At 59.2% G+C, this 113,990-nt stretch carries 104 protein-coding genes and 2 pseudogenes (2 of these 106 only partly in view); 46 read left to right on the top strand and 60 right to left on the bottom strand.

Annotated features, from left to right (window positions below; genetic code table 11):
* Positions 1–669, top strand: partial view of a L,D-transpeptidase family protein gene (locus KGB18_RS09110; RefSeq protein ID WP_123723185.1) — the 3' portion only. It extends 303 nt beyond the left edge of the window; the window shows 669 of its 972 coding nt (coding positions 304–972); the start codon falls outside the window, past its left edge; its stop codon occupies positions 667–669.
* A gap of 123 nt (positions 670–792) precedes the next feature.
* Here KGB18_RS09110 and oprI read toward each other — a convergent pair whose 3' ends face one another.
* Positions 793–1,044 carry an outer membrane lipoprotei OprI gene (gene oprI / locus KGB18_RS09115; RefSeq protein ID WP_003172710.1) on the bottom strand — a complete coding sequence of 84 codons (252 nt, stop codon included), beginning with the start codon at positions 1,042–1,044 and terminating at the stop codon, positions 793–795.
* A 631-nt stretch (positions 1,045–1,675) separates the two neighbouring features.
* Between oprI and KGB18_RS09120 the strand changes: the two genes are divergently transcribed.
* The gene (locus KGB18_RS09120) at positions 1,676–1,957 is read left to right on the top strand and encodes a GNAT family N-acetyltransferase (protein WP_007899932.1); all 282 of its coding nucleotides are present in this window, start codon (positions 1,676–1,678) and stop codon (positions 1,955–1,957) included.
* Positions 1,958–2,021: 64 nt separating this feature from the next.
* Here KGB18_RS09120 and KGB18_RS09125 read toward each other — a convergent pair whose 3' ends face one another.
* A complete protein-coding gene (locus tag KGB18_RS09125) occupies positions 2,022–3,098 on the bottom strand; it encodes a 3-deoxy-7-phosphoheptulonate synthase (RefSeq protein ID WP_008009435.1) in 1,077 nt (358 codons plus the stop codon).
* Positions 3,099–3,230: 132 nt separating this feature from the next.
* Entirely contained in the window at positions 3,231–3,659 is a 429-nt protein-coding gene (locus KGB18_RS09130) for a PilZ domain-containing protein (RefSeq protein ID WP_123723186.1), read from the bottom strand.
* Here KGB18_RS09130 and KGB18_RS09135 point away from each other — a divergent pair.
* From KGB18_RS09135 to cysB, 5 genes are all read left to right on the top strand, one after another.
* Positions 3,658–4,044, top strand: coding sequence for a thioredoxin family protein (locus tag KGB18_RS09135; protein ID WP_123723187.1), 387 nt, complete (start codon positions 3,658–3,660; stop codon positions 4,042–4,044). The genes KGB18_RS09130 and KGB18_RS09135 overlap by 2 nt on opposite strands.
* Positions 4,041–4,997: a putative 2-dehydropantoate 2-reductase gene (locus tag KGB18_RS09140; RefSeq protein ID WP_223569687.1), complete on the top strand. Its 957-nt coding sequence runs from the start codon at positions 4,041–4,043 to the stop codon at positions 4,995–4,997. The genes KGB18_RS09135 and KGB18_RS09140 overlap by 4 nt, the downstream gene beginning before the upstream one ends.
* Positions 4,998–5,022: 25 nt before the next feature.
* Positions 5,023–5,928, top strand: coding sequence for a 5'-nucleotidase (locus KGB18_RS09145; protein WP_123723189.1), 906 nt, complete (start codon positions 5,023–5,025; stop codon positions 5,926–5,928).
* Between the two features lie 97 nt (positions 5,929–6,025).
* Entirely contained in the window at positions 6,026–6,529 is a 504-nt protein-coding gene (locus KGB18_RS09150; RefSeq protein WP_123723190.1) for a universal stress protein, read from the top strand.
* 113 nt (positions 6,530–6,642) lie between these two features.
* The gene (cysB, locus tag KGB18_RS09155) at positions 6,643–7,617 is read left to right on the top strand and encodes an HTH-type transcriptional regulator CysB (RefSeq protein ID WP_007899921.1); all 975 of its coding nucleotides are present in this window, start codon (positions 6,643–6,645) and stop codon (positions 7,615–7,617) included.
* 9 nt (positions 7,618–7,626) lie between these two features.
* Here the strand turns inward: cysB and KGB18_RS09160 are convergent, their stop codons facing one another.
* Complete coding sequence (locus KGB18_RS09160) at positions 7,627–8,109, bottom strand: GreA/GreB family elongation factor (RefSeq protein WP_052964027.1); 483 nt, start codon at positions 8,107–8,109, stop codon at positions 7,627–7,629.
* 14 nt (positions 8,110–8,123) lie between these two features.
* Positions 8,124–8,531: a hypothetical protein gene (locus KGB18_RS09165; protein ID WP_223569688.1), complete on the bottom strand. Its 408-nt coding sequence runs from the start codon at positions 8,529–8,531 to the stop codon at positions 8,124–8,126.
* Positions 8,532–8,655: 124 nt separating this feature from the next.
* Here KGB18_RS09165 and earP point away from each other — a divergent pair, with 124 nt between their 5' ends.
* On the top strand, positions 8,656–9,798 hold the full coding sequence (gene earP / locus KGB18_RS09170; RefSeq protein WP_123723192.1) for an elongation factor P maturation arginine rhamnosyltransferase EarP: 1,143 nt from the start codon (positions 8,656–8,658) through the stop codon (positions 9,796–9,798).
* Positions 9,799–9,846: 48 nt separating this feature from the next.
* Entirely contained in the window at positions 9,847–10,416 is a 570-nt protein-coding gene (locus KGB18_RS09175; protein ID WP_007943632.1) for an elongation factor P, read from the top strand.
* Positions 10,417–10,604: 188 nt separating this feature from the next.
* Here KGB18_RS09175 and KGB18_RS09180 read toward each other — a convergent pair whose 3' ends face one another.
* The 4 genes from KGB18_RS09180 to KGB18_RS09195 all read right to left on the bottom strand — a co-directional run bounded on the left by KGB18_RS09180 (position 10,605) and on the right by KGB18_RS09195 (position 13,910).
* Entirely contained in the window at positions 10,605–11,618 is a 1,014-nt protein-coding gene (locus KGB18_RS09180; RefSeq protein ID WP_223569689.1) for an alpha/beta hydrolase, read from the bottom strand.
* Between the two features lie 32 nt (positions 11,619–11,650).
* Positions 11,651–12,070, bottom strand: a complete 420-nt coding sequence (locus KGB18_RS09185) for an organic hydroperoxide resistance protein (RefSeq protein ID WP_008009416.1) — start codon at positions 12,068–12,070, stop codon at positions 11,651–11,653.
* A gap of 352 nt (positions 12,071–12,422) precedes the next feature.
* Complete coding sequence (locus tag KGB18_RS09190; protein WP_223569716.1) at positions 12,423–12,884, bottom strand: MarR family winged helix-turn-helix transcriptional regulator; 462 nt, start codon at positions 12,882–12,884, stop codon at positions 12,423–12,425.
* Positions 12,885–12,953: 69 nt separating this feature from the next.
* A complete protein-coding gene (locus KGB18_RS09195) occupies positions 12,954–13,910 on the bottom strand; it encodes a LysR family transcriptional regulator (RefSeq protein WP_123723193.1) in 957 nt (318 codons plus the stop codon).
* 108 nt (positions 13,911–14,018) lie between these two features.
* On the opposite strand from KGB18_RS09195, the gene KGB18_RS09200 reads away from it, so the two are divergent.
* Positions 14,019–14,768 carry a sulfite exporter TauE/SafE family protein gene (locus KGB18_RS09200; protein WP_123723194.1) on the top strand — a complete coding sequence of 250 codons (750 nt, stop codon included), beginning with the start codon at positions 14,019–14,021 and terminating at the stop codon, positions 14,766–14,768.
* Here KGB18_RS09200 and KGB18_RS09205 read toward each other — a convergent pair.
* Positions 14,758–15,612: a LysR substrate-binding domain-containing protein gene (locus tag KGB18_RS09205; protein ID WP_007899911.1), complete on the bottom strand. Its 855-nt coding sequence runs from the start codon at positions 15,610–15,612 to the stop codon at positions 14,758–14,760. The two genes, KGB18_RS09200 and KGB18_RS09205, sit on opposite strands and share 11 nt — an antisense overlap.
* A gap of 96 nt (positions 15,613–15,708) precedes the next feature.
* On the opposite strand from KGB18_RS09205, the gene KGB18_RS09210 reads away from it, so the two are divergent.
* The gene (locus KGB18_RS09210; RefSeq protein ID WP_032835366.1) at positions 15,709–15,924 is read left to right on the top strand and encodes a DUF1127 domain-containing protein; all 216 of its coding nucleotides are present in this window, start codon (positions 15,709–15,711) and stop codon (positions 15,922–15,924) included.
* Positions 15,925–15,988: 64 nt separating this feature from the next.
* The gene (locus KGB18_RS09215) at positions 15,989–17,218 is read left to right on the top strand and encodes a winged helix-turn-helix domain-containing protein (protein ID WP_223569690.1); all 1,230 of its coding nucleotides are present in this window, start codon (positions 15,989–15,991) and stop codon (positions 17,216–17,218) included.
* 131 nt (positions 17,219–17,349) lie between these two features.
* Here KGB18_RS09215 and KGB18_RS09220 read toward each other — a convergent pair whose 3' ends face one another.
* Positions 17,350–18,696 carry a class II 3-deoxy-7-phosphoheptulonate synthase gene (locus KGB18_RS09220; RefSeq protein ID WP_008009408.1) on the bottom strand — a complete coding sequence of 449 codons (1,347 nt, stop codon included), beginning with the start codon at positions 18,694–18,696 and terminating at the stop codon, positions 17,350–17,352.
* Positions 18,697–18,847: 151 nt separating this feature from the next.
* Here KGB18_RS09220 and KGB18_RS09225 point away from each other — a divergent pair, with 151 nt between their 5' ends.
* Positions 18,848–19,603, top strand: a complete 756-nt coding sequence (locus KGB18_RS09225; RefSeq protein WP_038982217.1) for a spermidine synthase — start codon at positions 18,848–18,850, stop codon at positions 19,601–19,603.
* 117 nt (positions 19,604–19,720) lie between these two features.
* Here the strand turns inward: KGB18_RS09225 and KGB18_RS09230 are convergent, their stop codons facing one another.
* Positions 19,721–20,512: a crotonase/enoyl-CoA hydratase family protein gene (locus tag KGB18_RS09230; protein ID WP_123723195.1), complete on the bottom strand. Its 792-nt coding sequence runs from the start codon at positions 20,510–20,512 to the stop codon at positions 19,721–19,723.
* A 422-nt stretch (positions 20,513–20,934) separates the two neighbouring features.
* Here KGB18_RS09230 and KGB18_RS09235 point away from each other — a divergent pair, with 422 nt between their 5' ends.
* Positions 20,935–22,608: a DEAD/DEAH box helicase gene (locus KGB18_RS09235; RefSeq protein WP_007899905.1), complete on the top strand. Its 1,674-nt coding sequence runs from the start codon at positions 20,935–20,937 to the stop codon at positions 22,606–22,608.
* A 186-nt stretch (positions 22,609–22,794) separates the two neighbouring features.
* Here the strand turns inward: KGB18_RS09235 and KGB18_RS09240 are convergent, their stop codons facing one another.
* The gene (locus KGB18_RS09240) at positions 22,795–23,562 is read right to left on the bottom strand and encodes a DODA-type extradiol aromatic ring-opening family dioxygenase (RefSeq protein WP_123723196.1); all 768 of its coding nucleotides are present in this window, start codon (positions 23,560–23,562) and stop codon (positions 22,795–22,797) included.
* 102 nt (positions 23,563–23,664) lie between these two features.
* Between KGB18_RS09240 and KGB18_RS09245 the strand changes: the two genes are divergently transcribed.
* Positions 23,665–24,321, top strand: coding sequence for a thiopurine S-methyltransferase (locus KGB18_RS09245; protein WP_223569691.1), 657 nt, complete (start codon positions 23,665–23,667; stop codon positions 24,319–24,321).
* A gap of 195 nt (positions 24,322–24,516) precedes the next feature.
* Here KGB18_RS09245 and htpX read toward each other — a convergent pair whose 3' ends face one another.
* Together htpX and KGB18_RS09255 are read right to left on the bottom strand one after the other, a co-directional pair.
* A complete protein-coding gene (gene htpX, locus KGB18_RS09250) occupies positions 24,517–25,404 on the bottom strand; it encodes a protease HtpX (protein WP_008075669.1) in 888 nt (295 codons plus the stop codon).
* A gap of 317 nt (positions 25,405–25,721) precedes the next feature.
* Positions 25,722–26,933 (bottom strand): pyridoxal phosphate-dependent aminotransferase, encoded by a 1,212-nt coding sequence (locus tag KGB18_RS09255; RefSeq protein ID WP_123723251.1) that lies wholly within the window; start codon positions 26,931–26,933, stop codon positions 25,722–25,724.
* Between the two features lie 225 nt (positions 26,934–27,158).
* Between KGB18_RS09255 and msrB the strand changes: the two genes are divergently transcribed.
* From msrB to KGB18_RS09270, 3 genes are all read left to right on the top strand, one after another.
* Positions 27,159–27,554 carry a peptide-methionine (R)-S-oxide reductase MsrB gene (gene msrB, locus KGB18_RS09260; protein WP_123723198.1) on the top strand — a complete coding sequence of 132 codons (396 nt, stop codon included), beginning with the start codon at positions 27,159–27,161 and terminating at the stop codon, positions 27,552–27,554.
* Between the two features lie 221 nt (positions 27,555–27,775).
* Positions 27,776–28,261, top strand: a complete 486-nt coding sequence (locus tag KGB18_RS09265; RefSeq protein WP_223569692.1) for a glutathione peroxidase — start codon at positions 27,776–27,778, stop codon at positions 28,259–28,261.
* Entirely contained in the window at positions 28,258–28,719 is a 462-nt protein-coding gene (locus KGB18_RS09270) for a MarR family winged helix-turn-helix transcriptional regulator (protein ID WP_038982224.1), read from the top strand. Before KGB18_RS09265 ends, KGB18_RS09270 begins: the two co-directional genes overlap by 4 nt.
* Here KGB18_RS09270 and KGB18_RS09275 read toward each other — a convergent pair.
* Positions 28,703–31,024 (bottom strand): response regulator, encoded by a 2,322-nt coding sequence (locus KGB18_RS09275; RefSeq protein WP_201121416.1) that lies wholly within the window; start codon positions 31,022–31,024, stop codon positions 28,703–28,705. The two genes, KGB18_RS09270 and KGB18_RS09275, sit on opposite strands and share 17 nt — an antisense overlap.
* Positions 31,025–31,178: 154 nt before the next feature.
* Here KGB18_RS09275 and KGB18_RS09280 point away from each other — a divergent pair, with 154 nt between their 5' ends.
* Together KGB18_RS09280 and KGB18_RS09285 are read left to right on the top strand one after the other, a co-directional pair.
* Entirely contained in the window at positions 31,179–32,069 is an 891-nt protein-coding gene (locus tag KGB18_RS09280) for an ATP-binding protein (RefSeq protein WP_052963990.1), read from the top strand.
* A complete protein-coding gene (locus KGB18_RS09285; RefSeq protein ID WP_007940023.1) occupies positions 32,066–32,548 on the top strand; it encodes a GAF domain-containing protein in 483 nt (160 codons plus the stop codon). The genes KGB18_RS09280 and KGB18_RS09285 overlap by 4 nt, the downstream gene beginning before the upstream one ends.
* Here KGB18_RS09285 and KGB18_RS09290 read toward each other — a convergent pair whose 3' ends face one another.
* The 9 genes from KGB18_RS09290 to KGB18_RS09330 form a co-directional block, all read right to left on the bottom strand.
* Positions 32,549–35,494: an HD domain-containing phosphohydrolase gene (locus KGB18_RS09290; protein WP_223569693.1), complete on the bottom strand. Its 2,946-nt coding sequence runs from the start codon at positions 35,492–35,494 to the stop codon at positions 32,549–32,551. It lies immediately after the preceding gene.
* Positions 35,495–35,543: 49 nt separating this feature from the next.
* Positions 35,544–39,188 carry a transporter substrate-binding domain-containing protein gene (locus tag KGB18_RS09295; protein ID WP_223569694.1) on the bottom strand — a complete coding sequence of 1,215 codons (3,645 nt, stop codon included), beginning with the start codon at positions 39,186–39,188 and terminating at the stop codon, positions 35,544–35,546.
* Between the two features lie 8 nt (positions 39,189–39,196).
* The gene (locus KGB18_RS09300) at positions 39,197–39,823 is read right to left on the bottom strand and encodes a response regulator transcription factor (protein ID WP_052963981.1); all 627 of its coding nucleotides are present in this window, start codon (positions 39,821–39,823) and stop codon (positions 39,197–39,199) included.
* 256 nt (positions 39,824–40,079) lie between these two features.
* Positions 40,080–40,484: a response regulator gene (locus tag KGB18_RS09305; RefSeq protein WP_123723203.1), complete on the bottom strand. Its 405-nt coding sequence runs from the start codon at positions 40,482–40,484 to the stop codon at positions 40,080–40,082.
* A gap of 172 nt (positions 40,485–40,656) precedes the next feature.
* Positions 40,657–41,988 (bottom strand): deoxyguanosinetriphosphate triphosphohydrolase, encoded by a 1,332-nt coding sequence (locus tag KGB18_RS09310; protein ID WP_052963977.1) that lies wholly within the window; start codon positions 41,986–41,988, stop codon positions 40,657–40,659.
* A 67-nt stretch (positions 41,989–42,055) separates the two neighbouring features.
* Positions 42,056–43,219 carry an EAL domain-containing protein gene (locus tag KGB18_RS09315; RefSeq protein WP_123723204.1) on the bottom strand — a complete coding sequence of 388 codons (1,164 nt, stop codon included), beginning with the start codon at positions 43,217–43,219 and terminating at the stop codon, positions 42,056–42,058.
* Between the two features lie 123 nt (positions 43,220–43,342).
* On the bottom strand, positions 43,343–43,681 hold the full coding sequence (locus KGB18_RS09320) for a hypothetical protein (protein ID WP_201062639.1): 339 nt from the start codon (positions 43,679–43,681) through the stop codon (positions 43,343–43,345).
* On the bottom strand, positions 43,678–44,067 hold the full coding sequence (locus KGB18_RS09325) for a phage holin family protein (RefSeq protein WP_007895049.1): 390 nt from the start codon (positions 44,065–44,067) through the stop codon (positions 43,678–43,680). Before KGB18_RS09325 ends, KGB18_RS09320 begins: the two co-directional genes overlap by 4 nt.
* Position 44,068: 1 nt before the next feature.
* On the bottom strand, positions 44,069–44,383 hold the full coding sequence (locus tag KGB18_RS09330; protein ID WP_008009371.1) for a YqjD family protein: 315 nt from the start codon (positions 44,381–44,383) through the stop codon (positions 44,069–44,071).
* A gap of 305 nt (positions 44,384–44,688) precedes the next feature.
* On the opposite strand from KGB18_RS09330, the gene KGB18_RS09335 reads away from it, so the two are divergent.
* Positions 44,689–45,897: an ammonium transporter gene (locus KGB18_RS09335; protein WP_123723205.1), complete on the top strand. Its 1,209-nt coding sequence runs from the start codon at positions 44,689–44,691 to the stop codon at positions 45,895–45,897.
* Position 45,898: 1 nt separating this feature from the next.
* Here KGB18_RS09335 and KGB18_RS09340 read toward each other — a convergent pair whose 3' ends face one another.
* On the bottom strand, positions 45,899–47,611 hold the full coding sequence (locus KGB18_RS09340; RefSeq protein WP_201062635.1) for a cation:proton antiporter: 1,713 nt from the start codon (positions 47,609–47,611) through the stop codon (positions 45,899–45,901).
* Positions 47,612–47,820: 209 nt separating this feature from the next.
* On the opposite strand from KGB18_RS09340, the gene KGB18_RS09345 reads away from it, so the two are divergent.
* From KGB18_RS09345 to KGB18_RS09355, 3 genes are all read left to right on the top strand, one after another.
* On the top strand, positions 47,821–48,057 hold the full coding sequence (locus KGB18_RS09345) for a glutaredoxin family protein (protein ID WP_034151325.1): 237 nt from the start codon (positions 47,821–47,823) through the stop codon (positions 48,055–48,057).
* 163 nt (positions 48,058–48,220) lie between these two features.
* On the top strand, positions 48,221–48,541 hold the full coding sequence (locus KGB18_RS09350; RefSeq protein ID WP_123723207.1) for a transcriptional regulator: 321 nt from the start codon (positions 48,221–48,223) through the stop codon (positions 48,539–48,541).
* Between the two features lie 72 nt (positions 48,542–48,613).
* On the top strand, positions 48,614–49,504 hold the full coding sequence (locus KGB18_RS09355; protein WP_123357674.1) for a pseudouridine synthase: 891 nt from the start codon (positions 48,614–48,616) through the stop codon (positions 49,502–49,504).
* A gap of 89 nt (positions 49,505–49,593) precedes the next feature.
* On the opposite strand, the gene KGB18_RS09360 is transcribed toward KGB18_RS09355, so the two are convergent.
* Together KGB18_RS09360 and mobA are read right to left on the bottom strand one after the other, a co-directional pair.
* On the bottom strand, positions 49,594–49,815 hold the full coding sequence (locus KGB18_RS09360; RefSeq protein ID WP_038982251.1) for a YgdI/YgdR family lipoprotein: 222 nt from the start codon (positions 49,813–49,815) through the stop codon (positions 49,594–49,596).
* Positions 49,816–49,891: 76 nt separating this feature from the next.
* Positions 49,892–50,494, bottom strand: a complete 603-nt coding sequence (gene mobA / locus KGB18_RS09365) for a molybdenum cofactor guanylyltransferase MobA (protein ID WP_123723208.1) — start codon at positions 50,492–50,494, stop codon at positions 49,892–49,894.
* A gap of 81 nt (positions 50,495–50,575) precedes the next feature.
* Between mobA and moaB the strand changes: the two genes are divergently transcribed.
* Entirely contained in the window at positions 50,576–51,115 is a 540-nt protein-coding gene (moaB, locus tag KGB18_RS09370) for a molybdenum cofactor biosynthesis protein B (protein ID WP_007895059.1), read from the top strand.
* The gene (gene glp, locus KGB18_RS09375) at positions 51,099–52,325 is read left to right on the top strand and encodes a gephyrin-like molybdotransferase Glp (RefSeq protein WP_123723209.1); all 1,227 of its coding nucleotides are present in this window, start codon (positions 51,099–51,101) and stop codon (positions 52,323–52,325) included. The genes moaB and glp overlap by 17 nt, the downstream gene beginning before the upstream one ends.
* A 65-nt stretch (positions 52,326–52,390) precedes the next feature.
* Here glp and KGB18_RS09380 read toward each other — a convergent pair whose 3' ends face one another.
* Positions 52,391–52,699 carry a hypothetical protein gene (locus KGB18_RS09380; RefSeq protein ID WP_007895062.1) on the bottom strand — a complete coding sequence of 103 codons (309 nt, stop codon included), beginning with the start codon at positions 52,697–52,699 and terminating at the stop codon, positions 52,391–52,393.
* Positions 52,700–53,024: 325 nt separating this feature from the next.
* On the opposite strand from KGB18_RS09380, the gene yegS reads away from it, so the two are divergent.
* Positions 53,025–53,942, top strand: a complete 918-nt coding sequence (gene yegS, locus KGB18_RS09385) for a lipid kinase YegS (RefSeq protein WP_123723252.1) — start codon at positions 53,025–53,027, stop codon at positions 53,940–53,942.
* Here yegS and KGB18_RS09390 read toward each other — a convergent pair.
* The 3 genes from KGB18_RS09390 to KGB18_RS09400 form a co-directional block, all read right to left on the bottom strand.
* On the bottom strand, positions 53,926–54,585 hold the full coding sequence (locus tag KGB18_RS09390) for a response regulator transcription factor (RefSeq protein ID WP_123723210.1): 660 nt from the start codon (positions 54,583–54,585) through the stop codon (positions 53,926–53,928). The genes yegS and KGB18_RS09390 overlap by 17 nt on opposite strands.
* A complete protein-coding gene (locus tag KGB18_RS09395) occupies positions 54,582–55,475 on the bottom strand; it encodes a sensor histidine kinase (RefSeq protein ID WP_201121417.1) in 894 nt (297 codons plus the stop codon). Before KGB18_RS09395 ends, KGB18_RS09390 begins: the two co-directional genes overlap by 4 nt.
* A 462-nt stretch (positions 55,476–55,937) precedes the next feature.
* Positions 55,938–56,408 carry a hypothetical protein gene (locus KGB18_RS09400; protein WP_007895067.1) on the bottom strand — a complete coding sequence of 157 codons (471 nt, stop codon included), beginning with the start codon at positions 56,406–56,408 and terminating at the stop codon, positions 55,938–55,940.
* A 463-nt stretch (positions 56,409–56,871) separates the two neighbouring features.
* On the opposite strand from KGB18_RS09400, the gene KGB18_RS09405 reads away from it, so the two are divergent.
* Complete coding sequence (locus KGB18_RS09405; RefSeq protein WP_123723212.1) at positions 56,872–57,807, top strand: chemotaxis protein CheV; 936 nt, start codon at positions 56,872–56,874, stop codon at positions 57,805–57,807.
* A gap of 176 nt (positions 57,808–57,983) precedes the next feature.
* The gene (locus tag KGB18_RS09410) at positions 57,984–58,787 is read left to right on the top strand and encodes an MOSC domain-containing protein (protein ID WP_123723213.1); all 804 of its coding nucleotides are present in this window, start codon (positions 57,984–57,986) and stop codon (positions 58,785–58,787) included.
* Between the two features lie 74 nt (positions 58,788–58,861).
* Here KGB18_RS09410 and KGB18_RS09415 read toward each other — a convergent pair whose 3' ends face one another.
* The 8 genes from KGB18_RS09415 to KGB18_RS09450 form a co-directional block, all read right to left on the bottom strand.
* Positions 58,862–59,146 (bottom strand): pyrimidine/purine nucleoside phosphorylase, encoded by a 285-nt coding sequence (locus tag KGB18_RS09415; RefSeq protein WP_007895072.1) that lies wholly within the window; start codon positions 59,144–59,146, stop codon positions 58,862–58,864.
* A 74-nt stretch (positions 59,147–59,220) separates the two neighbouring features.
* On the bottom strand, positions 59,221–59,769 hold the full coding sequence (locus tag KGB18_RS09420) for an exonuclease domain-containing protein (RefSeq protein WP_223569695.1): 549 nt from the start codon (positions 59,767–59,769) through the stop codon (positions 59,221–59,223).
* A 71-nt stretch (positions 59,770–59,840) separates the two neighbouring features.
* Positions 59,841–61,802 (bottom strand): acetyl/propionyl/methylcrotonyl-CoA carboxylase subunit alpha, encoded by a 1,962-nt coding sequence (locus KGB18_RS09425; RefSeq protein WP_223569696.1) that lies wholly within the window; start codon positions 61,800–61,802, stop codon positions 59,841–59,843.
* 108 nt (positions 61,803–61,910) lie between these two features.
* Positions 61,911–62,708 (bottom strand): enoyl-CoA hydratase/isomerase family protein, encoded by a 798-nt coding sequence (locus KGB18_RS09430; RefSeq protein ID WP_123723216.1) that lies wholly within the window; start codon positions 62,706–62,708, stop codon positions 61,911–61,913.
* Positions 62,705–63,862 (bottom strand): citronellyl-CoA dehydrogenase, encoded by a 1,158-nt coding sequence (gene atuD / locus KGB18_RS09435; RefSeq protein WP_223569697.1) that lies wholly within the window; start codon positions 63,860–63,862, stop codon positions 62,705–62,707. Before atuD ends, KGB18_RS09430 begins: the two co-directional genes overlap by 4 nt.
* A gap of 68 nt (positions 63,863–63,930) precedes the next feature.
* On the bottom strand, positions 63,931–65,547 hold the full coding sequence (gene atuC, locus KGB18_RS09440) for a geranyl-CoA carboxylase subunit beta (RefSeq protein WP_223569698.1): 1,617 nt from the start codon (positions 65,545–65,547) through the stop codon (positions 63,931–63,933).
* A gap of 2 nt (positions 65,548–65,549) precedes the next feature.
* A complete protein-coding gene (locus KGB18_RS09445; RefSeq protein ID WP_223569699.1) occupies positions 65,550–66,464 on the bottom strand; it encodes an SDR family oxidoreductase in 915 nt (304 codons plus the stop codon).
* A gap of 15 nt (positions 66,465–66,479) precedes the next feature.
* Positions 66,480–68,282 carry an acyclic terpene utilization AtuA family protein gene (locus KGB18_RS09450; RefSeq protein ID WP_223569700.1) on the bottom strand — a complete coding sequence of 601 codons (1,803 nt, stop codon included), beginning with the start codon at positions 68,280–68,282 and terminating at the stop codon, positions 66,480–66,482.
* 178 nt (positions 68,283–68,460) lie between these two features.
* Here KGB18_RS09450 and KGB18_RS09455 point away from each other — a divergent pair, with 178 nt between their 5' ends.
* The 3 genes from KGB18_RS09455 (at position 68,461) to KGB18_RS09465 (ending at position 71,087) form a co-directional block, all read left to right on the top strand.
* Entirely contained in the window at positions 68,461–69,087 is a 627-nt protein-coding gene (locus tag KGB18_RS09455) for a TetR/AcrR family transcriptional regulator (protein WP_223569701.1), read from the top strand.
* Between the two features lie 92 nt (positions 69,088–69,179).
* A complete protein-coding gene (locus KGB18_RS09460) occupies positions 69,180–69,974 on the top strand; it encodes a substrate-binding periplasmic protein (RefSeq protein ID WP_123723222.1) in 795 nt (264 codons plus the stop codon).
* A gap of 99 nt (positions 69,975–70,073) precedes the next feature.
* The gene (locus tag KGB18_RS09465; RefSeq protein ID WP_123723223.1) at positions 70,074–71,087 is read left to right on the top strand and encodes a GNAT family N-acetyltransferase; all 1,014 of its coding nucleotides are present in this window, start codon (positions 70,074–70,076) and stop codon (positions 71,085–71,087) included.
* Positions 71,088–71,185: 98 nt separating this feature from the next.
* Here KGB18_RS09465 and KGB18_RS09470 read toward each other — a convergent pair whose 3' ends face one another.
* Entirely contained in the window at positions 71,186–71,734 is a 549-nt protein-coding gene (locus KGB18_RS09470; protein WP_007894994.1) for an RNA polymerase factor sigma-70, read from the bottom strand.
* A 380-nt stretch (positions 71,735–72,114) separates the two neighbouring features.
* Here KGB18_RS09470 and KGB18_RS09475 point away from each other — a divergent pair, with 380 nt between their 5' ends.
* The 3 genes and pseudogenes from KGB18_RS09475 (at position 72,115) to KGB18_RS09485 (ending at position 87,193) form a co-directional block, all read left to right on the top strand.
* The gene (locus KGB18_RS09475; protein WP_223569702.1) at positions 72,115–85,098 is read left to right on the top strand and encodes a non-ribosomal peptide synthetase; all 12,984 of its coding nucleotides are present in this window, start codon (positions 72,115–72,117) and stop codon (positions 85,096–85,098) included.
* 107 nt (positions 85,099–85,205) lie between these two features.
* Positions 85,206–85,463, top strand: a pseudogene (locus KGB18_RS09480) (alpha/beta fold hydrolase); the annotation flags it as partial.
* Between the two features lie 218 nt (positions 85,464–85,681).
* Complete coding sequence (locus tag KGB18_RS09485; protein ID WP_223569703.1) at positions 85,682–87,193, top strand: hypothetical protein; 1,512 nt, start codon at positions 85,682–85,684, stop codon at positions 87,191–87,193.
* A gap of 46 nt (positions 87,194–87,239) precedes the next feature.
* On the opposite strand, the pseudogene dsbG (KGB18_RS09490) reads toward KGB18_RS09485, so the two are convergent.
* A pseudogene (dsbG, locus tag KGB18_RS09490) lies at positions 87,240–87,581 on the bottom strand (thiol:disulfide interchange protein DsbG); the annotation flags it as partial.
* A gap of 141 nt (positions 87,582–87,722) precedes the next feature.
* Between dsbG (KGB18_RS09490) and KGB18_RS09495 the strand changes: the two are divergent.
* The gene (locus tag KGB18_RS09495) at positions 87,723–88,547 is read left to right on the top strand and encodes an alpha/beta fold hydrolase (RefSeq protein ID WP_223569704.1); all 825 of its coding nucleotides are present in this window, start codon (positions 87,723–87,725) and stop codon (positions 88,545–88,547) included.
* 79 nt (positions 88,548–88,626) lie between these two features.
* Here the strand turns inward: KGB18_RS09495 and dsbG (KGB18_RS09500) are convergent, their stop codons facing one another.
* From dsbG (KGB18_RS09500) to KGB18_RS09515, 4 genes are all read right to left on the bottom strand, one after another.
* On the bottom strand, positions 88,627–89,394 hold the full coding sequence (dsbG, locus tag KGB18_RS09500; protein WP_223569705.1) for a thiol:disulfide interchange protein DsbG: 768 nt from the start codon (positions 89,392–89,394) through the stop codon (positions 88,627–88,629).
* Entirely contained in the window at positions 89,370–90,236 is an 867-nt protein-coding gene (locus KGB18_RS09505) for a TlpA disulfide reductase family protein (RefSeq protein WP_201062606.1), read from the bottom strand. Before KGB18_RS09505 ends, dsbG (KGB18_RS09500) begins: the two co-directional genes overlap by 25 nt.
* Positions 90,236–91,972 (bottom strand): protein-disulfide reductase DsbD, encoded by a 1,737-nt coding sequence (dsbD, locus tag KGB18_RS09510; RefSeq protein WP_223569706.1) that lies wholly within the window; start codon positions 91,970–91,972, stop codon positions 90,236–90,238. The genes KGB18_RS09505 and dsbD overlap by 1 nt, the downstream gene beginning before the upstream one ends.
* Positions 91,973–92,299: 327 nt before the next feature.
* Positions 92,300–92,986, bottom strand: a complete 687-nt coding sequence (locus KGB18_RS09515; RefSeq protein WP_223569707.1) for a hypothetical protein — start codon at positions 92,984–92,986, stop codon at positions 92,300–92,302.
* A 337-nt stretch (positions 92,987–93,323) separates the two neighbouring features.
* On the opposite strand from KGB18_RS09515, the gene KGB18_RS09520 reads away from it, so the two are divergent.
* From KGB18_RS09520 to KGB18_RS09540, 5 genes are all read left to right on the top strand, one after another.
* Positions 93,324–94,004 (top strand): response regulator, encoded by a 681-nt coding sequence (locus KGB18_RS09520; RefSeq protein ID WP_038982275.1) that lies wholly within the window; start codon positions 93,324–93,326, stop codon positions 94,002–94,004.
* Complete coding sequence (locus KGB18_RS09525; protein ID WP_123723231.1) at positions 94,001–95,326, top strand: ATP-binding protein; 1,326 nt, start codon at positions 94,001–94,003, stop codon at positions 95,324–95,326. The genes KGB18_RS09520 and KGB18_RS09525 overlap by 4 nt, the downstream gene beginning before the upstream one ends.
* Positions 95,327–95,539: 213 nt before the next feature.
* Complete coding sequence (locus tag KGB18_RS09530; protein ID WP_123723233.1) at positions 95,540–96,025, top strand: GNAT family N-acetyltransferase; 486 nt, start codon at positions 95,540–95,542, stop codon at positions 96,023–96,025.
* A gap of 143 nt (positions 96,026–96,168) precedes the next feature.
* A complete protein-coding gene (locus tag KGB18_RS09535; protein WP_223569708.1) occupies positions 96,169–97,581 on the top strand; it encodes an aspartate aminotransferase family protein in 1,413 nt (470 codons plus the stop codon).
* Between the two features lie 81 nt (positions 97,582–97,662).
* Positions 97,663–97,890 carry an MbtH family protein gene (locus KGB18_RS09540; RefSeq protein WP_123723235.1) on the top strand — a complete coding sequence of 76 codons (228 nt, stop codon included), beginning with the start codon at positions 97,663–97,665 and terminating at the stop codon, positions 97,888–97,890.
* Positions 97,891–98,037: 147 nt separating this feature from the next.
* On the opposite strand, the gene KGB18_RS09545 is transcribed toward KGB18_RS09540, so the two are convergent.
* The 10 genes from KGB18_RS09545 to soxR all read right to left on the bottom strand — a co-directional run bounded on the left by KGB18_RS09545 (position 98,038) and on the right by soxR (position 105,864).
* Positions 98,038–98,955, bottom strand: a complete 918-nt coding sequence (locus KGB18_RS09545; RefSeq protein WP_223569709.1) for a metal ABC transporter substrate-binding protein — start codon at positions 98,953–98,955, stop codon at positions 98,038–98,040.
* Positions 98,956–99,855, bottom strand: coding sequence for a metal ABC transporter permease (locus KGB18_RS09550; RefSeq protein ID WP_007906536.1), 900 nt, complete (start codon positions 99,853–99,855; stop codon positions 98,956–98,958). It lies immediately after the preceding gene.
* Positions 99,855–100,613, bottom strand: coding sequence for a metal ABC transporter ATP-binding protein (locus KGB18_RS09555; RefSeq protein WP_223569717.1), 759 nt, complete (start codon positions 100,611–100,613; stop codon positions 99,855–99,857). Before KGB18_RS09555 ends, KGB18_RS09550 begins: the two co-directional genes overlap by 1 nt.
* Positions 100,614–100,702: 89 nt before the next feature.
* Positions 100,703–101,632, bottom strand: a complete 930-nt coding sequence (locus KGB18_RS09560) for a metal ABC transporter substrate-binding protein (RefSeq protein WP_223569710.1) — start codon at positions 101,630–101,632, stop codon at positions 100,703–100,705.
* Between the two features lie 35 nt (positions 101,633–101,667).
* On the bottom strand, positions 101,668–102,243 hold the full coding sequence (locus tag KGB18_RS09565; RefSeq protein WP_123723239.1) for a DUF6162 family protein: 576 nt from the start codon (positions 102,241–102,243) through the stop codon (positions 101,668–101,670).
* Positions 102,244–102,251: 8 nt separating this feature from the next.
* Positions 102,252–102,581, bottom strand: a complete 330-nt coding sequence (locus tag KGB18_RS09570; protein WP_123723240.1) for a hypothetical protein — start codon at positions 102,579–102,581, stop codon at positions 102,252–102,254.
* A complete protein-coding gene (locus KGB18_RS09575; protein ID WP_201062600.1) occupies positions 102,578–103,120 on the bottom strand; it encodes a hypothetical protein in 543 nt (180 codons plus the stop codon). Before KGB18_RS09575 ends, KGB18_RS09570 begins: the two co-directional genes overlap by 4 nt.
* A complete protein-coding gene (locus KGB18_RS09580) occupies positions 103,120–104,328 on the bottom strand; it encodes a PepSY-associated TM helix domain-containing protein (RefSeq protein WP_223569711.1) in 1,209 nt (402 codons plus the stop codon). Before KGB18_RS09580 ends, KGB18_RS09575 begins: the two co-directional genes overlap by 1 nt.
* Positions 104,329–104,686: 358 nt before the next feature.
* Positions 104,687–105,145 (bottom strand): VOC family protein, encoded by a 459-nt coding sequence (locus tag KGB18_RS09585; protein WP_123723243.1) that lies wholly within the window; start codon positions 105,143–105,145, stop codon positions 104,687–104,689.
* Positions 105,146–105,396: 251 nt separating this feature from the next.
* Complete coding sequence (gene soxR / locus KGB18_RS09590) at positions 105,397–105,864, bottom strand: redox-sensitive transcriptional activator SoxR (RefSeq protein WP_123719027.1); 468 nt, start codon at positions 105,862–105,864, stop codon at positions 105,397–105,399.
* Positions 105,865–105,958: 94 nt separating this feature from the next.
* Between soxR and KGB18_RS09595 the strand changes: the two genes are divergently transcribed.
* On the top strand, positions 105,959–106,324 hold the full coding sequence (locus tag KGB18_RS09595; protein ID WP_123719026.1) for an antibiotic biosynthesis monooxygenase: 366 nt from the start codon (positions 105,959–105,961) through the stop codon (positions 106,322–106,324).
* Here the strand turns inward: KGB18_RS09595 and KGB18_RS09600 are convergent.
* From KGB18_RS09600 to msuE, 4 genes are all read right to left on the bottom strand, one after another.
* Positions 106,321–107,424, bottom strand: coding sequence for a sigma-54 interaction domain-containing protein (locus tag KGB18_RS09600; RefSeq protein WP_223569712.1), 1,104 nt, complete (start codon positions 107,422–107,424; stop codon positions 106,321–106,323). The two genes, KGB18_RS09595 and KGB18_RS09600, sit on opposite strands and share 4 nt — an antisense overlap.
* A gap of 24 nt (positions 107,425–107,448) precedes the next feature.
* A complete protein-coding gene (locus KGB18_RS09605) occupies positions 107,449–108,636 on the bottom strand; it encodes an acyl-CoA dehydrogenase family protein (RefSeq protein ID WP_123719024.1) in 1,188 nt (395 codons plus the stop codon).
* A 222-nt stretch (positions 108,637–108,858) separates the two neighbouring features.
* Positions 108,859–110,004: an FMNH2-dependent alkanesulfonate monooxygenase gene (ssuD, locus tag KGB18_RS09610; RefSeq protein ID WP_223569713.1), complete on the bottom strand. Its 1,146-nt coding sequence runs from the start codon at positions 110,002–110,004 to the stop codon at positions 108,859–108,861.
* A gap of 10 nt (positions 110,005–110,014) precedes the next feature.
* A complete protein-coding gene (msuE, locus tag KGB18_RS09615; RefSeq protein ID WP_123719022.1) occupies positions 110,015–110,578 on the bottom strand; it encodes an FMN reductase in 564 nt (187 codons plus the stop codon).
* A gap of 402 nt (positions 110,579–110,980) precedes the next feature.
* On the opposite strand from msuE, the gene KGB18_RS09620 reads away from it, so the two are divergent.
* The 4 genes from KGB18_RS09620 to KGB18_RS09635 all read left to right on the top strand — a co-directional run.
* A complete protein-coding gene (locus tag KGB18_RS09620; RefSeq protein WP_052967889.1) occupies positions 110,981–111,250 on the top strand; it encodes a hypothetical protein in 270 nt (89 codons plus the stop codon).
* Positions 111,251–111,351: 101 nt separating this feature from the next.
* Complete coding sequence (locus KGB18_RS09625; protein ID WP_008075565.1) at positions 111,352–111,966, top strand: LysE family translocator; 615 nt, start codon at positions 111,352–111,354, stop codon at positions 111,964–111,966.
* A gap of 205 nt (positions 111,967–112,171) precedes the next feature.
* Positions 112,172–113,338 carry a cysteine desulfurase family protein gene (locus KGB18_RS09630; protein ID WP_123719021.1) on the top strand — a complete coding sequence of 389 codons (1,167 nt, stop codon included), beginning with the start codon at positions 112,172–112,174 and terminating at the stop codon, positions 113,336–113,338.
* Positions 113,339–113,393: 55 nt separating this feature from the next.
* Positions 113,394–113,990 carry the 5' portion of an aminopeptidase P family protein gene (locus tag KGB18_RS09635; protein WP_223569714.1) on the top strand. The gene runs 1,212 nt beyond the window's last position, so the window shows 597 of its 1,809 coding nt (coding positions 1–597); its start codon is at positions 113,394–113,396; its stop codon lies off the right edge, out of view.

The raw sequence follows: 113,990 nt of genomic DNA on the forward strand, positions 1-113,990 counted from the left end.
ATCAACCTGGCTGAATACCGTCTCTACTATTTCCCGAAAGGCCGGAACGTGGTGTACACCTTCCCGCTAGGTATCGGCCGTGAAGGCTGGGGCTCGCCAATTGCCCACACCAGCATTGTCGCCAAGACGCCGAACCCGACCTGGACGCCTCCAGCGTCGATCAAGGCCGAGCACGCCGCCGATGGCGATCCACTGCCGAATGTGGTGCCGGCGGGCCCGGACAACCCGCTGGGGCCGTTCAAGTTCACGCTGGGCACTCCGGGCTACCTGATCCACGGTTCGAACAAGAAGTTCGGTATCGGCATGCGCACCAGCCACGGTTGCTTCCGCATGTTCAACAACAACGTGCTGGAAATGGCCAGCATGGTGCCGGTCGGGACGTCGGTGCGGATCATCAACGACCCGTACAAGTTCGGCCTCAGTGGCGGCAAGGTTTATCTGGAAGCACACACGCCGCTGGACGATATGGGCAACCCTTCGGTAGTCGACAAGCACACCGCAGTGATCAATGCGATGCTCAAGCGTGAGGACATCACCAACAACTTGCGCATGAACTGGGATGTAGTGCGTGACGTGGTGGCCGCTGAAGATGGCCTGCCGGTGGAAATCGCCGTGCCGAATGCGTCGGCGCCGATGGTGTCGAGTGCACCGATCGACCTGCAGCAGTAACGCGTTAAAGCAACCCGCCGACGCAGGCCGCGTCGGCGGGTTTTTTATGGCCTGCAGAAACAGCGGGCAATAAAAAAGCCGACCCAAAAAATGGGTCGGCTTGATAACAATCCCGAAGGACTATTACTTGCGGCTAGCTTTTTCCAGCATGCGCAGAGCACGCTCGTTAGCTTCGTCAGCAGTCTGTTGTGCTTTTTGAGCAGCAGCCAGAGCTTCATCAGCTTTACGGTAAGCTTCGTCTGCACGAGCCTGGGAGCGAGCTGCTGCGTCTTCAGTAGCAGTCAGACGTGCTTCGGTTTCTTTCGATACGCTGCTGCAACCGGTAGCCAGAACTGCGGCCAGAGCCAGAGCAGAGAATTTCAGAACGTTGTTCATCGTGTTCCCCTTCAAGGACTTTCTATTAAGTAGCTGTCTCCTCAGAGTGAGGAAATAGCCGGCGTACATACTACCCATTACTTGTAGTAAGTAAACTGACGTAGAGCAAGAAGCAAAAAAAATTGTAGGCGTTGATTCTTTTTCGAGCAACTTTTAACTGCATTGTATAAAAAATATCCAGCTGCGAGGCCCGAGCTGAGCGAGCCGCCGAGGAAAAGTTCCCGGTGTCGGCAGCTGTTTTTCAGTCTCGACTAAAGTCTATCTAGATGGAATCGTCCACACTTTTGTTCGGATTTTGCGCAGCCGCCCTCATATCTTTATCCATGTTGAGGTGACTTAAACAAAGGGCGCTCGTCTTATGTCTCAATATCCGGCAATGTTCAGGCCTGAACTCGGGAATATCCCGTTCGAGCCACCCCTGCATTACCCCAGGCAACACCCGCCTGCCAGCATGACGAGCGTCCCTTGAGCATTTCTGCCAATGGTGCCTACTATTTGATACGTGCTCGGTTTCGCGAGATTGGTGTTGCTCTCTCGGTGTCCATTCAGGCACGGGGTGGCGTAGATGTTCCTTCGCCGGAAAAACATCGGTAAGGTAGGGGTCAGAATTAAAGACCCGCGAGGAGTAGTGATGAGCGAGGCGTTGTCCATCCACCATGACCAGGCTGGTCATCAGTTCGAGACCACTGTGGACGGTTATCGTGCCTACCTGACCTATATGGATCTGGGAAAACAGACCCTGGATATTTATCGTACCTTCGTGCCCAACGCGCTGCGTGGTCGCGGCATCGCGGCGGCGTTGACCGAGCAGGCACTGCAATACGCCGAGGAAATGGGCTACACAGTCATTCCATCGTGTTCCTATGTGGAGCGCTACATGGAGCGTCACGCACGGCATGCCGCCAAGCTGTGAATAAAGCGAACGCATAAAAAAACGCCAGGTTTAAGCCTGGCGTTTTTTTTGCGTGAAACGGCGATTAGCTGCGATCGCGTTTCGGCAACACATCCTTGAGCTTGGCGTGCATGCTGCGCAAGGTGTTTTCGGTGGCGGTCCAATCGATGCAGGCATCGGTGATCGACACGCCGTATTGCAGGTCGGCGAGGTCTTTCGGGATCGCCTGGCAGCCCCAGTTCAGATGACTTTCGACCATCAGGCCGATGATCGACTGGTTGCCTTCGAGGATCTGGTTGGCGACGTTCTCCATCACCAGCGGTTGCAGGGCCGGGTCCTTGTTGGAGTTGGCGTGGCTGCAGTCGACCATGATGTTCGGCTTGATCTTCGCTTTGTTCAGCGCTTGCTCACAGAGCGCGACGCTGACCGAATCGTAGTTCGGTTTGCCGTTACCGCCGCGCAACACCACGTGACCGTAGGCGTTGCCCTTGGTGGTGACGATCGACACGCCACCTTCCTGGTTGATACCCAGGAAACGGTGCGGGCTGGACACTGATTGCAGGGCGTTGATGGCCACTGTCAGGCCGCCATCGGTGCCATTCTTGAAGCCGACAGCCGAGGACAGGCCGGAAGCCATTTCACGGTGAGTCTGGGATTCGGTGGTGCGTGCGCCGATCGCCGACCAGCTGATCAGGTCCTGCAAGTATTGCGGGGAGATCGGGTCGAGGGCTTCGGTCGCAGTCGGCAGGCCCATCTCGGCCAGGTCCAGCAGCAACTGACGACCGATGTGCAAACCATCCTGAATCTTGAACGAGTCGTCCAGGTACGGATCGTTGATCAAGCCTTTCCAGCCGACGGTGGTGCGTGGCTTCTCGAAATACACGCGCATGACCAGATACAAGGTATCGGACACTTCGGCCGCGAGCACTTTCAGGCGCTCGGCGTATTCGTGGGCAGCCTTGATGTCATGGATCGAGCACGGCCCGATCACGACGAACAGGCGGTGGTCGGTGCCATCAAGAATGTTGCGAATGACTTCGCGGCCCTTGGTGACGGTGCGCAGGGCAGCGTCGCTCAGAGGGATGTCACGCTTGAGCTGATCGGGAGTGATCAGGGTCTCGTTGGAGGCGACGTTAAGGTCGTTGATCGGTAAATCAGCCATCGTTTACTCGTCAGGTCACGGGTGCCGGCCGCCAGCGAACCCGCGCGGCGGAGCACAGCAAATTAAGCGCGTCGGGGAGCTGAACCTTAGCGCGTTACACCGTGGCTCGACAATGGGCAGACACTGGTTTTGCTACGCAAATGCCTTGCGAACCGTGTCGTGGGAGAACTCGTTGGCGTGCAGCTGGACCCATTCGAGGGCCAGGGTCTGGTTGCTCAGCTGTTCGCTTTGGGGTTCGTGCTGACGGCAGTAACGTTCGATCTGGCAAACCTGCTCGCCCATTCGCGCGCTGAACAGGGTCTGTTCGTCGACGAAGGCGATGCCCACCAGATAGCTGCGTTTTCGCCGCAGACACCAGGCAACATAGCCCAGGTAACAGATCGTGGTGCTCAGGGTGGGCATGCGCACTTGAAGTGCGGTGCCCCTTCGCCATCCGCGGTGGTAATTGCAAGCCATGCCGCCGAGGCTGATAGTGTGCAGCTCTTGCCGCGAAATGCACTCATGTTTGAGCAACGTCAATTCGACGGGTACATCGTCAGGATGAGGAAGATAACGTCCCATGAACACGGACTCCCTGTGTCGGCCATCTGACATCGTTTCTCCCAGTATAGTGGTCGAATCGGAACTGACTGATTTCGACGCCGACCAGCGGCTGTTGGCGATGAACGGTATTTCCCTGGTGATCTTTACCAGCGTCGGCTGCGCCAGTTGCCGTTTTGCCCGTGAGCAATTGCCCACGTTCGATCTGGCGGTCGATCGACTGTGCTGGATCGATGCCGGAAACAATGGCGGAGTGGTCGAGCGTTATCGGGTCTTTCATTTACCGGCGCTGTTTGTGGTGCGCGACGGCGAGTTCTTCGGGGCACTACAGTCACGCCTGACCCGCACGGCACTCAATGAGGCCTTGGATCAGGCGTTGAGTCGACAAGCAGAGGAGTTGCCATGACAGATACAAGGGCCAAACCGACAATCGGCATTATCGGGACCGGCGCGATCGGTGGTTTCTACGGAGTGATGCTGGCGCGTGCCGGCTTCGATGTGCACTTTTTGTTGCGCAGTGAGTTTTCAGCGGTCGCCGAACAGGGCTTGCATCTCGACCATGCGTCGTTGGGCCCGCTGGTCCTGAACCCGGTCCAGGCGTATTCGTCGGCTGCCGACATGCCGCCATGTGACTGGCTACTGGTGGGCGCCAAGACCACCAGTAACGCGGATTTGGCACCGGCCATTATTCAAGCCGCGGCGCCTGATGCCAAAGTGCTGCTGCTGCAAAATGGCCTGGACGTCGAAGACAGTCTGCGCGAGTTGCTCCCCGATTCGCTGCACCTGCTCGGGGGGCTCTGTCTGATCTGCGTCCATCGCGCCGGCCCAGGGGTCATTACCCATCAGGCGCTCGGTGCCGTGAATGTCGGTTACCACAGCGGCCCCGCCGCCGATGAACAGGCGCGCATGAACATCGTCGAGGAGGGCGCCGGGCTGTTTCGCGCCGCCGATATCGACGCCCAGGCCATGCCGAACCTGCATCAGGCGCGCTGGCAGAAACTGGTCTGGAATATTCCCTACAACGGCCTGTCGGTTCTGCTTGGGGCCAGCACCACACCCTTAATGACGGATGCCGACAGCCGCGCGCTGATTCAGGCCTTGATGGCCGAAGTGGTTCAGGGGGCCAAGGCCTGTGGCCACGACATGCCGCCGGGTTACGCCGATTATCTGTTCATGATGACCGAGAAAATGCCCGACTATTGGCCGAGCATGTACCACGACTTCCTGCACAAGCGACCGCTGGAACTGGACGCGATCTACACTCGGCCACTGGCAGCGGCGAAGGCTGCGGGATGTGAATTACCGCGCATCGAAGCCTTGTATCGCAGCTTGAGTTTTATCGATCGACGTAATCACTGAGTCGGTCAAAAGGAGAGGGAAGGGCATGGCAAATGGTATAGACGACAAACTGGTGCTGGCGATTTCTTCGCGAGCACTGTTCGACTTGAGCGAGAGCCACAAGGTTTATCTGTCGAGCGGCGTCGAGGCCTATCGGCAATACCAGATCGAACACGAAGACGAAATTCTTGAGCCCGGCGATGCGTTCCCGTTGGTCGAAAAACTGCTGAGCCTGAATGCCAGTCTCGGCCGTGCCCGGGTCGAGGTAATCCTGGTGTCGCGCAACAGCGCCGACACCGGCCTGCGGGTTTTCAACTCTATTCATCACTATGGCCTGGCGATCTCGCGTGCGGCATTTGTCGGCGGACGCAGTCCTTATCCGTACCTCAAGGCCTTTGGCTGCGACCTGTTTCTTTCGACCCATTCCGACGATGTGCGCAGTGCGCTGGATGCGGGTTTCGCCGCAGCGACTATTCTGTCGGGCGGTGCCAGTCGCGCCGCCAGTGATGAATTGCGCATTGCTTTCGACGGTGACGCGGTGCTGTTTTCCGATGAGTCGGAGCGGGTCTATCAGTCGGGAGGCCTGGCGGCGTTTCAGGCCAGCGAACGCGAGTCAGCCCGCGAACCTCTGCGTGGCGGACCGTTCAAAGGCTTCCTCGCAGCGCTCAATCTTTTGCAGCGCGAGTTCCCCGATGATGCCTGTCCGATTCGCACCGCGCTGGTGACCGCGCGCTCGGCGCCGGCCCATGAACGGGTGATCCGCACCTTGCGCGAATGGGATATCCGTCTGGACGAATCGCTGTTCCTTGGGGGGCTGACCAAATCGGCGTTTCTCGAAGCCTTTGCCGCCGACGTATTTTTCGACGATCAGGCTGGCCATTGCGAGCTGGCCCGCGAAGTGGTCGCCACCGGTCACGTGCCGCATGGCATCAGTAACGAGCCGTCGATTTAAAGCGCTGCGGTTCAATGCGTTGCGCCGAACGCCGCTCTCGCCACGGCACTGCTAAGCTGAATCAATCTCCGCTATGTTGGCATTAAAGGAGGTCACTATGATTCATTCGATGCTGTATGCCACCGACCTCGGTCTGTATGCACCTTTTGTGATGCAGCATGCGTTGGCACTGGCTCGAACATTCAATGCCGACTTGTATGTGGTGCACGCGGTTGAGCCGATGGGATTGTTCGCCGAGTCGGTGCTTCAGAGTTACCTCGATGAGCAGGCCTTGAACGAGTTTCACAGTCAGGGTCTGAGTACGGTAATTGCCAATATCGAGCAACGGGTGCTCGACAGCTTTCGCGAAGAACTGGGGGATGAGGGGGAGCAGGACCTGGAACGGATTCGGGCGGTGCGGGTGCTGCAGGGCGATCCGTCGCAGGTGATTCTCGACCAGGCGCAGAAACTCTCCGTCGATTTGCTGATCGTAGGGAGTCACAGTCATGGCGCTGGCGCGGAAACGCCATTGGGCCGAACCGCTGCGCGCGTGTTGCAACTGTCCAGGGTGCCGGTGTATCTGGTGCCGCTGATGGAACGTCGCCGCAAAGGGGATCGCTAGGACACGAATAATGGCGTTTTGATAAAAAAGTTCTAGATTTATTAATCAAACCATTAATATAGTTATATACCGTCGCTGATGCCCGTGGCGTCTACCTGCTTTGAGGGATTCATATGAAGCTTCAACAATTGCGCTACATCTGGGAAGTGGCGCACCACGACCTCAACGTTTCAGCTACAGCCCAAAGCCTCTACACCTCGCAACCGGGCATCAGCAAACAGATCCGTCTGTTGGAAGACGAATTGGGGGTCGAGGTTTTCGCCCGCAGCGGCAAGCACTTGACCCGGGTTACCCCGGCCGGCGAGCGCATCATCACCACCGCTGGTGAGATCCTGCGAAAAGTTGAAAGCATCAAGCAGATCGCCCAGGAATTCTCCAACGAGAAAAAAGGCACCCTGTCGATCGCCACCACGCACACCCAGGCGCGTTATGCGTTGCCACCGGTGATCAGCAATTTCATCAAGCAATACCCGGACGTTGCCCTGCACATGCATCAGGGTTCGCCGATGCAGATCGCCGAGATGGCCGCTGACGGCACCGTCGATTTCGCCATCGCCACCGAAGCGCTGGAGTTGTTCGGCGACCTGGTGATGATGCCGTGCTACCGCTGGAACCGCTGCGTGGTCGTGCCTCAGGGCCACCCGCTGACCAAGCTGTCGAAGCTGACTCTCGAAGCCTTGGCCGAATACCCGATCGTGACCTACGTGTTCGGTTTCACCGGCCGTTCGAAACTCGACGAAGCCTTCAGCCATCGCGGCCTGACACCGAAAGTGGTGTTCACCGCGGCCGACGCCGACGTGATCAAGACTTACGTTCGTCTGGGCCTGGGCGTGGGCATCGTGGCGAAAATGGCGGTCGACACCAAGCTCGACAGCGACCTGGTGGTGCTCGATGCCAGCGAGTTGTTCGAATCCAGTATTACCAAAATCGGTTTCCGTCGCGGCACGTTCCTGCGTGGTTTCATGTGCGACTTCATCGAGAAATTCGCTCCGCACCTGACCCGCGAAGTGATGGCCAAGGCCATTCAGTGCCACAACAAACAGGAACTGGAAGAGCTGTTCGACGGCGTCGAACTGCCGGTGCATTAATCGTTTTTTCTAGATCACCTCGGTGACAGAAAACTGTTGCCGAGCGCCCGCCACCAGAATCTCCACTTCATCCCCTTCGAACTTGCCCAGCAGGCTTTTGCCCAGCGGCGAGCGAGGGGTGATGACGGTAATCAGTTGCCCCACCAGATCAATCTTCAGCCCGGCCGCGTCAGGGGCCAGGAACAGCCATTGCTCGCGTCCCTTTTCGTCTTCCAGACCGAGCAGGGCGCCGACCTCGATACCGCGCTGATCGTCATAAGGCCGTAATGTCAGGTTCTGGCAAAGGGTCAATGACTGCCTGATTTCTTCCACTCGTTTGGCCTGTCCGGCCGCCAGGTAAGACGCCTCCAGCCCCAACGTGTCGTACTTGTTTTCGGCTATGTTTTCTTCGTGGGTCGCGGTTTCGTAAGCGGTTTGCGCGGCCCGCTCGGCGATGTCGAGATCGATCCGCAGCTTGTCGATAATCAGTTGGTGGACGGTCGGCTTGTGCATAGAGAGCTTCATGATCAATCGCAGAATTGCAGGACGTTGGCGCGGCTTTTTTCGCTCGGCGCAGTTTGATTCTGCTGCAGCCAGAACTGGCATTTTGGATTGGACAGATTGTGTTTGCTGCTTCTGGCCTGGTCCACCATTTGCTGCTGTTCATTCCTGCGCAGATGGTCCTCGTACTGCTCGAACATCGGGCTCTGCGGGGCAGGTTGGGCAGGTTGCTCAATCACCGGTGGCTTGGCCAGTTGTTCCACCGCCAGGGCCAAGGGCGCTAATTGTTCGTTGAACAACAGGCGCCAGGCGAGCCAGCAGGTCAGTGCGATCGCGATGAATCCCAGCCACAAACCGAGGGCAATGCTGCCGGTCAGTTGCAGCGCATTAAACTGGATCGGCAAGGGACGGCGCGGGTTGGGACGGTAGGGCATTACTGCCTCCTGGCGGGTAGTCGCGGGCAAGTGGCGATTGTCGCATGAAGATTAATCGCCGTCGGCTCTTCTGCGCGGGGTAATTTATGCGGACAATCGGCGCCTTTGCCAACGGGAGCCTGGAATGCCTGAAATGAAAACCCGCTGGGATATTTTTTGCACCGTGGTCGACAACTTCGGCGACATCGGTGTGACCTGGCGTCTGGCCCGACAACTGGTGGCCGAACATGGCGCGACGGTGCGCTTGTGGGTCGATGACCTGCGGGCCTTTGAGCGTTTGTGTCCGCAAATCGATATCAACGCTGCGCAGCAATGGCAGCAGGGCGTCGAGGTGCGACAGTGGTCGGCCGACTGGCAACCCACTGAAGCCGCTGATGTCGTCATCGCTGCGTTCGCCTGCCAGTTGCCGAGTGCCTACATGGAGGCCATGGCCGAACGGGAAAAACCGCCGCTGTGGATGAACCTCGATTATCTGAGTGCCGAAGACTGGGTCGTCGGCTGCCACGGCTTGCCATCGGTGAAGTACAAGAACGTGCAGAAGTTCTTTTTCTTCCCGGGCTTTCGCAAGGGCACCGGTGGCTTGCTACGTGAAAGCGGATTGCTGGAGCAGCGTCGGCAGTTTCAGCAAAGCCCGCAAGCTCAGCGAGAATTCCTGCAAGGCCTGGGAATTGATCGCGCGCCGAATGCACAACTGATCTCGCTGTTTGCCTACGAAAATACCGGGCTGGCCAGTTGGCTGGACACGATGACGGCCGACTCGACGCCGACTCATCTGCTGGTACCCGAAGGCCGGATTCTTGGCGACGTCGAACGCTGGCTCGGGGTGGATGGGCTGAAGGCCGGGGCGGTGCATGTGCGCGACGCCTTGACCGTGCAAGTGCTGCCATTCGTCCGACAGGATCAATATGACCTGCTGCTGTGGAGCTGCGATTTCAACGCCGTGCGCGGTGAAGACTCCTTTGTCCGCGCTCAATGGGCAGGTCGTCCGCTGCTCTGGCACATCTATAGGCAGGACGAAGATATCCATCTGGACAAGCTCGATGCTTTCCTGACCCTGTACACCCAAGGCCTGTCCGAGCCTGCCCGCGAGGCGATCAGCGGTCTATGGCGGGCATGGAATGCAGGTGAGACAATGACTGATCACTGGAAATCAACCCGCAAACATTGGCCTGAACTGGAAAAACATGCCGAGACATGGTGTCTGGAACAAGCCTTGCAGGCAGATCTTGCCGCAGCGCTGGTACAGTTTTACCTAAATTGGATATGATACGCGGCCTAGATTTTTGTAAATCCCATCCAAATTCGGATATTCGCAATGAAAACTGGTAAAGAACTGAAACCCGGTACCGTGATCCGTCTCGAAAACGATCCTTGGCTGGTTCAGAAAGCTGAATTCACCAAGTCGGGTCGTAACAGCGCGATCATGAAGACCAAGCTGAAAAACCTGCTGACCGGTTACAAGACCGAGATCGTTTACAGCGCCGACGACAAGCTGGACGACGTAATCCTCGACCGCAAAGAAGCGACCCTGTCCTTCATCAGCGGCGACACCTACACGTTCATGGACACCACCGACTACACCATGTACGAGCTGAACGCTGAAGACATCGAAGCCGTTCTGCCTTTCGTTGAAGAAGGCATGACCGATGTTTGCGAAGCGATCTTCTTCGAAGAGCGTCTGGTTTCCGTAGAACTGCCGACCACCATCGTGCGTCAGGTTGACTACACCGAAGGTTCCGCTCGCGGTGACACTTCCGGCAAGGTGATGAAGCCTGCCAAACTGAAGAACGGTACCGAACTGTCGGTTGCTGACTTCATCGAAATCGGCGACATGATCGAGATCGATACCCGCGAAGGCGGTTCCTACAAAGGCCGTGCTAAATAAGCACAGCTTCAGGAATGAAAAAGCCCGACCATTGAGTCGGGCTTTTTTGTGGCCGAAGATCAAGATCAAAGAATCGCAGCCTCGTTTCACTCGACAGTTCCTACAGGGGAATACGAAACCATGTAGGAGCTGTCGAGTGAAACGAGGCTGCGATCTTTTGCTGCGTTACCCCCAATCCTGTAGGAGCGTTATTTCAGGTGTTGCTTGAGTTCTTCGGACGCTTGCAGCATGGCCGAGCGCACCGCGGGCACCTGGCTCACTACGTTGAGCAAACCGTAGTCGTGGATCATGCCGTTGTAGCGCACCGCCGTGACCGGTACACCCGCCTCGTCGAGTTTGCGGGCGTAGGCTTCACCTTCATCGCGCAGGACATCGGCGCTGGCCGTCTGCACCAGCGCGGGTGGCAAGCCTTTGAGTTGCGCGGTGGTCGCTCGCAGCGGTGAGGCGTAGATCTCGTTCCGTTGTTTGGCGTCGGTGGTGTAGTTGTCCCAGAACCACTTCATCATGTTTTTGGTGAGGAAGTGCCCCTCGGCGAACTGGTTGTAAGACGCCGTCTCGAAGCTGGCGTCAGTCACCGGCCACAACAACACCTGGAATTTGATCGCCGGCGTGCCTTTGTCTTTGGCCATCAGCGCAACCACAGCCGCCATGTTGCCACCGACGCTGTTACCCGCCACGGCCAGACGTTTGCCGTCGACGTTGATCTCTTTACCGTGCTCGGCCACCCACTTCGTCGCGGCGTAGGCCTGGTTGATCGCCACCGGGTAATGCGCTTCTGGCGACGGGGTGTAATTCACGAATACCGCCGCCGCGCCCGAACCCGTTACCAAGTCGCGAACCAGTCGTTCGTGGGTCGGGAAGTCCCCCAGCACCCAACCACCGCCGTGAAAGAACATGAACACCGGCAGCTCGCCTTTGACTCCGGCCGGCCGAACGATGGTCAGGCTGATCGGTTGGCCGTCGACCTGGATGGTCTTCTCGCTGACATCGGCTTTGGGCAGCGTCAGTTTCACCCCGGCCTGCGCACCCACCAACACCGCACGGGCTTCGGCAGGGGGGAGCTGTTCCAGCGGTTTGCCAGTGCCGGCATTCAGTACATCGAGGAACGCCTGGGTGGTGTGTTCAACCCCATTGCCTGCGAATGCACTGTTGATGGACAGGGCGAGAAGAGTACCGGTCAAGACTTTGCTGAAGGTGTTCATGTTCATTTCCTGTTCGACCTTGGAGTCAGCGGTTAGACGGTAACGTGCAGGCGCACATCGACATTGCCACGGGTGGCGTTGGAGTACGGGCAGACTTGGTGGGCAGCTTCGACCAGGCTTTGCGCATCGGCTTGCTCAAGACCCGGCAGGCTGATGTGCAGGTCGATGTCCAGACCGAAACCGCCAGGGATCTGGCCGATGCCGACATGGGCGGTAATCGACGCGTCGTCCGGGATTTTGCGTTTGGTCTGGCTGGCGACGAATTTCAGCGCGCCGATGAAGCAGGCGGAGTAGCCGGCTGCGAACAGTTGTTCAGGGTTGGTTGCGGCACCGCCAGCACCACCGAGTTCTTTAGGCGTGGCGAGTTTGACGTCGAGGACGTTATCGCTGGAAATCGCACGACCGTCACGGCCGCCGGTGGAGGTTGCGATTGCGGTGTAGAGAGTTTGCATGGTGTGAGCCTCATTCGGGTTTGGGTGTTTTTGCGCTAAATGTTTGCGCGCTAAGTAAGTGCGAGATGAATGTAGCTCGCAAATATTTAGCGCGCAATATAAATTTTGAAGAAAATTTGACCCGAAATAGACGCGCGCGATTAAAAGTATTGAGTTAGAGCTGTCGAGGCGGGATTTTCGCGGGGATTTTTTTTCGAGGACAGGGTTGGCGAAGCGGATTTTTGAGAGCGCTACAAACAAATGTGGGAGCGAGCCTGCTCGCGATAGCGGTGTGCCAATCAACATCAATGCTGAATGTCACTCCGCTATCGCGAGCAGGCTCGCTCCCACAGGGGATCTGGGGTGTTTGAGGTCAGAGGCTGTCTTGCAGATTACTACGCAGTGCTTGAAGATCCGCTTGCAGCTTCTTCAGCTGTTCCAGCGTTTGTCCGCTGGCGCCGAGGACGCACTGGGGAATGCCCCGTGCCTTGTCTCGCAGTGCACGGCCTTGCTCGGTGAGTTCGACAATCACCACCCGTTCGTCTTCACGGCTGCGGGTGCGGCTCAGCAGGCCTTCGGCTTCCAGGCGTTTGAGCAGCGGGGTGAGGGAACCGGGATCGGTCAGCAGTCGGGTGCTGATTTCGCCGACCGTCAGCCCATCCTTTTCCCACAACACCATCATCGCCAGGTACTGCGGATAGGTCAGGCCCAGCGCTAGCAGCAGCGGCTTGTAGACCTTGGTCATCAGCAGCGAGGTGGAATGCAGGGCGAAGCAGACCTGATTGTCCAGCAGCAGGTCGTCGCAGTTATCCGGAGTGTTGCGCTCGGTGTTCATTTCAAAGCCTTGATCAGTGATCGTCATGAATCTAGCGAACGAATCTTTAATGCGCCAGATAATTCTGGACTAGTGGCGGTCCAGGTTGGTTTGCAGCGCCAGATCCCACGGCGGGATGGGGCTGAAACGGGTCTTCAGGTATTCCAGCAACAAGCGGCTGCGCGAACTGGGTTGCTGTTCCAGGCGCAACGCATAAATACCGGTGCTTTCCGGTTTTGGCAGACCGTTTTCGCAAAACAGCGGCAGCAGTTCGCCGCGTAATAAATATTCGCTGGCCAGCCAGGTCGGCAAGTGGGCGATGCCCAACCCGGCCAGTGCGCCGCAGACCAGCGCCTCGGCATTGTTGGCGCTCATGCGGATTCGCGCTGGCCGGTGCAAGTGCATCTGCCCATCACGCTCGAAGCGCCAGGCGAACGGCGGAGCCAGGCCCTCCCAGTCGAGGCCATCATGGTCAACCAGCTGCGCAGGGTCGGTCGGCACGCCACGGCGTTGCAGGTAATCGGGGCTGGCGCAGGCGATGCGCACCATGCTCGCCAGCGGCGTGGCCACCAGCCGGGTGTCGGCCATCTGCCCGGCACGCAACACCAGATCGACTTTGCCCAGGTTCGAGCCCTGCATGTCGACAAAGCTGTCGATCAGGTGCAATTGCACGTCGAGGCCGGGGTAAAGCGTCAGGAAATCGGCAATCACCGGCGCCAGGTGTCGGCGTCCGAAGGCTGCCGGCGCATCCACCCGAATCAGTCCTTCCGGCGCACTGCTAAGAGACACCGCTTCCGCCCGGGCCAGGCGCAGTTCAGCGACGATCCGTCGCGCACGCTCGGCAAAAGCCAGCCCGGCCGGGGTGGCGCGCACGGCATGGGTGCTGCGAATGAACAACTGGCTGCCAACGGCGCTTTCCAGGCTATCAATGCGTCGCGCCACTGCCGAAGGCGTCAATGGATGGCGTCGTGACGCGGCGGAAAAACTGCCGCTTTCCAGCACATCGAGAAACAGGCCAAGTTGTTCGGTCAATTGATTGGGGTTCATTGTTCGTCGGCGCTTGTGCGAAATTGGCACAGCCATTGTGCGTTGCTGTGCGTTTCCCCGCCAGAGCCGACTGCGTAGGATGAACAACCTCACAAAAGGAAATCGCCTGTGATTGAGTTCATGTTGTATCTGGTTTTTGGCGCGGCCCTGGGAACCCTCGGCGGCCTGTTCGGCATTGGGGGCGGGTTGGTCGCGATCCCGCTGCTGGGCGTGTGGTTCGGTCTTGATCAGCAGATCGCCCAAGGCACGGCGCTGGTGATGGTGGTGCCGAACGTGATGCTGGCGCTGTGGCGCTATCACCAGCGCAATCGCATCGAATTGCGGCATGCGCTGCCACTGGCCTCGATGGGGTTCTGTTTTGCCTGGATCGGTTCGATCTGGGCGGTGGGTATCGATGCGCAAACCATGCGCTTGGGCTTCGTCGCTTTTCTGATCGCGCTGTCGGCCTACAACCTGATGCGAATGTTCACCACCAACGCACCGGCCTCTTCGCAGATGCGCTATTCCTGGCCGTGGCTGGGGGTGCTCGGCGCGGCTTCCGGGACCATGGGCGGACTGTTTGGAGTGGGCGGAGCAGTGGTGGCAACGCCGGTGTTGACCAGCCTGTTTGGTACCACTCAAGTGGTTGCTCAAGGGTTGGCGCTGGCGCTGGCGTTGCCGAGTACGGGCGTTACCCTGGCGACTTATGCGTTGCACGATCAGGTGCATTGGGCGATCGGTGTGCCGTTGGCGGTCGGTGGATTGATGAGCATCAGTTGGGGCGTGAGAATTGCCCACGCATTGCCGGAACGGCTCCTGCGCGGGCTGTTCTGTGGTTTTCTGGTGGTCTGTGCGGTGATGCTCGCGTTTAAAGTTTGAAGCCTTCGACGATGTGCTCGGCCAGGCATTCGGTGATCGGCGAAGGGTTGTTCAGGTTGCGGATCAGCATGATGCTGGCTTCCGGCAACAGTGGCAGGTCTTCGTTGGCGCCAAGGATGCGCATGTCCGGTGTGATCAGGCTTTCCAGCTGCGCGGTGATCGCCAGGCCCGCGCTGACCACGGCCATCAACGCCGACAGGCTGGAGCTGTTGTAGGCAATCCGGTAGTCGCGGCCCATGGCATCCAGGGCATTGCACGCCCAGAGGCGGCAGAAACAATCACTGTTGAACATCGCCAACGGCAGCGGCGTTTGTTCATGGGCGCTGAAGCATTGAGCTTCGGCCCAGACAAAACGCTCCTTGCGCAGCAGTTGGCCAATCTCGTTACCTGGCTCGCGGGTAACGATGGACAGGTCCAGGTCCTGGCGCTGCAACAGTTGCCGGGTCGATTCGCAATGAACCTCGATCTGGATCAGCGGGTAGAACTGTGCAAAGCGCGACAGGATGCCTGGCAGAAAGCGCATGACGTAATCATCGGGCGTGCCGATGCGCACGGTGCCGACCATATGCGGCTCACGCAGGGTATTGAACACTTCGCTGTGGAGTTTGAGGATGCGCCGCGCATAGCCCAGCAATACCTGGCCTTCGGCGGTCAGCTTGACCTGGCGCCCGTCGCGTTCGAACAGCTGGCGCTGCAACACGTCTTCTTCCAGGCGTTTCATCTGCATGCTCACCGCCGACTGAGTGCGGTTGACCATTTCACCGGCGCGGGTAAAACCGCCCTGATCGGCGATCGCGACGAAGGTGCGCAGTACATCGGTGTCGATACTGGGGTAAGCGGACATTCATCAATCTCCGAGATGTATGCCATCAGAAACATTCGTTGGATTGATCTTATCGCTGGCGCGAGACTTGAGCCATCCCAAAAGGAGGGTAATACGATGAAAGGTCATAACGAGCATGTAACGGAACAAAAATTCTCAATCCACGCGGTATCCGATCTGCTGCACAAGTTTAGTCGCTGGTACGAACTTCACCGTGAACGTGAAATGTTGGCGAGCTTGAGCGATGAAGCATTGAAGGATATCGGCGTGAGCCGTGCGGATGTGGAGCATGAGACGGTAAGACCGTTCTGGGATGATCCGATGCATAAATGATGATGCCATCGCTACACAAACCACTTGCGGGTGAGGTAGGTTGCGAGCAGACAAGGAGATGCTCATGCCCGCCACACTGTCTTTTTCCCTCAAACAGGCTCGGCGTCTGGCGCTGGCTGCCCAAGGGTTCAACGGGCGCCAGCCGCCAGCGGCGATCAAACCGATTCAGCTCAATCGGCTGATCGAACGTCTGGGCATTCTGCAGATCGATTCGGTCAATGCGTTGGTGCGTTCGCACTACCTTCCCTTGTTTTCCCGTCTTGGCAATTATTCATCCGACTTGCTCGATCAGGCTGCCTGGAGTCAGGGCCGTCGACGCACGTTGTTCGAGTACTGGGGCCATGAAGCGTCGTTGTTGCCCTTGTCGATGTACCCCTTGATGCGCTGGCGCATGCAGCGTGCGACCCGCGGCGAAGACATCTATCAACAACTGGCGCGTTTCGGTCGTGAGCAGCAAGACACGATTCGCCGCGTTTTGGCGTCGGTTCAGGAACTCGGTGCGCTGGGGGCGGGCAGCTTGTCGACCCGGCAGGAGCGGGCAGGGCCGTGGTGGGACTGGAGCGCGGAAAAGCATGCGCTGGAATGGTTGTTCGCTGCCGGTGAAGTGACCGTGGCCGGTCGGCGCGGGTTCGAACGGCTTTATGATTTGCCGGAGCGGGTAATTCCTTCGGTGATACTTCAACAGCCTTTGCTTAGCGAGGCCGAGGCTCAGCGCGGCCTATTACTGCACGCCGCCACGGCTTTGGCTGTCGGTACGGAAAAGGACCTGCGGGATTATTTTCGCTTGAGCCCTGCCGATAGCCGGCCGCGTCTGGCGGAGCTGGTCGAGGCGGGTGATCTGCTGGTGTGTGAGGTTGAAGGCTGGCGGCAACCGGCCTATTGCCTGGCAGAGCCGAAAGTACCGCGCAAGGTCGAGGCCAGTGCACTGCTTTCACCATTCGATTCGCTGATCTGGGAGCGCAGCCGTACCGAGCGATTGTTCGATTTCCGTTATCGGCTGGAGATTTATACGCCGCAGCACAAGCGCGTCTATGGGTATTACGTATTGCCGTTTTTGCACCATGAGCGGATTGCCGCGCGGGTCGACTTGCGTGCCGAGCGAGCGTTGGGGCGGTTGGCGGTGCATGCCGTGCATGAGGAAGAGCCGGGGCTGGATGAGGCGGGGATGTTGGCGTTGGCGGTCAATCTGCGGCAGATGGCGGATTGGTTGGGGCTGGGGCAGATTCAGTTGAATTGCCCGCGGGCGAGTGCGGCAAGATTGCGGGTGGCATTGGCACAGATTGGTGGTGATTGAGCTGACGCCATCGCGGGCAAGCCCGCTCCCACAGGGTTTGTGCCAGACACATAATTTGTGAACGGCGCGGTCATTGTGGGAGCGGGCTTGCCCGCGATGGCGGCCTGTCAGGTAATAAAAAACCTACTGACTCACCGCCGAACCTGCTTCAGGGTTTCAGCAATCAAAAATGCCAATTCCAGCGACTGATCGGCATTCATCCGTGGGTCGCAGTGGGTGTGGTAACGGTCCGACAAGCCATCCTCGGTAATCGGCCGCGCACCGCCGATGCATTCGGTGACATTTTGCCCGGTCATTTCGATGTGGATGCCGCCGGCATAACTGCCTTCTGCCTCGTGAACCTGGAAGAACTGCTTCACCTCGCCAAGAATCTGTGCGAAGTCGCGGGTCTTGTAGCCGCTGCTGGCCTTGATGGTGTTGCCGTGCATCGGGTCGGAGCTCCAAAGCACCTGCTTGCCTTCACGCTGCACCGCGCGGATCAGCTGCGGCAGGTGATCGCCGACCTTGTTCGCGCCCATCCGCGCAATCAGGTTCAGGCGACCCGGGTCGTTGTCCGGGTTGAGCACATCGATCAGGCGAATCAGGTCTTCAGGGTTCATGCTCGGGCCGACCTTCACGCCGATCGGGTTGTGCACCCCACGCAGGAATTCGACATGCGCGCCGTCGAGCTGACGGGTACGGTCGCCGATCCACAGCATGTGGGCCGAGCAGTCGTAGTAGTCGTTGGTCAGGCTGTCGCGACGCACGAAGGCTTCTTCGTAGTTCAGCAGCAACGCTTCATGGGCGGTGAAGAAACTGGTTTCGCGCAGTTGCGGCGAGCTGTCCATGCCGCAAGCGCGCATGAAGGCCAGGGTTTCATCGATACGATCGGCCAAGTGGCTGTACTTCTCGGCCAGCGCCGAGTTGGCGATGAAGTCCAGGTTCCACTTGTGCACCTGATGCAGGTCGGCAAAGCCACCCTGGGCAAAGGCGCGCAGCAGGTTCAGGGTCGCGGTGGACTGGTGATAAGACTGCAGCAGACGTTCCGGGTCCGGCACACGGCTTTTTTCGTCGAAACCGATGCCGTTGACGATGTCGCCACGGTAGGCCGGCAGCGTCACGCCGTTGATGGTTTCATCGTTGGCCGAACGGGGTTTGGCAAACTGGCCGGCCATGCGTCCGACTTTGACCACCGGGCAACCGGCGGCGAAGGTCATGACGATCGCCATTTGCAGCAACACTTTAAAGGTGTCACGAATTTTCGCGGCGGAGAATTCGGCGAAGCTTTCGGCGCAGTCGCCGCCCTGCAACAGAAACGCCCGGCCCTGGGTCACTTCGGCAAACTGACGACGCAACTCCCGGGCTTCACCGGCAAACACCAGCGGCGGATAGCTCGCCAGGGTTTGCTCAACGTGCAGCAAATGCGCCGCGTCGGGGTATTGAGGTTGTTGCTGGATCGGCAGGGCGCGCCAGCTGTCAGGGCTCCAGGGTTGGCTCATTGCAGTCTCTAGTGTTTTACGCTCGGACGGTTATGGTATCAGCAATTAGTGCGTGACCTGTTCCCGTCGCTTCGCGGACAATCGCGCCTTTGCCGCGCCACCCACGCGGTCTTATTGCGTTGCCGGGTCACGGTGACGATCAGGAGACGAAATGACTGAGGAGCGCGTCGAGCATCTGCTCGCCGAGGTACAGGACGAGTTCGGCGTGATTCGCGTGCTGGAAGTGGCTGATTACCGTTTTCTGGAGTTCGGTGATGCCATCGAACAGAGCTGCGTGTTCACCGCCGACCCGAGCTGGCTCGAGTACGATTACACCCGGGCGATGCTGATTGGCGCGCTGTGCCACGAACAGCCGGAAAGCGCGCTGTTTCTCGGCCTCGGCGCCGGCACTCTGACCCAGGCTTGCCTCAAGTTCCTGCCGCTGGAAGACGTCGAAGCCATCGAGCTGCGTCCGGATGTACCGCGCCTGGCCATCGAATACCTCGGGCTGGATGATGATCCGCGGCTGTACATTCGCGTCGGCGATGCCTTGGAGCTACTTGAAACGGCTGAACCGGCCGATCTGATTTTCGTCGACCTCTACACCGATGTCGGGCCGGGTGTCGGGCATCTGGCCTGGGGTTTTCTGGAAAACTGTCAGAAGCGGTTGAATCCGGGTGGCTGGCTGGTGATCAACCAGTGGGCCACCGACGATGGTCGACCGTTGGGGGCGGCGTTGTTGCGCGGTCTCTATCACCGGCATTACTGGGAACTGCCAGTGAAGGAGGGCAATGTGATTCTGATCGTGCCGTCTGAGCTGGATCAGGAACTGGATTTGGATGGGCTGATCGCTCGCGCGGAAGGCCTGGCACCGCGATTGGGGTATTCGTTGCAGTCGTTGATCAAGGCGATTCGGCCGGCGACATAAGTCGGCGTCTGTGAGGGCCTCATCGCGGGCAAGCCCGCTCCCACAGTGATTTGCGTCGTTCACGGACTTGTGGGAGCGGGCTTGCCCGCGATGAGGCCCTCATAGTCAATACATCCCTCAAAGCCCTTTGAAGATGCCCGGCCGCTTCTCGATCATCGACTGCACACCCTCCTTGGCGTCCTCGCTATTCAGCAATGTCTTCACCAGCGCCGGCAAGGCCTGAGCTGCCGCCATTTCACCCTCATAACGCGCCTGCCGGGCAGACATCAACGTTGCCTGAACCCCCAACGGTGCCTGCCGGGCAATCCGCTCAGCCAGTTCAATTGCCCGTGGCAACAAGTCCTCGCTGGCCATGACTTCCTGCACCAACCCCAGATGCAAGGCGTCATGGGCGTCGAATTCATCGCCGGTGAGTAGCCAGCGCATGGCATTGCCCCAGCCAGCGACCTGATGCAGGCGCAAGGTGGCGCCGCCGAACGGGAAGATCCCGCGTTGCACCTCCTTCTGGGCAAAACGGGTATTGCTGGCGCACAGGTTGATGTCGGCAGCCAGCATCAACTCGATGCCAACGGTCAGGCAGTAGCCTTGAGCCGCGACAATCACCGGTTTGTTGACCCGAGGGCCTGCGAGCACGCCCCACGGGTCGCAGCCACCGGGCGGTGCCTGCCAGCCTTCGGCCAGGGCCGCGCCGGCGCTGACCAGATCGAGCCCGGCAGTGAAATGCTCACCATGACCGAACACCACCGCGACCCGCGCCTCGCTGTCGGCCTCGAACTCGCCATAGGCCAGACTGAGTTCGTTGATCAGGTCGAGGTCGAAGGCATTGCGTTTGGCCACCCGATCCAGGCCGATCATCAGGACGTGACCGTGTCGTTCACGGGTTACACGACTGGGGCTGGGCTGATTCATGGGACATTTCCTCGGGTGGGGAAGGGGGTGTCAGACTGAAGGTCTGCGTCACAAGAGTGAACCGTTTTAGCGCCATCGTCAGCAGGGCCGGGCCTTTGCAAAATAGACCGTCGCACAATTATCCGCAAAGCCCGTGACACAACGGTATGCGCCGGTTTTTTCCGATAAAAAAAGCTCCCTTTTCGGGCGAATTCCGGTATAGTGCGCGCCGGCCTTTAACCGGGCCGCGTTTAGGTAGCGCAATTCCCCGAAGCCAGCTTCGGCTGCACGTCCGCACAGCGGACTCTTCCTTGACGAATCTTTTTCATTCATTCGTTTTCGCAAATCCCCGCCGACAAAGCAGCCAGGGCGACTCTTGAGTCTTACACGGCATGCGCAGCTTTGGAGCATGGGTCTTTGCGGATGCACTTAGAGGCAGACCCATGACCCAGGAAACCGGCGGCTTCGCCGCTTTTAATCTTAATCCGAATATTCTTGCAGCTGTCATTGCGACCGGCTACGAAGAACCTTCGGCTATTCAGCAGCAATCGATCCCGATCATCATGGCCGGTCACGACATGATTGGTCAGGCGCAAACCGGTACGGGTAAAACCGCCGCGTTCGCCCTGCCGATCCTGCACCGCATCGATCCTGCCAAGCGCGAGCCGCAAGCCCTGATCCTGGCGCCAACCCGTGAGTTGGCGCTGCAAGTAGCAACCGCTTTCGAAACCTACGCCAAGCAAATGCCGGGCGTTACCGTTGTGGCCGTTTACGGCGGCGCGCCTATGGGCCCACAACTGAAAGCAATCCGTAATGGCGCACAGATCGTTGTCGCCACGCCGGGCCGTCTGTGCGACCACCTGCGTCGTGACGAAAAAGTTCTGGCTACCGTGAACCACCTGGTTCTCGACGAAGCTGATGAAATGCTCAAACTGGGTTTCATGGACGACCTCGAAGTTATCTTCAAGGCCCTGCCTGCTACCCGTCAGACCGTATTGTTCTCGGCCACCCTGCCGCAGTCGATCCGTGCCATTGCCGAACGCCATCTGCGCGATCCGCAACACGTGAAGATCCAGACCAAGACTCAGACCGTTACCGCGATCGAACAGGCTCACCTGTTGGTTCACGCTGACCAGAAGACCTCGGCTGTATTGAGCCTGCTGGAAGTGGAAGATTTCGACGCCCTGATCATGTTCGTGCGCACCAAGCAAGCGACCCTGGACCTGGCCAGTGCCTTGGAAGCCAAAGGCTACAAAGCCGCTGCGCTGAACGGTGACATTGCTCAGAACCAGCGTGAGCGCGTGATCGAATCCCTCAAGGATGGCCGTCTGGACATCGTTGTGGCGACCGACGTTGCCGCTCGTGGTCTGGACGTTCCGCGCATCACTCACGTGTTCAACGTTGACATGCCGTACGATCCTGAGTCCTACGTTCACCGTATCGGCCGTACCGGCCGTGCCGGTCGCGAAGGTCGTGCACTGCTGCTGGTGACTCCGCGTGAGCGCCGCATGTTGCAAGTGATCGAGCGTGTAACCGGTCAGAAGGTTGCCGAAGTTCGTCTGCCGGACGCCCAGGCCGTTCTTGATGCCCGCATCAAGAAATTGACCAACAGCCTGTCGCCGCTGGTCGCTGATGCCGAATCGACTCACGGTGATCTGCTGGATCGCCTGACCGCCGACATCGGTTGCACCCCGCGTGCACTGGCCGCTGCTCTGCTGCGCAAGGCAACCAACGCTCAGGCGCTGACCCTGGCCGCAATCGAGAAAGAACGTCCACTGGTGCCGAACAACGCACCGCGTGGCGATCGTCCAGAGCGTTCCGGTGATCGTCCGGACCGTGGTGATCGTGAGCGTCGTGCTCCGGTTCCATTGGCTGAAGGTCGTGCTCGTTGCCGTACCGCGCTGGGTGCGCGTGATGGTATCGCTGCCAAGAACCTGCTGGGCGCCATCCTGAATGAAGGCGGTTTGGCGCGTGAAGCCATCGGCCGCATCCAGGTACGTGACAGCTTCAGCCTCGTCGAGCTGCCGGAAGATGGTCTGGAGAAACTCCTGACCAAGCTGAAGGACACTCGCGTTGCCGGTAAGCAGTTGAAGCTGCGTCGCTACCGCGAAGATTAATCCGCTCTCGAGCTGATTGATCGCACATAAAAAATCCCCGACTGGTTCGGGGATTTTTTTTGCCTGCTGTTTCTGCCCGGCTTTTGAGCGGAGTCGCCCCCATCGCGAGCAGGCTCGCTCCCACATTGGAATGCGTTTCCCTGTGGGAGCGAGCCTGCTCGCGATGAGGACGACTCGGTCTACCTGTCAGCCAAAGCGGTAAATATCCATGCCCAGCGCACCCATGGTGAAACCCTGATGCGCAATGCTGAACTCACCCCCGGCCGCGCGGGCAAAGTACAGCGGCAGCAGATGCTCGTCACTCGGATGGTTCCGCACAGCATTCGGAGCTTGCTGACGATAGTCGTGCAACGCGGCTTCGTCGTTCGCTTCGAGTTTCTCGATCATCCAGTCGCGGAACGCCTTGGCCCAGGGTTCGACGCTTTCCGGGCCGGCGTGCCAGTCCAGTTCGCGCAGGTTGTGGGTGATGCTGCCGGAGCCGATCAACAGCACGCCGTGCTCGCGCAGACTGGCCAAGGCATGGCCGACGCGGGTTTGCAGAGCAGGGCCGCCACGGGTGGGCAGCGAGACCTGCACCACCGGGATATCAGCTTGCGGATACATCAACGACAAGGGCACCCAAACACCGTGGTCGAACGGTCGCTGGCTGTCGACGCGCGCCGGTAGACCATCGGCCTTCAGCAGCTCGACCACCTCCGCCGCCAGTTGCGGATTGCCGGGAGCCGGGTATTGCACCTCGAACAAGGCCTGGGGAAAGCCGCCGAAGTCGTGCCAGGTTTCAGGCTGAGGGTTGCCGCTGACCAGCAGTTCGCTGCTTTCCCAGTGCGCGGAAACCATCACGATGGCCTTGGGTTTCGGCAATGCCGCGGCCAGGCGCGTGAGAGCCGGCCCGCTGGCGCCGGGTTCCAGGGCTAGCATCGGGGAGCCATGAGAGATATACAGGCTGGGGAACATGAATGAGCTCCTGAGAGTAAGATGGCACCATCTTCAGTCAGATCATTGATCTAAATCTAATATAAGTTTTAGGGTCTTTTGATCGAATTTTCGGGGTTAATTATGCAGCCGGAGTTTTGGCACAAGCGATGGGCGTCGAATCAGATCGGCTTTCATCTGCCGGAAGTGAATCCTTATCTGCAACGGTTCTGGCCAGCGCTGAGCCTGGAAGAGGGCGCTCGCGTGCTGGTGCCTCTGTGTGGGAAAAGTCTGGATCTGTTGTGGCTGGCGCATCAAGGACATGAGGTCTTGGGGATTGAGCTGTCGGAAAAGGCCGTGGAGGATTTCTTCAGTGAGCGTCAATTTGACCCGGACGTCAGTGAGCAGGGGCCGTTCAAGGTCTATCGGGCGGGGTCGATCGAGTTGTGGTGCGGTGATTTCTTCGAGTTGACGGCAGGCGATGTCGCCGACTGCAGCGGGCTGTACGACCGCGCGGCGTTGATTGCCCTGCCGCCGGCGATGCGTGAGCAATACGCGGCTCATCTGATTCGGATTCTGCCGAAGGATTCTTTAGGGCTTTTGATTACGCTGGATTACGACCAGGCGCAAATGGCCGGGCCGCCGTTTGCTGTGCTTGATGATGAAGTGCAACGGTTGTTCGGCGATGTGTGGGCGCTGAAGATTCTGGAAGACCAGGACGTTCTGGGTGAGAGCTGGAAGTTTCTTGAGGCCGGTGTGACGCGGCTTGAAGAGCGGGTTTATCGGGTTTCCAGCCATTAATATGTGTTGAGTTTGCTGGCCTCTTCGCGGGCAAGCCCGCTCCCACAGGTTTTGTGTAATTCGCCGATTATGTGAACGACACAAGACCTGTGAGCGAGGCTTGCCCGCGAAGAGGCTCCGAAGAGCACCGCACTAATCAAACAGACAAAAAAAGGCCCGCATCACTGCGGGCCTTTTCTTTTAGTGCAGAGCCTGTCAGCCCCGACGACGCAATGCGTCGATGCGCTCTTCCAGCGGCGGGTGGCTCATGAACATGCGGGCGAACCCTTGTTTGAGGCCACCGTTGATGCCGAAGGCATTCAGGGTGTCCGGCATGTGCACCGGCAGCCCTTGTTCTGCACGAAGACGCTGCAGGGCACCGATCATTGCGCTGGTACCGGCCAGGCGTGCACCGGCATCATCGGCGCGGAATTCGCGCTTGCGCGAGAACCACATGACGATGGCGCTGGCCAGAATGCCCAGAACCAGTTCGGCGAAGATGGTCGCCACGTAGTAGGCGATGCCTTGGCCTTCTTCGTTCTTGAAGATCACCTTGTCGACAAAGTTACCGATGATCCGGGCGAAGAACATCACGAAGGTGTTCACCACGCCCTGGATCAACGCCAGGGTGACCATGTCTCCATTGGCCACGTGGCCGATTTCGTGGGCCAGAACGGCTTTCACTTCATCCGGCGAGAAACGCTCGAGCAAGCCCTGGCTGACCGCGACCAGTGCGTCGTTCTTGTTCCAGCCGGTGGCGAAGGCGTTAGCTTCATAGGCCGGGAAAATCCCCACTTCGGGCATCTTGATCCCGGCTTCGCGGGACAATTGCTCGACAGTTTGCAGCAGCCATTGCTCGTGCCGGGTGCGCGGCTGGCTGATGATCTGGGTGCTGGTGCTCATTTTCGCCATCCACTTGGAGATGAACAGCGAGAACAGGGAACCGGCGAAACCAAAGACCGCACAGAAAATCAGCAGCTGATTGAGGTTGAGATCAACCCCGTTGGCCGCCATGAACCCGTTGAAGCCGAAAAGGCTCAGGGTGATGCTGGCAATCAGCACGACCGCCAGGTTAGTGGCCAAAAACAGCAAAATGCGCATCATGGTTGTAGAAATCTCCTCGTGCTAAAGATGTAGCGTACTGCGGGGTATATAAGGTGCTGCACCGGGCTATTCAACCGAGTGACTATTTCAAACTGTGTCCTACAGCAACAGTCTAGCGGCTTGAAGGGCATTTCCGACGTCGGCATGGGAAACGGTTGTCAGCCAATTAGCCTCGCAGGCCCCCGCCGTTGTTAGGCGCGGGCATGAAACGTGTCATCAGTCAGCGCTTGAAACAACGATGCAGGGTAGGGTGCAAAGATATGTTGCTGAATTAATCACCGTGCGACTTTAACCAGTGTCGCACGGTGACAGGCCACTTACTGGCGGTAGGATTTGAGGAAGTTGCCGATCCGGCCAATCGCCTGATCCAGGTCGTCGAGCCGTGGCAGGGTGACCACACGGAAGTGGTCCGGCCATGGCCAGTTGAAGGCCGTGCCCTGTACCACCAGCAGCTTCTCCGAGAGCAGCAGGTCGAGCACGAATTTCTCATCGTTGTGGATCGGGCAGACTTTCGGATCGATCCGCGGGAATGCATACAGCGCGCCCATCGGCTTGACGCAGCTCACGCCCGGAATGTCGTTCAGCAGTTCCCAGGTACGATTGCGCTGTTCCAGCAGACGCCCTTGCGGCAGCACCAGATCGTTGATGCTCTGATAGCCGCCCAGCGCGGTCTGGATAGCGTGCTGGCTCGGCACGTTGGCACACAGGCGCATGTTGGCCAGTATGTCGATGCCTTCGATGTAGCTCTGTGCGTGGTGTTTCGGACCGGAAATGGCGATCCAGCCGGAACGGAAGCCAGCCACGCGATAGGATTTGGACAGGCCGTTGAAGGTCAGGCACAGCAAGTCTGGCGCCAGTGAGGCGGTGCAGATGTGCACGGCGTCGTCGTACAGGATCTTGTCGTAGATCTCGTCGGAGAACACCACCAGATTGTGCTGACGGGCCAGTTCCAGCATGCCCAGCAGCACTTCCTTCGAATACACCGAGCCGGTCGGGTTATTCGGGTTGATGATCACCAGCGCCTTGGTGTTCGGGGTGATCTTGGCCTTGATGTCGGCCAGGTCCGGCCACCAGTTGGCCTGCTCGTCGCACAGGTAATGCACCGGGTTGCCGCCCGCCAGGCTTACTGCAGCCGTCCACAGCGGGTAGTCGGGAGCTGGCACCAGCACTTCGTCGCCGTTGTTGAGCAGGGCCTGCATCGACATCACGATCAGCTCGGAAACGCCGTTGCCCAGATAGATGTCTTCGATGCCGACGCCTTCCACCTGCTTTTGCTGGTAGTACTGCATCACGGCCTTGCGGGCGCTGAACAGACCCTTGGAGTCGCTATAGCCTTGGGCGGTCGGCAGGTTGCGGATCACGTCCTGAAGGATTTCATCCGGTGCTTCGAAACCAAAGGGCGCCGGGTTGCCGATGTTCAGCTTGAGGATGCGATGGCCTTCCTCTTCCAGGCGTTTGGCGTGCTTGAGCACTGGGCCGCGAATGTCGTAGCAGACGTTGGCGAGCTTGTTCGATTTGCTGACCTGCATGGCGATGTGTTCCCGAAAATGAACGATCCAGGCGGCGTATGAACGACCGTACTGGTAATCCTGCGTATTCACACAGGCCTGACGCCTTGAGTGGCGGCACTCATAATCCGTTTGAATGCGCGTGGTCTGGCTGCCAGACTGGCGTTTGACGAGGCGCAATCATACGTGCCGCTCGATCCGTGGAAAAGGTACAGATCGGGCTTTTTCAGCTGCTGAGGTGTGATCATGGAAAAGTTGGAAAAAACCCTGGAAGAATGGCGGGCCATGCTCGATCCGGAGCAGTATAACGTTTGCCGCCTCAAGGGCACCGAGCGGCCATTCTCCGGTAAGTACAATGACAGCAAGGTCGACGGTGTTTACCACTGCATTTGCTGCAACGCGCCGCTGTTCGACTCAAAGACCAAATTCGATTCCGGCTGCGGCTGGCCGAGCTTCTACGCGCCGATCGGCGACAGCGCGATGGTCGAGATCCGCGATGTCAGCCACGGCATGATCCGCACCGAAGTGGTCTGCGCCAAATGCGATGCGCACCTGGGGCATGTGTTCCCGGACGGTCCACCGCCAACCGGTTTGCGTTATTGCATCAACTCGGTGTGCCTGGACCTCGTTCCCCGCGAATAATATGCATCGTTGCGCAGTGTCGCGGATGTACCTTGCTTAATGTAGGAGCTGCCGAAGGCTGCGATCTTTTGATCTTTTAGACCGCTGAAGATCAAAAGATCGCAGCCTTCGGCACCTCCTACGATGAGGAATGCGTGCGGGCATCTATTGATTTATTAAATTGCACACAATTCAATTGCTCGCTATGTTTGGTCTTTGTTCTTCCATTCGGAGTTCGTGCCATGAGCGACAACCTGCTGAGCATCCCGTGCATCACCATCAAGGGCGAGCAAAAGACCCTGGCCGATTTCGCCGGCAAAGCGGTGCTGGTGGTCAACACCGCCAGCAAATGCGGGTTCACCCCGCAGTACAAAGGCCTCGAAGAGTTGTGGCAGACCTACAAGGATCAAGGCCTGGTGGTGCTCGGCTTTCCCTGCAATCAGTTCGGCAAGCAAGAGCCGGGCAACGAGGGGGCGATTTCCGAGTTCTGCGAGTTGAATTACGGAGTGAGTTTCCCGCTATTCAAGAAGATCGAAGTGAATGGTTCCGACGCCCATCCACTGTTCGTTCAGCTGAAAAAGCGCGCACCGGGCGTGCTGGGTTCCCAAGGCATCAAGTGGAACTTCACCAAGTTCCTGATAGGCAAGGACGGCCAGTTGGTCAAGCGCTTTGCTCCGGCGACCAAACCGCAGGACCTGAGCCGCGAGATCGAAGCCCTGCTCAAATGAACACGTTGTCAGTTGATTCGCTAAAGCTCGACAGTCAGCTTTGTTTCAAGCTGTACGCCGCTTCTCGGGCGGTGATCCGTGCCTACAAGCCGATGCTCGATCAGTTGGGCCTGACCTACCCGCAATACCTGGCGATGCTGGTGCTGTGGGAATGGCAGGAGGCGGCGCCGGAGCAGCCGACGGTCAAGGCCTTGGGTGAGCGCCTGGCGCTGGATTCCGGGACCCTGACGCCGCTGCTCAAGCGGCTTGAGCAACTGCAGCTGGTGCAGCGTCAGCGTTCGGCGCGCGATGAGCGTGAGGTGCACTTGAGCCTGTCGCCCGCCGGCAAGGCCTTGCGCGATCAGGTCGGGCCGCTCAAGGCCCGACTGTTGTGCGATAGTGGCGTCGATCTTGATCGCCTGAATGATCTGCGCGATGGCCTCGATCACCTGCTGGGGCAAATCAAAGCACTGTCGTAGTGGGTATCCATAAGTCGAGCAGGGCGGCCAGTTCTTCCCGGCGGAAGGGTTTGGCCAGATAGTCACTCATGCCCGCCGCACGGCAGCGTTCGCGTTCTTCGGACATGGCGTTGGCGGTCAGGGCTACGATGGGCAGCTGTGGCCAACGCCCGCTGCGACGGATCTGCCGGCTGGCTTCATAGCCGTCCATCACCGGCATGTTGCAGTCCATCAGCACCAGATCGAATTCGCTCTGCTCAAGCTGATCCAGCGCTTCGCCGCCGTGGGCCGCGATGCTCACCTCGCAACCGAGTTTTCCGAGCATTCCCTTGGCCACCAACTGATTGACCGGGTTGTCTTCCACCAACAGGATGCGTCCGCGTCGCTGGGGTGAGATGGCTTCGATCCGGGCACCGTTGATTGTGGTGAGTTCCGGCTGCAAGATCCGCCGCAATGCCTGATAAAGCGCGTTGCGCGCCAAAGGCCGCGCCTGCTGCTGCAAAGGCGCCAAGGCGCTGGCTTGCTCGCCGGGCAGAAAACTGCCGTAAGCGGTCACCAGCAGGATCGGCGCGGTGAAGGTTGGGCGCAGGCCAAACAGGCATTCGGGGCAGTCGGTGATCAGTACATCCGGCTCCAGGCCGATTAACCGGTCATCGATGGAGCGCTGCTGATAGTCGAGCCCCCAGCCGGGCAGCAGACTGCTCAACAGTTCCGCCAGACCGCTGCTGGCGGCGGTGATCGCGACGATATTGCCCCGCAGGGCTGCCGGAGAAATGGCCCGGGTATGGCAGGGCAGGGGCAGATCGGCGCAGAACTGGCTGCCGAAGCCCGCTTCCGAACTGATCGTAAGACGCCCTTGCATGGCTTCGCAGAGGCTATAAGTCAGCGCCAGGCCCAACCCGGTCCCGCCGAATTGCCGGGTAATGCCGGCACCGGCCTGGGTGAACGGCTGGAAGATTTTGACCTGCGCATCCTGGGCGATGCCGATGCCAGTGTCGCAGACTTCGATCCGTACGCCGTCTTCGAACATAGAAAGACGCACATCGACCCGCCCGAAACGGGTGAATTTGAGGGCGTTGGACAACAAGTTGCTGACGATCTGCCGGACCCGGGTCGGATCACCGAGCACCAGTGCGGGGAATTGCGGGTCGATCAGGCATGCCAGCTCCACACTCGGCGCCGCGTTCTGGGACAGCAGGTTGGCGGTGTCTTCGATCAGCGAGCCAAGGTCGAATGGAATGTGTTCGAGTTCGAGCTGGCCGGCATCGAACTTCGACAGGTCGAGAATATCGTTGAGCAGCTCCACCAGTACTTTGCCCGAGTCATGGGCGATGGACAGCTGTTGCTGCTGCTCGGCATTGAGCGGACCGTCCAGCGAGAGCGCTATCATCCCCAGCAGACCGTTGAGGGGCGTGCGGATTTCATGGCTCATGTTGGCCAGGAACACCGAGCGCGCTTCGGCCATGTCCAGGGCAGTGCTGCGGGCGACTTCCAGTTCCTCGTTGGATTGGCTGAGGCGGGTATTGATCGCCTTCAGTTCCGCGGTGCGGGCCGAGACGATGTTTTCCAGTTGCGAGAGGTAGTCGGTCAGACGGTTTTCGGCGTTGCGCCGTTGCTGGATTTCGGTAGCGATATTTTCGAACTGCTGATTGGCGACCTTGACCAAGACCCCGATTTCATCGTTTTCATGCCCCGTCGGACACTCCAGCAACGTCGGTTCCGCGCTGCGCGGATCACGGCCACTGAGTTCGCGGATAACCCGCACCAGCGGTTTGGTCAGCATCACGTAAAACAGCGCCAGCAGAATGCCCGTGAGAATCAGGCTGCGCGCGAAGCCGTTGAGCAGGGTCACTTCGGCCCGGCGCAGGAAACGACTGCCGAAGGTGTAGGTATCGACTTCCAGGCGCAAGGTCCCGAGGGATTCGTCCGGCAAGTGGTCGAGATAAAGGCGGTCTTCGAACTGCCGGTTGGCGCCGAACAGGAAGTCGCTGATCATCCGGTCATTGTTTTCCAGACCCGGACGTTTGACGCTGGCCAGCACGGTACTGTTGTTGTCGGTCAATTGCGCGCCGATGATTGCCGGGGAGCGCAACAGACCCAGGGCCAGTTCCTGAGCGAGTTCGGCGTCGATGTTGTAGGCGATGCGGGATGCCGGATTATGGCTGATTTCCAGCAAGGACAGTATTTCGCGGTTGATGGAGGCGTCTTCGCTGGCATAATCGATGCCTATTTGCAGCAGGCTGAGCAGCGTGCCCAGAATGAAACCGGCCAGTACCGTAACCCTGGCTTGTTTGTACGACAGCCGCTGGCTGAACTTGATATCCATGGGATGTTGAACCACTTCCGTTTCCCTTCGCTGCTCAAGCATAGTCGATCATCAATGGATACCGATGTTCTCGCAAAACACCTGTAGGGGGTGTAGATGCTGTGTTTCGTCGTTGTACCGCCATCATTACCGTGAACGTGCCCGAGGAGAAGACGTGGATTCCCGATTGAATGCTTTTCTTGAACGCGCTGATGCCGTTCTGGCCCGTATCGAGCCGCTGCTTCCCGCGCCTCGGCAAGCCATCGACTGGACGCACTGCCTGGCCGCACGCTGGCAGCGCGAGGGGCGCAGCGGTTTTCTGTTGCCGCTGCAAGTCAGTCTGGACACGCGTTTGTCCGACTTGATCGGCGTTGACCGGCAACTGGAGCAACTGGGCCGCAACACCCAACAGTTCCTCGACGGCATGCCGGCCAACCACGCTTTGCTCTGGGGCTCGCGTGGCACCGGTAAATCGTCGCTGGTGCGCGCCTTGCTGTCGGAACACGCCAAGAGCGGCCTGCGGCTGATCGAGATCGAGCGAGATCACCTGGCGGACTTGCCGCGCGTGGTCGAGCAGATCGCCAAGTTGCCTCAACGTTTTGTGCTGTTCTGCGATGACCTGTCGTTCGAGTCGGGTGAGGGCGATTACCGCGTGCTCAAGAGCGTGCTCGATGGTTCGCTCGAACAGGCGCCAGACAACGTTCTGCTGTACGCCACCTCCAACCGTCGCCATCTGGTGCCGGAAAAGGAAAGCGATAACGAGAACTGGAAAAGGGTCGATGGCGAACTCCATCCCAGTGAGGCGGTGGAGGACAAGATCGCGCTGTCGGACCGTTTTGGCCTGTGGCTGTCGTTCTATCCGTTTACTCAGGAGCATTTCCTCAACGTCGTCGAACACTGGATCGGCCAATTGGCCGACAAGGCCGGCCTTGAGTGGCAGCGTGACGAAGAGCTGGACATCCTCGCAGTGCGCTGGGCCACGGGCCGGGGCAATCGCAACGGACGTTGCGCGTATCAATTTGCCCGCTATTGGGTCGGGCTGAAGCTGTTGGAGCACAAGGCATGATCGATTTACAAAAGAGCGGCCAGGGCCTGGAGGGCTACGGCATGCTATGGGCGCAGCTGGAATCATTGCTGGCAGACGAGCGTGATTTTATCGCCAACGCCGCACAATTTTCGGCGTTTCTGTTCAACCAGCTCGATGACCTGAACTGGGCCGGTTTCTACCTTAATCGCAACGAGGAACTGGTGCTTGGCCCGTTTCAGGGGCAGATCGCCTGTGTACGGATTCCATTCGGTCGCGGCGTGTGCGGGGCGGCGGCCGCCACCTTGCAGACCCAGCGGGTCGAAGATGTACATGCGTTCCCCGGGCACATCGCGTGCGACAGTGCCTCGAACAGCGAGTTGGTAGTGCCGCTGGTCAAGGACGGTCGACTGATCGGTGTGCTGGATCTCGACAGCCCGAAACTCGCACGTTTTACCGCTGACGATCAGGCCGGTATCGAACAACTGGCGGCGATTTTCCTGCGTCTGACCGATTGCTGATCAGGCCATCAAGCCGGCCTTGATCAGCAGGCTTGACGGGTCGACCGCATCAATCTGTCGTGGGTCGAGAAAACGGTTGGCGTACTGCAAGTAGACTTCGTCGTTGATGAACAGCGCGAACAACTCAGCGTCAATGTGGGCGTCACGGCACATGGTGGCCATGATGCCCAGCGCTTCACTCAAGGACTTGGCTTTCTTGTAGGGGCGATCGGCGGCGGTCAGCGCTTCGAAAATATCGGCAATCGCCATCATCCGCGCCGGCAAGCTCATGTCTTCGCGCTTCAACCGTTTGGGATAACCGGTGCCGTCCATTTTTTCGTGGTGGCCGCCGGCAATCTCCGCGATGTTATTGAGGTGGCCGGGGAAGGGCAGGTGATTGAGCATCAGAATCGTCTGCACCATGTGATGATTGATGATGTAACGCTCCTCGCGGGTCAGGGTGCCTCGGGTGATGCTCAGGTTGTAGAGCTCGCCCCGGTTGTACTTGTAGCGCGGCACGTCGAGCTTGAACCCCCAGGGGTTGTCGGCCGGGATAAGTTCGCTGTCGGCACGTTCGAGCAAGTGTTCGGGTTTATCCGCCAGCAGCGGCTCGCTGACCGGCAGGGTCGGCGTCGGAGTCCGGGCCTGGCGACGGTTTTCTTCCCATGAAACGCCCAATCGATCATCCAGGGTTCGGGTCCAGGTGCGTTGGGCGATGGTGTTCAGGCGTTGCAGATCGGCCTCGGCCATGGCTTCGCTGCCGAGGTTGCAGCGGGCGATGAACGCGAAATCATCATCCAGCGCCGCCAGGTTCGCATTGCGCAATTGCGCCAGATGCTGCTCGTCACCTCCCAGGGCAATGGCCTGCCAATAGTTGATCCAGGCATCACGCTTGAGCACTTCGAAACGGGTGCGGATTTCGTGGATGCGGTCGTACAGGGTCTCAAGCTTGGTGGCTTTGTCGACCACGTATTCAGGCGTGGTGACCTTGCCGCAATCATGCAGCCAGGCAGCGATATGCAGGGTTTCCCACTCATCTTCGGTGGGCTGATAGCTGCTGAAGGCCGGGTCCTGGCTGGCCGCGGCAGCCTGCGCCAGCATCAGCGTCAATGCCGGCACCCGCTGGCAGTGCCCGCCGGTATAGGGACTCTTGGCATCGATCGCGCCAGCCAGCAGTTGAATAAAAGAGTCCAGCAGCTGTTTCTGTTTGGCTTGCAGGCGCTGACTTTCGATACTCACGGCGGCTGCGCCGGAAACCGCCTGGAGAAATGCGATGCGATCCGGACGAAGTTTTTCCAGGTCGTCTTGCGTGCCGCTGTCGGCCAGCAGCAGGACCAGCAGCCCGACGGTTTCGTTATGACGATTGTGCAGCCGGATACCGATCAGATGAACCCGTGGGCACTCCAGTGCGAGCAAAACCTTCTGCAAATCCCCCGCCTCTTCGAAACCCAGGCTGGTGACGACATTGTTGGCGCTCGACAATTTCTGCATCCATTGAGGGCTCTGCGGGTCCTGAGGCGTGTGTCCTTGAATGGCGAATGACGGCAATGCCTGTGAGCTGCCATTGATGACCAGCGCATGAGGCTCCACGCGATCGTCATCACTTTCCCGCAGGTAAAGCAGACCGGCCTGGGCCTGGCCGATTTTCACGGTTTCAAACAACACCCGTTGCAGCAGCGGGGCGAAACGGGTCTCGGCGCTCAGGCTGTCGGTGATCTGGAAAAAACTCGCCAGGGTGTCTTTCATGCGCGCCATCGACACGCTCAGTTGATCGACTTCAAGCACCGGCGAGCGACGGGAGGCGGGAAAATTGAAATCGAAACTACGAATCGCATCGGCTTCCTGCACCAGGGCGTGCAAGGGTTTGACCAGGATTCTCGAGGTCAGCCAACCCATCGGCAGGCACAACAGCAGCGTCGCCAGGGTAATCAACGCGCCTTGCCAGCGCATGCGGTAGGCATCGACGAGCAATTCGTCCTCCGGCACCAGTAGCGCCAATTGCAGTCCCTGCGGGCCACCCTCCTGGATGCTGCTGCGCGCCACGATCCATTGGCGGTCTGCGGCGTTCAGGCGTTTGACCTTGTGGGGGCTGGTGAGCAGCGCCGCGAGTGTGGGGCTCAGGTCAGCGGCTTTGATCAGCCGGGCCGTCTGGTCGTCGACAATCAGTTTGCTGCTGTCGGGGTAGGCGACGGCATTACCCTCGGCATCGAACAGCACAATTTCGGTACTGGGGGTCACCAAATGTTCGGCCAGGGTTGCCGACAGTTCGGCCAGCGTGAGGTCGGCCCCCATCACTGCATGCTCGCCACTGCTCCGGGCCAGTGTGGTACCGACGTTGTGGGTGGAGAAAAAAAGGTAGGGCTCGGTGGTGATTTGATCGCGGTTGCCGCGGGCGCTGGAGAACCAGGCGCGGGCACGGGGATCGTAGGTTTCGTCGGGGTTGTCCTGACGGCTGATGAGGGCCAGGTTCTGATCGAAGAACAATGATTGGGAGCGGATCTGACCGCTGCCTGGGTGCTCGATGCTCCATACCTGATACGCCGCATTGTCTGGTGCCTTGACCAGTGTTTTCAGGGCGCCGGTGCGCAAAGGACGAACCATGAAGAAGTCGCCATTGCCATAACCCAGGTACAGCGAGGCCAGATCGGGGTTGTCCTTGAGTGATTGGCTGAAGGGCTTGAGCAACGCCAGGCGCTGTTCAAGGTCGGGCGCCTGGTTCGCCGGATTGTCCGCCAGCAGGCTCAGCAGATGACGAATCGGCTGATAGGTGCGATGCAGGTCCAGGCGGACATCCTGCTCGATACGGTTGAAGAGTTTTTCGCTGCTGGAAAGAATGATCTGGGTGGTTTGCCGATAGTTGAAAATACCCAGTACCACCCCGGTCAGTAACAACAGGAAGGTGAACATCACGCTGATATGGATGTGCAGAGGAAACCGGCGTTGATCCGGGCGCAGTGGGCTGGGCATTGCAGCTTTCTCCATGATGATTAACACACTGCTCAGCCTTCAAGCATAGTTAATGCTCCTTCATTGTGCTTTTGTCATGGCGTGCCATCTGTTGTTGCAATGATTGCTCCAGTTCGAGCATGGCGCGCTCCATGGACTTGCTGCAATCGGCCACTTCATCGGGGTGGAATCTGTTTGTGCAGGCCTGTTCGAGCGCCTCGCAGCTGTCGATCAGTCGGGAGGCCTGGACGATTCGGGCCGCGCCCTTGATTTTGTGGGCAATGTCGAGGAGTGACTGCCGGTCCTTTGACTCGGCTAACGCCAGCAACGCTTTGCGGTCCAGGCGGTTGCTGTTCAGCAGTTCGGTCAACAATCGCTGGTTGAGTGTCGGGTTGCCACCGGTCAACAGGTGCAGCCCCTCCAGACTGAAGGCCGGCTCGCGGACCATCGGCGTGATGCCTTCGACCCATTGGCTCAAGGCCGTCAGGCTGAGGGGTTTGAACAGGCAATCGTCCATCCCGGCCAGTTTGCAACGTTGTCTTTCCTCCGGCTGCGCGTTGGCGGTGAAACCCAAAACGGTACAGGGAGGGCGTTGCAGGTGCTGTTCATGTTGGCGAATGGCACGGACTAGTTCATATCCATTCATGATCGGCATGTTGCAATCGGCAATCACCAGATCGAAAGGCTGATTCTTCCATGCCTCGAACCCCGCCTCGCCATCCGCCGCGACGTTGAACCGATGCCCGAGAAACTCCAGTTGCTGGCACATCAGCAAGCGATTGGCCGGATGATCATCGACCACCAGCACGTTCAAGGGCGCAGTGCTCGGGTGGATTGGCGGCTCGGCAGGTTCCGGCATCCGTTCCGTCGGCAGGGTGGCCAGGTTCAGCGAAACCCGGACCTGCGTACCGACTCCCGGCTGACTGTTCAATTGCAGGCTGCCGCTCATCATTTCGCACAGATTGCGGCTGATCACCAGGCCCAGGCCCGCACCGCCTCTGGCTGACTGGCCGGAGTTATCGGCTTGGACGAAAGGTTCGAACAACCGCTGTTGATCCTCCTCGCGGATCCCTGCGCCACTGTCTTCAACCAGTAACTGCAACTGGACCCGGTCGGGCTCGTCGGTCGGCTGCAACTCGACGTTGATCCGGACTTGCCCCTGTTGCGTAAACTTGATGGCATTGCTGATCAGATTGGACAGCACCTGCTTGAAGCGCATCGGGTCCAACACGACATCGGTCGCCGGTTTGGCAGGGCTGAATACCAGTTGCAGTCCGAGGTTTTTCTGCCGGGCCAACCCGTCGAAGATCCGCACCACCGAGGCTACGGTTTCAGCCAGATTGACGCGCTCCGGGCTCAGGCTCAGACGCCCGGATTCGATGCGCGCAATGTCAAGAATGTCCCCGATCAGTTCCAGCAGGTCTTTCGCCGAGTGGTATGCGACGTCGATGGCGGGTCGGTCCGGATGACTGTGATCGATACGTTTGAGCGTCAGTTCGAGCATGCCGATGATTGCATTCATGGGCGTGCGGATTTCATGGCTCATGGTCGCCAGAAAGGTGCTTTTAGCTCGGTTGGCAGCATCGGCTTGCTCTTTCGCGGCCCGCAGGTCATCGAACAGTTGCCGCCGTTCGCTGATGTCGATCCAGCCGCCAATGATGCCTTGCACGTCACCGCTTGAGTCGCGATAGGGAAGAATCCAGTGATAGATCGTCAGCTTACGGTCGTCGATGTGCAACGGACGGTCGAGAATCAGCGGCGTTCCCTCGGCCATGACGCGCTGGTAGTCCGCCTGATATTCCCGTGCTTCGAAGGCGTTGCCGAGGCTGCCCTGTATGACGCCTTTACCGATGATGTCTTCGCGTTTCGCGCGGAAGGTTTCCAGGTAACTGTCGTTGCAGCTTTGCAGCAATCCCTGGCGATCACGCACATAGATGGGATGAGGCGTGCCATTGACCAGCGATCGCATGAATTCCAGTTGATCGTTCAAGGCGCGCTCGGCCGTTTGTCGCTGTTTTATCTGGCGCCTCATATAGGCGTTCCAGGCGATGGATATCAGCAGCAACACGCTGGCGCTGATAACGATCTGATAAAACACGCGATGATAGTTGCGCCAGGTACTTTGCGAGGCCGCTGAATAGCCACGCCAGCGGTTGTTGATGATGCCCAGCTCTTCCGGTGCGATGCTCAGCAGTGCCTTGTCGAGGATGGCGTTCAGTTCTTTGGCGTCGCGCCCGGTTGCCAGGGAAAACGCTGCCTGTCGGGTGCCAATGGTGGTGCTGATCTGAAGTGTCTGTTCGAAGATCCGCGATGAGATGAAGTAGTTGGCAATTACCAGTGAGTTCACCGCACCTTCTGCCTGGCCCTCGGCGAGCAACTCCACGGCGCTGAACGTGTCCGGGGTTTCAACCAGATTGATCCGCGGAAACTCGCTGCGCAGGTATTCCACCAGTGGATGGCCTTGGGCGATGGCCAGGCGTTTGCCCTGCAATTGCGTGAGGTTTGTCGGGCTGTCGGCTGCTTTGCGCGTCAGCAGCACAAAGGAGTTTTCCAGATAGGGGCGGCTGAAGTTCAACGTCGTTTCACGTTGGACGCTGGGGAGCAGGGCAGCGATCAGGTCGGCCTGATGGTTAGCGATCTGCTCGATCATCTCGTCATCGCTTCGGCTGCGCCGGATTTCGAAACGCAAACCGGTGCGCAATCTGATCAGCTCGAGCAGATCAGCCGTGACACCTCGAAAGTTGCCGTCGCTGTCGAAAAACGTCAGCGGCGCAAACGCTTCATTGACCACGACGCGCACGACCGGATGTTGTGCCAGCCAGCGCTCTTCGCGGTGGCTGAGTTGCAGTTTGTGATCGGTGAGAAGAATGTCGCTGCCGGCACTCCAGCGTTTGGCGATGTTTTCCCGTTCGCTGGTGGGGATGGTCTTGAGTACCGCGTTGATGATCGCGAGCAGATTCGGGTTGTCCTTCTGCACGGCAAAGCTGAAGCCATGGGCTTCGTGTTTACCGAAGTTGGCCATGCGGATGTTGTTCAGATACCCCTTGTTGATCATGTAGTGGGTTGAAATGGTATCGCCGAGAAAAACGTCGGCCTGGTCGAAGGCAACCGCATTGATTGCATTCTGATAGGACGGATAGGAGGTGATGATTGCCTTCGGATACAGCGCCCTGACCTCGTCCAGGGGCAGATAGTGATACACCATGCTGAGCCGCATGCCGGCAAGTCCATCGGTCAGCGATCTGGTTTCTCCTTCTCGTGTCACCAGTACGGGTTGATCCACCGCATAAGGCGTGGACAGGGCAATGTCGGCATTGTTGGCCTCGAACCCATTGGCGGTGCCGAGCATGTCGACCTGGCCTTTTTCCAGCGCTTCGATCGCGGCCCCCCGGGAGGCGAAGCGCTGAACCTTGACCGGTAATCCTATCGCTTTGCCGAGGATGCCTGCGTAATCGGCGGTGAAACCTTCATAGTCATGGCCGCTGAGGGTCAGGTCGAAAGGCGGATAATCCGGGGCCGATGTCCCCAGGACCAATTCACGTTTGTCTTTGACCCATTGTCGTTGTGAGGTATCCAGTTGGACTGCCATGTGCCCGGCCGTCGAGCGACTGAGCAGGGTGTAGTGCTCGCTGGCTGTCTGAGCCGCGAGTACTGAGGTGCTCAGGCATAAACCCGCAGCCATGAGTATTAGACAATCCTTGAAACGACTGGGCATCCCGTCTCTCACACTAACGCGTTACGTTTTGCCATATCGATGAGTTCAACCAGGGATTTGGCCTTGAGTTTTTGCATGAGTCGTTTTTTATAAGTACTTACCGTCTTGTTGCTGAGAAACATGCCCTTGGCAATTTCTTTGTTGGTACGACCTTGGGCGAAAAGTTGTAATACCATCAGTTCTCGATCGTTAACGGATTTAAATAACTCCAGGTCGGCCCAGCGCTCGTCGTCACGACGAACAGGGTTCAAGGCTTGACTGGGGAAGTAGTTGTAACCTGATAAGACCGCTTTGATCGCACTCATCAGTTCACTGAGGTCTTCCTGTTTGCATACATAGCCCGATGCGCCGGACTGCATGCAGCGAATACCGAAAAGTGTCGGACACTGTGCAGTTAATACCAGTGTTTTGAGGGGTGTGCTCATGGCGTTGAAACGGGAAAGAACTTCCAGCCCATCCAGTTTGGGAATGCTGATGTCGAGGATGATCAGGTCAGGCATGCATTCGCGAACCATCTGCATTGCATCGACCCCATTGTCAGTTTCGCCGACGACTTTGTAACCTTCATGTTCCAGCAGCATTCGAACGGCGAGGCGGATGACAGGGTGATCGTCGACAATAAAAACGGAGTTCATAATCAAATCCCATACGTGCACAAATAAAGCGCGCACCTTAGCTCAGATAGTTGAGGGGCCGCATGAACTGAGGGGGCTGTAGCGGCAATATAGGAAAAGTCCTACAACTGAAGAAGAATGGGACTACGTATCAACTAGGTTTTGCATGAGGAAAGGCAAAGGTTTGGTAGGGTTGGTCAAGCGGTTGAAAGCATTGAGTTAGAGGTTTGAATCTATATGTTGGTCATTGTTTTAGTGTGTTTGGGTTTTCGTGTTTTTATACTGAGGCCAAGGTCAATAAGTTTCTAAAGTCTGATTGTTTCAATGGCTTGATCAAGTAACCGAGCAAGGGCAGTCCATGTTCGTAAGCCATTACTTTAAGTTTTTCCAGTTCGACGGATGTCAGGCTACTCAAAAGTATCGCCTGTCTGATCATTCCCCGGTGACTGGCGTATTCGATCAAATCAAGGCCTGGAAGGTCGGGCAGGCATTGGTCGCACAGAAGAATATCGAATGGTTGCTCAGCCTTGAGCATGTGTTGCAAGGCGCCTTCGGCACTGTCAGTGGCGGTCAGTTGGGTGAAGCCATAACTCTCGAGCAAGTATTGAGTCGCCCGTAGCTGAAAGGGATGATCTTCCACCAGCAAGATGCGCCAGTCATGTTCGAACGTAGGAGTTTTCATGCGTCATCTGTCGAGCAGGGGGAGTGTGATTATTTCGCGAGACGGCCGAACAATCGATCAGTCCGCTCTGCACAAGGTGTAGGGCGATTCTGTCGACGTTGAAATACAGATGAATGTCGAGGAATTCGATCAGCCGTTCAGAGTTCTCTGATACGGCTGATCGATACATTTTTTATCGGTGGCTTGAACGACCGGTCATTTCCAGCGCCATTTCACCGGCATAGCTGTCGGTCATGCCTGCGATGAAATCAATCATGCGTAAGAAGGAGGTGTGTAAAGGGCCATTAGGATCGGGTGCATTGTTGCCTAACAGGTCGAGTATGCGGCGGTGCTTGAAGGATGGCGTGCGACCGTTGTGTTGCTCCAGTGCTGCTCCGCAAAAGGCGTTGAGCAGTATTTCCAGGGTAGTGTAGGCGCCGATTTCGTGGAGCGTCTTGCGCTTGTCCTGGAAGATTTTTTTGCGCGCCATGTCCTTGGCATTCAAGACGCAGCGCTTGGCGGGGCCATGCATGTGCTCCACCAAGTCGCCAGGCAGCGTGCCGGCCAGCAGCGCGTCTTGTTGCTCGACGAACGCTCGGGCTGCTGCGTTGGTCAGGTGTTCGATGGCTTTGCCCCGCAGGATCGCCAGTTTGCGCCGACGCGAATCCTGCGAACCGAGCTGGCGATAGGTTTCCGGGAGGTCGTCGCCCACCAGGTCCAGCAGCAGGGACTCGACTTCAGCGTACTCCAACAACTCCATCTCCAGGCCATCTTCCAGATCGATCAGCGCGTAGCAAATGTCGTCGGCGGCCTCCATCAGGTACACCAGTGGGTGGCGCGCCCAGCGCTGTTCGTCTAGCTGGGGCAGGCCGAGTTTATGGGCGATCTGTTCCAGCAGCGGCAGTTCGCTCTGATAGCAACCGAACTTGTGCTTCTTGTAGCCCAGAGAGTCGGCGTGTCGAGCAGTCCACGGGTATTTCAGGTAGGTGCCCAGCGTGGCGTAGGTCAGCCGTGTTCCCCCTTCGAACTGGTGGTATTCAAGCTGGGTAAGCACCCGGAAACCTTGGGCATTGCCTTCGAAATTGAGGAAGTCATTGCGTTCGGCTTCGCTCATCGCATCCAGCCAGCCACGGCCTGCGGCCTGCTGGAACCAGTGGCGGATCGCGTCTTCACCGGAGTGACCGAAGGGCGGATTACCGATGTCATGGGCCAGGCAAGCCGATTGCACCACCATCCCTAGATCACTCGGTTCGCACCAGTCGGGCAGGGCGCTGCGGATGGTTTCACCAACGCGCATGCCCAGCGAACGGCCGACGCAGCTGACTTCCAGCGAGTGGGTCAGGCGCGTGTGGATGTGATCGTTGCTGGAGACCGGATGGACCTGGGTCTTGCGCCCGAGACGGCGAAACGCGCCCGAAAAAATGATGCGGTCGTGGTCTTTATGGAAAGGGCTGCGGCCGAGTTCTTCCGGGCTGTGCACAGGCTTTCCGAGGCGTTCGCGGGTAAGCAGGGTTTGCCAATCCAAGGCTGGTTTCTCCGTCAGGTGACTGATCCTCTAGCTTCCCGGTTCGCGCCGGTCCCTGCAAGAAGAACTAGAGGCCCGCAGCATCGATATCGATGAGCAGCAGTCGTTCGCCGTTATCGAAGAATTGCCCGGCGGTGAGGCAGTACTGATTGCTGGTGGCATCGCGGTAGGTGTTGGAAAGCGTCAGCCGGCGCTCATCCCAACCCTCGGCCAGCAAGTGATAAAAGTAGGGGCGCCATGACCAGTTATGGCCCAGGTAGCGGTTATCGGCTTCCCAGCCGTTGTTGCGCCATTCCAGGTTGGGGGTCAGCTGCGTGCCGTGGCGGTCGCATTGATAAAAGCGCAACAACCAGGGAAACGCTTCCAGTTGCGGCAAGGTGCTGAGGGGCGCGCTGGCTTGAGCCCAGGCTTGCAGGATGGTCATCAGTTCGCTGAGTTGCTGGCGCATGATCATCAGGCGAGCGCGCTCAGCCAGTTTTTGCTGAACATAGCGCTGACGCAGTTGCGCGAAGCGCTCGACAAAGGCATCTGTGGCGAAGAAATCAGCTTGCGCACGGGCGAACAGAAAGCCCTGTACGTAGCGTGAACCACACTCCAGGGCAAAATTCAGTTGAGCTTCGGTTTCCACGCCCTCGGCGATAATCCAGCACCCGGTTTTCTCTGCCATTTGCGCCAGTGCCTTCACCACGTCGCTGCTGGGGCCACCCAACGCGGCGGCCTGGAACAATCGCATGTCGAGCTTGAGAATGTCCGGTTGCAGGGCCAGCACGCGATCGAGCTGAGAGTAACCGGCACCGAAATCATCGATGGCGATCCGCGCCCCGGCTTGTCGGTAGCGGGCCACGACTTCGGCCAGACGCTGGCTGTCGCCACCCAGTTCGGTGATTTCGAAGACGATTCGTTGCGCGTCGACGCCATGCCTGCTCAGCTGCTTGAGGCTTGGCAATGCCTGGTCCCGGCGCAAGCGACTGATCCAGAGCGGCGATATGTTCAGGCTGAGAAACCAGTCCGGAGGCGCTTCATGCAGACGGCTCAGGGCATCATCGCGAATCTGGCGATCGAGACGACGCAGGGCGATGGCGGGTGTTCGCGGATCGGCGAACAGCGGTCCTACCGAGGTCAGTTGACCGTCGGCCTGACGCAGTCGACCCAGCGCTTCGACGCCAGCGATGCGGCCCGTGGCGGTATCGATAAACGGCTGAAAGCAGGCGAGCGGTTGCCCGTCGATCACGAGGCCTCCTTAGTGAGGTTTTGTTCTGGGTAAACCTGGACGCCAGACAGGCACGCAGGATTAACCTCTCGATAAAGAGGTTAATCCTGGTGGTGTTGCAAGAATGCAGCCAAACAAGACTGATTAGTGTTTGCGCGAGTTCTGCATGATCAGCTTGATCAGTGGCCCCAGCGTGACGCCCAGGCGAGCCAGCCGAGTCAGGCTGCCGATACCGCCACCCTTGGCACCTTTGCCGGTCAGAAAGCCCAACCCGATCACGGCCGCGATGCCCCAGAGCGGGGCGTGTTTGATGCCGAGACCGTCTTGCAGGTTTTGCGTCATACCACGCATCCGTTGCAGGGGGTGCAACAGGTGTTGGGATTCGTGGCGAATTTCCTGGCGATGCATTTCCATGCGCAGGCGGATCAGCGCCTTGCGCATTTCCGTGCGTGAGCTGTTGCGGGGAAGTTCAGACATGCTCATGGCAACAGACGCTCCCGATCATTGGCCAACTCTTCCAGGGTGCCATGGAAGGGCGAGGATTCATCGAAAATCGCTGCTCTCAAGCGCATCGCACAGAACAACGCGGCGAGGGTATAGAACACACAGAGCCCGATGATTGCTGCCAGGCGATAAGTGTCCCAAAACAGGATCAACACCAGCGTCGACAACCCCACCAGCAGCAACAAGGCAAAGACCAGCGTCAGGCCTGCAAACAGCAACAGACTTACGGTGCGTGCTTTTTGTTCCTGCAATTCAATGCCGAACAGTTCGACATGACTGTGCAGCAGTCCAAGAAACGCGGCACCGAGGCGCCGCGGTGATGAGCCGGTGCCCGTCGCGGACGGGCCGGATTCGCCGATCGCCATATCAGCGCCGAGTGGCTAGCAGGCCAATCAGGAAACCCACGCCAGCCGCGATTCCGACCGATTGCCATGGGTTGGCCTGGACGTAATCTTCCGTGGCGGTGACAGCAGCTTTGCCGCGCTCGCGCACAGAGTCTTCGGTCAATCTCAGGGTTTCGCGCGCGCGCAGCAGACTGTCATGGATCTGCTGGCGCAACTCATCGGCTTGATCGCCAGCCAGGGATTTGGTGTGTTCCAGCAACCTTTCAGTGTCGGTAACCAGCGTCTGAAAATCTTCCATCAGAACTTCTTGAGCAGTCTTTGCTGTGGTGCGTGCCATTGGTGATCTCCGTAAGTGGCTTCTGAAGCGTTCGAGTATGAGCCTTGCGTGAAGGTTCAGTACAAATGACTGGTACAACTTTTGCTGTGTCGTGGTGCGTCAGCCTGCGCCATTGCGCTGTTGCTGGGCATGATTTCAGGAAAACCTTAACTCAAATAATCAAAACTCGCGTAAAGGCTCCGTTCTTGTGCGCCAAAGCGGTTCATCCGGATCAACGCTTCAGTCTGGACAAGCTGCAACTTGGTGCGCGAGCCATCTGCGCGAACTGCTTTGGTGCTTTTTTCAGCCTTCAGGTCTGCCAATCCATGGAAAATCTGCAAAGTGCTGTGGACAGTCTGGTCCATAGCTCCAACACGTTGTTCATCCTTATCGGTGCGGTCATGGTCTTGGCCATGCACGCCGGTTTTGCCTTTCTCGAGGTGGGTACGGTTCGACAAAAGAACCAGGTCAACGCCTTGTCGAAGATCCTCAGCGACTTCGCCATTTCGACCCTGGCCTACTTCTTTATAGGCTATTGGATTTCTTACGGGGTCACTTTCATGCAACCGGCGGCGGTGATTACTGCCGATCATGGCTATGGGCTGGTGAAATTTTTCTTTCTGCTGACCTTTGCTGCAGCAATACCGGCAATCATTTCCGGAGGCATCGCCGAGCGCGCCCGGTTCGTCCCGCAGTTGTGTGCGACGGCGCTGATCGTGGCGTTCATCTATCCCTTTTTCGAAGGCATGATCTGGAACGGCAACTTTGGCCTGCAAGCGTGGTTGCTGGAGCGTTTTGGCGCCAGCTTCCATGACTTCGCAGGCTCCGTGGTGGTTCACGCCATGGGCGGCTGGCTGGCACTCGCGGCGGTGTTGTTGCTCGGCCCAAGGCAAGGTCGTTATCGCGATGGGCGACTCGTGGCATTCGCACCGTCGAGCATTCCCTTTCTGGCGTTGGGTTCGTGGATTTTGATCGTCGGCTGGTTCGGCTTCAACGTGATGAGCGCCCAGACTCTGCAAGGGGTCAGCGGGCTGGTGGCGGTGAACTCGCTGATGGCCATGGTCGGCGGCACCGTGGCGGCGTTGATCGTCGGGCGCAATGACCCGGGCTTCCTGCATAACGGCCCATTGGCCGGGTTGGTGGCGATCTGCGCAGGCTCGGATCTGATGCACCCGGTGGGCGCGTTGGTGACCGGTGCCATCGCCGGGGCACTGTTTGTCTGGTGCTTTACCGCAGCTCAAGGCAAATGGCATATCGATGATGTGCTGGGCGTCTGGCCTTTGCATGGGCTGTGTGGTGTCTGGGGCGGGATCGCTTGCGGCATCTTTGGTCAAACCGCCTTGGGTGGTTTGGGGGGCGTGAGCCTGGTCAGCCAGTTGATTGGCACTTCTCTGGGGGTGATCGTGGCGCTGGCCGGCGGTTTTGCGGTGTATGGCGCGATCAATGCGTTGTTTGGTCTGCGCCTGAGCCAGGAAGAGGAGTATTACGGCGCGGACTTGTCGGTGCACAAGATCGGTGCCGTGAGTCAGGATTGAATCACCGTTCCTCATCGTCAGCGCCAGGGTAAAAACCGTGCAGCAGGCGATAGCGGTCACGCCGTACCTGGTCGACCCGGTCTCGCACCTGCTTGCCGGGTATGCCCAGCATGATCAGCGCGTGGGAGGCGAGCATCAGGCTCGACTCCAGCAACTCGGGTACGACTTCGCTGGCGCCAGCCGCCTTCAACTCGGCCAACTGACTGTCGTCCCGTGTGCGCACCAGGATCGACACACTCGGGTTGAACCGGCGTGCCTCCTTGAGTATCAACAGTGCGATGTCCGTCTTGTCCACGGCGACCACCAGCAGTCTGGCGCGTTCCAGCCCTATCGCGACCAGCAGCTCGCCGCGACGTGAGTCGCCGTAATGAACACAGCTTTCATTGACGGCTGCTTCCTGAACCCGCACCGGGTCGGTATCCAGCGCAATGTAAGGTTGATCTATATTACGCAGGACGCGCCCGATGGACTGGCCTACGCGACCGTAGCCACAGATCACTACGTGATTGTGCAAGCCTGCGTTGAGCGCGCTGATTTCTTCGAGTTCGGCTTCTTCGTTGGGCTTGTGGTGCAGGCGTGTGGCGATGTGGGGAGCGGCGCGCAGCAGTAAAGGCGTCACCAGCATCGAGCAGAACGTGGCGGCCAGCAGCAGGCCACCGAAGTCGGCGGGCATCAGTTTGTTCTGCTGCATCTGCGTCATCAGGGCAAAGCAGAATTCGCCCCCTTGAGCCAATGCCAGGCCGCTGCGCCAGGCGGTTTCGACATCGCTGCCGCGCCATTTGACCAGCAGCGCGACCACGGTGCCTTTGATCAGCAGCAATCCCAGCGTCAGGCCAAGAATCAGCAGGCCGTGGCTGGCAAACAAGCGCAAGTCGATCAGCATGCCGATACTGACGAAGAACACCCCGAGCAGAATGTCGCGGAACGGACGGATGTCCGCCTCGATCTGATGTCGGTAGTGGCTTTCGCCTAGCAGCATGCCGGCGAGAAAGGCACCCAGGGCAGGGGAGAGGCCGAGCAGGTGAGTCAGCCAGGCCGTCAGCAAAACGATTACCAGCGCCAACAGCACGAACAGCTCCGCGGACCGGGACGCGGCGACTTCATGGAACAGCCTTGGCAGAAACCAGCGACTGACCAGCAGCAGACCGACGAACAGCACTATGGTCTTGCCCAGCGTCAATGGCAGCGCCCAATACCAGGCCTGGTCGCTGCTGCCGGCGAACACCGGCACCAGAGTCAGTAGCAACACCGCGACCACGTCCTGGAACAACAGCACGGCGATGGCATTCTGGCCGTGGCGGCTGAAAAGCTCACCGAGACTGCTCAACTCTTTGCTGACAATGGCGGTGGACGACAGCGCCAAACCGGTACCGAGTAACAGTGCAGGTATGGTCGGCATGCCGAACAGCATCAGCACCCCCCCCAGCACAATCCCGGAACCCAGCACTTGCAGGCTGCCCAGGCCAAATACCACCTGGCGCAGTGCGAGCATTTTCGACAGGGAAAATTCAAGCCCGAGAGAAAACAGCAAGAACACCACGCCCAACTCGGCAAGGTCGGGCAATTCCTCGCTTTCATTCACCCAGTTGAACGCGGTCGGCCCGATCATCAGCCCTACGCACAGATAGCCCAGCACCGGTGGCAAGCGCAGGCGCTGGAACAGTGCAATCACCACCAGAGAGGAGGTGAAGATGATCAACAGATTGGCGAACACAAAAAACTCCGGTGAGGGTTCTGACTACTCAAGCGTAGAGGCAAAAAAGACGCGAGCATCGCGCAAGTGACAGTTGAGGCGAATGATGTGCGTCAGGAGTTTGCCGAAATCTCTTGAAATCAGCCATTGCTCAGACATGTGGGGCATCGGCTCGACTGCTTTTGATAGCGGGCCTAGAATGAGCGCTTACTTCGATGGATCTTGTCGTCATGCTTCCTGAATGTCAGCTGTTCGGCACCCTTGGTTGCCATCTCTGTGAAGTCGCCGAAGCCATGCTAATGGAATTTGTCGAGCGTGGTTTATTGGTGGAACTGGTGGATATCGCTGAGGACGAAACGTGGTTCGAAGCTTACAGTCTGCGTATTCCAGTGTTGCGACGGGTCGATACCGGCGCTGAGCTGGGTTGGCCGTTCAGTGCCGATGAAGTGGTGGCGTTCCTGCGGTAGAGGGGCGGCGACGGTGTTCCCGTGTGTCGAACTTTATGATTGATACCTTGGCTTAACCGATGTTATTCGGATACTGTATGCGCATACAGTTATTCCGATTGCCTGCCATGCTTTTCCCTGTTTCGGGTTTGGCAGTCGATCCCGGACGTCAGAGGGATGAACCTTGGTCAATGTCGAGCAATTGAAGAACAGCGTGAACCGGATGTCGGCGGACGTGGTGCGCGAGGCCGTCCTCGAATTGCGTTTGGATGGCTTGGTCACGGAGGGGAAAACGCCCTTCAACAAATTGCATTTCAATACCTGTTTCGCCGAAATCGAAGCCTTGTTCCAGCGTGCGGGCTATCACCGACAGCTGGATGTCGTGGGCTATCAGGGTTTGTTGTATGCGCTTTATGATCCCGGTCGCTGGGAAGCGGTCGATGTGCTGCGCTGGCTCAAGGAATTCACCGAAGCGGCTGCTCGCGCACATTCGATACCGGCCTGAGGATTCTCTTCTAGGTTCGTTCCGGCCACTGTTGGATAATGCCGCCCTGCATTGAGGGTTAGAGCTTTTCGTATGTCCATTTCATCTTTTTCTGCTGCACATAACCAGGCCAGCACGCTCTACCTGCCGCCGGGGCCGTGGCAGACCGTCCTCGATTGCCTGTGCGAACACTTCAGCGCCATCGGTCGTGAACAATGGCTGGACAGAATTGCTCGCGGTCGTGTCCTCGATGGGCAAGGTCTGCCGATCGCCCTGGACCTGCCTTACAAAGAAGGTCTGCGGATTCATTATTTCCGTGAGGTGCCGGACGAAAAGCCGATCCCGGTGGTGGAGTCGATCCTCTATGCCGACGAGCATCTGGTGGTAGCAGACAAACCACACTTTTTGCCCGTGACTCCGGCGGGCGAATACGTGGAGCAGACATTGCTGCGGCGGCTGATCCGTCGCCTGGATAACCCGCATCTGGTGCCTTTGCATCGCATTGACCGGCATACGGCGGGGCTGGTGCTGTTTTCAGCCAACCCTCAGAGTCGGTCGGCGTATCAGTCATTGTTTCCTACACGCCAGATCGAAAAGCGCTATGAAGCAATCGCCCGGGCATTGCCGGAGCATTCCTTCCCGCTGGTCCATAAAAGTCGGCTTATCGATGGCGAGCCGTTTTTTCGCATGCAGGAAGGTCCGGGCGTCAGCAATACCGAGACGGCTGTCGAGGTCAGGGAAAAAAACGGTGAACTCTGGCGTTATGCGCTGTACCCGGTGACGGGCAAGAAACATCAGTTGCGAGTTCACATGACAGCCCTGGGGGCCAGCATCTGCAATGATCCGTTCTATCCGCAGGTCCTCAAGGACGTAGAAGATGACTATGCCAATCCCTTGAAGCTGTTGGCCCAGGGGCTGCGATTTGTCGATCCGGTCACGGGACAGGAAAGAGAATTCGAAAGCACGATCACCTTGCAGTGGTGATCACAGGGCTAACGACTCTGCTTTTCTTCACCCACGAAAAAGCCCGCTTTTAAAGCGGGCTTTTCTGTATCTGGTTGTCGCCGTAAAGATTACAGATCTTTAACGGTACGGACCTGATCTTTGTTGACGCGGGTTTGCTTGCCATCCAGTTGTTCGAATTCGTAAAAGCCCGATTCTTCATCGTACTTAGGCGCGTCGACGGCCTGGATTTCTCGACCGTCATTCAAGGTGATCACTGTAGGCGATGCGCAACCGGCGAGGGTCGCAAGGCCCAGTGCGAGCATGAAAGTGGCGAGGGTCCGTTGAGTCATGAGTGTGTCTCCGAATGGGAATTCTTTTGGTTGCTGAGCTTGAGACGTATACAACGCGCGCAAGTTCCTTCGCGTGTCAGTCTGACACAGTGTGGTGTGTGCTTAACAGTTCCGGCGTATTGAGATTGGCTAGGCGGGGGTCGTTATCCGGGCATTGCAGGGCTGTGGCGCCCAGCTTGCGCATAAGGCGACCCGGGCTGCGCTCGCCTTCGTTCCAGGCAGTCTCGAACGCCGCTGAAAGGGCGACGGGAATCATGCACAGCAAGGGTTCCCAGTGTTCGCCATGGCGCAGCATCAGCGGTTTGTCCGGATGCTGCCCGGCGGTTTCACGCATGCTCTGGAGCAGCGCGGCATCGATGCGTGGCACATCGCAAGGCAGCACGAGTAAGCAAGTGTGACGGGCGGCCTTCAGGCCTGCGCGAATACCCGCCAACGGCCCCGGAAAGTCGCCTTCGTCGTCATGGACCAACTGATCCGCATAAGGCGCATATTTTTCCAGGTTTCTGTTGCAGGAGATGATCAGGTCATCACTCAGCGGACGCGTCTTACGGTGCAGATGCGCGATCAGTGGCTCGCCGTGCCAATCCAGCAATCCCTTGTCCTGACCGCCCATGCGTTGGCCGCGACCGCCAGCCAGGAGCAGAATGGAGCAAGGCGCCAGAGGTGTATTCGAGGTCATCGCTCTTCTCCATAGGGGCGGCGAAAAAATGAGGCGCTGTGATATAACACCGGGCTGTTTCTCCTACAACTGGACGAGCCTATGAAAGCCAAGGCTGATGTACCTTTCGCACCGCTCAACATCGCGGTGCTGACTGTCAGCGATACCCGTACCCTGGAAACCGATACCTCAGGCCAGGTCTTCGTCGACCGTTTGAGCGCTGCCGGTCATAACCTGGCGGCCCGTGTACTGCTTAAAGATGACCTCTACAAAATTCGCGCGCAAGTCGCCAACTGGATTGCCGATGAGGTCGTGCAAGTGGTGCTGATCACCGGCGGTACCGGGTTCACCGGTCGCGACAGCACGCCCGAAGCCGTGAGTTGCCTGCTGGATAAACAGGTTGATGGTTTTGGTGAGTTATTCCGGCAGATATCGGTAGCGGATATCGGCACCTCGACGGTTCAGTCCCGGGCCTTGGCCGGTCTGGCCAATGGCACGCTGGTATGCTGCTTGCCGGGCTCGACCAATGCGGTGCGCACCGGTTGGGACGGCATTCTTGCCGAGCAACTGGATTCGCGTCACCGTCCGTGCAATTTCGTGGCCCACCTGAAACAGGCGGCACCCTGTGAATCGCGCGGGTAAGCCAGGCAAAACTGGCAGTCTGATGGCTGTCGAGGTGGCACTGGCGCGTTTACTGGAAATGGCCGACGCCTCGAAGATTCATGAGCACGAACGTTTGCCGTTGTCGCAGGTTCAGGGGCGAGTACTGGCCACTGACCTGGTCTCGACACTTGATTTGCCGCCTTGGCCCAACAGTGCCATGGACGGTTATGCCTTGCACCTGGCCGACTGGGCGGGAGAGCCGTTGGTGGTCAGCCAGAAGATTTTTGCAGGCCAGGCCCCGGAGCCCTTGAAGCCGGGTACCTGTGCGCGAATCTTCACCGGCGCGCCTGTGCCTGCAGGTGCCGACTGTGTCGAGATGCAGGAGAACGCCGAGGTTCAGGCGGATGAGCGGGTACGTTTCACCGAGATCATGACCCCAGGAAAGAACATCCGTCCACAAGGTCAGGAAGCCACCGTTGGTGAGCTGATCTTGCCCGTTGGAACGCGTCTGGGGCCTATTGAGCAGGGGCTGGCGGCATCGTTGGGATGCGCTGAGCTGGACGTGGTTCGCAAAATTCGTGTTGCGGTCTTGTCTACCGGTGATGAGTTGACTGAGCCTGGTCAGGCCCTTGGGCCGGGACAGATCTACAACAGCAATCGAGTATTGCTCTGCAGCTGGTTGCAGCGCTTGGGTTGTGAGGTGATCGATGCCGGCATTCTTCCCGATGATTTAGCGACCACTCGTGCCCGCCTTGGTGAGCTAAAGGATGTCGACCTGATTCTCTCGACCGGTGGCGTATCGGTGGGAGAGGCCGACTTTCTGGGCGTTGCCTTGCGGGAAGAGGGCGAATTGACTCTGTGGAAGCTTGCCATCAAACCAGGAAAACCACTGACGTTCGGGCATTTTTGCGGCGTGCCTGTGATTGGTTTACCCGGCAATCCGGCATCGACCCTGGTGACTTTTGCTCTGTTGGCAAGGCCCTACCTCTTGCGCCGACAAGGCGTAAAAGAGGTTGAGCCCCTGAAGTTTCAGGTGCCGGCAGGGTTTGTCTGGCCAAAGGCTGGTAACCGACGTGAGTACTTGCGCGGACGTCTGGAGAATGGCCGGGCAATCATCTACAGGAATCAGAGCTCTGGCGTACTGCGCAGTGCTGCCTGGGCTGACGGTCTGGTTGAAGTGCTGGAGGACCGTACGCTGATCGAGGGTGATTGTGTGAGCTTCATCCCGCTGAGTGAAGTCTTGAGCTGATACCGGCACTGGTTTTGTCACGCAAGCCCAATTGATCGCATTGGGCTTGCGTGGATGACCATTCCTTAATGTGCCAGAAGTGTCACGACCTGGTCGAAGCGGCTGTTGGCGATCCAGGTCAGAAGACCCAGGATCACGGCTGTTCCGCCAGCTGAATAGGCAAGTCTGTGTTTGATGGATTTGACGTCACCCCGCACTTCATCCATGTCTCTTCGGATGTATTTGAGGTGTGTCTCCAGTTCAATGACGCGAGGTTCCATATCAACTTCTCCGGCGGGCTTTGCGCTGTTTTTGAGTTCAGCCTGATGATTGGCGCGATTTTCTGCGAACGGCGCGACCGGAGTTACCGGTAGTCTGAGGTCATGGCTTTGCATGGAGTAACTGGCTCCTTGCGTTAAAGCCATTCAAGTGGCCGATGCCGTTATTGCCTGCGCTTTTTGAGGCCCTTAAGGGGGTTCCATTCATTGTTTTTCACGTCCCTGTGTAAATTAACGGGTGATGACTGATAACCGAGACACAACGGTGTACCAATTGCCCTGTTGGGTCAATTGAGCCGATTCCTCACGTTTTGTAAGAAAAAATACCGCTCTGTAGGACTCACGTTTCCTTTCCCTGGAAATAATTCAAATTCCTGCGACTTTTATGAGGCGCTGCGAGGTCAACATATCCCATGGAATTGCGGATATGGGAGTGGCAAAAATGAGCGAGCGCAAGGCGCTGTTGATTCTGCATGGCAAGCAGGCACTCAATGAGGAGGTCCGTGCAGCCGTCGAAGGCAAGCGCCAGCAGGGCTGGGAACTGGCTGTTCGACTGACCTGGGAGGCCGGTGATGCGCAGCGGTTGGTGGAGGAAGCGCTGACGGCAGGCTATACGCAGTTGATTGCCGGCGGCGGCGATGGGACCTTGCGTGATATCGCCGAAGCCATGGCGGCGCATTCGACGCAGGCCAGTCTGGTACTTTTGCCCTTGGGCACCGCCAACGATTTTGCTCGCGCTGCCGGTGTGCCTCTGGAGCCCGCTCAGGCGTTGGACCTTCTGGAGGCTACTCCGCGAGCCATTGATCTGGGAGAAGTCGGCGGTCAGGTTTTCCTGAACATGGCCACAGGCGGCTTTGGCAGTCAGGTTACGGCCAATACCTCCGAGGATCTGAAAAAAATCCTTGGGGGCGCTGCTTATCTCTTCACGGGTTTATCGCGCTTCAGTGAGTTGCATGCAGCCTATGGCGAGTTGCAGGGGCCGGATTTTCACTGGAGCGGCGAATTGTTGGCATTGGGCATTGGCAATGGTCGACAGGCTGGCGGCGGTCATGTGTTGTGCCCGCAAGCGCTGGCTGACGATGGTCTGCTGGATATCAGCATTTTGCCCGCGCCACAGGAAGTGGTCGGTACCTTGAAAAATTTGCTGACCGATGGCTTCGGCATCGACAACATGTTTGTGCGAGCTCGCTTGCCATGGGTCGAGATCAAAGTCTCGGAGGGCCTTTATATCAACCTTGATGGTGAACCTCTGGAGGGCGAGAGTCTGCGTTTCTCGGCGCGCCCGGCGGCATTGCGGGTGCATTTGCCCGAGGGCTCGCCGCTGCTGAGCGTCTCGAATCCAGCTAATCGTCCAGACTGATAATTTGCTCGCGCACGGCGAACAGCACCAGGCCGGCCACATCGTAGATCTGCAAGCGTTTCATGATCTGCGAGCGGTGGGTTTCGACAGTCTTGATGCTCAAACCCAGGCCATTGGCAATTTCCCGGGTGGATTTGCCGCGAACAATCAGTCGCAGGATTTCCAGCTGACGTGCCGTCAGGTTGTGCGAGTCCTGGGGTTGCGTCTGATTTTTCTGGGTTCGGGTCAGCGCCTGGTTGATGACCGTATGGGCAATGGCCGGGCTCAGGTAGCGTTCGTTATTGCGCAAGGCATCCAGGGCATGTTCGAGTTCGGTGGGCGTGGTGTCCTTGAGCAGGTAACCATGAGCCCCTGATTCCAGTGCCTGCATGATGAGCGCCGGGTCGGTGTGCATCGACAGGATGAGCACTTTACATTGCGGGCGTACTCGCTTGAGTCGCTGCAAGGCTTCAAGGCCACTGGTTTCCTTCATGGAAATATCCAGCAGAATGATGTCCGGGGATAGCTGCTCGACCATCTCGACCAACTGCGAGCCGTCATTGGCCTCCCCGATTACCGCATAGCCGGGAATATCCAGCACCAGGGCGCGCACGCCAGCCCTGATCAGCGAGTGGTCGTCCACCAGAAGTAAGTTACAAGTCAATGCATAACCTTATTCGTACTGGCCCGTTCTAGCGCACGGGGCGCCCAGGGGAAGAGTGCTTCTATTTGAGTGCCTTTGCCCGGTTCGCTGGTCACGGTCAGTGTGCCGCCTAACTGATCGATCCGCTCCGACATCCCGGCCATACCGCGTTGCCCCTCGCGAGCGGGATCTGCCGCAGGCGCGAAACCCAGGCCGTCGTCGCTGATCAACAGCGTCAGGCCCTGGGGCAGGCGCTGCAGGCGGACCAACAGATTACTGGCCTCGGCGTGACGCAGTATATTGGTAATTGCTTCTTGAGTGATTCGAAAAGCTGCCACCGCTATTTCCTCCGGTATGCCCGTCAAGCGTTGATGGCATTCCAGGCTCCAGTGCATGGAGGTATTGGCCAGGGTCCTGAGTAAATGCGCACGCAGACTGGCTTCCAGCCCGAGACTGGCCAGTTGCCGCGGATTGAGGATGGCCGAGACGTCACGAACCTTGGTCAGGGTTTCGTCCAGCGTTTCGCTGAGCACCGAGCACTGCCCCTGCAGTTCTTCGGGCAATCGGCGTTTGAGCCATTCACTTTGCAGTTTTGCGGCGGTCAGCAATTGGCCGATGTCATCATGCAGCTCCCGACTGAGCCGGTGGCGTTCGTTTTCCTGCACTTCCAGCAGACGGTCAGCCAGTTCTTGGGGTTGAAACTTTATCGATTTGCGCGAGAGACAATGTCTCACCCAGACACAGGTCAGCGCCGCACTATTGAGCACCAGCAGACTCACCGGCAGCGGTATGGACAAGCTATAGACCAGCAGGCTGCCAAGCGCCGAGCAGATGCACAGTAATAGCGTAAACCGGCGCGCGTTTTTTCGGGAGGGTGGCCACAGGGTAATTGACTTGAGGCTGGCGTACATAGCGGATGGAGCCAATGGGTGTTCGCTGCGGGCAGACCGGCCGTAAGGGCTGACGGGTCTCTGTGTGGAAATCGTTGTGTGAAGTCGGCTTCAATGGCTGCAGTGCAATGTTTGAAATACAACCTTCAATGTGCTCGTCTGGCGTCACTCTGTCATTAGTTGAGTCAACTAATGGGCGGCATAATACCACTTAAGATACCGTTGGTCGCGTTCGGTATATAACTCTATACAGTCGGGAAATATGCTTTTTGGACGATAGTTCCATAATGGAAAAACTTTCGAGTTTTATCGTAAGAAGATATCAATTGCAGGCATCTTGTTTTAATTGGACAGGCACTATCTGAAGTGGAGACAGGGATAAGTTTCGAGCTGTCGTCGAATGGTCAGAATATTCAATTGCGACCAAGTTATCGGGCAGTGTCATGACAATAAAAAGCGCAGCACGGCCAGAGGCCGGTAATTTCAGGCTTGCCGTTCCGCGAACGAAACGAGCCTGAACGGTCTGGAGTGGCTGGGCGGTTGAAACTGGCTATGTCCCACTTGAAACGCAAACGCTTCAATCAGTGAGGTCTGTTCACTGTCATCAAGACCGAGCTGGCCGGTAGTCTGATCGATGAGTTCGAGTTGCCAGGCCATTAATGTGAAGCAGTCCTTGAGCGCGTCCAGGGCTTGATCGTGCAGGTCCATGTGGTTCTGCGCGTGGCTCAGCAATCCATGAATATGCAGCGAGAACTCCGAGACCGCCGCCAGTGCCAAGGCATCGGCCTTGCTGGACAGCTTGAGAAGAGTGCTGAGCATGCAATCGATGGCGTCCTTGTCATTGCTGATCAGTTGCAAATGACTCAGGCATTCCTCGGATTTGGCCAAGAGTGTTTCGGCCTCGACGAGAAACTCTGGAAATCGTTGAGCCCACTCTTTGGTGTCGTTCGGCATGCTTATCTCCACAACGTCATATCAGATGAGGGAATGTCGTGTGTGCCGACGGGAACCATACGCGTCCCGGTGCTGCCAAGCATTCGTGAGATCGCGCTCCGGCAGGTTTGAGCGCCGGCTGGGGAGCTCGAGAGGATGGGTGGCCACTGACCTGCGATCGCACACAAAAGCCTGACTCCGTTCATGCAATGAGAATGGCGTCACATTAATGGCTATTGGATATTGCGAATATCAGGTTGGGCCTGATTGTTACTAGGGGAATCCCTTACGCAGGGGAACCTAACGTGCAAACCGTGGTCGCGCCGCAGGAAATGAAGCAGATGAAAATCACGGAGCCAGTAAAGCATGATGTTAATGTGACATCAATGCCTGGTCGTGGCATTTTGTCTCGGGGTCAAGGTCCGGCAAAAACAGCCGATAACTCCCTTTAATGAATTCATCAGAACAAGCCCAGGAGTCATTAATGGCCGGCATTCTCGACACGGTAGACCAACGCACGCAACTGGTGGGTGAGAATCGCCTGGAAATTCTCATGTTTCGGCTGGCCGGACGGCAATTGTTTGCAATCAACGTCTTCAAGGTCCAGGAAGTGCTGCAGCTGCCGAAGCTGACGCTGATGCCGCAACGCCATCCTTTTGTGTGCGGCGTGGTTAACCTGCGTGGCCAGACGCTGCCGGTGATCGACCTGTCCCAGGCCATCGGCATGCGCCCGCTGGTGCCAAGCCCCACCAGTACCATCATCGTCACCGAGTACAACCGCTCGGTGCAGGCGTTCCTGGTCGGTGGTGTGGACCGCATCGTCAACATGAACTGGGAAGCCATTTTGCCGCCGCCGGCCAGTGCTGGTCGCCAGCATTACCTGACCGCCATCAGCAAGGTTGATGATCAGTTGGTGGAAATCATCGACGTCGAAAAAGTCCTGGCTGAAATCGTTCCGTACAACGCCAAGGTATCGCGCGAAAAGCTAGACGATCCGGTTCTGGAACTCGCCCGTGGTCGTGAAGTGCTGCTGGTGGATGATTCGAACGTGGCCCTGTCGCAATTGCGCGACACCTTGGGTCAGTTGGGCGTGAAGATGCACATCGCCAGCGATGGCTTGAAGGCGCTGAACATGCTCAAGGCCTGGGCCGATACGGGCGAAGTCATGACTGACAAGCTGCTGATGATCTTCACCGATGCGGAAATGCCGGAAATGGACGGCTATCGCCTTACCACCGAAATCCGTAACGACCCCCGCTTGCGTGGCCTTTATGTGGTCTTGCACACGTCGCTGTCGGGCAGCTTCAACGACTCGATGGTGAAGAAGGTCGGCTGCGACAACTTCCTCTCCAAGTTTCAGCCCGACAAACTCGTCGACGTGGTGCGCCAGCGCCTGATGCTCGACGCAGTACCTGCCTGAAACGGAACGTAGGAGCCAGGCTTGCCGGCAAAGGTGTCCTCAAGAGCGCTTTCGCCGGCAAGTCGGATCGCCGCACCGCTGGCTCCTACGAAAAGCGGGCAAGCCCTCTCCACAGACCTTTGATTCGGCAATCAAGCTCGTATAGGGTGGCGTTTTCACCTACCAGGGAGTTGGCCATGCGTCTGAGCGCGCTTTATCGTTTTCCGTTGAAATCCGGCAAGGGCGAGACCCTCAATCAGGTCAGCCTGGATAAGCTGGGGCTGGACGGCGATCGACGCTGGATGCTGGTGGACGAGGCCAGCGGGCGTTTTCTGACCCAGCGCGCGGTCGCGAAAATGAGTCAGCTGTCGGCGTTGTGGAATGCCGATGGCGGCTTGACCCTCAGTGCCCCGCACCATTCACCGATCGATATTGCGTTGCCTGACGGCGATGCCAATCTGCGTGGGGTGACCATCTGGCGCGATACCTTGCGCGTCCCCGATGCCGGCGATGCGGCGGGTGCCTGGGTCAGTGAGTTCATCGGCAAACCGACGCGCCTGGTGCAAGTGCCGCTTGATCGCGCGCGGAGCACCCAGGCCGGCTATGGCAAGGACGATGATCAGGTGGCTTTTGCCGATGGCTTTCCGTTGTTGCTGATTGGTCAGGCGTCGCTGGAAGATTTGTCGAGCAAGGTCGGGCGGCCGCTGGAAATGTTGCGTTTCCGGCCCAATCTGGTGATCGAGGGTAGTGAAGCGTATGCCGAAGATACCTGGAAGCGTATCCGCATTGGCGATGTCGAGTTCCGCGTGGTCAAGTCCTGCTCACGCTGCATTCTGACCACTATCGACCCGCAGACCGGCGAACGCAGCGAAGATCGTGAACCGCTGGCGACGTTGCAGAAATACCGCGCCGAGGCCGACGGCGCGATGTTCGGTCAGAACCTGGTCAACGACGGTAACGGCCGCCTGGAAGTCGGCATGCCGGTGACGATCCTCGAATAAAAGCCCTTCAAAATGAAAAAATGCCCGTGTCCAAGGACACGGGCATTTTTTTGTCGCTGTGAAAACCCACGGTTTTAGCCGCGGTATTCGCACAGGTAAGCGGTGTCGACGGCCACTTTCAGCTGGAACTTGCTGTTGGCGGGTACGTTGAACTGGCTGCCGGCGGCGAAGGTTTCCCAAGTGTCGCTGTCAGGCAGTTTGACGGTCAGGGCGCCGGACACCACGTGCATGATTTCACGCTGGCTGGTGCCGAATTCGTATTCGCCCGGTGCCATGACGCCGATGGTCGCTGGACCTTCAGCGGTGCCAAAGGCGATCGACTTGACGGTGCCGTCGAAGTACTCGTTGACTTTAAACATGGGCGGTTCCTCGAAAAGGGCTAAAAAGGGCCGGCCAGTATGCACAAGGTGTCGATAGGCGTCACCTCCTGCACTCAAGGATTAGCAGGGAAAACCAGCGGTAACAAGCGCGCAGTATTGCGCGCGTCTTCCAGCGCCCGATGCTGCTGACCGTTGAACTGCAGGCCCGCCAGTTGCAAGGCTCCATTAAGCCCCAGCGGGCGCTCGAGCCGACGAGTCTTGGCGAAGCGTTGCTTGAGGTTCATGTGCGGCACCCGGCTCAGGGCGCTGTCGAGTTGCAGACGCTGCCAGTCTTGAATCAGTTGTTTGCGGTCGTAATCACCCCAACTTGCCCAGCCTTCCAGACGCGCGTGATGTTGACCGAGCCAGCGCTCGAACAACGGCCAGACGTCGGTGAGCGGCTGTGCGGCATCGATATTGGCCTGGGTGATGTGGGTCAGTTCCCGGCAAAACGGCGTTAGCAAGGGCCGGCGCAACGGGCGCACGAAGCACTGGAAGTGATCCAGTTCCTGGCCTTTGCGGTCCACGAGGGTGGCACCGATTTCGATGATTTCCATTTCTGTTACTGGCCAGCCACCCTCATCGGTGGTGGCTTCCAGATCAATGACCAACCAGTGAGGCATCGCAGGGTTCCTGGTATCCGCGTCCTGATAGGGCTTGAGCGTAGCCAAACCCGGCGGATCCGCCTAGCGGCTTATTCGACCTCTAACAAAATCTGACGATTTTTGACCTGATCGCCGACCCTGACCTGCAAGCGTTTGAGCACGCCGTCGATACCCGATTTGAGCGGATGCTCCATTTTCATTGCTTCAAGCACCACCAGTAGCTGACCTTTGCTGACCGGGCTGCCCTCACTGACCAATACATCGACGATTGCCCCGTCCATCGGCGCCTTGAGCGTGCCGGAACTGACACTGGCCTGGCCGCTGACCAGCGCCTGAGTCAGATCGACCAGCCGCAGGCTGCCGGGGCGCGTGAACAACCACAGTTGCCCGGCTTCGAGGCTATAGGCGTGGCGTTGGCGGATGCCGTCGATTTCCAGGGTAGCCCGGCGTCCGTCGCATCCGATGACCTTGAGTTCGAGGGTGCGAGCGCCGACCTGAGCACGGTAGGGCTTGCCAGGTTCAGCGTTCAATTCCACCGGCCAATCCTGATCCTCCAGGCCGATTCGGTAGTGCAAAGGCACGCTGGCGTTGTTGCGCCAACCGGCCAGCGGGGCGCGGTGAGCCTGCGCCGACGCTTGATAAAACAGCGCCGCAGCGATGGCCAGTTCTTCGGCGCTCGGCACATGTTGATGCAGGCACGGATGATCGGCGAAGTACGTGGGGATGAACCCGGTGCTGAACTCGCCGCTGATGAACTGCGGATGTTCCAGCAGGCTGGCGAGCAAGCGCTGATTGCTCTGCACGCCCAGCAATACGCTGTCCTGCACCGCCCGCAACAACTTGCGCCGGGCTTCTTCGCGGGTGGCACCGTGGGCGATGAGCTTGCCCAGCATCGGGTCATAGAACGGGCTGACAGACTGGCCTTCGATCAGGCCATGGTCGATCTGCACGCCGCCCTGCAACGCAGGCTCCCAGGCTGCGATTCGCCCGGTTTGCGGCAGAAATCCCTGGGCTGGATCTTCGGCGTACAGGCGCACCTCCATGGCATGGCCATTGAGCTGCACCTGCTCCTGTCGCAACGGCAGTGGCAGTCCTTCGGCAACATGTAACTGCCAGGCCACCAGATCGAGGCCGGTGATCAGCTCGGTCACCGGGTGTTCCACTTGCAACCGGGTGTTCATCTCCAGGAAGTAAAACTGCCCGCGAGCATCCAGCAGGAATTCCACGGTGCCAGCGCCGACATAATTCACCGCGCGCCCCGCCTTGAGCGCCGCATCGCCCATGGCCTGGCGCAACTCGGCGGTCATTACCGGGCAGGGCGCTTCTTCGATGATTTTCTGGTGACGGCGCTGGATCGAACAGTCGCGCTCGCCAAGGTAGATCAGGTTGCCGTGCTGATCGCCGAACACCTGAACCTCGACGTGACGCGGGTCGATCAAGGCTTGTTCGAGGATCAGTTCGTCGCTGCCAAACCCATGCAGCGCCTCGGAGCGTGCGGTACGGAGTTGCTCCAGCAACTCGGCGGCGCTATGCACCAGACGCATGCCTCGACCGCCACCGCCAGCACTGGCCTTGATCATCACCGGGTAGCCGATACGTTCGGCTTCGCGGCTCAGGGTCGCGTCGTCTTGTTCGCTGCCCTGATAGCCTTTGATGCAGGGCACGCCCGCTTTGATCATGGCGAGTTTCGACAGACGTTTGCTGCCCATCAGTTCGATGGCCTCGGGGCTCGGGCCGATGAAGATGATGCCGGCCTGTTGGCAGGCGCGGGCGAATTCTGCGTTTTCCGAGAGGAAGCCGTAACCGGGGTGGATCGCATCGGCACCGGTGCGCCGGGCGGCGTCGATGATTGCCGGGATGTTCAGGTAAGACTGCTGCACCTGGGCCGGGCCGATGTTCACGGCTTCGTCGGCGATCTGCACATGCAATGCATCGGCGTCGGCATCGCTGAATACGGCGACGGTGCGGTAGCCCAGTTCTTGCGCGGTGTGCTGGATGCGGCAGGCGATTTCACCGCGGTTGGCGATCAGGATTTTGCTGAAGGCGGGCATGGGTTGTTCCCTTTGAATTGCGGTGAATGTGATGGCCCCATCGCGAGCAGGCTCGCTCCCACATTTGAAATGCATTCCCCTGTGGGAGCGAGCCTGCTCGCGATGCTTTTAAATAGCCCAACCCGGTTTTCGTTTCTGCACGAAGGCCATGGTCCCCTCAATACCTTCATCCCCGGTCACCGCTTCACTGAACCACTCCGCCGCCTGATCCAGCAGGCCATCCGAGAGTTGCACCGCACTTGCCAGCAAGAGCTTTTTGGTCGCCGCATTCGCCCCCGGCGCGCAACACAACACATGGGCCAGCACTTCATCGAGGCGCTCGGCCAAGGCTTGCGGGTCATGCTCGACAAAATGCACCAGTCCCATCCGCCGCGCCTGGGTTCCATCGAACCGTGCGGCGGTCAGGGCCAGTCGGCGGGCCTGGGTCAGGCCGATGCGCTGCACCACAAACGGCGCGATCTGCGCCGGCAACAGGCCGAGGCTGGTTTCCGGCAGGCCAAATTGCGCCTGATGATCGGCCATGGCGATATCACTGACGCAGGCCAGACCGAAACCACCGCCAAGCACCGCGCCTTGCAGCACCGTGATGACCACTTGCGGCGCGTGTTGGGTTTCTTCCAGCAAGGCGCCGAACGCACGGTTCAATTCGCGGTAGGCGGTCGCGCCTTGAGCACGGGCATTGGCCATGTCCTTGATGTCGGCGCCGGCACAAAAATGCCCACCGGCACCGCCGATCACCAACGCGCGAACCTGCCGGTCATCCCGCACCGCCGCCAGCACCGCGCGCAGCTCGGCGACCATTTGCAGGCTCATGGCGTTGCGACTGTCGGGGCGATTGAGGGTGATGTGCAGGACGCCGTTATGTCGTTCGAGCAACAAGGTCTGGCAAACGGGAAGGGTGTTCATTTCTTTTTCCCCGGCAGGATGCCCATGAGTTTGCAGATGATCCCCAGCATGATTTCGTCGGCACCGCCGCCGATCGACACCAGCCGCACGTCGCGGTAAGCCCGCGCCACCGGGTTCTCCCACATGAAGCCCATGCCGCCCCAATATTGCAGGCAACTGTCGCTGACTTCCCGACCGAGTCGCCCGGCCTTGAGTTTGGCCATGGACGCCAGACGGGTGACATCCTGGCCTTTGATGTATTGCTCGGTGGCCTGATAGACCAGCGCCCGCAGGCATTCGATTTCGGTTTGCAGTTCGGCCAGGCGGAAATGGATGACCTGGTTGTCGATCAGCGCATTGCCGAAGGTTTTGCGCTCCTTGCAGTACTCGATGGTGCTGTCGACGCAGTACTCCAGGCCTTTGATCATGTTCGCCGCGCCGAACAGCCGTTCTTCCTGGAACTGCAGCATCTGCATCATGAACCCCGCGCCTTCGTGGCCGATGCGGTTGCGTTGCGGCACGCGCACGTTGTCGAAGAATACCTGGGCGGTTTCCGAGCTGCGCATGCCGAGCTTGTCCAGGTGCGAGCTGAGGCTGATCCCGGGGCTGTTCATCGGCACCATGATCAGCGACTTGTTGATGTGCGGTTTGTCGTCCGAGGTGTTGGCCAGCAGGCAGATGAAATCGGCGCTCGGCGAGTTGGTGATCCACATCTTGCTGCCGTTGATTACATAGTCGTCGCCGTCCTTGCGGGCGGTAGTTTTTAAACCTGCTACATCGGAGCCGGCGCCGACTTCGGAGACGCCAATGCAGCCAACCTGCTCGCCGGTGATCGCCGGCCGCAGGAACTCTTCACGCAGTTCATCAGAGCCGAAACGGGCCAGGGCCGGGGTGCACATGTCGGTCTGCACGCCGATGGACATCGGAATACCGCCGCAATGAATGGTGCCGAACTCTTCGGCGGCCACAATCGAATAGCTGTAATCGAGCCCCATGCCGCCGAATTTTTCCGGTTTGGAAATCCCCAGCAGACCGAGGTCGCCGGCCTTGCGAAAGATCTCATGGATCGGAAAACGCCCGGCCTTTTCCCATTCCTCGATATGAGGATTGATCTCGTGATCGACGAATTGGCGGACGGTGCGGCGCAGTGCTTCGTGTTCCTGGGTGAAGATCATTTTTTATTGTTCTCCTGTGATCGTTCCCACGCTCTGCGTGGGAATGCAGCCTTAGACGCTCCACGTCATCAAAAACGGGCTACGCCGAAACTGTTGGATTGCAGCGAACGAACTTCGGCCTCATGGCAGATATCCAGCAAATACCCGAGCAACGTGCGGGTGTCTCGCGGATCGATCAGCCCGTCGTCCCACAGATTGGCGCTGCCATACAGCGCGGTGGACTGGCTGTCGAGTTTCTGCGCGGTGACCTGTTCCAGCATGTCGAGCATTTTCGGGTCGGGCACCAATCCGTCCTTGAGCTGTTTGGCTTCGGTGACGATCCGCAATACTTTGCCGGCCTGGGCGCCACCCATCACCGCGGTGCGGCTATTGGGCCAGGCGAAGATGAAGCGCGGGTCGAGGCCGCGGCCGCACATCGCGTAGTTGCCGGCGCCGTAGGAGCCGCCGACGACGATCGTCAGTTTGGGCACTCGGGCATTGGCCACTGCTTGAATCATTTTGGCGCCGTGCTTGATCACCCCTTGTTGTTCCGACTCGGTGCCGACCATGAAACCGGTGGTGTTGTGGAAAAACAGCAGGGGCGCCTGGCTCTGGTCGCAGAGCTGAATGAACTGTGCAGCCTTGCTCGCACCTTTGGGCGTAATCGGGCCGTTATTACCGATGAAGCCGCAGGCTCGACCCTGAATCTGCAAATGCCCGCAGATTGTTTGCTGGTCGAATTCGCCCTTGAACTCGAGGAAGTTCGAAGCGTCGGCAATCCGGGCGATGATTTCGCGCACGTCGTAGGGTTTTTTCGGGTCATCCGGGATCAGACCCAGCAGTTCGTCGATGGGGTAGAGCGGTTCTTCCCACCGACGTTCGGGTAACCATTGCAGCTGATCGTTCCACGGCAACAGGCTCATGATCTCGCGCACCTGGCGCACGCCATCGGCATCGTTCTCGGCCAGGTATTCGGCGGTGCCGGCGGTTTGCGCGTGCATCTCGGCGCCGCCCAGCTCTTCATCGGTAGCGACTTCACCGGTGGCAGCCTTGAGCAGCGGCGGCCCGGCGAGAAACAGCTTGGCCTTGCCGCGCACCACCACCACGTAATCCGACAACCCCGGCTGATAAGCACCGCCCGCCGTGGCCGAGCCATGGACCACGGTGATTTGCGGCAAGCCCATGGCCGACATCCGCGCCTGATTGGCAAAGCTGCGCGCGCCTTCGACGAAAATCTCCGCTGCGTAATTGAGGTTGGCGCCCCCGCTTTCCGCGAGGGTGATTACCGGCAGTTTGTTTTCCATGGCGATCTGTTGCAGGCGCAGAGACTTTTTTAAACCGCTGGGGGAAATGGTTCCGCCCTTGATCGCGCTGTTGTTCGCCACCACCAATACCCGCACGCCGGACACGTAACCGATCCCGGCGATCAAACCGCCGCCGGCCGAGCTGCCGTCCTTGTCGTCGTGCAATTTATAGCCGGCCAGGCTCGCCAGTTCGAGGAACGGCGCACCGGGGTCGAGCAGCAGATTAAGCCGCTCCCGGGGCAGCAGTTGCCCGCGCTTGTCGAACCTGGGCTTGGCTTCGGCGGCTTTGCTCAGCAAGTTCTGCTCGAGCTGACGGACCTGTTCGATGCCGGCCAGCATGGCCGCCCGGTTGCGGGCGAACGCTTCGCTGAACGGATCTACCTGGGACTGGATGACCGGCATGGTTACTCCTTGTCCTTGAGCTCGTCTGGCTTGGAGGCGTCAGGTTTGGACGCGTCGGGTCTGAGTACTTCGGGTAAATAAGCGCGATGAAAGCCGTTGTACGAGTGACTGTTCTGCGCCTTGTGCATCGGCCAGGCCCTCCCGCCGAGGCTGGCGGCGCCGTCGATGCGCAACGTGCTGCCGCTGACAAAAGCGGCTGCCGGGCTGAGCAGGAAAACAATCGCCGCGCTGATTTCCGATTCGGTGCCGATGCGCTTGAGCGGTACGTGTTCGCACAGTGTCGGGATCACGGCCCGGAACGCGCCTTCGTAGGTGTCCATGCCGCTGGAGGCGACCCAACCCGGCGCGACGGCGTTGACCCGCACGCCGGCATAGCCCCATTCAAACGCGGCGGTCTTGGTGAAGTTGTCCATGCCCGAGCGCGCCGCGCCCGAGTGGCCCATGCCGGGCATGCCGCCCCACATGTCGGCGAGCATGTTGACGATGGCGCCGCCGTGCTTGCTCATGGACTGGTTGAACACCTCTCGGGCCATCAGAAAACCGCCCACCAGGTTGGTGCGCAGTATGGTTTCGAACCCTTTCTGGTTGATCGACGCCAGGGGCGAGGGGTACTGCCCGCCAGCATTGTTGACCAGCCCATGAATCGGCCCGTGTTTGCGGATCAGTTCGCTGACCAGTTGCGTGACGGCGTCTTCATCGCGGATATCGCAGACCTGCCAACTGGCTTTACCGCCGTCTTCGGTGATTTCGGCGGCGACCTTTTTCAGTTTCTCGGCATTACGCCCCACCAGCAGCACCTGCGCGCCGAGGGCTGCGAGCTCGTGAGCGGTGCAACGGCCGATACCGCTGCCGCCACCGGTGACAATGATGTTTTGGCCAGCGAACAGGTCGGGTTTGTAAATCGAGTCATAAGCCATGGCGACGGTTTTCCTCTAGTTGACCTGATCGGCGATGCGCTGCGGCACCGGAATCTGGATCTCCAGCAGTTGTTGAGCGAACGCCTTGCCTTGCGGATCGATCCGCAGGCTGGCCACGCCACCGCCGCCGAGCGCGTTCTCCAGAAGAAAATTAAAGCTCTCAGTACCGGGTAAATACCAGCGTTCTACACGCCCGTGGATCGGGTCGAGGACATGGCTCATCCAGTCGACCACCACCGCAGGTGTCAGCGCTTCGGCGATCCACGGCAGGTAGTCGGGATGGCGGGCCATGACGCCGATGTTGCTGTGATTGCCCTTGTCGCCGGAGCGCGCCACGGCGAGTTTTATCAGGGCCACGCTGGCGTCGGCGCGTTCTGTTGGTTGGGGCGGATCGAACGGTAGCGGCAAGTCATCCGGGTCGAGTACATCGAGGGCGGGCAGGGCGCACGGGTGGCGCTCACCGGCGAGGTGGATTTCCAGGGTGCAGGCAGTTTTGTCGATCAGGAATGAAAACAGCCGGATCAGCGGGTACACCGTCGGCCGCCCGCCGACGATCCCGGTCAACCCCGGTGCCATGCCGGTGGCGGCCTGGGCGATTTCCCGGGAAAACAGAATCAAGGCCTGTTTGCTTGGGTGGCGCACGGCGAGTTTGATCACCACTTCGCGGCTGTCCTGGCGCTGACCATGAGGGCCATAAGTGGCTTCGCTGCCCAGCAGTTCGATGTTCACTTCGCTGTAGGGCGCCCAGCCGCGCTGGCTGAAGATTTCCGAGGTCTTGTTGATGATCGCCTGGCTGACCCGTCGGGCCTTGGCCGCGGCATCGATCCCGGCGATCAGGCAGCTGGCGGTACAGCGGAAACCGTCCGGATACGTGGCGCTGACCTTGTACTGATCGGTCGGCGGCAAGCCTTTTGCGCCATGCACCTGCACCGCGTTTTTGCCTTGCTGCACGAGTTTGACCTGACTGAAATCGCACACCACGTCGGGCAGCAGATAGGCCTGCGGGTCGCCGATTTCATAAAGCATCTGCTCGCCAACGGTCAGGGGCGTGACCAGGCCGCCGGAACCATCGGGTTTGCTGACGATAAACTGGCCGTCGGCGCCGACTTCGACGATCGGAAAGCCGATGTGCTCGTAGTCGGAAACGTCGTGCCAATCGGTAAAATTGCCGCCGGTGCACTGGGCACCACATTCAATAAGGTGCCCGGCCAATGCAGCCTGGGCGAGTTTGTCGTAGTCGTGCCACGACCAGCCGAACTCATGCACCAGCGCGGCGCTGACCACGGCGCTGTCGACCACGCGCCCGGTAATCACAATGTCGGCGCCCAAGCGCAGGGCTTCGACGATGCCCGGCGCGCCAAGGTAGGCGTTGGTCGACACGCACATCGGCGGCAGGGGCGTGCCATTGAACATTTCATGGAGGCCAAGGCTACTCAGGCGTTTGAACTGAGGTTGCAGATCGTCACCCGACAACACGGCGATCTTCAGCGCTACCCCAGCCTTGTCGCAGGCCGTTTGCAGGGCTGCGGCGCAAGCCTGAGGATTGACGCCGCCGGCATTGCTGATGACGCGGATCTTCTGTTCCGCGAGTTGGTTGAGGAGGGGGCAGAGGACTTCGATGAAGTCGCTGGCGTAGCCGGCCCCTGGATCCTTCATCCGCGCCCCGGCCATGATCGACATCGTGATCTCGGCCAGATAATCGAATACCAGATAGTCCAGCCGCCCGCCTTCCACCAGTTGCTCGGCGGCGGTCGAGGTGTCGCCCCAGAATGCGCTGGCGCAACCGATGCGGATTGTTTTGGGCGCAGCCAATTCCATAACCACCTCCGACAGAAGTGCTTCGAGACTACCAAGCAAGCGCTTGGTTTGTAAACGACTGAAATATCTTCTGCCCAAGCGCTTGCTTGGTCGCCCCCGCCAGCTTAAATTGCCCGCGCAACCCCGCTGTTTTAGCGGCCAGCGGCGCAATTGATTGATCGACTGTAGGAGAGAACGGGTGGACGAGCAAAAAGCCCTGAGGGTGATGCGCGAATTGGTCGACAACGGCCAATTGACCGACCCGGACAGCGCCCGCGGCAAACTGCTGCAAGTGGCCGCTCACCTGTTTCGTAATAAAGGTTATGAACGTACCACCGTGCGCGATCTGGCCGGTGCCGTCGGCATTCAATCAGGCAGTATTTTTCATCACTTCAAAAGCAAGGATGAGATCCTGCGGGCAGTGATGGAAGAGACCATTCGCTACAACACCGCGTTAATGCGCGCAGCCCTGGCCGAGGCCGGCAGTGTGCGCGAGCGGGTTTTGGCGCTGATTCGCTGCGAATTGCAGTCGATCATGGGCGGCAGCGGTGAGGCCATGGCGGTGCTGGTGTATGAGTGGCGTTCGCTGTCAGCGGAAGGCCAGGTGCAGGTTCTGGCGCTGCGTGATATTTATGAAGACATCTGGCTGCAGGTGCTGGGCGAAGCCAAGGACGCCGGTTTTATCCGTGGCGACGTGTTCATCACCCGCCGTTTCCTGACGGGCGCGTTGTCCTGGACCACCACCTGGTTTCGTGCCGATGGCAGCATGAGCCTCGATCAATTGGCCGATGAGGCGTTGATTCTGGTGCTTGAAGAACGGCAGTGAGCCGTCTATCTCGGCAAGAAACTGGCTAAGTTGGCGAAACCGCCTAGCTTGAATGCATTGATGGATATTTTTTTGGGGAGTAGGCTGTTTTGATGTCTTCACCAATTCGAACAGTGTCTCGGCTTTTGCTGGCGGCGCTTGCAGTGTGCTGCGTGTTGCCGTCTCAGGCTGCACAGTTGGTGCGGGTCGGTGCCGCGCATTTTCCACCCTATACCGTGCGCCCGGAGTCCGGCGCCGACACCGGTCTGTTGCCGCAACTGGTGGAAGCGCTGAATCAGTTGCAAACCGACTATCAGTTTGTGCTGGTGCCCACCTCGATTCCTCGACGTTTCAACGATTTCAAGGAAGGCCGGGTCGACATGGCGATTTTCGAGAACCCGGACTGGGGGTGGAAGGACATCCCGCACACCCTCGTCGACATGGGCCTGGAAGATGCAGAAATCTTTGTCGCGCAGAAGAAACCCGATCGCGATGAGAATTACTTCAAGGACCTGACGGGCAAGCGCCTGGCGCTGTACAGCGGCTATCACTACGAGTTTGCCAATTTCAATGCCGATCCCAAGTATCTGGCCGACGCCTACAAGGCCACGCTGACCTATTCCCATGACAGCAACTTGCTGATGGTGTTGCGCGCACGAGCGGACATTGCCTTGGTGACACGTTCCTACCTGAGCGATTACCTGCTGCGTAACGAGAAAGTCGGCGAGCAATTGCTGGTGTCGCAACGCGTCGATCAGGTCTATCACCATTACGCGTTGATTCGCCCGCAGGCGCCGATTACCGGCGAAGCATTTGGCAAGTTGCTGCAAGGCCTGCGAAACAACGGCCAGATGCTGAAGATTTTCGATCCCTACAAAATTGCCCTGGTGCCGGTGGGCAAACCCTGAATCGCGTCTCAGGTCGCGTATTTGGCGACTGCGCTTAAATTTCCTGCTCCGGCTCACGTCACATCGTTGAACTGTCGACGATTACCGTGAGCCCCCTCCATGTCCAATCTGAATGACCTGATCACCCTGGCCTTGCCGTCAGGCAACTGTCTTGTAGCCGATGAAACCGCCCGCCGCCTGAGCCTCAGCCTGCAAGGGCAGCCGTTGATTGAACTGCGGCTGACCCGCGAGCCGGAGTTGCATCTACGGCTGGAGGAGCGCTTCGGTCGCCCTGACGGTCAGGCTTTCTGGGCGGCCTGCTATTGGCTGTTTGCCCGTGACGCGGCTTGTCAGCGTCTGACCTGGCACCTCGATGACGTGCCCACCGAAGCCTTGCTCAGCGGGTTGCTGATTGCGACCGACGTCACCGGCCAGTATCGCTGCGAACGCACGCTGTTCTGGCAGCTGCCCCAGCCTTGGCTGGGGGAGTCGCGCACCGGCAGCTATCCGCAGCAAATGGTCATCAGCGGCGGCAAGCGCCATCCATTGCGTGCAGTGAAACCCCGTGGTGAGGTGTATCGACGCTTCGATGCGCGGCTCGGTGCGTGGGTCTCCCTGCGCACGGTAGAAATCGAGCATGACCTGGCGCGTTTCAACCGCTGGCAGAACAGCCCGCGGGTGGCGAGTTTCTGGCAGGAGGAGGGCAGTCTCGAGAAGCATCGCGAATACCTGAGCAAGCTCGAAGCCGACCCGCACACCTTGACGCTGATCGGTTGTTTCGATGATCAGCCGTTCGCGTATTTCGAAGCCTATTGGGCCAAGGAAGATCGCATTGCGCCGTTCTATGATGCCGGCGATTACGACCGTGGCATTCACATGCTGGTGGGCGAAGAACATCACCGCGGCCCGCACAAGGTGGCGAGCTGGCTATCGGCGCTGGTGCATTACCTGTTTCTCGACGATCCACGCACTCAACGGGTGGTCGCCGAGCCTCGCGCCGACAACGCGAAGATGATCGGGCATATGCACAATCAGTGTTTCCACTGCGAAAAAGAGTTCGACTTCCCGCACAAGCGCGCGGCGTTGATGATGCTGGGGCGTGAGCGGTTTTTTGATCGGTGCAATCTGGCCTGAAAAAAAGATCGCAGCCTTCGGCAGCTCCTACATGGGATTGCGTGAACCCTGTAGGAGCTGCCGAAGGCTGCGATCTTTTCTATCGACTGGATACGGTCTCAGCGACGAGCAAAGGTATCCGCACGATTGCCCGACACCTTGCGGCAATGCACCAGCGCATCACGAATCATGAAGTTCACCAGGGTTGGCGAGACGCCGAGTTCCTTGGCGATGTCTTTTTGCGGCACGCCGTGCAGGCGGTACATCTCGAAGGCGTAACGGGTGCGGCTGGGCAGCTCCGTCAGCGCATCGGCGATGTTTTCCAGGGTCGAGAAATTCATGTGCGAGGTTTCCGGCGAAGCGCCCTGAATCACCACGTTCAGACCTTCCTCTTCCGGGCCCGAATACTTCTGCTCCAGCGCCTGCTTGCGGTAATGATCGATCGCCAGGTTGCGCACGATCTGGAACAGGTAACTGAGCTGAGCCTTGATTGACGATGTGATCTGCGGCGCCGATTGCAGCCGGAAGAACGCATCCTGAACCACGTCTTCGGCGCGTGATCGGCAACCGGTGATGCGGGCGGCAATCTTGACCAGAATCAGTCGGTTGTCGACGAAGGCCTGAAGTAGAGGTGAATCGCACCTGCTTGTGGATACTTGTTCCGTCATTGGAAATCACCTTGCTGCAAATAGGGTCGTGGGACGACAGGGGGATCGGCGTCGTCCTACACATCGAGCGACAAATTAGGTTGAATGATAATGATTGTCAATTGAGAAAGAGAATTAATGCTCCGCATAAGAGCAGAGTGAGAACTGCGACACGCTGACTCACCTACCGACCTCAAGCCTGCTGGCGCCCTAGCCTTGAGACTAATTATTTCAAGACCTCATCCGTTCTCATTGGTGAATGGCTGCGGGCGCAAGCTCCGGCCAAACCAGCATTCCCAAGCCTTGCGCGGTCGGCGAAGACCGCGTCCTGCATGTCCATGAACGGGCGTGACGTACGAAAACCGATTCCACTTGCAAGCCGAATTCAGGCAGGAAACCTCATGACCGACGCGTTCGAACTCCCTAGCACACTGGTCCAAGCCCTTCAGCGCCGCGCGGCCCTGACGCCGGACCGGGTGGCCTTGCGTTTTCTCGCCGAAACCCAGGATCAGGCTGTGGTGCTCAGTTATCGTGAGCTCGATCAACGGGCGCGAACCATTGCCGGCGCGTTGCAAGCCGAGGCTTCGTTCGGTGATCGCGCAGTGCTGCTGTTTCCCAGCGGCCCGGATTACGTCGCGGCGTTTTTTGGCTGTCTGTACGCAGGTGTAATTGCAGTGCCGGCCTATCCGCCTGAATCGACCCGTCGTCATCACCAGGAACGTCTGCTGTCGATCATTAGCGATGCCGAACCGCGATTGCTGTTGACCAGCGCCGACCTGCGCGACGCGTTGCTGCAAATCAACGAGGCGCCGCCGCTGCTGTGTGTCGACACCCTTGACAGCGCCTTGGCCGAACGCTGGGTCGCGCCGGACTTGCACGGCGACCACATCGCCTTCCTGCAATACACCTCCGGCTCCACGGCGTTGCCTAAAGGTGTGCAAGTCAGTCACGGCAACCTGGTGGCCAACGAACTGCTGATTCGTCATGGCTTCGGCATCGATCTGAACCCCGACGACGTGATCGTCAGCTGGCTGCCGCTGTACCACGACATGGGCCTGATCGGCGGCCTGTTGCAGCCGATTTTCAGCGGCGTGCCCTGTGTGTTGATGTCGCCGGCGTACTTCCTCGGCCGACCATTGCGCTGGCTGGAGGCGATCAGCGAATACGGCGGCACCATCAGCGGCGGGCCGGACTTCGCCTATCGACTGTGCAGCGAACGGGTCAGCGAATCGGCGCTGGAACGCCTCGACCTGAGTGGCTGGCGCGTGGCGTATTCCGGTTCCGAACCGATTCGCCTCGACACCCTGGAACGCTTCGCCGAGAAGTTCGCTGCGTGTGGCTTTACCTCGGACAGCTTCATGGCCTCTTACGGCCTCGCGGAAGCCACGCTGTTCGTTGCCGGCAGCCCGCGCGGTCAGGGCATCCCGGCATTGCGCGTGGATGATCAGGCCTTGGCGCAGAACCGAGCCGAGCCGGGCGATGGCAGTCCGATCATGAGTTGCGGCATCAGCCAGCCGGATCACGCAGTGCTGATTGTCGATGCCGTATCGCTCGAAGAACTCGCCGACAACGCGGTCGGTGAGGTCTGGGCTGCCGGGCCGAGCATCGCCCATGGCTACTGGCGCAACCCCGAAGCCACGGCCAAGACTTTCGTCCAGCACGCTGGCCGCACCTGGCTGCGCACCGGCGACCTGGGCTTTTTGCGTGACGGGGAATTGTTCATCACCGGGCGCCTGAAAGACATGCTGATCGTTCGCGGTCACAACCTTTATCCGCAGGACATCGAGCAGACCATCGAGCGTGAAGTGGAGGTGGTGCGCAAAGGTCGCGTGGCCGCATTCGCGGTCAACATCGAGGGGCAGGAAGGCATTGGCATCGCCGCGGAAATCAGCCGCAGCGTGCAGAAAATCCTGCCGCCCGAGGCGCTGATAAAAGCCATCCGTCAAGCGGTGGCCGAGGCGTATCAGGAAGCACCGAGTGTGGTGGTATTGCTCAATCCGGGGGCGTTGCCGAAGACGTCCAGTGGCAAGTTGCAGCGCTCGGCGTGCCGCAATCGCCTGGTCGATGGCAGCCTCGACAGCTATGCGCTATTCCCGTCGGCAGACGTCGCAAACGCGTTTGAAACCAACACCGGCTCAGAGCTGCAAACCCTGATTGGCCAGATCTGGTGTGAGCAATTGCAGGTCAAGCAGGTCAACGCCGACGATCACTTCTTCCTGCTCGGCGGCAACTCCATCGCCGCCACTCAAGTAGTCGCACGCCTGCGTGAAAAGCTGGGGCTGGAGCTGAATCTGCGCCTGTTGTTCGAAGCGCCAACCCTCGGCGCATTCGCTGCCGCGGTCGCCCGGCAACAACAGCATGGCGGCGTGGCCCAAGGCGCGATCATGCCCTTGTCGCGCAGCGAAGCCATGCCGCAATCCCTGGCGCAAAACCGTTTGTGGATCACCTGGCAACTCGACCCGCAGAGCAGCGCCTATAACATTCCCGGTGCCTTGCGCCTGCGCGGCGAACTGGACGAAGACGCCTTGCGCGCCAGTTTCCAGCAACTGATCGAGCGTCATGAATCCCTGCGCACACGGTTTTTCGAGCGTGACGGCGTAGCCCTGCAACAGGTCATTGCTGCCGGCGAATTCAACCTGCAAGTGATCGACATCAGCGACCTGCCAGCCGCCGAGCGTGAAGCCCGCGCGCAGCAGATCCGCGAGGACGAAGCCCGCACCCGGTTCGATCTGGAAAAAGGCCCGCTGCTGTGGGTGACCCTGGTGCGCCTCGGCGATGAGGACCATCAATTGCTGGTGACGATGCACCACATCATCGCCGACGGTTGGTCGATGAACGTGCTGATCGACGAATTCTCGCGGCTGTACGCGGCCGCTTCTCAAGGCCAGAGCGCCAGCCTTCCAGCGTTGCCGACGCAATACGCCGACTACGGCAGTTGGCAGCGCCAGTGGTTGGCGCAAGGGGAGGGCGAGCGTCAACTCGCCTACTGGAAAGAACAGTTGGGCGTTGATCATCCGACCCTGAACCTGGCCACTGATCATCCACGTTCGGCGCAACACATTCACAGCGCCGCCCGCCATACGCTGCGTTTGGACACGAGTCTGAGCGAGGCCATTCGCCAGACCGCCCAGGCCCATGAGTCGACGCCGTTCATGCTGTTGCTCGCGGCATTCCAGAGTCTGTTGCATCGCTACAGCGGTCAACGCGACATCCGCATCGGCGTGCCGAATGCCAACCGTCCGCGTCTGGAAACCCAAGGGCTGATCGGTTTCTTCATCAACACCCAGGTGCTGCGCGCCGAGGTGGATTTGCGACTGCCATTCGTTGAGTTGCTGGCGCAAACCCGTCAAGCCGCATTGGGTGCGCAAGCGCATCAGGATCTACCGTTCGAGCAACTGCTCGAAGCTTTCCCGCAGGCCCGCGAGCAGGGCTTGTTCCAGGTGATGTTCAACCACCAGCAACGGGATCTCACTGCGCTGCGTCGCTTGCCGGGACTGCTCGCCGAAGAGCTGCCGTGGCACAGTCGCGAAGCCAAGTTCGATCTGCAACTGCACAGCGAAGAAGACCGCAATGGTCGCCTGAGCCTGTCGTTCGACTATGCCCGCGAGTTGTTTGACGTGGCGACTATCGAGCGACTGGCCGAGCATTTCGCCAACCTGCTGCGAGCCATTTGCGAGCAGCCAAAAACCGCTATCGGCGACCTGCAACTGCTGACGTCGAGTGAGCACGATCAGCAATCCGCCTGGGGCGCCGCATCGTGTACACCCGCCAATCAATGGCTGCCTGAGTTGCTCAACGAACAAGCGCGCCAGACCCCGGAGCGCACCGCGCTGCTGTGGGACGGCGGCGGCATGGGTTTTGCCGAACTGCATACCCAGGCCAACCGCCTGGCACATTACCTGCGCGACAAAGGCGTCGGCCCGGACGTGTGCGTGGCCATCGCCGCCGAGCGCTCGCCGCAGTTGCTGATCGGCTTGCTGGCGATCATCAAGGCTGGCGGCGCTTATGTGCCGCTGGACCCGGACTACCCGGCTGAACGCCTGGCCTACATGCTCAGCGACAGTGGCGTCGAACTGTTGCTGACCCAAACCGAATTGCTCGACCGCTTGCCGGCCACCGATGGCGTCAGCGTGATCGCCATGGACGCCCTGCATCTGGAGAACTGGCCAAGTCATGCGCCGGGTCTGCATCTGCACGGCGACAACCTGGCCTACGTGATTTATACCTCCGGCTCCACCGGTCAGCCGAAGGGCGTTGGCAACACTCACGCGGCCCTCGCTGAACGGCTGCAATGGATGCAAGCCACTTACCGCCTGGACCAGACCGATGTGCTGATGCAAAAAGCGCCGATCAGTTTCGACGTGTCGGTGTGGGAATGCTTCTGGCCGCTGATCACCGGGTGCCGCCTGCTGCTCGCCGGCCCCGGCGAACACCGCGATTCGCACCGCATCGCGCAACTGGTCGAGCAATTCGGCGTGACCACACTGCACTTCGTACCGCCGTTGCTAGCGTTGTTCATCGACGAACCGCTCAGCGCCGAATGCACCAGCCTGCGCCGGCTGTTCTCCGGCGGCGAAGCCTTGCCCGCCGAACTGCGCAACCGAGTGCTGGCGCACCTGCCGGCGGTGCAACTGCACAACCGCTACGGCCCGACCGAAACGGCAATCAACGTCACCCATTGGCACTGCACAATGGCTGATGGAGAGCGCTCACCGATTGGCCGGCCATTGAGCAACGTCCTCTGCCGAGTACTCGACAGCGACCTCAATCCGGTACCGACCGGTGTGCCGGGCGAACTGTGTATCAGCGGTATCGGATTGGCCCGAGGTTACCTTGGTCGTCCAGGCTTGACCGCGGAACGCTTTGTGGTCGATCCGCTGGGCGAGCAGGGCGCACGTCTGTACCGCACCGGCGACCGTGCCCGCTGGACCGCCGACGGCGTGATCGAATACCTCGGTCGTCTCGATCAGCAAGTCAAACTGCGTGGTTTTCGTGTCGAGCCGGAAGAAATCGAAGCGCGTCTGTTGGCGCAGACCGGAGTCGCCCAAGCGGTGGTGCTGGTGCGCGAAACGGCGGCGGGCGGGCAGTTGATCGGTTACTACACCTCTACCGATTCCGCTGAAGCTATTGAGGCTCAAACCACGCGCCTGAAAACCGCGCTGGCCGCTGAGCTGCCGGAATACATGGTCCCGGCGCAACTCATGCGTCTGGATGAAATGCCCCTGAGCCCGAGCGGCAAACTCGACCGCCGCGCCTTGCCGGAGCCTCAATGGCAAGTTCGCGAACACGTCGAACCGGTCACTGCTCTTGAGCAACAAATCGCCGGCATCTGGCGTGAAGTGCTGGGCCAAACACAGATCGGCCTGCGCGATGACTTCTTCGCCCTCGGCGGCCACTCGCTGCTGGCCACGCAGATCATTTCCCGCACCCGCCAGGCCTGCGACGTCGAGTTGCCGCTAAGGGCGCTGTTCGAGGCCAGTGAGCTGGGCGCTTTTGCCGAGCAGGTTCGCTTGATCCAGGCCAGCGGCAAAACCAACAAGCAACCGCCGATCGAGAAGGTCGACCGCAACCAGCCGGTGCCACTCTCCTATTCCCAGCAACGCATGTGGTTCCTCTGGCAGATGGAACCGGACAGCCCGGCGTACAACGTCGGCGGCATGGCGCGGTTGCGCGGCGTGCTGGATGTCGGGCGTTTCGAAGCGGCATTGCAAGCGCTGATCATTCGTCACGAAACCCTGCGTACGACCTTCCCGAGCATCGACGGCGTGGCCCGCCAACAGGTTCATCCAGACACCCGCCTGCGCATGGACTGGAAGGATTTTTCCGCGCTGGCGGTCGACACCCGTGAGCAACGGGTACAACAACTGGCCAATGACGAAGCCCATAAGCCATTCGATCTGGAAACCGGGCCGCTACTGCGTGCTTGCCTGGTCAAGACCGCCGAGCAGGAGCATTACTTCGTCCTGACCCTGCATCACATCGTCACCGAAGGCTGGGCGATGGACATTTTTGCCCGGGAATTGAGCGCGCTCTACGAAGCTTTCGTCGATGACCGCGAATCGCCGCTTCAGCCGCTGCCGGTGCAGTATCTGGATTACAGCGTGTGGCAGCGTCAGTGGCTGGAGTCCGGCGAACGTCAGCGCCAACTCGCTTACTGGACCGCGCAACTGGGCCGCGAACATCCGCTGCTGGAATTGCCCGCCGATCGTCCGCGTCCGCCGGTGCAAAGCCATCAGGGCGAACTGTTCCGCTTCGACCTCAGCGATGACCTCGCGGCGCGGGTTCGTGCCTTCAATGCCTACAACGGTCTGACTCTGTTCATGACCATGACGGCCGCGCTGGCGGTGCTGCTTTACCGCTACAGCGGCCAGACCGATCTGCGCATTGGTGCGCCGGTGGCCAACCGCATTCGCCCTGAAAGCGAAGGGCTGATTGGCGCGTTCCTCAACACTCAAGTGCTGCGTTGCCAGCTCGACGGGCAGATGTCTGTCGGCGAGTTGTTCGAGCAGGTTCGCCACACGGTGATCGAAGGCCAGTCCCATCAGGACCTGCCGTTCGATCATCTGGTGGAAGCCTTGCAACCAACCCGCAGTGCGGCTTACAACCCGCTGTTCCAGGTGATGTGCAACGTGCAGCGCTGGGAATTCCAGCAGAGCCGCACCCTGGCCGGGATGACTGTCGAGTACCTGGCCAACGATGCGCGAGCGACCAAGTTTGACCTCAACCTGGAAGTCACCGACCTCGACCATCGCCTCGGTTGCTGCCTGACTTACAGCACCGATTTGTTCGATGAACCGCGCATTGCGCGCATGGCCGGGCACTGGCGCAATCTGCTGGAAGCGTTGCTCGCCGATCCGCAACAGCGCCTCAGCGAACTGCCGTTGCTGGAAGCCACTGAACAGCAAAACCTGCTCGACAGCCTCGGCATTGAGCCGGGCGAGCATCGTCTCGATCAATGCATCCATCACCTGTTCAGCGAACAGGCGCTGGTGCGCAAGGACGCGCCGGCCCTGACGTTCGCCGGGCAAACCTTGAGCTACGCCGAGCTCGACAGCCGCGCCAATCGTCTGGCCTGGATGCTGCGCGAGCGCGGTGTCGGGCCGCAGGTGCGGGTTGGCCTTATGCTTGCGCGTTCACTGGAGATGGTCATCGGCCTGCTGGCGGTCCTCAAGGCTGGCGGCGCCTATGTGCCGCTGGACCCGGAATACCCGCTGGACCGCTTGCACTACATGATCGAAGACAGCGGCCTCGGTTTGCTGCTCAGCGATGCAGCGATGTTCGCGGCGCTCGGTGAACTACCGGCCAACGTCGGCCGCTGGTGCCTGGAAGACGACGCCGCTGCACTGGTCAACTATCCGGCCAGCGATCTGCCGTTTATCAGCCTGCCGCAGCATCAGGCGTATCTGATTTACACTTCGGGCTCCACCGGCAAACCGAAAGGCGTGGTGGTGTCCCACGGTGAAATCGCCATGCATTGCCGTGCAGTGATCGAGCGCTTCGGCATGCGCCCGGACGACTGCGAGTTGCACTTCTATTCGATTAACTTCGATGCCGCGACCGAACGTCTGCTGGTGCCGCTGTTGAGCGGTGCGCAGGTTGTCCTGCGTGCTCAAGGCCAGTGGGATGCGCAAGAAATCTGCGGGCTGATTCGCCGTCATAACATCAACATTCTTGGTTTCACCCCAAGCTACGGCAGCCAGTTGGCGCAATGGCTGGCGACCCAGGGCGAAACCCTGCCGGTGCGCATGTGCATTACTGGCGGCGAGGCCCTGACCGGCGAACACCTGCAACGGATTCGCGCGGTGTTCAAACCGAGCGTGTTTTTCAACGCCTACGGCCCGACTGAAACCGTGGTCATGCCGCTTGCCAGTCTGGCACCCGAGCAACTGGAGGAAGGGCTGGGCAGCGTGCCGATCGGCAGCGTGATTGGCGCTCGCGTCGCTTACATCCTCGACGCCGATCTGGCGCTGGTGCCACAAGGCGCGACGGGCGAGTTGTATGTCGGCGGTGCCGGTCTGGCGCAGGGGTATCACCAGCGTCCGGGCATGACTGCAGAACGGTTTGTCGCCGATCCTTTTGCAGCGAACGGCGGGCGTCTGTATCGCACCGGCGACCTTGTCCGTCAGCGCGCCGATGGTCTGGTTGAGTACCTCGGCCGGATTGACCATCAAGTGAAGATTCGTGGTTTCCGCATCGAATTGGGCGAGATCGAAACCCGTTTGCTGGAACACGAATTCGTGCGTGAAGCGGTGGTACTGGCCCTCGACGCCCCGAGCGGCAAGCAATTGGTCGGCTATCTGGTCACCAGCGTGGCCGAACAGGATGAAGCGCAACAAACTGCATTGCGCGAAGCGTTGAAGGCGCACCTCAAATCGCAGTTGCCGGATTACATGGTGCCGATGCACTTGATCCTGCTGGCCAGCATGCCTCTGACCGCCAACGGCAAGCTCGACCGTCGCGCACTGCCGGCACCGGACCCGGAGTTGAATCGACAGCAGTACGTGGCGCCGAGCAACGAATTTGAGCTGACCCTAGCCGGGATCTGGTGCGAAGTGCTGAACGTCCAGCAGGTCGGCCTCAACGACAACTTCTTTGAACTGGGCGGCGATTCGATTCTGTCGATCCAGGTGGTCAGCCGTGCGCGGCAGCAGGGCATCCACTTCAGCCCGCGTGATCTGTTCCAGCACCAGACCGTGCAGACGCTGGCCGCCGTCGCGACCCGCACCGAGCAGGTCATGGCCGAGCAAGGTTTGCTGAGCGGTGAGTCGCGTTTGACGCCGATTCAGCACTGGTTCTTCGACACTGAAATCCCGCAGCGTCAACACTGGAACCAGGCGTTGCTGCTGGAGCCGACCGTAGCGCTCGATCCACATCGTCTGGAGCAAGCGCTGCTGGCGGTGATCGAACAGCACGACGCCTTGCGCCTGCGCTTTACCGAAGTCGCCGGCCATTGGCAGGCCGAGCATCAGGCGGTTTCCGACGCCGCCGTGCTGTGGCAGGTGCACGTGCCGGCCATGGACAAATGCGTGGCGCTGTTCGCCGATGCCCAACGCAGCCTCGACCTTGAGCAAGGGCCGCTGATGCGGGCGCTGCTTGTCGATGATCCTGAGGGGCAACAACGGCTGTTCATCGCCATTCACCACCTAGTGGTGGACGGGGTGTCGTGGCGGGTGCTGCTGGACGATCTGCAAACGGTTTATCGTCAACTCGAGTCCCGGCAGTCGGCAAAACTGCCGGCAAAAACCAGCGGCTTCAAGGACTGGGCCGCACGGTTGCAGGCTTACGCCGGCAGCGAATCCCTGCGTGAAGAATTGAGCTGGTGGCAGACGCAACTGGCCGGCCCAAGCGCTGAATTGCCCTGTGATCGTCCGCAGGGTGGTCAGCAAAATCGTCACGCGCAAACCGTCAGCGTGCGCCTCGACAGCGAGCGTACCCGCCAACTGCTGCAACAGGCGCCGACGGCCTATCGCACTCAGGTCAATGACCTGTTGCTGACCGCATTGGCCCTTGTGGTGTGCCGCTGGAGCGGTCACGAATCGGCGTTGATTCAACTCGAAGGCCACGGTCGCGAAACCCTGTTCGACGAGATCGACCTGACCCGCTCCGTGGGCTGGTTCACCAGCGCCTATCCACTGCGCCTCACACCCATGAGTGAACAGGGTGCGTCGATCAAAGCGATCAAGGAGCAACTGCGCGCGGTGCCTCACAAAGGTTTGGGTTATGGCGTGCTGCGTTACCTGGCCGATGGTGTGTGCCGTCAGACCATGGCTGCTTTGCCCGTGGCGCCGATCACTTTCAATTACCTGGGGCAGTTCGACCAGAGTTTCGGCAGCGATGCGCTGTTCCGTCCGCTCGATGAACCGGTCGGCGCGGCCCATGATCCACACGCTCCGCTGCCTAACGAGCTCAGCGTCGACAGCCAGGTGTATGGCGGTGAGTTGGTGCTGCGCTGGACCTTCAGCGCCGAACGCCACGATCTGCAAACCATCACCAAACTGGCAGAGGCGTATCTGGGCGAATTGCAAAGCCTGATCCAGCATTGCCTGAGCGACCACGCGGGCGGGCTGACGCCGTCGGACTTCCCGTTGGCCCGACTGACTCAGCCGCAACTCGACGCATTGCCAGTGCCAGCGGCGATGATCGAAGACGTTTACCCGCTGACCCCGATGCAGGAAGGCATGCTGCTGCACACCTTGCTCGAACCGGGCACCGGCCTCTACTACATGCAGGACCGTTACCGCATCAACAGCGAGCTCGACCCGCAACGTTTCGCTCAGGCCTGGCAAGCGGTGATCGCCCGACATGAAGCCTTGCGCGCCTCGTTCTGCTGGAATGTCGGCGAAGACATGCTGCAAGTGATCCACAAACCGGGCAGCACGCCGATCGAATATCTGGACTGGAGCGCGGTTGCCGAAACCGAGCAAGAGCCGAAGTTGCAGGCGCTGCTGAAAAGCGAGCGTGAGGCCGGGTTCGATCTGCTCAATCAGGCACCGTTCCACCTGCGCTTGATCCGTGTGGGCGCGGCGCGTTACTGGTTCATGATGAGCAACCACCACATCCTCATCGATGCCTGGTGCCGTTCGCTGCTGATGAACGATTTCTTCGAGATCTACACCGCCCTCGGCGAAGGCCGCGAAGCGCAACTGGCTGTGCCGCCGCGCTATCGTGATTACATCGGCTGGCTGCAACGCCAGAGCCTGGCCGAAGCGCGGCAGTGGTGGCAGCAGAACCTGCAAGGTTTCGAGCGCACCACGCCGATTCCGAGCGACCGGCCGTTCCTGCGTGAACATGTCGGCGACAGCGGCGGCATGATCGTCGGCGACCGCTATACCCGACTCGATGCCCACGATGGTGCGCAATTGCGCGAACTGGCTCAGGCCCATCAGCTGACCATCAACACCTTCGCCCAGGCAGCATGGGCGCTGGTGCTGCGTCGCTTGAGCGGTGATCGCGACGTGCTGTTCGGTGTCACGGTCGCTGGGCGCCCGGTGGAAATGCCGGAGATGCAACGCACGGTCGGGCTGTTCATCAACAGCATCGCCCTGCGGGTGAAAATGCCCGAAGACGATCAGCGTTGCAGCGTTCGTCAGTGGCTCAGCGGTTTGCTCGACAGCAACATGCAACTGCGCGAGTACGAATACTTGCCGCTGGTGAGCATCCAGGAAAACAGCGAACTGCCCAAAGGCCAGCCGCTGTTCGACAGCCTGTTCGTGTTCGAAAACGCGCCGGTGGAAGTCTCGGTGCTGGACCGTGCGCAAAGCCTTAACGCCACCTCGGATTCGGGCCGCACCCACACCAACTTCCCGTTGACGGCGGTGTGTTATCCGGGCGATGACCTGGGCTTGCACCTGTCCTACGACCAGCGATATTTCGACGAATCCACGGTCGAGCGCATGCTCGGCGAATTCAAGCGCCTGTTGCTGGCGCTGGTCGAAGGCTTCCATGGCGACATGGCCGATCTGCCGCTGCTGGGCAACGAAGAGCAGGACTTTCTGATTCATGGCTGCAACCAGAGCCAACACGAGTATCCGCTGGAGCAGAGCTATGTCTCATTGTTCGAAGCGCAGGTTGCCGAGCATCCACAGCGAGTTGCCGCCAGTTGCCTGGATCAGCAGCACAGCTACGTTGAGCTGAACCAGCGCGGCAACCGTCTCGGCCATGCGCTGATTGCGGCCGGCGTCGGCCTGGATCAACCGGTGGCGCTGCTCGCCGAACGTAACCTCGATCTGCTGGGCATGATCATCGGCAGCTTCAAGGCCGGTGCCGGTTACTTGCCGCTGGACCCGGGCCTGCCGAGTCAGCGTCTGAGCCGGATCATCGACCTGAGCCGCACGCCGTTGCTGGTTTGTACTCAGGCGTGTCATGAACAAGCCGTCGCGCTGCTGGAAGAGTTTGGTTGTGCCAACCGACCTCGATTGCTGGTCTGGGAAGAGGTGCAGGCGAGTGATGTTTCGGTGGCCAATCCGGGTATTTACAGCGGCCCTGATAATCTTGCCTACGTGATTTACACCTCGGGTTCCACCGGTCTGCCGAAGGGCGTGATGGTGGAGCAGCGCGGCATGCTCAATAACCAGTTGAGCAAGGTGCCGTACCTGAAATTGAGCGCCGCCGATGTGATCGCTCAGACCGCTTCGCAAAGCTTCGATATTTCGGTCTGGCAATTCCTCGCGGCACCGCTGTTCGGCGCTCGGGTGGACATTGTGCCGAACAGCATCGCCCACGATCCACAAGGCTTGCTGGCCCATGTTCAGAGCCACGGCATCACCGTGCTGGAAAGCGTGCCATCGTTGATTCAGGGCATGCTCGCCCAGGACCGCATGAGTCTCGACGGTCTGCGCTGGATGCTGCCGACCGGTGAAGCAATGCCGCCGGAACTGGCGCATCAATGGTTGCTGCGTTACCCGGAAATTGGCTTGGTGAACGCCTATGGCCCGGCGGAATGCTCGGACGATGTGGCGTTCTTCCGCGTCGACCTGGCTTCGACGCGCGGCAGTTATCTGCCGATTGGCACGCCGACCGACAACAACCGTTTGTACTTGCTCGATGGCGCGCTGGAACTGGTGCCGTTGGGGGCGGTGGGGGAGTTGTGTGTGGCTGGTACCGGTGTGGGGCGCGGCTATGTGAGCGATCCGTTGCGTACCGCTCAGGTGTTTGTGCCGAACCCGTTCGGCGCACCGGGGGATCGCTTGTATCGCACCGGCGACCTGGCCCGACGTCGCAGTGACGGCGTGCTGGAATACGTCGGGCGTATCGACCATCAAGTGAAGATCCGCGGTTACCGCATCGAACTGGGTGAAATCGAGGCCCGTCTGCACGAGCAACCGGAAGTTCGCGATGCAGCGGTCGGTGTGCAGGAAGGCGTCAACGGCAAGCATTTGGTCGGCTATCTGGTTGCAGCGGATTCGTCGCTGAATCCGAACGAACGACTGGAGCGTATCAAGCAACGTCTGCGCGCAGAATTGCCGGAATACATGGTGCCGCTGCACTGGTTGTGGCTCGACAAGCTGCCGCTCAACGCCAACGGCAAACTCGATCGCAAGGCCTTGCCGGTACTGGAAATCGGCCAGTTGCAGAGCCAGGACTATCAGGCGCCGCGCAATGAGCAGGAACAGACCCTGGCGGATATTTGGGCCGAGGTGTTGAAGGTCGAGAAGGTCGGCGTGCATGACAACTTCTTCGAACTCGGCGGGCATTCGCTGCTGGCCACACAGATCGCCTCGCGGGTGCAAAAAGCCCTGCAACGCAACGTGCCGCTGCGGGCGATGTTCGAGTGCAGCACGGTGGCCGAGCTGGCCGAGTACATCGACGGATTGGCGGCGAGCGACATTACCGAGGAGAAGGTGGATCGGTTGAAAGACCTGATGGCGGAGTTGGAGGGGCTTTAAAGTCAAAAGATCGCAGCCTGCGGCAGCTCCTACAGGTGTACGCCGAAGCTGGCGAAGCCTGCGATCTTTTACACTTCAACCCGGTTAACTGTCGGACCCATGCGGCTCAGTCGGCGCTGTATCAGGATTTCCGCGCGACACTAATTACGCTGCCGGCCGACTGTCTGCGTGAAAGATCGTGCCGATGTGCGGCGATCAGGACAAACCACGGCCGCCGTCGGAAACCAAAGAGATGGCCGAGTTGATCGGCTACCCGTATGTGTTGGTGGCCGGAAGCGGGGCATATCTCCAATCTGGAGAACCCGGCATTCTTTACCGAGGCACTGTGGGCCTTCCTGGCTGAGAGGCAACTGTGTAATGCCTGAATAACAGGTCATTGCCTGTGGCCGTACGTAGGGGGGAGTTCCTTGTAAGCTGCCACCGGCGATGATCCCCCAACTCAGTGCCTGAGCCGTTGGTCGAGTATTTGGATTTTATTGCTCAAAACTATCAACTTTGACAGTAGCGCAATCCTTTTGTCAGCAGCCTTAATAGCCTTGTTCTAATCGAACAATCAAGTTTATTCCCTGACAGGAGGTCTTCCATGTCCAATCAGAAACCCAACGACATCGAACTACCGGTTCCCATCGTTGTAGATGCTTCGCACAATTCCACACTGGCTCCAGTCAACGCACTGGATGGCGCCAAGGTAAGAATTTTTTTTGATGGAAATACCCGTGATCACGTTATCCGCTTTTTTTTGGATAACTCTCACAGCGTCCAGATTTTTACCCTTCAATTGCAAGGTTCTGAAACAGCTATCGAATTTGTGATTCCTAACGAGATCATTGGAGCCTGCGTCGGCAAGACAGTAACGCTTCGGTACGAGGCAAGTCTCGGTGATCAGACGATGACGTCCCTCAAACTTCATTTGACGATCGAACACATCGCCCCCGCCGATCTACCGGCCCCGCGGATGCCTGATGTGTGCGTGGAGGAGGGGACAGAGTTTCTGGACCTGCGTCGATTCAGTGGGGATGGTCGGGTGCAGCTGGCTCCCTTTGTTTTTATTGCGTTGGGGCAAAGGGTTTGGATGAGCGCCGTCGGGCAACGAGGTTATCCAACTCATGTAACCCACGTACTGATCACCGCTTTTGAAGTCACCGAAGAGCAGGTCAGCAATGGTCTGGACTTAAGCATTCCTCGCCACTGGCTCAATGGGCTCGACGAGAAGTCTGCGCTGACGCTCAAGACCTTCGTCACTTTCGACGGCAGTTCCGATCTGACCACCGCTCACGAACTGCCCCGCACCACCCACCTGCTGCGCGTGTCGGATACCGACTTGCAGGCGCCAATGGTCGAGGGTGCCTCGGCAGGGGTTCTCGATCCAAATGAAACTGATGGTACCGCGATAATCTTGGCGTATGAGGGCATGAAATCCAGCGACGTAGTCACTCCTCACTGGAAAGGCACGCCGGATGAGGGAACACCAGAACTGGCGAGCTACCCGGGTTCGGATTCCGGGTCGATTCGCGTGCCCATTTCCGCCGACACGGTCGAGGCCTGTGCAGGCACGACTGTCGTCGTTGACTGCAGCGTCCTGCGCGACGGCATTTTGCGACCCTCGCCAGTAACCCGGGTGATGGTGCAGCGGCGACGCTTTGAACATAGGGAATGTTTTGATGGACAACCGAACCAATTAATTACTACCGGGAAAAGTATTGAGATTGAGACCATGACCATTACCCTGTTGGAGGGTGCCGGTACGGCGGGGATTAAGACTTTTTCCAGCACCCAAGGAATGTTGGAAGGGCCGGCTCTAGCGATGTGTATCAACGCGGATCATCAAGTGCCACCACAACGTTTGCGTGTTGATTTTAGATCCGAGTATGAACGACTCAACTTCGCATGGACCCACCACCATCGCCCTGGTGAAATCACCTATTACGGTGCAAACAATCTCTCGTTGGGTACACAGCACTTTGTCGGGAGTAAGCAAGGTGAACCCCTACACCACTGGGTCGATTTTACGGCGCCCTCCGGACACCGCATATCGCGTATGGAAGTCATTGTTCAGGACTATAGCTTTCTAGACTTCTTCACTATGTGCGGTTGATCTTCAATATGTACACAAGAGCCCGCGTTTGCACGCGGGCTCTGTGTTACTTAGGCCCCAGAATATTCACCAACTTATCCGGCGACGACGCACCTTGCTGTTGTTGCAACTGGTCCTTGTCGTCCATGTGGAAAATCGCTGGAGTGGCGGTCAGTTCCGGGTCTTCCATCAGTTGCATGTTCGCCGCGAGTTTTGCCTGAATGGCCGGCGGCACGTCTTTCAGCGCGTTGAGCGAGCTGTCCTTGCCGGATTTCTCGTGGTCTGCCAACGCTTTTTGCGGGTCCTTGGCGGCCAGCAGCGCGGCGGATTTGCCCGGGCTGTCTTCGCGAATGATGCCGACCATGATGTGCCGCAACTTCACCTTGCCGGCCTTGACCCACGGTCGCGTCGTGCGGGTGTACACCGAGCCCATGTAGGAGCTGGCGAAGCCTGCGATCTTTTGATCTTCAATCCGGTTGACTGCCGGCCCCCACCGGCTCAGTCTTCCTGTGCTTTTTTTATGGATCCGATTTCACCAGGGAGACAGTCAATGCCCTTCGTAACGGTTGATGGACAAGCGCTTCACTACATAGATCAAGGCACAGGCCCTGCGGTACTGCTGGCCGGCAGTTACCTGTGGGACCAAGCCATGTGGGCACCACAGATTGCGGCGTTGTCGCAGCACTATCGGGTCATCGCCCTGGACCTGTGGGGCCATGGCGAATCCGGGCGGATACCCGAATGCATGACGTCGCTGGATGACGTGGCGCGCCAGGCACTGGCATTGCTCGATCACCTGGACATCGATTGCGTCACGCTGGTCGGTCTTTCGGTGGGTGGCATGTGGGGTGTTCGACTGGCTCTGTCAGCACCGCAGCGGCTCAACGGTCTGGTGCTGATGGACACCTATGTTGGCGTCGAACCGGAACCGACCCGCCAATACTATTTCTCGCTGTTCAAGCAGATCGAAGACACGGGTGTGATCTCGTCGCAACTGCTCGACATTATTGTGCCGATCTTCTTCCGTCCGGGCATCGATCCGCAATCGGCGCTGTATCAGGATTTTCGCGCCAAATTGGCTGCGCAGCCGGCTGACCGCCTGCGTCAAAGCATCGTGCCGATGGGGCGGATTACCTTTGGTCGTGATGATTTGCTGCCGCGTCTGGGTGAACTGAACCCTGAAACCACGCTGTTGATGTGCGGCGATCAGGACAAACCGCGGCCGCCGTCGGAAACCAAAGAAATGGCCGAGTTGATCGGTTGCCCGTATGTGCTGGTGCCGGAGGCGGGGCATATCTCCAATCTGGAGAATCCGGCATTCGTTACCGAGGTGCTGCTGAAGTTTCTGGCCGACAGAAATTCATGTAGCGCGTGATAAAAAAGATCGCAGCCTTCGGCAGCTCCTACATGAGATCGGTGTAGGAGCTGCCGAAGGCTGCGATCTTTTGATCTTGCTATTTGGGCCCGAGAATCTTCACCAACTTCTCTGGCGTCGGCGCGCCTTGCTGCTGTTGCAGCTGACCCTTGTCGTCCATGTAGAAAATCGCCGGGGTGGCGGCCAGTTCCAGGTCTTCCATCAACTGCATGTTCGCCGCGAGTTTCGCCTGAATGGCCGGCGGCACATCTTTCAGGGCTTTGAGCGAACTGTCCTTGCCGGATTTCTCGTGGTCTGCCAACGCTTTTTGCGGGTCCTTGGCGGCCAGCAGCGCGGCGGATTTGCCCGGGCTGTCTTCGCGAATGATGCCGACCATGATGTGCCGCAACTGCACCTTGCCGGCCTTGACCCACGGCCGCGCCTGTTCCCAGAACATGTTGCAGTACGGGCAATTCGGGTCGCTGAACAGATAGACGATGCGCGGTGCGTCCTTGTTGCCGTCACCGATCCAGTTGCTCGCTTCCATCTTGCCCCAGACTTCCTTGGCCATTGGCGCGTAGACCAGTTTTTGCAACGGCGCGCTGCTCAGGTCATTGCCTTCGGCGTCGTACAAATTGCCTAGCAATACATGTTTGCCGTCCGGGGTCAGGTACAGCGCCATGCCACGGTTCTGGTACTGCGCCGCGTAACCGCGCAGGCCGTCGGGCGCGTCGAAGGTGCCGACAATTTTGGCGCCCTTGGCTTCGATCTTCTTGATCGCTTCAGGCAATTCTTCGGCCTGTACCGACGGCAGGTGCAGCAAGGCGGCACCCAGGGTTAACGTCAGCAGGTGGCGGAGGCGGAGCATGGCAATTTCCTTGAAGGCGTGGCCGAGGTGGCCGGGTTCGGGGTGTCGAAGTTTTCCAGGGCGCGGGCCAGGCTGGCTTCAGAGAGTTCGCCCAGATGGCTGCCCAGCAGGTGCCCGTCGGGGCTATAGAACAGCGTAGTCGGCAATGCCATGGAACCCACGGCCTGACTCAATCGACCGCTGCCATCGAACAGCACGTTAGTCAGGCTCAGGCCCTGGGTTTCGAGGAAGGTGCTGACGCTCTGCATGCTTTCGGTCTGATTGACGAACAGGAAGGTCAGGTCCGGACGCTGTTGCTGGGCGTTTTCCAGCACCGGCATTTCCCGGCGGCACGGCGGGCACCAGGTGGCCCAAAGATTGATGACCAGCGGCCCGCCCTGGTAGTCGCTGAGCTGTATGGTTTGGCCGGCGGCATTGCGCAGGGTGATCTGCGGCAGGCGCGTGCCTTGTTCGTAAATACTCAGGGAGAACGTCGCCAGCAACCAGAACGCCAGACCACTGGCCACGCCAAAGCCCAACGGGCGACGCAGGGCCGGGCGACGCCAGCCTCGATACAAGGCGGCGAGCAACAGCACGACCACCCCTGGCCAGGCGAGAAAACCACCGTCGCGCAGGTCGATGATCTGCCACGGATCGTTGCGATACTGCGCCCAGTAGGCGATCACGAAACCGACCCGGGCCGCCAGCATGCCCAGCAGGAACAGGCTGAACAGCACCGACTCCGGGTTCTCGCCACCGCGCTTGGCCACCCGCCAGCCGACAAAGGTCGCCAGCGCCAGGGCACTGATCAGCAGCAGGTGATTAAGCGCGATGGCAAAGGTGCCGAGGGTAAAAGTCAGCATTAACGAGCGTCTCGGGTGGTGGTCCAGCGTTGCAGGAAGGTGCCGGCATCGACCTCACCGGTGATGCGCTGGCTGCGACGCTCTTCACCATTAGGGCCGATCCACAACAGGCTTGGCGGCCCCGGCACTTTATAACGGCCGAGCAGTTCGCGGCTGGCGGCATTGTCGGCGGTGACGTCCAGCCGTAGCAAGCGCACATCGCTGAGCGCTTCCAGGACCTGCGGTTTGCTGAAGACCTGTTTTTCCATGACTTTGCACGACACACACCAGTCGGCGTAGTAGTCCAGCAGCACCCATTGACCCTGAGCTTTGGCCGCATCGAGTTCGCGTTGCAGTACAGCGGGCTCCCTGACCGTGGTGAATGCCTCATGCGCGCTCGGCGCGGCAGCGCCAGTACGGTCGGCGCTGTACACCTGCAACGGCTGATACGGATCGTCACTGCCACCCGCCGCACCCACCACCAACAGGCTGCCCCAAAGTCCCAACAGCAGTGAACTGGCGCCGAACAGGTGGGCAACTCGGCCAAATCCTTGCGACTGCTTCCAGGCGCTGTAGGCGGCGATCAGCAACAAGGCGCCACACAGACCGAGCCACAATGATTCAGCCAGCACCGGCCGCAGCATCAGCAGTGCCGTGGCGAGGAATAGAAAGCCAAATACACCCTTGAGCAGGTTCATCCACGCACCCGGTTTGGGCAGGAAACGATTGCCGACAGTCACCAGCAGCAATAGCGGCACGCCAATGCCGATACCCATGGCGAACAGAATCAGCCCGCCGTGCAGCGCATTGCCGCTCTGCGCGATATAAAGTAAGGCCCCCGCCAGCGGTGCGGTCATGCACGGACCGACCAGCAGGCCGGACAAAGCCCCGAGTACACCGGCACCGATCAGGCTGCCACCGCGCTGATTGCGCGAAACATGCTCCAGCCGATCTCGCACGGCTACCGGCAACTGCAGCTCAAAGAAACCGAACATCGGCAAGGCCAGCAATACGAACACCGCCGCAAAGCTGCCCAACAGCCATGGATTCTGCAGCAGGGCTTGAAGGTTCGCGCCAAGCAGCGCAGCCAGAACGCCCATCGCCGCATACACCAACGCCATGCTGGTCACGTAACTGCCGGCCAGGGCAAAACCGCGTTTGGGCGTGGCACCGCTGCCAACGATCAAACCCGCCAGAATCGGCAGCATCGGCAACGAACAAGGCGTGAACGCCAACAGCAGCCCCAAGCCGAAGAACACCAGCAGGCTCCAGCCCAACGCCCGTTGCTGAAGGCCGCTGGCCAGAGCCTGGTCGGGCGCTTCTTCATTAAAGGCGGTAAGGACGTTACTTGCGCCAAGGTCGACCACTTGAGTCTGCGGCGGATAACACAAACCGGCATCGGCGCAGCCCTGGAAGCCTACTTTGATCTGACCAGTGGCTCCGGCCGGAATCTTCAGTTCCAGGCCCTGGCGATAGACCTGCTGTTCGCCGAAGAACTCGTCGCTGTGGGACTCGCCCTCGGGCAGAACCGGCACTTGCTCCGGGGCCAGACCGTCGAATTTCAGGCGCTTCTGATACAGATAATAATTGTCGGCAATTTGCCAATAGAGCTGGGTTTCCCCGGTTTCAAGGCGTTCGGAGGTGAAGATGAACGCCTTTTCTACCTGAAGAAACTCGGGTTTGGTCTCGAACGGATTCGTTCCAGCCTGGGCCACACCCGAGATCAAGAGGACAAATAATAAAAACAGTCGACGCATGGGTAAGCCTTATCCCTGTGCAAGTGAGGAGCACAGTGGCGGGCGGCGATTAACCGATGATTAACCGCGCCTTACGTGGACATCGAGGAAGCGATATCCTATTTCAGTCCACCGGTTACATGAGTCCTCGGTCGCGTATCAATAGGAGCCGGGTGGCGTCATTGACCCTGAATGCACCTTTTACCAAGCGGTTCTTTACAATTGTCGGGTTGTTTGGTTTTCGTCGAAATAGTGATGGCCCGTTGGCTGTCTTGGCGGTGGTTTCATCACGCACAAGGCACGATTCGTTTATTAATGATCGTGCCTGTTTTATCTGTGGGCGATTAGTTAGTCTTGAATCAAACCCGGCCACGAGTCTTCATTGACAGAGATTGGGCCTTGTATTCCAGATTGAACGTCATACCTCAGGTATTCATTATCGGTCAGGAAGATGTAAAAATAAGTTTTGAGTAGGGGGTGGTCATTCAATACAGCGGTAATCATGCGGTCTTTGTATTGCTCCAGTTTCTGCCACGCAGAGTTTTTGAGGGGATAGACCCTCAGTATTTCTGACCATGGACTATAGATGATATAGTTTCCGTCGTTCAGCAGTATCCAGAAAGTGTGCTTGGAGTCCGCATTTTCATTCCACATAACACCGACGATTCGGTCGAAATAAGGTAGCAATACTCCCCACTCCGTTTGTGAAATGGGCTTTTTGAAAACAACCTTGTCACTCGATTGTTGGTACTTGCATACCATCGGTGTATTGCCTTCGTAGTAGAAAAACCAGGTTATATCGCCTTCGTTAACCTGCTTCCAATTAAGGCCCGAGGTGTTGAATCCAAAGCGTAGGTCTTTCACGTGTTTGTCGAAGTCATCCCAGTGATCGTCAACAGCGGTGGGGTGATTCTCCTCGACCCTGTTGTCTCCAAGGTTAAAGCGAGAGTAGGTGTTAGTGTCCTTGAAGAAGAAATAAATGCGATCGGGCCCACTGCGCCAGTCGACGGCGACGAAGTTTTTTATGGTTGTCATTTGTTTGATTCCTTTCAAAGGATTTAAAGAGTGCTTCCATATGGAAGCGTGTTTTAAACGTTTTGGGTGTGCCAGTGCTGCCGTTTTGTGGTGCCAGATTAATGTAAAAAATTGAGGTTTAAAATATGTTTTAACAGGGTTGTTTGTTTCGAGTTTAAACCGAGATATGTGTTTCGGATTGAATGAGGATATATTTGTTAGGTGTTGTTTATAATGATTGGGTACTTTGTGTCTGTGGTTAAATATCACGAATACGCTTCTCGTCTGTCGTATCACTCGTCATAATTTGGCCTTAATCCTCACCTGTTTGACTCATATTTTTGCTCAGGGAGCCTCCATGCACGTATTGGTTTGCGAAGACGACGAGCTGATCGCCAGCGGCATTGTCGCCGGCCTCACCGCTCAGGGCCTGACGGTCGAGCACGTGGCCACCGCCTCGGCTGCCCGGGCGATGCTCAAGGTCGCCGAATTCGACGTCATGGTGCTCGATCTCGGCCTGCCCGATGAAGATGGCCTGAAGCTGTTGCAGCAGTTGCGTCACCATGGCCTGGAAATCCCGGTGCTGATCCTCACCGCGCGGGATTCGGTCACCGACCGGGTCGACGGCCTGCAAGCCGGTGCCGACGACTACTTGCTAAAACCGTTCGACCTGCGCGAACTTGCCGCGCGCTTGCACACTTTGTTACGACGAGTGGCGGGGCGCAGCGTCAATCTGATTGAACACGGTCGTTTGACCTACGACCCGAGCAGCCGCGAAACCCTGCTCGGCGGCCAATCGGTGGATTTGTCGCGCCGTGAGCAATCGCTGTTGCAAGCCTTGCTGCACAATCGCGGTCGGGTATTGTCCACCGAGCAACTGAAGGACAGCGTCTACGGTTTCAACGACGAACTGGAAAGTAACGCCCTTAACGTCCATATCCATCACCTGCGGCGCAAACTCGGCAATGGCATTGTCGAGACGGTGCGTGGCTTGGGCTATCGCCTGGGGCCGGCCGATGGCGGAGAGCAATCGAAGTGATGAGCCTGCGTTTGCGGCTGAGCCTGACCCTCGGCGCCGCGTTTGCGCTGATCTGGGCCCTGGCCGCCGCCTGGATGCTCAGTGATCTGCGCAATCAGATGATGTTTTCCCTCGACCAGCGGCTGGTGGCGTCGGCGCGGATGGTGGCCGGGCTGCTGGAGCAACTGCCGGCGTTGCCGAGCAAGGGCGAGGGGACCCATTTCAGCGCTGAACAGCTGAGCATTCCTGGCGGCATGGCCTGTCAGGTCAGTTCGTTGCGCGGCGAAATCCTGGCTCGCAGTCACAGCAGCCCCGAACAAACTCTGGAAGCCGAAAAAATGGGCTTCCACGATCAAATGATCGACGGCGCACCCTGGCGCAGCTTCACCTTGGCGCGCGGTGATGTGCGCATTACCACCGCCGACCGGCAGATCGAGCGCGAAGCGCTGAACATGTCCATTCTGCTGGCGGCCTCGGTGCCGGTCGGCGTGGCGCTGCTCGGCTGCCTGTGCCTGTTGTGGCTCGGCATCGGTCAGGGATTAGCACCGCTCAATCGTATGCGCGATGCGCTGATGCGGCGCAGTGCCGATTCTCTGGAGCCGTTGCAAATCCAGCCACTGCCCAGCGAGTTGCAGCCGCTGCTGGAAACCCAGAATCAGCTGTTTCAGCGCATCGGCAAGACCATCGAGCGCGAACGGCGCCTGACCGGTGACGCCGCGCACGAGTTGCGCAGCCCGCTGACTGCCATCAAAACCCATCTGCAAGTGGCGCGCATGACCGAAGGCAGTGCCCGGGATCAGTCCTTGGCGCGGGCTGAAGAGGGCGCCGACCGGCTGCACCGCACGCTTGAACAATTGCTGCTGCTGGCGCGCGTCGAGGGCAGTCTGTCGTTCGATGATGGCGTGCAGTGCAGCGCCGAGCAGGTGGCGAAACTGGCGATTCAGGATGCGGCCAGCGGTGATCGTCAGCGGATCAAGTTTCAGTTGCCGGCCACATTCTCCGATGCGCCGCTGCAAATGCCCGCGGTGCTGTCGATTGCCGCGTTGCGCAACTTGCTCGACAACGCCCTGCGCCATACCCCAGGCGATGGAGCAGTGGAGCTGAGCCTGGAAACCACCGACAATCGCGTGCGTTTTTTGGTCCGCGACCACGGCCCGGGGATTGCCGAAGATGACCTGCAACACCTGACCCAACGCTTCTGGCGCAACGGCCAGAGCACCGGTTGCGGCCTCGGTCTGGCGATTGTCCAGGCCATCGTCCAGCGTTGCGGCTGCACCCTGCATTTCGACAGCCGGCCGGATGGCTTGCGGGTTGAATTGACGATGCCTTTGCAACCGGTCTAACCAACACAAAACCCTGTGAGAGCGGGCTTGCCCGCGATGGCAGTGTAACAGTCAACATAGATGTTGGATGTTATGGCCTCATCGCGGGCAAGCCCGCTCCCACACTGTTTCTGTGTTGCACACCAAATGTAACGTCTCTCCATTAGCCACCCGGCCCCCCACAGCGTTATCGTCCCCGGCAGCTTTGACTCAATGGATTGAGGTAACAGCGCCATGGATGCATCGATACACATCTGCAAGGCAACGCCTGCCGACGCCGGGATCATCAGCCGGATCGTCGAACGCTCCATTCGCGTCGGCTGCGCGCTGGACCACCGCAACGATCCGCGAACCGTCGCCACCTGGACTCACAACAAAACCATCGAACACGTGCAACCCTGGCTGGCCGACTCGCGGTTGTACCTGAACATCGCCCTGTTGCAGGACAAACCGATCGGCGTTGCCATGGCGGCAATCAGCGGTAAGGTCGCGTTTTGTTACGTGCAGCCGGAATGGTTTCGGCGAGGCGCCGGACAAGCGCTGGTGCACGATCTCGAAACCTGGTTGATCGCTCAGGGTTTGCCTCAGGCGCGGCTCAACAGCACTCGTACCGGCGAGGCGTTTTACCACCGTCTGGGTTACCGGGCTTGCGCTGAAACCTTCACCGTGGCGGGACTCCACGCCATTCCCATGCACAAGGCGCTGTCGCCACCTTCATAGAAAGCTGATCGAGGGTCTAAATCCTTGAGGTCCTGATGCGTTTCCAGAACAGGAAAACCTGCAAGTGCGCCCCGTGACCGGAACGCGCACCTGCCCGGTGTGCAGTTTTGGTCACTATCAACAGCGTATTGAGGGATCGAGAGATGTCAGTCGCTACCAGCCTTTTCGAAGATCAGCCGGCCCGGAGCGTCTCGACGCCTGCCGAGACGCTTTATCAGTTCAATGAATCGCCATTGCTGGCCCGTCAGAGCCAGCAGGAATCGAATGCTCGCAGCTACCCGCGGCGAATTCCCCTGGCACTCAAGCGTGCCAAGGGCATTTATGTCGAAGACGTCGAAGGCCGTAGTTTCATCGATTGCCTGGCCGGTGCAGGGACTCTGGCCCTGGGGCACAACCATCCAGTGGTGATCGAAGCGATCCAGCAGGTGCTGACCGATGAACTGCCGCTGCACACGCTCGACCTGACCACGCCGGTCAAGGATCAGTTTGTTCAGGACCTGTTCGGTCTGTTGCCGCCGGCATTGGCCGCTGAAGCGAAGATCCAGTTCTGTGGCCCCACCGGTACCGATGCGGTGGAAGCCGCGCTGAAACTGGTGCGCACCGCCACCGGGCGCAGCACGGTTTTGTCGTTCCAGGGCGGTTACCACGGCATGAGTCAGGGCGCGCTGAGCCTGATGGGCAGTCTGGGGCCGAAAAAACCGTTGGGTGCGTTACTCAGCAGTGGCGTGCAGTTCATGCCGTATCCCTACGATTACCGTTGCCCGTTCGGGCTCGGCGGCGCGCAGGGGGTGCAGGTCAACCTGAGTTACCTGGAAAACCTGCTGAATGATCCCGAGGCCGGAGTGCAATTGCCTGCTGCCGTGATCGTCGAAGCGGTGCAGGGCGAGGGTGGGGTCATTCCGGCCGATCTCGATTGGCTGCGCGGCTTGCGACGCATCACCGAGAACGCCGGCGTAGCGCTGATCGTCGATGAAATCCAGAGCGGCTTTGCCCGCACCGGCAAGATGTTCGCCTTCGAGCACGCCGGGATCATTCCGGACGTGGTAGTGCTGTCCAAAGCCATTGGCGGCAGCTTGCCGCTGGCGGTGGTGGTCTATCGCGACTGGCTCGACACCTGGCTGCCGGGCGCCCATGCCGGGACCTTCCGCGGTAATCAGATGGCGATGGCCGCAGGCTCTGCGGTAATGCGCTACCTGACAGAGCACAAGGTTTGCGAGCACGCCGCCGCCATGGGCGAGCGCTTGAGTGAACACCTGCACATCCTGCAACGGGACTTCCCGCAACTGGGCGATATTCGCGGGCGTGGCTTGATGCTGGGCGTTGAGCTGGTCGATCCGGCTGGCGTGCCGGACGCTCAAGGCCATCCGCCGATATTCGGTCGTCTGGCGCCGCTGGTGCAGCGCGAATGCCTCAAGCGTGGGTTGATCCTTGAGCTGGGCGGGCGTCACGGCGGTGTCGTGCGTTTCCTGCCGCCGCTGGTGATCACTGCCACAGAAATCGATCGGGTTGCCGACATTTTCGGCAGGGCCATGGCCGCAGCCATCGCCAGTCTCTAAATTTTTTGGTGCCTTGAACGTTCCTTCTACATAACGGCTGCGCACGCCGCGCAGCCCACCCTACAGCGATGGAGAGACAGCATGACGTCAGTATTCGACCGCGAGGACATCCTCTTTCAGGTCGTGGTCAACCACGAAGAGCAATACTCGATCTGGCCCGACTACAAAGCCGTGCCACAAGGCTGGCGCACCGTGGGCAAGAGTGGCCTGAAAAAGGATTGCCTGGCCTACATCGAAGAGGTCTGGACCGACATGCGTCCACTGAGCCTGCGCCAGAAAATGGAAGAACAGGCGGCTGTGGCTCACTGAGCTGTCAAGTGAGACGCGGAGCGTCTCTGGCTGCATTCCTTTGCGGCGCCTGGGAACGAAAAGCCCGCTGAACCGGTAAGGTCAGCGGGCTTTTTCAGGTCTGGAATTTGTGTTGCCTGTCAGACCGCCATCGCGGTTCAACTGACGTTACACCCCGCTCAACCCCTTGATCACCAAATCCACATTCCCTTCCAATTCAGCCACCGGATCCGCCGCATCGACACTCAACACCACCAACCGGCTGCCGGCCTCGGCAATCACCGCTTTCACCGGGTCCGACGGCTGGCGATGATGCAACACCACCGCCACATCATTGTCCTTGAGCGTCGCACCCAGTTGTTTGAGCGCCTGCGGTGTCCACTCGGCATCCGGTCGTGCATCAAGGCCAATCAGCTCCAGGTTGAGGCCGCCGATCAGGTAGCCGAAATGATCGCTCAGGCTCATCACACTCAGATTGTCGGCATCGGCCAAGCGTGACTCACTGTCAGCGCTGAGCTTGAGCAGGCGCTGTTTGAGTGCTGCCAGGTTGGCATCGATCTTCGGTTTGGCCGCTGGCGCCAGGCGCACCAGGTCTGCCGCCATCACATCCGCCATGCGTCCCATGTTGTTGCTGGCCAGCCAAGGCTGACTGTTCAAACCGTCGACCTTGTTGCCAGGCTGCACGGCGATGCCAGGCAGAGCGCCGTCCACCGGGCGGGCGGCGTCGATTTCAATGATGCGGATATTGCTGCGCCGTGAGATCGGGTACAGCGGGTCATCCGCCCACAGCGACCGCAGACCAATCACCGCATCGGCGTCGGTCGACAGTTTGGCCAGCGCAGGGGCACCACGCCCTGTGAAGTAAGCTGTTTGCCGGCTGCCGGGGAGGTTCGCTGGCGCCGCACGTTCAAGGTTGACGTCGGTGCCTTGGAGCAGGACTTCGCCCAGGCCGTAGGTGATGGGCAGGGAGGCGAGCACGCGCAACGGTTTGGCGCTGTCAGCCGCCAGCAGCGGTGTGGTGACCAGCCCACACAGGGGCAATGTGAAGGTCAATGCCAGGGTCAATTGACGCAGAGAAAAAGACATTTATCCGAGATTCCCTTTCAGACTTGGGACGATGCCGCGAGCGATGGCGGCCAGGGCGAAGGCGATACCGGCCACCAGAATGATCGCGGCACCGGAAGGGATAGGCAGGTCAAAGACAATCGGCGCGAGAATTCCGCACAGCGTGCTCACCGTGGCGATCAACACCGAACACCAGAAGAACCCCTTCAGCGACTGGCTGAGCAAACGTGCGGCCGCCGCTGGAATCACCAACAGTGCGCCGACCAGAATCGCCCCGATGACTTTCACCGCCGCCACGGTGATCAGGGTCACCAGAATCACGAACAGGTAATCCAGAGTCTTCACCGCCACACCACGCACCGCCGCCAGTTGCGGATTGAAACTGGCGAGCATGATGCGGTTGTACAGCGGCAGGGCCAGCGCCATCACCAGCGAACCAACGATGGCCAGCACCAGCAGGTCATTGCCATTGACCGTCAGCACTGAACCGAACAGCACGTTTTCCAGAATGTGCACGTTGATTTTGCCGGCCAGGATCAGCAGCAGGCTCGCACCCAGCGCCAACGATACGGAGAGAAACACACCGATCAACGTGTCCGGTGCCAGACCAGTACGATTGCGCAGGTAGTTGAGCAAAATGCCAAACAACAGGCAGTAACCGAACAGGCTGCCATAAGGCCCGGTGTAGGGTTCACCGAGCAGAATTCCGATGGCCACGCCGGTCAGCGCCGCGTGGCCCACTGCTTCGGAGAAAAACGCGAAGCGCTTGACCACCACCAGCGTACCCAAACCGCCCAACACCGGGCCGATCAGCAGCCCGGCGAGCAGGGCATTGACCACAAATCCATAGGCCAGTGCTTCCGGCAGGTAACCCGACGAGGCCCAACCCTGGACCATTAAACGAAAGGCTTCGTAACTCATCAGGCAGCGCTCCGGGGATGGGTCGAGAACAAGGTCAGCAGTCGCTCCGGGGTCAGCGCCTGTTTCGGTGTGGCATCGAACAGCACCCGGCGATTGAGACCGGTGACCCGGTCCGCCAGTCGCCCGACCGCTTCCAGATCATGCTCGATCCACAGCACGGTGATGCCGCTCTTGCGCCAGTCGCCCAGCAACCGTTGGAACACCTGAATGCCGGCCTCATCGAGGGCCGACATCGGCTCATCGAGCACCAGCAACTGTGGCTCCGGAATCAATCCTTGGGCCAACAAAACGCGCTGGCGCTCACCGCCGGAGAGGGCGCCCATGCGCCGCTTGCGTTTGTCCTGCATGCCGACCCGTTCCAGTGCTTCGCCGATGGCCGCCGCGTAGTGTTTGCTCAACCCGAGGAACGCCGGGCGCCGCTGGCACATGGCGGCCATGAAGTCATCGACAGTCATCGGTAAACCGCGATCGAATTCCAGCGCCTGGGGCACGTAGCCGATGGTCCCCGGTTCGCCAGGCCATTGCAGGCTCAAACGACCCTGATGCGGCATCTGCCCGAGCAGGGTTTTGATCAGCGAACTCTTGCCGCCACCGTTAGGGCCGACCAGTGCGTGCACGCTGCCGGGCCGGACTTGAAAGGTCACCTTGTCGAGGATCGTCGTGCGACCCAACGTGAGACTGACCTCGGCGAAATCCAGCGTCGGCCCCGAAACCTGTGGGAGCGAGCCTGCTCGCGAATGCGGTGGGTCAGTCAACATTGATGTCGACGGATACTCCCTCTTCGCGAGCAAGTCGGATCGCCGCACCGCCGCTCCCACAGGGGATTCAGTGATGGTTTCTTTAGCCGTCATGCGCCGGACTCCTGAATTGCCCGGACCACGGTGTTGAGGTTGCCGGTCATTTCTTTTTCGTACTTGTCGGCGGTGTATTCGCCATAGGAAATGTGCGACAGCGGGTACAGCTTCACTCCGGACTCACGCTGGATGGTCTCGACGTAAGTGGACGGGAAATCCATCTCCGAGAAGATCACTTTCACGTCCAGTTCCCGCAGTTGATCGATGGTCTTTTTCAGCTGGCTGGGGCTCGGTTCGATACCGTGGGCCGGCTCGACCACGGCAGTCACTTCCAGGCCAAACTCGCGCAGCAAATAGTCGTAGGCCGCATGCACCGTGGCCACGCGCAACTCGGCGTTCGGCGCCTGGGTCAGTTTTGCCAGGGCATCGGCGCGCATCTGTCGCAGGCGTTTGCCGTAGGCGCGGGCGTTCTGGGTATAGGTTTTGGCGTTGTTCGGGTCAAGCTTGCCCAGTTCCCGGGCGATGTTGTTGACCTGGGCAATGGAAGCGCTGATCGACAGGAACGTATGCGGATTGACTACCTTGCCGGCACCGCGGGCAGCAACGCCGGTGGCGGCCAGCAGGGGCACGTTTTCGTTGGCTTCGATCACCTTGATGTTCGGGGTTTCGCTGGCGGCGATCATGCGGTCGGCGAAGTCGTCATGGCCTACGCCGTTGAGCACGACTACGTCCAGCCCGCTGATGCGTTTGATGTCTTCGGCCCGCGGCTCGTAGGCATGCGGATTGAAACCGGCCGGGATCAGCGGCACCACTTCGGCCTTGTCACCGACGATGTTGGCCACGTAACTGTAATAAGGGTGCAGGGTGATGCCAATGCGCAGGCGCTTGACTTCGTCGGCACTGGCCAAAGGTGTCAGCAAACAGACAAACAGACCGACCAGCAACAGGCGAAAAAAGGACTGACGTTGAGATGAACTAGGCATGGGAAAGCGGTCTTCTCTCGGGTGAAGGCGAGGGTTCAATGCCGATGCTGGCGGGTGACGCCGGCATCGAATTGCGCGACGATCTGCTGCCAGCCGGCGCCGTTGAGCGCAGCGTCGGTGAGATCGTTCGGAACGGGGAGGGCACTGCCGCGGTTGAGCCAGATGTCTGGTGCGGAGTCGTCTTCAGCGGTCAAACGCATCAAAAACGAGCCGGCGACGGTTGGGGTCTGGCTCTGGCCGAAGTACGCCTTGGCGTCCAGTAACTGCCAGGCATGGCCGCCGCGGCTGACAGAGCTGGCGTCCTGGGCAAACGGCGCAAAGCCTTCATCGGCGAGGGTGGCGGGCGTGGGCAGTGCTTGCTGTTCCTGACGCAACAGATGAATTTCATCCAGCGTGACCCGCAGGTCGGCGTAAATACCTTGCTCGGATGCGCTCAGATCACGGCGGGCATCCAGTTGATGGCTGCCAACGCTGCTCACTTCCTGAGCCTCGCCACGCCAGGCGACCACCGAGCCGGCAACCGCGAGGATCATCAGGCACAACAGCAACACATAGAGGGTTTCATGGCCGGCACCGGCCGGGCGAACAACTTGGGTGGTGGGCGACGTCATGCTCACGTTCAGGGCGCCTCGATGTCGGCTTGGTCGATCTCGACGACATGGCCGGGACCGGCGTCGAACAGCACATAGAACTCAGCGCCGGGCTTCTTGAATGTCAGGGTCGAATCGCTGCCGAGCTTGCCCGGCACCAGAATGGTTTCGTCGTAGCCGATCACGTCCAGGGTCACTCCCGGTGCGCCGCTGCCGTCGGAAAAACCGCCGGTGCATTGAATCTGTTCGGCGTCGATGGCTTTGCATTCGCACATCGGGTTATGGGCCAGGGCGCTGGTGCTGAGGGCGGCGCAGAGCACCAGTAAAACGGCGTGCAGAGGGCGAAAAGCGTTGATCATGGTTTGCCTCCTTGTTTGTTCAGCCATGCGAGGGTGGCCGGGGATGCCTGGCTCAAGGGGATGGACGCTTGGTGCATGGCACCGTCCCAGCCTTCCATGGTGATCCACAGCTCTGCGTCGGTTTTGGTCTTTTCAGGCACCGGCACCCCGGCGCCCATGCGGTACGGTGTGCCGAAGAAAATCACCCCGGCGGCGCGCAAGCTGCGTGGTTTGCCAATGCGCAGGTAAGTTGCCTTGACCTGATCGCGACAGCTGTCGCAGAGCGCCGCGTTGAAGTACTTGATGGGGCCGGCCGGGCCGTCGGATATGGGGCCTTCGTTGCGAAATTCGGCCAGGCGCAAGCTCCAGGGGCCGACCTGAACTTCACCGATCTCCCGCTGACCCAGACCGGTGTCACCGCGAAACAGCGCCGCGTCGGCGAAGTACTTGGGCATGAATCCCAGTGGCACCAGCAACAGCAGCGCGTTGATGTGGAAGCGCCATGTGTGCCAGAAACGGCTTAGCGGCGAGCGCGGTTTTTCTGCTGTGACCGGGTTCATCAGCTGACCTCCGTGACTTCGCGGCTCATGGCCGGGGCGGGCGGACTGACCACCGCCGTCCGTGGACGCTTATTGCTGCGCTTGAGGGCATTGGCCGTGGCCAGGGCGGTGCGTTTGGTCCAGATCAACAGGCCGCTGAGAACCATCATGCTCAGGATCAGGCCGAAGAAGAACCAGATCAGTTTGATCCAGATACCGCCGAAATCGCCGGTGTGCAGCGGTCGCATGGATTCGGTCACCAGCTCCAGACCCGAACGGTCTGACAGCAGGCGCGTGGCGGCGATGTCACCGGTATAAGGGTTGACCTCGGCGCTCTGGAATATCAATGGGTACCAACTGCGTCCGCTCACAGAAAGGTGGCTATAGGCATTGGCGGGCAGGCTGACAGAACTGTCTTCCAGACCGGGAATGCGTTCCTTGGCCTCGTGGATCGCACGCTCCAGACTAATCATCGGTGCCGGTGCGCCATCGATGGTGAGCGGTACGCTCTCGCGCGCAACGACGGGTGCGACCGGTGCAGTGGAAATCGAAATCTGGTTATCGTACAGAGCCGCTTTGATCAGGAACCAGACACTAGTGATCGAGATTACCGCAATGAACCAGATCGACCAGATGCCGCTGAGCCGGTGAAAGTCGCCCCAGAAAATCCGCGCGCCATGACGAAAGCGCAGGGTCGGTCGCAAGAAGCCTTTCCAGAACCGTTTGTAGACCACCAGCCCGGTCACCAGCGAAGCCAGCATCGGCAGTCCGAGGAACGACACCAGATACCAGCCCCAACTGTAGCCGTTGGTGAATGGGACCAGCCACCAGCCATGCAGTGCACGGGTAAAGGCCTTGAAATTGAACTGCGGGGCAGTGCCCTGGATGACGCCACTGTAAGGATTGACGTAGACCGTCACCGAGCGTCCGTCCGGATAGCTGACTTCCACGTCCAGGGCGAAGTGCGACTCGTCAGGGCGGCTGATGCGCTCGACCAGCGTCTGTGGTTCGGCTTTTTTGATGGCGGCGATGATCTCGTCATAGCTGAGCAGCGGCGCATCGTCCGAAGGCGGACTGGCACGCATTTGCGGGTTGGCGAGCCAGACGATCTCCTGACTGACCACCGCCAGCGTGCCGGTCACACAGACGATCAATACAAAGAACCAGATGGGCAGCGCCAGCCAGCTATGGACCAGAAACCAGAGTTTTGAGCGGGATTTCTTCGACATGATTAAAGGTCTTGTTTCGATGAGAGGAGCACTGCTGTGGGCTTCCCAGCGTTGCGGTCCATGAAAAGTCCGGCCGTGGCTTTTGCCTACGCGACCGACTGCATCTAAATAAGACGTATGAGCATCGGAAATCCCGAAAGGGGATATGAAAGTAAATGTTTCGTATTGCTGCCTGGTGGGGGAGTGGGTTTATTCGCGAAAAGGTCTGACAGCCAAATTTGATGTTGAAGGTGATGGCCTCTTCGCGAGCAAGCCCGCTCCCACAGTTGATCGGCTGCGTACACATAATGTGTGTTCACACCGATCCAATGTGGGAGCGGGCTTGCTCGCGAAGGGGCCCGAACATTCACTGAAAAACTCAACCCTGCTTAAACATCTCCTTCGCCCGCTGTTCGATCTGTTCCTGAGTCAAATCCTCCTTGCGCGTGGCCAGAAACCACAAATGCCCGTAGGGATCCTTCAAAGTCCCCGAACGGTCGCCATAAAACTGATCCTTGACCTCGGACACCTGCGTGGCACCGGCATCGATTGCCTGTTTAAAGGACTTGTCCACATCGTTCACATACAGATGCAGGCCCACGGATGCCAACTTGTCCGGGTTGCTCAATGGTCCCTGGTCACACGGCGTGCCAAGCATGATCGGGCAGTCGCCGATACGCAGTTCTGCGTGACCGATGCCGCCATCGGGCATGGCCAGACGCATGACTTCGGTGGCGCCAAAGGCTTTCTTGTAGAATTCGATGGCTTCGGCAGCTTTCTGAATGCCCAGATAAGGGGTGATGCTGTGATAACCCTCTGGAATAGGTTTTACGCTCATGACGGTTCTCCTTTTGTTGTGGGGTTAAGGTGTTCCTTCGCCAATTTCCGGTCGAATAACTATAGGTCAGCCCCTTCCCCGCAACCGAGTGCCCGACGAGCAGCAGTGCCACTGTTCAGCTGTCTATCAATATGCCTTCAAAATAAAGGTCATCAAGACAGTTGCTCCCACATTAGATCGGCGTCGAATGCAAATTTTGTAATCAATAGATATTTCCTGTGGGAGCGGGCTTGCTCGCGAAGGCCGCACCGCTATTTCCGATCAACCCCCGATTCAAGCAGCTGCGCCCCCGGCCCTTGCTCACCCAGCACATCACCAAAGTTACGCAGCGGGCACGCCTCCATCGACAAACATCCACACCCGATGCACCCATTGAGCTTGTCCCGCAACAGGGTCAGCTGATTGATCCGCTCATCCAGATCCCGGCTCCACTGCACCGACAACACCTTCCAGTCCGCCGCCGTCGGTGCACGGTTATCCGGCAGGGATTTCAATGCCTCGCCAATCTCCGCCAACGGAATCCCCAAGCGCTGGGCCACTTTTATCAGCGCCACCCGGCGCAACACTTCCCGGGGATAACGCCGCTGATTGCCTTGATTACGATTGCTTTTGATCAGGCCTTTGGATTCATAGAAGTGCAGCGCAGTGACCGCCACGCCACTGCGGGCGGCCACTTGGCCGACGGTCAGTTCTTTATGCAGGTTTTGCGAGGTGATCATTTAAAAAATGCCCCTTGACCTCTAGTTAACTCGAGGTTTTACCCTGCAGGCCTTCGGATCGCAAGATCCGGCTTACAGTGAGTGGGGACTATTCATGCACGCGCCAGAGAAGAATCGCAGCTTCACCCAACTGATCGAATTCGAGATCGAACCCCATCAGCAAGCCGCGCTGGTGTCGGCACTGTCGGCGCACACTGAACGTCTGGCCCAAGGCTACCCAGGTTTTTTGAGTGCCAACATCCAGGCCAGCGACGATGGCCGGCGGGTGCTCAATTACCTGCAATGGCAATCCCGCGAAGCCGGAGAAGCTGCCTTTCAGAGCTTTGAAAGCGGTGAGCAGGATTTCTGGCAGCTGATTCGCGCCCATCGGGCGAAAACCGTGACCTTCGGCTCATTTCAGGTGCTGCATAGCCTGGCGCTTAGCCACGACAACGCACTGCACTGCCATCTGACTAGCTAGATCGACAACTGTATCAAACGCTCACCCTGTACGTTCTGCGTGGGTCGGCGTTTATTCACCGCCAGTTCGCCGATCTTGATCAGCCGGGTTCGGGTTACGTTGCGGCTCAACCCCAGCAGGGCAGCGGTGTGCACCTGGTTGTAGTGGCTGAAGCGATAGGCTGCCCGCAACAACGCATCTTCGACTTTCTCGTGCAGCGCACCGGCCTGTTCCTCGAAGAGCTTTTGAAAGGCCCGATCGAGCAAGGCTTCCGGTGAGTCGTCGACGTTGGCGTGGTGGTCGTCCTGACGCTCGATGCGCATGTTCGACAGGCGCAAGTCATCGCGCTCGATCACACCATTGCGGCAGATCAACAGCGTGTGGTGAATGACGTTTTCCAGTTCACGGATGTTGCCCGGCCAACTGTAACTGCGCAGTTTGTGTTCGGCCTCCTTGCTGATGGTGATGCTGCCGTAACCCAAACGCTGGCTGTAGGCTTCGACGAAATGCCGGGTCAGCGGCAGGATGTCGCCGGGACGCTCGCGCAACGGGCTCAGTTCCAGGCTGACCACGTCGAGGCGGTAATACAGGTCCTCGCGAAAATGCCCGGCGTTGATGGCTTTTTCCAGTTGCACATTGGTCGCCGCCAGCACGCGCACATCGATGGGAATGCTCTTGCGCGAACCCAGGCGCACCACTTCGCGCTCCTGCAACACTCGCAGCAATTTCACCTGAATCGCCATTGGCAAATCGCCGATTTCGTCGAGGAACAAAGTGCCGCCATCGGCCTCTTCGAACCAGCCGGCCTTGGCACTCAACGCGCCGGTGAAAGCACCTTTTTCATGGCCGAACAACTCGGCCTCCACTAGCGATTCGGAGAATGCGCCGCAGTTCACCGCCACGAACGGCCGGTTGCGCCGGGCGCTGAGGTTGTGGATGTGCCGCGCCACCAGCTCCTTGCCGGTGCCGGTTTCACCGATGATCAGCACGCTGGCTTCACTCGGCGCGACCTGCTGCAAGTGCGCCAGCAGGGCTTGGGATTTCGGGTCTTCGAACACCTGTGCCGTGGCGCGAATCGAGGTGGCCAACGCGGGCGAGGGCGGTAAGGTCAGCAGTTGCATGGGGCAGGCTCCATGAGTGGAAGGCTATGAATAGAAGGTCGGAATCGGCAGGGACTGGTTCAGCGCCCAGTCACCCAGTTCATGGAGTTTGTAATCCACCGGATCGTGCAGGGTTTGCGTACGCAAGTTGCGCCAGTGGCGGTCCAGCCGCAGTGAGGCGTGAGTCGAGCGGGCGCCGGTCACTTCGAACAAACGGCTACACAGTTCCAGGCCATTGCGCGTCGCTGCGACCTTGGCGGTGGCGATGGCAGTGGCCAGATGTCCGCGTTCCTCGGCGCTCAGAGTCGGCCCCTTGGCCCAGGCTTTGTCGAGCAACTCGGCGGCGCGTTGCACCAGCAATCGAACACCTTCCAGTGCCACCCAGAATTCGCCGTAATGGCCGAGCACGTAAGGATCCTGCCGCACATCCAGAGCACTGGATTTATGCCATGGACGGGTTTCGGTTAGGGTGTATTGCCGCGCCTCTTCGAAAGCGCCTTCGGCAATGCCGAGGAACATATGGGTGAATGTGAGCTGAGCAATCAAGGGGCGCAGGCAGGCGAACGGCGTGCTCAACGGACCGGGGTCGAGTAGAAGCTCCGACTCTTCAACCCGCACCCGTTCAAACGTGGCGCTGCCGCTGTCGGTCTGGCGCTGACCCATGTTGTTCCAGTCGTTGTGCAAAGTGATTCCGCTGCGCCCGCTGGGAATCGCGGCGATCAACAGCTTGCCGCCGGCACTTTCATCGACGGCCGAGGCGATCAGCATTTCCGAGTCGCTGGCGCCGGAGCAGAAGCTTTTCTTGCCGGAAAACTCGCGCCAGCCTCCGAGGTTTTTCACCACGGTGCGGGTGTCCAGCGGGTTGAGGGCGTTGCCCCAGAACCAGTTCTTGCGCGCGGTCTGTTCAAACCACGGTTGCCATTGTTCGGGCCGGGCGAACAGGCGCACAGTGGCGAGCATCAGGTGATGAAAGCCGAAGACGTGAGCGATCGAACTGTCGACCTTGGCGAACTCGCGCACGATGTTCAGGGTTTCGCTCCAGCTGGCGCCGAGGCCGCCGTACTGTACGGGAATGCTTAAAGCGAGCAGGCCGCTGTGGCGCAAGGCATCACGTTCGGCTTTCGGCGTACCACCGCGTTCATCGCGCTCGACAGCGGTCAGGGCAAACTCGGCGGCCAGTTGGCGGGCGGTCTGCAAGGGGGCCAACAGGGCGCTTAGCGGCTTGGCAGTCACGCGGGGGTCCTCATTGAAAAACCTGGAAAACAACACATGGCTTTCTGAATAACACTGACCCTGTGGCGAGGGGGCTTGCCCCCGTTCGGCTGCGCAGCAGTCGTAAAACCGGGCGGCGCGGTCTGTATGAAAATGCGCCTTCGCTGATTTCAGGGCCGCTACGCAGCCCAACGGGGGCAAGCCCCTTCGCCACAAATTCGCGGATCCACAGGAGAGCGGTTTTCAGGCCGTGGCTTTAGCCGGCAGCACATCATTGGCAATCATTTCGCCAAACGGCCCGGTGAGGTTGGTGACGCCACGTCCGGCCAGGCTGGCATACGGCTCGGGCAGCAGCGGGAACACCAATTCGGCAAAGCGATAAGCCTCTTCGAGATGCGGGTAGCCGGAGAAGATGAAACTCTCGATCCCCAAGTCCGCGTACTCCTTGATCCGAGCGGCGACTTGCTGTGGATCACCCACCAGCGCAGTCCCTGCTCCGCCGCGCACCAGACCGACGCCGGCCCAGAGATTGGGGGAGATTTCCAGGTTGTCGCGGCGTCCATCATGCAGCGCGGCCATGCGTCGTTGGCCTTCGGAGTCAAATCGCGAGAACGACTTTTGCGCGGCAGCAATGGTCTCGTCGCTGATGTGCTCGATGAGTTTGTCCGCCGCTTTCCAGGCTTCTTCGGCCGTCTCGCGCACGATCACATGCAGGCGAATCCCAAACTTCACCGTACGACCGTTTCGCGCCGCGCGCTCTCGAACATCGGCGAGTTTTTCAGCCACGGCGGCAGGCGGTTCGCCCCACGTCAGGTAAACGTCGACCTGCTCGGCAGCCAGGTCATGAGCGGCCTCGGACGAGCCACCGAAATACAGCGGCGGATAAGGTTTCTGCACCGGTGGATACAGTGCTTTGGCGTTCTGCACTCGCAGGTGTTTGCCTTCGAAATCCACCGATTCGCCTTGCAGCACGCGCCGCCAGATCTTCAGGAATTCGTCGGTGACTTCGTAGCGTTCGCTGTGATCGAGAAAACTGCCGTCGCCACGGTTTTCATCCGGGTCGCCGCCGGTCACCACATTGATCAGCAAGCGGCCGCCAGACAGTCGATCCAACGTCGCGGCCATCCGTGCCGAGACCGTCGGCGAAATAATCCCTGGACGAATCGCCACCAGATACCGCAGGTGTTCGGTCAGTGGCACCAGGGCCGAGGCAATCACCCACGAATCCTCGCAGGAACGCCCAGTGGGAATCAGCACGCCGTGGTAACCGAGACTGTCGGCAGCCTGGGCGACTTGTTTCAAATAGTTGAGCGTCACCGGGCGCGCGCCCTGAGTGGTGCCCAGATAATGGCCGTCGCCGTGGGTCGGCAGAAACCAGAAAACATCCATGAAGAGATCCTTAAGCGATTTTCAGCAGATTTTTGGGGTGCACGCCGAACAACGGCGCCGCGCGTTCTGCAGCAAGACGAATGCGGGCCTTCAAGGGCTCACTGGTTATTTGATAATTGGAGAAATCGGCTTCGGTGGCGTACACGCCAATCGGCAAGGTCAAGGCCTGGAAGAAACTGAACAGAGGCCGCAACTGATGATCGAGCACCAGCGCGTGACGTTCGCTGCCACCGGTGGCCGCCAGCAGCACCGGCGTGTCGATCAGCGCGTTGAGGTCGATCAGGTCGAACAGGTGCTTGAGCAGGCCTGGGTAGGAGCCGCGATAAACCGGCGCGGCGACGATCAGCAAGTCGGCGCTTTCGATCACTTGCAGCTCGGCTTCGATGTCGGCGCTCAGTTCCTGACGCGACAGCGCGGCGCCCAGTGGTCGGGCGATATCGCCCAGTTCGATCAGCTTGCTTTCAATCGGCAACTGCTCGGCCAGTTCGGCCAACAGCGCCTGGGTCAACACCAAAGTGCGAGACGGACGCCAGGTACCGCCGGAGAGGGCAACGACTTTCAATGGATGCGACATGATCAGTTCCTTTTTTAAACAGTTGCTCAGCGAGCAGTGATAAGTCACCGGAGTTGAGCAAGAGCTGTACCAATCCTTGGGAGCCCCGTTTTCCGTGGCTTTCAGCGCGGTTGTTGGTAGGCGCTGTTCGATTTGACCGGGTGTTTGTTGATTGACTGTTGCCAGGCAAACAGTTGCGTGGGCAACAGTGCGTGAGGCGATGGAGTTGTTTATAAAGGCTCTCTGTTATTCCGTAAAAGACCTTAAACTAATATTTATAGATCGTTTGGAGATATGAGGTCGACAATCGGAGCCGCGTTTACCAAAGTCGATAGCGACTATCGAGAGCGTTGATTTCTACCCTTCGAGCGGCACGGGTAGCCTGTGTTCATTGCCCCAAACACAGATATCCGGACGCCCGAAATGAAATCTCTATTCGCCACTTTCTTGTTGTTCGCCATCTCCGTTCTCGCCGGATGTGCCAGCCATGTTTCACCGGAATTGCGGCCCTACACCGCTGAAGAAACCCGGGAACTGGCGCTGGAGGCCCTGAATCGTCGTGGCTTGTCCTTTGACGAGTACCATGCGAAGAAAGCCGAATTGCTCGGCCAGCCGGCAAAATCGTTCAGTTTCGACAAACAAGGCGAGATGAACGCCGAACGCGCAATACAGCTGCACGGTCGCCCAAGCTGAGCGACGACTGTACTGCTCGAACTTTCACGCAACTGTCCATGGGTTTCCCTCAAGGCGTGCGATAGGGTCAATACCTGACTGACCCTGATGGACTGCCACCCATGACACTCTCGCTCGACCTGCTGCTGGGCTTTGCCCTGTTTGCCCTTGTCACTTCGATCACCCCCGGCCCGAACAACACCATGTTGCTGGCCTCTGGCGTGAATTTCGGCTTTCAGCGCACCATTCCCCACATGCTGGGCATCACTTGTGGCTTCTTCGTCCTGGTGGTCGCTGTCGGTTTCGGCCTGGGCACGGTGTTTCAAACCTATCCAATGCTTTACACCGTGTTGCGCTATGTCGGCGCGGCGTATTTGCTGTACCTGGCGTGGAAGATTGCTCATTCCGGGCCGGTAGCCGAGGGTGAACAGGGCGAGGGCAGGCCGATCAGTTATTTGGGGGCGGCAGCGTTTCAATGGGTCAACCCCAAGGCCTGGATCATGGCCATCGGTGCCATCAGCACCTACACGCCGATGCAGGGCTATTTCACCAATGTGATTGTGATTGCCGCGGTCTTCGCCTTGATCAACCTGCCAAGCGTCGGGGTGTGGGCCGGTTGCGGCACGCTGTTGCGCAATGTGCTGCGCGATCGCCGCTGGTTGCGGCTGTTCAACTGGGGTATGGCCTTATTGTTGGTGGCTTCGATGTATCCGTTATTGCTCGAAAGTTTTAGCTGATGCATTGCTTCATCCGGTGGCCAGATGCCTGTTAAGCTCGACTTCAGGAGCGTTCCTACGCACTTTTAAATGAAGTTGTTCTTCTTTAATGGCCTCCGATCAGGTATTGCTGTCGTTCTGAAAATTCGGCGTCGCTCATGAGGCGGCGCTTTGAAACTTCCAGTGACGAGCTTCCTGATCCCGGAACACGCTCTGCGAGTCTTTTATGAATAAACGTCCGTTGTATTTCGACTACGCCGCCACCACGCCGGTGGATGAGCGGGTCATCAAGGTCATGGTCGAGTGTCTGGGTTTCACAGGTAACTTCGGCAATCCAGCGTCCAGTTCCCACGCCTTCGGCCAACAGGCCCGGCAATCGGTTGAGCAAGCACGGCGCCAGGTCGCCGAATTGGTGGGCGCCCAGGCGGAGCAGATCGTCTGGACCTCCGGCGCCACCGAATCCAACAACCTTGCCCTCAAGGGCGTGGCCCAGGCCCGCGGTGTATCCGGTGGCCACATCATCACCAGCCAGATCGAACACAAAGCGATTCTCGACACTGCAAAACAGTTGCAGGACGCAGGCGTTGCGGTGACGTATCTGGTGCCCGATGCCGAAGGCCTGATTACTCCACAAGCGGTCAGCGAAGCGATGCGTGAGGACACCTTTCTGGTGTCATTGATGCTGGTCAATAACGAACTGGGCACCATCAACGACATCCCGGCCATCGGCCAGGTGGTGCGTGATCGCGATGCGTTGTTCCATGTCGATGCGGCCCAGGGCGCGGGCAAAGTGGCGATCGATCTGGCCCGGTGGTCGGTAGATTTGATGTCGTTCTCGGCGCACAAGGTCTACGGTCCCAAAGGCATCGGCGCGCTGTATGTCGGTGCTCGTGCGCAGCAGCGTCTGCAGGCACAGATCCACGGCGGCGGTCACGAGGGCGGGTTGCGTTCCGGCACGCTGGCGACGCACCAGATTGCCGCAATGGGAGTGGCCTTCGCGTTGGCGGCGCAATTGTTTGATGAAGAAAAAGCCACCATCGCGCGTCTGCGTGAGCGCTTGCTCGAGCCGCTGCTGAGCATTCCTGGCGTGCGCCTCAATGGCAGCCCTACCCAGCGCATTCCCCATACCCTGAGCCTGACTTTCAACGAAGGTGAGTTCAGTTCCGCGGCGTTGAGCGCCTCGATCGCGTTTTCCGCGACCTCGGCCTGTAATTCCGCCAGCAATGCGCCGTCCCATGTGCTGCTGGCCCTGGGGCATGACGCACGCTCGGCCAGTCGCACCATTCGCTTGAGCCTGGGGCGTTTCACCACCGAACAGGATATTGATCAAGCGGTACACCTGATTAAAGCAACTTGCGCCAGTGCTCCGGCATTCTGGGCGACAGGTCCTTAAGCGCCGACTCCGATCGGCACCGAATAATAATGATGAGTGGTTAGCAGGAGACACGATGAGTACACAGCCTTTGACCAATGGATTGGTACCCCAGCGCCTGGCGCAAACCCGCGAGCTGATGAGCCGGGAGGGCATTCATGCTCTGCTGGTGCCGTCAGCGGACCCGCATCTGTCGGAATACCTGCCGGGCTATTGGCAGGGACGGCAGTGGCTGTCAGGTTTTCATGGCTCGGTGGGCACGCTGATCGTCACGCCGGATTTTGCCGGTGTCTGGGCCGACAGCCGCTATTGGGAACAAGCGAGCAAGGAGCTCAAGGGCAGCGGCATCGAACTGGTCAAGCTGCAACCGGGTCAACCCGGCCCGCTCGATTGGCTGGCCGAGCAAACCCCTGAAGGCGGTGTCGTCGCAGTCGATGGCGCGGTGATGGCCGTGGCCTCCGCGCGCACTTTGAGCAGCAAACTCGAAGAACGCGGCGCACGTCTGCGCACCGACATCGATCTGCTGAGCGAAGTTTGGAGTGACCGTCCGAGTCTGCCGAACGAGCCGATCTACCAACACTTGCCGCCTCAGGCGACGGTCAGCCGTGGCGAAAAACTCGCCAAACTGCGTGAGGGGCTGAAAGAGCGCGGTGCCGACTGGCACTTCATCGCC

The organism is Pseudomonas sp. BF-R-26, from assembly GCF_019947395.1.
Lineage (GTDB): Bacteria > Pseudomonadota > Gammaproteobacteria > Pseudomonadales > Pseudomonadaceae > Aquipseudomonas > Aquipseudomonas farris.

Coding starts and splice junctions, on each gene's coding strand:
- KGB18_RS09535 (WP_223569708.1), top strand. CDS start 96,169: ATGTCAGTCGCTACCAGCCTTTTCGAAGATCAGCCGGCCCGGAGCGTC.
- KGB18_RS09245 (WP_223569691.1), top strand. CDS start 23,665: ATGCAGCCGGAGTTTTGGCACAAGCGATGGGCGTCGAATCAGATCGGC.
- KGB18_RS09215 (WP_223569690.1), top strand. CDS start 15,989: ATGCCCGCCACACTGTCTTTTTCCCTCAAACAGGCTCGGCGTCTGGCG.
- KGB18_RS09600 (WP_223569712.1), bottom strand. CDS start 107,424: ATGCAACTGCTGACCTTACCGCCCTCGCCCGCGTTGGCCACCTCGATT.
- KGB18_RS09620 (WP_052967889.1), top strand. CDS start 110,981: ATGAAATCTCTATTCGCCACTTTCTTGTTGTTCGCCATCTCCGTTCTC.
- atuD (WP_223569697.1), bottom strand. CDS start 63,862: ATGATCTTCACCCAGGAACACGAAGCACTGCGCCGCACCGTCCGCCAA.
- KGB18_RS09165 (WP_223569688.1), bottom strand. CDS start 8,531: ATGCCCTACCGTCCCAACCCGCGCCGTCCCTTGCCGATCCAGTTTAAT.
- KGB18_RS09335 (WP_123723205.1), top strand. CDS start 44,689: ATGGAAAATCTGCAAAGTGCTGTGGACAGTCTGGTCCATAGCTCCAAC.
- KGB18_RS09575 (WP_201062600.1), bottom strand. CDS start 103,120: ATGAACCCGGTCACAGCAGAAAAACCGCGCTCGCCGCTAAGCCGTTTC.
- KGB18_RS09540 (WP_123723235.1), top strand. CDS start 97,663: ATGACGTCAGTATTCGACCGCGAGGACATCCTCTTTCAGGTCGTGGTC.
- KGB18_RS09125 (WP_008009435.1), bottom strand. CDS start 3,098: ATGGCTGATTTACCGATCAACGACCTTAACGTCGCCTCCAACGAGACC.
- KGB18_RS09595 (WP_123719026.1), top strand. CDS start 105,959: ATGCACGCGCCAGAGAAGAATCGCAGCTTCACCCAACTGATCGAATTC.
- KGB18_RS09300 (WP_052963981.1), bottom strand. CDS start 39,823: ATGAACTCCGTTTTTATTGTCGACGATCACCCTGTCATCCGCCTCGCC.
- KGB18_RS09175 (WP_007943632.1), top strand. CDS start 9,847: ATGAAAACTGGTAAAGAACTGAAACCCGGTACCGTGATCCGTCTCGAA.
- earP (WP_123723192.1), top strand. CDS start 8,656: ATGCCTGAAATGAAAACCCGCTGGGATATTTTTTGCACCGTGGTCGAC.
- KGB18_RS09545 (WP_223569709.1), bottom strand. CDS start 98,955: ATGTCTTTTTCTCTGCGTCAATTGACCCTGGCATTGACCTTCACATTG.
- KGB18_RS09225 (WP_038982217.1), top strand. CDS start 18,848: ATGACTGAGGAGCGCGTCGAGCATCTGCTCGCCGAGGTACAGGACGAG.
- KGB18_RS09485 (WP_223569703.1), top strand. CDS start 85,682: ATGTCCAATCAGAAACCCAACGACATCGAACTACCGGTTCCCATCGTT.
- KGB18_RS09515 (WP_223569707.1), bottom strand. CDS start 92,986: ATGACAACCATAAAAAACTTCGTCGCCGTCGACTGGCGCAGTGGGCCC.
- KGB18_RS09255 (WP_123723251.1), bottom strand. CDS start 26,933: ATGCAGGTCAGCAAATCGAACAAGCTCGCCAACGTCTGCTACGACATT.
- KGB18_RS09230 (WP_123723195.1), bottom strand. CDS start 20,512: ATGAATCAGCCCAGCCCCAGTCGTGTAACCCGTGAACGACACGGTCAC.
- KGB18_RS09410 (WP_123723213.1), top strand. CDS start 57,984: ATGCGTCTGAGCGCGCTTTATCGTTTTCCGTTGAAATCCGGCAAGGGC.
- KGB18_RS09185 (WP_008009416.1), bottom strand. CDS start 12,070: ATGCAAACTCTCTACACCGCAATCGCAACCTCCACCGGCGGCCGTGAC.
- moaB (WP_007895059.1), top strand. CDS start 50,576: ATGAAAGCCAAGGCTGATGTACCTTTCGCACCGCTCAACATCGCGGTG.
- KGB18_RS09550 (WP_007906536.1), bottom strand. CDS start 99,855: ATGAGTTACGAAGCCTTTCGTTTAATGGTCCAGGGTTGGGCCTCGTCG.
- ssuD (WP_223569713.1), bottom strand. CDS start 110,004: ATGGATGTTTTCTGGTTTCTGCCGACCCACGGCGACGGCCATTATCTG.
- KGB18_RS09470 (WP_007894994.1), bottom strand. CDS start 71,734: ATGACGGAACAAGTATCCACAAGCAGGTGCGATTCACCTCTACTTCAG.
- KGB18_RS09205 (WP_007899911.1), bottom strand. CDS start 15,612: ATGTCCGCTTACCCCAGTATCGACACCGATGTACTGCGCACCTTCGTC.
- KGB18_RS09520 (WP_038982275.1), top strand. CDS start 93,324: ATGCACGTATTGGTTTGCGAAGACGACGAGCTGATCGCCAGCGGCATT.
- dsbD (WP_223569706.1), bottom strand. CDS start 91,972: ATGCGTCGACTGTTTTTATTATTTGTCCTCTTGATCTCGGGTGTGGCC.
- atuC (WP_223569698.1), bottom strand. CDS start 65,547: ATGCCGGTCATCCAGTCCCAGGTAGATCCGTTCAGCGAAGCGTTCGCC.
- KGB18_RS09425 (WP_223569696.1), bottom strand. CDS start 61,802: ATGCCCGCCTTCAGCAAAATCCTGATCGCCAACCGCGGTGAAATCGCC.
- KGB18_RS09180 (WP_223569689.1), bottom strand. CDS start 11,618: ATGAACACCTTCAGCAAAGTCTTGACCGGTACTCTTCTCGCCCTGTCC.
- KGB18_RS09190 (WP_223569716.1), bottom strand. CDS start 12,884: ATGAACACCGAGCGCAACACTCCGGATAACTGCGACGACCTGCTGCTG.
- KGB18_RS09570 (WP_123723240.1), bottom strand. CDS start 102,581: ATGATCAACGCTTTTCGCCCTCTGCACGCCGTTTTACTGGTGCTCTGC.
- KGB18_RS09430 (WP_123723216.1), bottom strand. CDS start 62,708: ATGAACACCCTTCCCGTTTGCCAGACCTTGTTGCTCGAACGACATAAC.
- KGB18_RS09400 (WP_007895067.1), bottom strand. CDS start 56,408: ATGCCGAACGACACCAAAGAGTGGGCTCAACGATTTCCAGAGTTTCTC.
- KGB18_RS09580 (WP_223569711.1), bottom strand. CDS start 104,328: ATGTCGAAGAAATCCCGCTCAAAACTCTGGTTTCTGGTCCATAGCTGG.
- KGB18_RS09295 (WP_223569694.1), bottom strand. CDS start 39,188: ATGCCCAGTCGTTTCAAGGATTGTCTAATACTCATGGCTGCGGGTTTA.
- yegS (WP_123723252.1), top strand. CDS start 53,025: ATGAGCGAGCGCAAGGCGCTGTTGATTCTGCATGGCAAGCAGGCACTC.
- mobA (WP_123723208.1), bottom strand. CDS start 50,494: ATGACCTCGAATACACCTCTGGCGCCTTGCTCCATTCTGCTCCTGGCT.
- htpX (WP_008075669.1), bottom strand. CDS start 25,404: ATGATGCGCATTTTGCTGTTTTTGGCCACTAACCTGGCGGTCGTGCTG.
- cysB (WP_007899921.1), top strand. CDS start 6,643: ATGAAGCTTCAACAATTGCGCTACATCTGGGAAGTGGCGCACCACGAC.
- KGB18_RS09355 (WP_123357674.1), top strand. CDS start 48,614: ATGTCCATTTCATCTTTTTCTGCTGCACATAACCAGGCCAGCACGCTC.
- KGB18_RS09195 (WP_123723193.1), bottom strand. CDS start 13,910: ATGAACCCCAATCAATTGACCGAACAACTTGGCCTGTTTCTCGATGTG.
- KGB18_RS09625 (WP_008075565.1), top strand. CDS start 111,352: ATGACACTCTCGCTCGACCTGCTGCTGGGCTTTGCCCTGTTTGCCCTT.
- soxR (WP_123719027.1), bottom strand. CDS start 105,864: ATGATCACCTCGCAAAACCTGCATAAAGAACTGACCGTCGGCCAAGTG.
- KGB18_RS09265 (WP_223569692.1), top strand. CDS start 27,776: ATGAGCGACAACCTGCTGAGCATCCCGTGCATCACCATCAAGGGCGAG.
- KGB18_RS09585 (WP_123723243.1), bottom strand. CDS start 105,145: ATGAGCGTAAAACCTATTCCAGAGGGTTATCACAGCATCACCCCTTAT.
- KGB18_RS09320 (WP_201062639.1), bottom strand. CDS start 43,681: ATGAGCATGTCTGAACTTCCCCGCAACAGCTCACGCACGGAAATGCGC.
- KGB18_RS09130 (WP_123723186.1), bottom strand. CDS start 3,659: ATGGGACGTTATCTTCCTCATCCTGACGATGTACCCGTCGAATTGACG.
- KGB18_RS09150 (WP_123723190.1), top strand. CDS start 6,026: ATGATTCATTCGATGCTGTATGCCACCGACCTCGGTCTGTATGCACCT.
- KGB18_RS09240 (WP_123723196.1), bottom strand. CDS start 23,562: ATGTTCCCCAGCCTGTATATCTCTCATGGCTCCCCGATGCTAGCCCTG.
- KGB18_RS09445 (WP_223569699.1), bottom strand. CDS start 66,464: ATGGCTTATGACTCGATTTACAAACCCGACCTGTTCGCTGGCCAAAAC.
- dsbG (WP_223569705.1), bottom strand. CDS start 89,394: ATGCTCCGCCTCCGCCACCTGCTGACGTTAACCCTGGGTGCCGCCTTG.
- KGB18_RS09285 (WP_007940023.1), top strand. CDS start 32,066: ATGATCGATTTACAAAAGAGCGGCCAGGGCCTGGAGGGCTACGGCATG.
- KGB18_RS09555 (WP_223569717.1), bottom strand. CDS start 100,613: ATGTTGACTGACCCACCGCATTCGCGAGCAGGCTCGCTCCCACAGGTT.
- KGB18_RS09210 (WP_032835366.1), top strand. CDS start 15,709: ATGAAAGGTCATAACGAGCATGTAACGGAACAAAAATTCTCAATCCAC.
- KGB18_RS09290 (WP_223569693.1), bottom strand. CDS start 35,494: ATGCCCAGCCCACTGCGCCCGGATCAACGCCGGTTTCCTCTGCACATC.
- KGB18_RS09305 (WP_123723203.1), bottom strand. CDS start 40,484: ATGAAAACTCCTACGTTCGAACATGACTGGCGCATCTTGCTGGTGGAA.
- KGB18_RS09160 (WP_052964027.1), bottom strand. CDS start 8,109: ATGCACAAGCCGACCGTCCACCAACTGATTATCGACAAGCTGCGGATC.
- KGB18_RS09275 (WP_201121416.1), bottom strand. CDS start 31,024: ATGGATATCAAGTTCAGCCAGCGGCTGTCGTACAAACAAGCCAGGGTT.
- KGB18_RS09465 (WP_123723223.1), top strand. CDS start 70,074: ATGTCCAATCTGAATGACCTGATCACCCTGGCCTTGCCGTCAGGCAAC.
- KGB18_RS09145 (WP_123723189.1), top strand. CDS start 5,023: ATGGCAAATGGTATAGACGACAAACTGGTGCTGGCGATTTCTTCGCGA.
- KGB18_RS09235 (WP_007899905.1), top strand. CDS start 20,935: ATGACCCAGGAAACCGGCGGCTTCGCCGCTTTTAATCTTAATCCGAAT.
- KGB18_RS09325 (WP_007895049.1), bottom strand. CDS start 44,067: ATGGCGATCGGCGAATCCGGCCCGTCCGCGACGGGCACCGGCTCATCA.
- KGB18_RS09495 (WP_223569704.1), top strand. CDS start 87,723: ATGCCCTTCGTAACGGTTGATGGACAAGCGCTTCACTACATAGATCAA.
- KGB18_RS09450 (WP_223569700.1), bottom strand. CDS start 68,282: ATGGAATTGGCTGCGCCCAAAACAATCCGCATCGGTTGCGCCAGCGCA.
- KGB18_RS09360 (WP_038982251.1), bottom strand. CDS start 49,815: ATGACTCAACGGACCCTCGCCACTTTCATGCTCGCACTGGGCCTTGCG.
- msuE (WP_123719022.1), bottom strand. CDS start 110,578: ATGTCGCATCCATTGAAAGTCGTTGCCCTCTCCGGCGGTACCTGGCGT.
- KGB18_RS09330 (WP_008009371.1), bottom strand. CDS start 44,383: ATGGCACGCACCACAGCAAAGACTGCTCAAGAAGTTCTGATGGAAGAT.
- KGB18_RS09630 (WP_123719021.1), top strand. CDS start 112,172: ATGAATAAACGTCCGTTGTATTTCGACTACGCCGCCACCACGCCGGTG.
- KGB18_RS09395 (WP_201121417.1), bottom strand. CDS start 55,475: ATGTACGCCAGCCTCAAGTCAATTACCCTGTGGCCACCCTCCCGAAAA.
- KGB18_RS09380 (WP_007895062.1), bottom strand. CDS start 52,699: ATGCAAAGCCATGACCTCAGACTACCGGTAACTCCGGTCGCGCCGTTC.
- KGB18_RS09530 (WP_123723233.1), top strand. CDS start 95,540: ATGGATGCATCGATACACATCTGCAAGGCAACGCCTGCCGACGCCGGG.
- oprI (WP_003172710.1), bottom strand. CDS start 1,044: ATGAACAACGTTCTGAAATTCTCTGCTCTGGCTCTGGCCGCAGTTCTG.
- KGB18_RS09140 (WP_223569687.1), top strand. CDS start 4,041: ATGACAGATACAAGGGCCAAACCGACAATCGGCATTATCGGGACCGGC.
- KGB18_RS09220 (WP_008009408.1), bottom strand. CDS start 18,696: ATGAGCCAACCCTGGAGCCCTGACAGCTGGCGCGCCCTGCCGATCCAG.
- KGB18_RS09460 (WP_123723222.1), top strand. CDS start 69,180: ATGTCTTCACCAATTCGAACAGTGTCTCGGCTTTTGCTGGCGGCGCTT.
- KGB18_RS09420 (WP_223569695.1), bottom strand. CDS start 59,769: ATGCCTCACTGGTTGGTCATTGATCTGGAAGCCACCACCGATGAGGGT.
- KGB18_RS09405 (WP_123723212.1), top strand. CDS start 56,872: ATGGCCGGCATTCTCGACACGGTAGACCAACGCACGCAACTGGTGGGT.
- msrB (WP_123723198.1), top strand. CDS start 27,159: ATGGAAAAGTTGGAAAAAACCCTGGAAGAATGGCGGGCCATGCTCGAT.
- KGB18_RS09475 (WP_223569702.1), top strand. CDS start 72,115: ATGACCGACGCGTTCGAACTCCCTAGCACACTGGTCCAAGCCCTTCAG.
- KGB18_RS09120 (WP_007899932.1), top strand. CDS start 1,676: ATGAGCGAGGCGTTGTCCATCCACCATGACCAGGCTGGTCATCAGTTC.
- KGB18_RS09345 (WP_034151325.1), top strand. CDS start 47,821: ATGCTTCCTGAATGTCAGCTGTTCGGCACCCTTGGTTGCCATCTCTGT.
- KGB18_RS09415 (WP_007895072.1), bottom strand. CDS start 59,146: ATGTTTAAAGTCAACGAGTACTTCGACGGCACCGTCAAGTCGATCGCC.
- KGB18_RS09270 (WP_038982224.1), top strand. CDS start 28,258: ATGAACACGTTGTCAGTTGATTCGCTAAAGCTCGACAGTCAGCTTTGT.
- KGB18_RS09565 (WP_123723239.1), bottom strand. CDS start 102,243: ATGACGTCGCCCACCACCCAAGTTGTTCGCCCGGCCGGTGCCGGCCAT.
- KGB18_RS09505 (WP_201062606.1), bottom strand. CDS start 90,236: ATGCTGACTTTTACCCTCGGCACCTTTGCCATCGCGCTTAATCACCTG.
- KGB18_RS09560 (WP_223569710.1), bottom strand. CDS start 101,632: ATGCCTAGTTCATCTCAACGTCAGTCCTTTTTTCGCCTGTTGCTGGTC.
- KGB18_RS09135 (WP_123723187.1), top strand. CDS start 3,658: ATGAACACGGACTCCCTGTGTCGGCCATCTGACATCGTTTCTCCCAGT.